Genomic DNA, 109,946 nt, shown 5'->3' with positions numbered 1-109,946 from the left:
GGCAGGGGCAGCCGCTGCCCCGGTTGCTGCGACTTTGCTGCCAAACCAAAGTCTGGCAAAAGCAGAGATGAAAGGTGTGGGCACCACGCGGTTTAACCGGATGAAGCTGGGCCAATTTGAAGTGACCACGCTATTGGTGGGCACACGCACAGTTGAAGGCCCGCAGAACATCTTTGGCATGAATGTGAGCGCTGAAGAGTTTGCCAAGGCCTCCGAGGCAGCCAACATCCCGACGAATGCGGCACAGTTTTTCTTCACGCCCACCATTGTGAATACTGGCGACGAGCTTGTGCTGTTTGATGCGGGCTTGAGCCCTGAGGCGATCACAGGTGCGTTGGCTGCGGCAGGCTACACGCCGGATCAGGTGGATAAGGTTGTGATCACCCATATGCATGGCGACCACATCGGCGGTGTTGCGAGCGAGGGCGGTGTGACCTTTGGCAATGCGCAGCATTTGACCGGCCGCGTAGAGTTTGACGCTTGGGCGAAAACCGATGGCAACAAAGCGTTTGAAGGCAAAATTCGCCCGAATGCAGAACGTTTTGATATGATTGAGGATGGCGCCTCGGTGGCAAGTGGCATCACAGCCGTTGGCACCTTTGGCCACACGCCCGGTCATATGGCCTATATGATCGAAAGCGATGGCAAACAGATCATGCTTTGTGCGGATTTTGCCAATCACTACGTCTGGTCGCTGGCCTATCCGGACTGGGAAGTGAAGTTTGACATGGACAAAGCCGCGGCCGCCGCGACCCGTCGCAAAGTGCTTGATATGCTGGCGGCAGATAAGGTGCCGTTTGTCGGCTATCACATGCCATGGCCTGCTGTGGGCTATGTCGAAAGCCACGATGGCGGCTATAAATATGCGCCGGCGAGCTATCAGCTGATGCTCTGAAAATCCGGATAGATAGCTTATGAGAGGCGGTCAGGCATGGCCGCCTTTTTTTTGTTTACAGAGGACTATGTGATGATCTTTGCACCGACTGCGCGGAGATGCATATCCACCAGCGCCGTTTCATCTGCACTCAGATCTTGCTTGCGCGGATAGTTTGGGGCGGCTCTGTCGTTTAGAATTGGCGCGTCCCATCCGGCGGTTGTTGCAAAGAAACGGGCGACACCGGCCTCGCCAAAATGTCTCAGATATCCCTGTATCACCACGTCGAGATAGCTGAGCCAGATCGGGTGGCGGACGTCCGGTGACAGGCCTTGATCTGCAGGGACATGGTAGACTGCGATGTCAATTTCGGCAGGTTTTGCGTGACGGATGGCTGAGGTCGCGCCCACTCTGTCGTAGGCGAATTCGCGTTTATCCAGCGCAGCCCAATCGTCGTTCGGTACATGCGCGATAATGCCTTCGATTTCGCAGGTTTCATCAGGCTCAGCGGTCAAGAATGCAATCGGGCGCAGGTTTGTATGTCGCCAGGCGCGGCGCCAGCCTTGCAGGGTTGCTTTGTGCAAGTCCTCGTAATCATGTGTTTTTTCGTTCACGAGGCTGCCGTAGCCGAAGAAGTAGGACGCGGTCATGAAATGTAGGGATCACGCAGCTTGATCCATGTCAATGCTTTCCTATGCGCATTCTGTCACACCGGCTAACGGGGAGTTAAAAGGCAAGGGTAAAGCGGGAACTTTCATATGCGCATCACCAAACGGACCAATATTGCGATGCGTGTGCTGATGTATTGCGCGGCGAACCCTGATCGTCTTGTCACCAAACATGAGATTGCCGGGGTCTGTGCGGCTTCTGAAAACCATCTCGCGCAGGTGATTCACAAGCTCGCTTTGTTGGGGGTTTTGGACACCCATCGCGGACGCAGCGGGGGCGTCAGGCTGGCGCATGACACAAAGGACATCTGTGTCGGAGATGTTTTCCGCGCCATGGAAGGGCCGGTGCCTTTGGCGGAGTGTTTTGCGGATGTGGACACCACCTGTCCCTTGGTCAGCGCCTGCCGTCTGAAGCCCATCTTGGGGGAGGCCGCGGAGGCCTTTTATGCGCGTCTTGACGAGGTCACGCTGGACACTTTGATGTGTGAAAACGCTGCCTTGCTTAATATCTTGACGCCTGAGCCGTGCCACAAAGGTCCGGCGCGCCGATAAGCCAAGTGCCCGTAGATTAATCAAAATTGATTGCGCGATAAATAACACGATAACGTGGCTTGTCTCACCGCGTTCGGTATACTACCGTGCACCCAAGGTGAATCGGGAGAACCGGATTAGTCCGGTGCCGAAGGAGCAACCGCCCCGGAAACTCTCAGGCCACAGGGACCGACACACCGACACAAAGACTCTGGAGAGTGGCGCCTATGGGCGTCCGCCGAAGGGATAACGATCTCAGGCTGAAGGACAGAGGGGGCATCGCACGTGCAGATTTGCTGCGCGGTTATGGGATGCCGGATGTGACCATCAAACATGGATGCGCCCGGAAAGAGAAGGGCAAAGCCTATGGGAGAGTCGGTCGCAGAGCTGAAGCGCACGCCGCTATATGATCTGCATATTGAGCTGGGCGCCAAGATGGTTGGGTTTGCGGGCTATGACATGCCGGTGCAATACCCGATGGGCGTGATGAAGGAACATCTGCACACCCGTGCGGCGGCGGGTCTGTTTGACGTCAGCCATATGGGGCAGGTGGTGCTGAAAGCCGAAAGCTATGACGCCGCTGCCAAGGCCTTTGAGACTTTGGTGCCAATGGATGTGCTCGGTCTGGGCGCAGGACGGCAGCGCTACGGGTTCTTCACCAACGATGCCGGTGGCATCGAAGATGATCTGATGTTTGCCAATCGGGGTGATCATCTGTTCGTCGTGGTCAATGCGGCTTGTAAGGAAGCGGACATTGCGCGGATGATCGGGGCTTTGACGCCGGAAGTTTCGGTGACGGAGATCACGGATCGCGCATTGGTAGCGCTACAGGGGCCAGCGGCTGAGGCCGCTTTGGCGCGGCTGAACCCGGCTGTGGCCGATATGGCGTTTATGGACTTTGCGGATGTAGAGCTTGATGGCGTGGCCTGTTGGGTCAGCCGGTCGGGCTACACCGGTGAAGACGGCTATGAGATCTCCATTCCTGCCGACGCGGCAGAGGGCCTGTGCCGCAAACTTCTGGCGATGGAAGAGGTAGAGCCGATTGGACTTGGCGCACGTGACAGTCTGCGCCTTGAGGGCGGTTTGTGTCTTTATGGCAATGACATTGATGTCGCGACTTCCCCGATTGAAGCGGCACTGACCTGGGCGATCCAGAAAGTGCGCCGTGCGGATGGCGAACGGGCAGGTGGCTTCCCCGGCGCTGATCGGATCTATGGAGATCTGGCCGAGGGTGTGGCGCGCAAGCGCGTAGGACTTGCGCCACAGGGGCGTGCTCCCATGCGTGCTGGCACACAGCTTTTTGCCGAAGCAGAGGGCGGCGACCCGATAGGCGAGGTCACCTCTGGCGGTTTTGGTCCAACCCTGAATGGCCCTGTGGCCATGGGTTATGTCGGCAGCGCGCAGGCGTCGCCGGGCAGAGAAATCTTTGGCGAAGTGCGCGGCAAGCGCATGCCGGTGACAGTGGCAAAGATGCCGTTGGTGCCCGCCAATTTCAAACGTTGAGCAACAGGAGAGCAAGCAATGAAATTCACAGAAGAGCACGAATGGCTGCGCGAAGAAGGTGACCTGATCGTGGTGGGCATCACCGAGCACGCCAGCGAGCAGCTGGGAGATGTGGTGTTTGTGGAACTGCCAGAGGCAGGCACGGAAGTGAACAAAGACGAGGAAGTCTGTGTGATTGAGTCCGTGAAAGCGGCCAGCGACATCCTCGCGCCGCTGGATGGGGAAATCGTTGAGGTCAACGAGCCGCTCGTGGATGAGCCGGGCAAAGTGAACGAGGACCCGATGGAAGGCGCCTGGTTCTTCAAGATCAAGCCGTCCGACCTGAGCCAGATGGACGACTATATGGACGAGGCCGCTTACAAAGATTTCATTGGGTAAGCACCGTCTTAGAAACGGTCCGAGGGACCGTTTCAGGTGCGAACGGGCGGAGTCCCGGCCGTTTATACCCCGATGATCACACATGAAATTTGATTGGTTCGGCCTCTGCGGTCGAGCCGACGCCCAGCTTTGTTCCCGCACCTGCGGCTGCGGATCGTTGAGGAGACACCGATGACCTTCACCCCAACTGAATATCTACCTTATGATTTTGCCAACCGCCGCCACATCGGCCCGTCTCCTGAGGAGATGGCAGAGATGCTGCAGGTGATTGGTGCAGACAGCCTTGATGCGCTGATTGATGACACCATGCCGGACAGCATTCGTCAGAAAGAGCCGCTGGATTTTGGGCGCCCGCTGTCTGAGCGGGAAGTGCTGCGGCACATGCGCGAAACCGCCGGTAAGAACAAGGTTCTGACCAGCCTGATTGGTCAAGGCTATTATGGCACGGTCACGCCGCCTGCGATCCAGCGCAACATTCTGGAGAACCCGGCGTGGTATACAGCCTATACGCCTTATCAGCCTGAGATTTCGCAGGGCCGCCTTGAGGCGCTTTTGAACTATCAGACCATGGTCAGCGATCTGACCGGGCTTGAGGTTGCAAACGCTTCGCTGCTGGATGAGGCCACCGCCTGTGCCGAAGCGATGACCATGGCGCAGCGGGTGTCAAAATCCAAAGCCAAGGCCTTCTTCGTCGATGAAAACTGTCATCCGCAGAACATCGCCGTGATGCAGACGCGAGCAGCCCCTTTGGATATCGAGATTATCATCGGCAATCCGGATGATCTGGACGCGGAAAAGGTCTTTGGCGCGATCTTCCAGTACCCCGGCACACATGGCCATGTGCGCGACTTCTCCAAGGAAATGGAGGCGCTGCATGCCACCAAGGCAATTGGTGTTGTGGCGGCTGATATTCTGGCGCTGACCCTGCTCAAGGAACCAGGCGCGATGGGGGCGGATATTGCTGTGGGCAGCACGCAGCGCTTTGGGGTGCCGGTGGGCTATGGTGGCCCGCACGCCGCTTATATGAGCTGCCGCGATGCCTTTAAGCGGGCGATGCCGGGCCGCATTATCGGGGTGTCTATCGACAGCCACGGCAACCGTGCCTACCGCTTGTCTTTGCAGACGCGGGAGCAGCACATTCGCCGTGAGAAAGCCAACTCCAATGTTTGCACGGCGCAGGCGCTGTTGGCAGTGATGGCTTCGATGTATGCGGTGTTCCATGGGCCCAAAGGCTTGAAGGCGATTGCGCAGCGTATCCACCGCAAAACCGTGCGTCTGGCGCGTGGGCTTGAGGCCGCAGGCTTTACCGTGGAGCCAACGGACTTCTTTGATACGATCACCGTCGATGTTGGGCTGCTGCAACGCGGTGTGCTGCAACATGCGGTGCAAGAAGGCATTAACCTGCGCAAAGTGGGCAAAACCAAAGTGGGCATCTCGCTTGATGAGATGACCCGTCCGCAGACCATCGAAGCGGTGTGGCGCGCCTTTGGCATCGTACAGGATGACGATGATTTTGCGCCAGCATACCGTCTGCCGGAGTCGCTGCTGCGCAAGTCTGGGTATTTGGATCATCCGATTTTCCACATGAACCGCGCGGAAACCGAGATGATGCGCTACATGCGGCGTTTGGCGGATCGGGATCTGGCGCTGGACCGTGCGATGATTCCGCTTGGCTCTTGCACCATGAAGCTGAATGCCGCTGTGGAAATGATGCCGGTGAGCTGGCGAGAGTTCTCCCTGATGCACCCCTATGCGCCGAAAGATCAGGCGCAGGGCTACACCCAGCTGATTGACGATCTGAACGATAAGCTTTGCCAGATCACGGGCTATGACGCGATTTCCATGCAGCCAAACTCTGGTGCACAGGGGGAGTATGCGGGGCTTTTGACCATTGCCGCCTATCACCGAGCACGTGGCGAAGCGCATCGCAACGTCTGCCTGATCCCGATGAGTGCCCATGGCACCAATCCGGCGTCTGCGCAGATGGTGGGCTGGAAAGTGGTTCCGGTGAAGTCCGCTGAGAATGGCGATATTGACCTGGAAGACTTCCGAGCGAAGGCAGAGAAACATGCGGGCGAACTGGCGGGGTGCATGATCACCTATCCGTCGACGCATGGCGTGTTTGAAGACACGGTGCATGAGGTCTGCGGCATCACGCATGAATTCGGTGGGCAGGTCTATATTGACGGTGCAAACCTCAACGCCATGGTTGGGCTGAGCCGTCCGGGCGATATTGGCGGGGACGTCAGCCACCTGAACCTGCACAAGACCTTCTGCATTCCACATGGCGGTGGCGGCCCCGGCATGGGACCAATTGGTGTGAAGGCACATCTGGTGGAACACCTTCCGGGCCATCCGGAAACCGGAGGATCAGAAGGTCCGGTTTCGGCTGCGCCATTTGGCTCTCCAAGCCTTTTGCCAATCAGCTGGGCCTATGTCTTGTTGATGGGCGGCGAAGGGCTGACTCAGGCGACCCGTGTGGCGATCCTGAACGGGAACTATATCGCCAAGCGGCTCGAAGGCGCGTTTGACGTGCTGTACAAAGGTCCGACCGGTCGTGTGGCGCATGAATGCATCATCGACACGCGCCCCTTTACGGAAAGCGCGGGGATCACGGTGGATGATATTGCCAAGCGCCTGATGGATGCGGGCTTCCACGCGCCAACCATGAGCTGGCCGGTGGCGGGAACGCTGATGATCGAGCCAACGGAATCGGAAAACAAAGCCGAGATCGACCGCTTCTGTGAGGCCATGCTGGCGATCCGTGAGGAAATTCGGGACATCGAAGACGGCCGTATTGATGCGGAAAACAACCCGCTGAAAAACGCGCCGCATACGATGGAAGACCTCGTGAAGGAATGGGATCGCCCCTACAGCCGAGAGCAGGGCTGCTTCCCTCCTGGTGCATTCCGGGTCGATAAGTATTGGCCTCCGGTGAACCGGGTCGACAATGCCTTTGGCGACCGCAATCTGGTGTGCACCTGTCCTCCAATGGATGACTACGCCGAAGCTGCGGAATAAGGCGAGGGGGCCAGCCCCCTCACTTGTGTGACCACAAGCTCACCCCCGGGATACTTCTTGAATGAGAAGATTCTGGGGGTGGGCTTTTTTTGTTCAGTCTCTGGCGCGCAGGATACGGGCTGGGCGCGTTGCCAGCGAGGGCCAGGCAAAGACAAGACCGGCCAAGAGGTTGGCGAGGATGCCGGCGCTGAGGATCCACAAAGCGTTGGGCCAAATGACGATAAAATCGCTCTCCATCACAAAGGTCATCACGGCCCAGCCTCCAAGCAGGCCAACCGCGAGAGCGACACCACCCGCAGCACCGCCCAGAAGGGCTGCGCGCCAGGCGAAGCTTTTGAGGATCTGGCCGCGCGTGGCGCCGAGGGTTTTCAAAACGGCGGCTTCATAGGTGCGCGCGGATTGGCCCGCGGCGGCGGCGCCAAAAATCACCAGAAGGCCTGTGAGCAGGATGGTGGAAGCACCGTAGGTTGTGGCATTGGCCAGCTGCGCCACCAAATCTGAAACCTGCTGTGCAGCGTCGCGCACATGGATCGCGGTGACATTGGGGTAGGTTTCAGACACTTCTTTCAACAGACTCGCTTCGCTCTCAGCCTCCGCATAGACAGTTGCGATGAAGCTGTGGGGCGCGCCTGCGAGGGCGGCTTCGTTCATGATGATGACAAAGCCCATGCCCGCGTTGGAGAAATCCACCTCACGGAAGCTGGTCACTGTCCCGGTGATATCCCGCCCGAGGATGTTGATCGTCATGCTGTCGCCCAGTGCGAGCCCCATCTCTTCGGCTTCTTCATCGGCAAAGCTGATCTGGGGCGTGCCTGCATGCTGGGGGTCCCACCATGTGCCAGCGGTGAGTTTGGTGCCTTCGGGCATGTCGCTGGCATAGCTCACGCCACGGTCGCCGCGAATGACCCAGTGGTCACCGGCCACGTCTTTGGCGGGGCGGTCGTTGATCCGGGTGATCACGCCGCGCAGCATGGGGGCGTTTTCGACATCATGGATGGTTGGCGTGTCTGCCCAGTCAGCTTCCAGCAGCGGCATCTGATCGCGCTGGATGTCGACAAAAAAGAAGGAAGGTGCGACTTCGGGCAGATCACTGGCAATGGCGTTGCGCAGGTTGCCATCCACCTGGCCAACGGTGGCAAGCACACTGAGGCCCAGGCCAAGGGACAGCACGACCGGGGTTGTCGCTTCTGAGGCGCGGCCCACGGATTGCAACGCCCAACGGACTTGCGGGGATTGGCGCAGACGTTGGGAGAGGCTGTTGAGCAATGCGCGCAGCCCGGCGGAGGCGGCAGTCAGCGCGAACATGGCGATGGCGACGCCACCTGCGAACCAGATCGTGAGGCGCGCTGAGCCTGAAAGCCAGCTTGCGAGGGCGATAAGCAAAGTAATCAGACCTGCGACGGTGAACATATAGCGCAGGGCTGGCCAATGGCGGATTTGACCAAGCTGGTCGCGAAAGAGCGCGCTTGGGCGAACGTTTTCCACGCGCGCCAGCGGCCAGAGGGTAAAAATGGCGGCAGCCAATGTGCCGTAGAGTGCGGCTTCGATCAGCGGGAGCGGATAGATGGCAAAACTGGCGGGGAAGGGCAGTACAGCGGTGATCAGCGGGGCAAGCAGGATAGGCAGCAGCGCGCCAAGGATCAGGCCTGAGGTGACCCCGATGAGGGCCACAAAGCCGATTTGCAGGAAATAGCTGAGAAAGATCGTGCGGCGCTCGGCACCAAGGCTGCGCAGGGTGGCGATGGTCTCTGTCTTTCGGGCGAGGTAGGCGCGGATGGCGGTGGAAATGCCCACGCCGCCCACTGCGAGGCCCGCAAGGCCGACAAGGATCAGGAAGGCGCCGAAGCGTTCCACAAAACGGGTGATGCCCGGCGCACCATTGCGGCTGTCGCGCCAGCGCAGCCCTGTGCTTTCAAAGGTGGCTCTTGCGTCTGCTTCAAGCGTGGCAAGGTCGGCCTGGGCGGGCAGGTTGAGGCGATAGTGAGAGGTGAAAAGCGTGCCGGGGGCAAGCAGGCCGCTATCAGATAGATCACTTGTGCGCACAAGCGCGCGGGGGGCGAAGGAGAAACCATCGCCTGTGTCGGGCTCCCGCAGAAGGCGCGCCATGTAGACGAAGGTTTGTGATCCCAGTTGGAAGGTGTCGCCTGGGGTAAGCGCGAGACGATCAGCCAAAAGCCCATGCAGCACAGCGCCGGGCAAGTTGTTCTGGCCGTTCAGCGCGTCCTCCAAGGATATGTCTGGGGACAATGAGACTGCGCCCACCAGCGGATAGGCGGTGTCCACCGATTTGACCTGCGCCAATGCGCGTTCGGTCTCGGCCTCACCCGGGACAACCACCATGGAGCGGAAATCGATGATTTCGGAGCTTCCTGTGGTGTTGGTGGTCATCCATGCGCGCTCTTCCTCGGTGGCGCGCCGGTAGGTGAAGCTCATTTCCGCATCTCCGCCGAGGAGGGTCGCGCCCTCAGAACTGAGACCGGTTTGGATGGCACTGCGCACGGAGCCGATGGCTGCGATGGTGGCTACGCCGAGGATCAGGCAGGCGAGGAAGACGGTGAAGCCGCGCAACCCGCCCCGGATTTCCCGACGCGCGATACGCGTTGCGGCTGACAGGCTCATGCGCGGACCTCGGATGCGACAGGTGCCAGATGGGTTTCATCATCCAAGCGACCGTCACGCAGGCGCACCACCCGTTCGCAACGAGCGGCGAGGCTGTTGGAATGGGTCACCATGATTAGAGTGGTGTCGCGTTTGGCATGCAGATCAAAGAGCAGATCCATGATGGTTTCGCCGGTTGCCTGATCAAGATTGCCGGTTGGTTCGTCTGCTAGGAGCAGTCGCGGCGATGGCGCGCAGGCGCGGGCCAGTGCGACCCGTTGTTGTTCTCCGCCGGACATTTGACTTGGGTAGTGATCGGCGCGGTGTGCGAGGCCGACGGCCTCAAGCTCGGAACGGGCGCGCTCTTGCGCGTCGCGGCGGCCCGCCAGCTCCAGAGGGGTGGCGACATTTTCCAGCGCGGTCATGGTGGGGATCAGGTGAAAGTTTTGAAACACCACGCCCATGTTTTCTCGGCGGAAGTGCGCAAGGGCATCCTCATCCATGGCCGAGAGATCATGACCCAGCGCCATGATTTGACCGGAGGTCGCGCGCTCAAGTCCACCCATCAGCATCAGGAGTGAGGATTTGCCGGAACCCGAAGGCCCAACAAGCGCCAAAGTTTCGCCCGCGGCCACATCAAGCGAGATTCCATGCAGAATTTCTATCCGTCCGGCATTGCTATCCAGCGCTAAAGTCGCATCTTTGAGAGAGAGTATGGATGACATGTCGGAGGTCGCCTGTTGAAACTTCATTCCTCTCTATATGGGGCCGTGTCGCGTTGCGGCAAGGCATTGGCATTTGGCATTTTAAGCGTCTCATTAAGCGTTTCGATGGCCAAGGCGGAGACCGTTGTGATTGCCGCTTTGGGAGACAGTTTGACCCACGGCTATGGCGTGGCGCAGGGTGCCGGGTTTGTGCCGCAGCTTGAGGCCTGGCTGATTGCGCAAGGCCATGATGTGAAGCTGCAGAATGCTGGCGTGTCCGGTGATACGACGCAGGGCGGCTTGTCGCGAGTGGGCTGGACGCTGGGGCCGGATGTGGATGCGATGATTGTGTCTCTGGGTGGCAATGACGCGCTGCGCGGGATTGACCCGGCTGTGAGCAAAGCCAATCTGGCGGGCATCGTGGAGGCCGGAAAGGCGGCGGATGTGGACGTGATGCTGATCGGAGTGCAGGCGCCGATGAATTTTGGTGCGGACTACAAGCAGGACTTTGACGGCATGTATGGGGCATTGGCGGAGGACTACAACCTGACGCTTGCGCCGGATTTCTTTGCAGCCATCCGGGATTTGCCGGAAGATCAGCTTCGGGCGCTGATGCAGCCAGATGGCATTCACCCAAATGCGGACGGGGTGGCGGCGATTGTGCCTGTTCTGGGGCCTTATGTCGCCGAGATGCTTGGGCAGATGCAGGAGTAGTCGGTGCCGGGGCGGTTCTTTCTGACCACGACAATGCGCGATGTTGGCCAATGGGTCGGCGCAGAGGCATCGGCGGTCGAAGATGAGCCGCCGCGCCGAAATATTGCTCCGGGGCAGGAGGTTGTCTGCCTCGCCTCAAGTGGCTTTCAGCGTATGCGCTGGGGCATCATCCCGGTGGGGCGCGTAAATGCGCGTGGGCGACCCGTGATGGAGACGATCATCAATGCACGCTCTGAAACCGTGTTTGACAAGTCAGCCTTTGAGGGCACAGGGCGCGCCGTGATCATTGTCGATGGCTGGTTTGAATGGACGGGTGAGACACGGCGCAAGACGGCTTGGCGGATATCGGGCGAGAAGCCGCTTATCTTTGCCGCGATCACAGACGTCTGGCAGGCGCCGGGTGGGCGCGAGGTGCATCAGGTGGCGGCAGTGACTTGCGCGCCAAACGCCGATGTTGCGCCGATCCATCACCGGATGGGCGTGTTGCTTGAGAAGCAGGATGTGCCGCTTTGGCTGGAAGGCTCACCGGAGGAAGTGAGCCCGCTGATGGTGCCTTGGCCGGACGGGCGGCTCAAGATAGAAGAGGCATCGGATGTGGATTGGGACGCGCCTTAGGCCGCCAAGTCGATCCACACCGGCACGTGGTCTGAGGGCTTGGAGCGGCCACGCTCTTCTTTGTCGATTTGGCAATCCTGCAAGAGATCCGCACATTGCGGGCTGAGCAGGAAGTGGTCGATGCGGATGCCGTTGTTGCGGTTCCATGCGCCGGCTTGGTAGTCCCAGAAGGAATACATGCCTGATGCAGAATTGCGGGCGCGGAACGCCTCTGTCAGGCCGAGGTTCACAAGGCGGCGATAGGCGGCGCGGCTTTCTGGGCGGGCGAGGGCGTCTTCTTGCCAGTCTTCGGGTTTGGCGGCGTCCTCATCCTGCGGGATAATGTTGTAGTCGCCCGCCATGAGGAAAGGCTCTTCCGCTGCGAGCAGCGCTTCGGCGCGGGCGTGCAGGCGCTCCATCCAAGCGAGTTTGTAGTCGTACTTCGGCCCGGGTGTCGGGTTGCCGTTGGGCAGGTAGAGGCCACAAATGCGGATCGGCGTGTCGCCCATCACGGTTGCTTCGATATAGCGGGCCTGTTCGTCGCTGTCGTCACCAGGCAGGCCGCGTGTCACGTCTTCCAGTGGAAGCTTGGACAGGATCGCCACGCCATTGAAGCTCTTTTGACCGTGGGTTTCGACCTGATAGCCGCGCTCTTCAAAAATCTCGCGCGGAAAGGCCTCATCGACGGATTTGATTTCCTGCAGGATCGCCACATCAGGCTGGGCCTCATCCAGCCAGCGGGGCAAGGTTTCGATGCGCGCCTTGATGCCATTGATGTTGAACGTGGCGATTTTCATGAGGCTGTCCTTTGTCCGCTGGGTCTTTGTATCTACCCAGCAAACATCGGTGGCGGCAAGATGAGAAACGCGGTGTGCCTACATCGAAAAGCTGGTGCCGCAGCCGCAGGAGCTGGTGGCATTGGGGTTGTTGATTACAAACCTTGCACCGATCAGCTCTTCAGAAAAGTCGATGACCGCATCCGCCAAGAACGGCAGAGAGACGCTGTCGACCAGAACTTTCTCTCCAGCACCTTCAAGCACAAGGTCATCATCCTTGGGCGTATCGAGCTTGATCTCATACTGAAAGCCGGAGCATCCGCCGCCTTCAACGGCCACGCGCAGGGCTTGACCCTGATCGGCGGCACCGATCTCTGCGAGACGTTCGAAGGCTCTTTCGGTTACTTTGGGCGGCAACTGCATGATTTTTTGTCCTATTCGCGCGATTTGCCCGGTTCAAAGCGGGCGCAAAACCCAATATAGAAAAGCCAAGGACAGGCTACAAGGACCACGCACATGTATGCGCCCTACGCCTCAGATCCGGCACATGCGCGGGGACGGCGCATTCCGGAGGAGGAGAGCAGTTTTCGGTCATGCTTTCAGCGGGATCGGGACAGGATCATTCACGCCAGCGCCTTTCGGCGGCTCAAGCACAAAACGCAGGTTTTTGTGGAGCATGAAGGGGATTACTTCCGCACGCGGTTGACCCATTCGATCGAGGTCGCGCAGGTGGCCCGGACCATCGCGGGGGCTTTGGGCCTCAATCAGGAAATCACCGAGGCCATCGCTTTGGCGCATGATCTCGGCCACACCCCTTTTGGTCACACGGGTGAAGATGCGCTGGACGCGTTGATGCAGCCATATGGTGGCTTTGATCACAACGCCCAAGCGGTGCGGATCGTGACATCACTTGAGCGGCACTATGCGGATTTTGACGGGTTGAACCTGACCTGGGAAACTCTTGAAGGCATTGCCAAGCACAATGGTCCTGTGGTTGGGGATCTGCCTTACGCGCTGGCGGATTACAACGCGGTGCATGATTTGGAGCTTCACACCCATGCGAGTGCAGAGGCACAGGTGGCGGCCTTGGCCGATGATGTGGCGTACAACAATCACGACCTGCATGATGGCCTGCGCGCTGGGCTCTTCACCGAGGAAGAAATCTGCGCGTTGCCGATTGTCGGGGATGCGTTTGCAGATGTGGACAGGACCTATCCCGGGCTTGAAGCGATCCGCCGGCGGCATGAGGCGTTGCGCCGTGTGTTTGGCGTGATGGTGAGCGATGTGATCGCAACCTCGCGCGCGGCGCTTGAGGAGGTGGGGGCGCAATCCGTGGAGGAGTTGCGGGGATGCGGAAGGCCGGTGGTGCAATTCTCCAGCGCATTGTGGGCAGACCTCAAAGAAATCCGCGCCTTCCTGTTTAGCCGCATGTATCGCGCGCCCTCAGTCGTGAAGATGCGCAAAGAAGTGACAATTGTGGTGGAAGAGCTTTTTCCGTTGTTCCTCAAGCAGCCTGATTTGCTGCCTGCACGTTGGCATGATGATCTGCGACGATGTGGCGATGAAACCGCTGTGGCTCGCATGGTGTCGGACTACATTTCCGGTATGACCGACCGCTATGCATTGCAGCAGCACGCGCGCCTAATTGGCAAGTGACGTTGACGTGACGGCCTGTGGTGATAAACCCACCGCAATCTGACAAGACCAAAGACATGTATAGGACGGTCTGATGAACCTGTTTTCCGAGATTCGCGCGCTGGTGATTGACGCGCTGGAAGCGATGCAAGCCGAGGGCGCACTGCCTGAAGGGCTGGACTTTAAAAACGTGGCCGTTGAGCCGCCGCGCGATGCGTTGCATGGCGATATGGCCACCAACGCAGCAATGGTGCTGGCCAAACCTGCCAAGATGAAACCGCGCGACATTGCCGATACGCTGGCGGGTAAGCTCGCGGAAGATGCACGTGTCGACGTGGCAGAGGTTGCTGGCCCCGGCTTTTTGAACCTGCGCCTCGCGCCGGTGCTCTGGCAGAATGTTGTGAAAGCCGCGCTGGAAGGCGGCAATGACTTTGGCCGCTCCACCATGGGCGCGGGCAAGAAGGTCAACGTAGAGTATGTTTCTGCGAACCCGACAGGGCCACTGCACGTTGGGCACACCCGCGGCGCGGTCTTTGGCGACGCACTTGCGAGCCTTCTGGATTTTGTCGGCTTTGACGTCACGCGCGAATATTACATCAACGACGGCGGCGCACAGGTCGATGTGCTCGCGCGCTCTGTGTACCTGCGTTATCAGGAAGCGCACGGGCAAGAGGTGGCGTTTGAAGATGGCACCTATCCCGGTGACTACCTGATCCCGGTAGGTGAAGCGCTGAAGGAAAAGGTGGGCGACGCCTATCTCGACAAAGGCGAAGACGTTTGGCTCGCCGAAATTCGTGAGTATGCCACGGAAGCCATGATGGATCTGATCCGCGCTGACCTGAAGGCGCTGGGCGTGACCATGGATAAGTTCTACTCGGAAAAGTCGCTTTATGGCACCGGCCGGATTGAGAGCGCCTTGGCGGAGCTTGAGGGCAAAGGCCTGATCTATGAAGGTGTGCTGGAGCCACCAAAGGGCAAGAAGCCGGAAGACTGGGAGCCACGTGAGCAGACCCTGTTCCGCTCTACCGATCATGGCGACGATGTTGACCGCCCGGTGAAGAAATCGGATGGCAGCTGGACCTATTTCGCGCCCGATATCGCCTATCACTATGACAAGGTCACCCGTGGCTTTGACGCGCTGATCGATGTCTTTGGCGCGGACCATGGCGGCTACGTCAAGCGCATGAAGGCAGCGGTTTCGGCTCTGTCGGACGGCAATGTGCCGCTCGATATCAAACTGACCCAGTTGGTGAAGCTCTTCAAAAACGGTGAGCCGTTCAAGATGTCCAAGCGGGCAGGGACGTTCATCACCCTGCGCGATGTGGTGGATCAGGTTGGGCCGGATGTGACCCGTTTTGTGATGCTGACCCGCAAAAACGATGCGCCGTTGGACTTTGACTTTGACAAGGTGCTGGAGCAGTCCAAGGACAATCCGGTGTTCTATGTGCAATACGCCCATGCGCGGGTGTGCTCGGTTCTGAGGAATGCAGCCTCTGCGGGCATTACAGCAGACGACGCCACCCTGGCTGGCGCGGATCTGAGCAAGCTCAGCCATGATGCAGAGATTGGTGTGGCCAAAAAGATTGCTGAATGGCCACGCCTGGTTGAGATTGCGGGGCGCACAAATGAGCCACACCGCATTGCCTTCTATCTCTATGAATTGACTGGAGAACTCCACGCGCTCTACTACAAAGGCAATGAGGATACCTCGCTGCGTTTCGTGCAAGAGGGCGATGCGGCCACAAGCCAAGCAAAAATTGCACTGGCACGTGCCGTGGCCGTTGTTATTTCCGCCGGTCTTGGTATTCTTGGCGTAACTCCGGCGCAAGAGATGCGCTGAAACTGCACGTTCGTCGGGGTTGAGGACTAGGCAAGACGACCCCGGCGACACCGTATCGCTTACGAGAGTGCGCGCGGGCAGTGAGGCGAAAATGGCAGAAATTCCAATGGGTGCGCCTGGCGCGCCCAACGGCGACTCCCCGAATGCGGCCCTTTTGGTCAACCGCGCGGGTATGTTTGTTTCGGCAGCGCTTGTGCTTGGCACCTGCGTCTGGGGCTACCAAATTCTTTCACGGGATGTGAGCGGCGTGCCTGTGGTGCGCGCGCTGGAAGGGCCGATGCGCATTCAGCCCGAGGACCCCGGCGGACGTCAGGCGGGCCATCAGGGTTTGATGGTCAATGAGGTTGCGGCGGATGGCGGCGCGGCTGGCCCCGCCGATCAGGTGATTGTTGCGCCCCCGCCGATTGCATTGACCGAAAGAGACCGGGTAGTGTCTGGTGCTGCCAATGCGACGGCTTCGGCCGCAGAGCAACCGGTCACGCGCGTGTCACCGCCAGCTGTGGAAACGGATACACTGACGCTCGCCGATACCGCTCCAATCGTCGCCCCCGCGGCTTTGGACGTGAGCAAGCCTTTGTCGGTTGAAGAGCTTGCCGCGCAGCTCTCTGCCGGAGCAACACCTTTGAGCGGCACTGAAGCGGCAGGGGCAGAGGCACAGGCCATCCCCGCGTCGCTGAATGTGATCGAAGCCGAGAGCGAGATCGCACCAGAAACTGAGACACCCAAGCCCGAGATCCAAGGTGGGATCAAGCGCTCCTTGCGGCCCGTGTTGCGCCCTGCAGGCTTGTCTGCCTCTCCTCGACAACAGCAGATTGCCGCGATTGATGCCGCTGTGGGCAGCGTGCTGAAATCTATCGACCCGGAAGACATTCCCGCAGGGACACGTCTGGTCCAGCTTGGCGCATATGAAACCGCAGAAATCGCGAGCGCTGAATGGGCCCGCCTTCAGAGTCGTTTTGAGCCGTATCTGGGTGACAAGACCCGTGTGATCCAGAAAGCCAGCAGCGGAGGCCGCGTGTTTTACCGGCTGCGCGCCATGGGCTTTGAAAACGTCAGTGATGCGCGGCGTCTGTGTTCCGCTCTGAAAGCTGAGAACGCGGACTGTATTCCGGTGACCACCCGGTGAGCCGGTTTGGTGCGGTCATTTCCGGCTGTGAAGGTCTGCGCGTAACTGCGGAGGAGAAAGCACTCTTTCGCGAGACTCGGCCTTTTGGCTTCATCCTCTTTGCGCGCAATATCGACACTGCGGATCAGGTGCGGGGGCTATGTGATGATCTGCGGGCCTGCGTCGACCATGATGCGCCGATCACCATTGATCAGGAGGGCGGGCGCGTTCAGCGGATTCGCGCGCCCATGGCCACGGAATGGTTGCCACCTTTGGAGCAAGTGGCACAGGCCGGTGAGAATGCGGCCCGCGCGATGTATCTGCGCTATCGCATGATTGCGCATGAGCTGCGGGGCCTTGGAATTGATAGCAACTGCGCCCCCATGGTGGATGTGGCACGCCCCGAAACCCACAAATTCCTGCAAAACCGCTGTTATAGCGATGACAGCGCAAAAGTGGCTGAGATCGGACGCGCGGTTGCCGATGGCCTGCTGGATGGCGGTGTCTTGCCGGTGATCAAACATATGCCGGGTCATGGCCGCGCCTTTGTGGACAGCCACCTAGACCTACCCCGCGTGACAGCTCCGCGCGCGGAGCTTGAGGCCGATTTCGCCCCCTTTCGGGCGCTAAATGACCTTCCGATGGGCATGACAGCTCATATCGTGTTTGATGCGGTTGATGATGCCCCGGCAACCACCTCCGCCAAAGCCATGCAGATGATCCGCGAAGACATCGGCTTTGGTGGTCTGATCATGACAGATGACATCGGCATGGAAGCCTTGAGCGGCACGGTCGCCGAGCGGTCTATTGCTTCGCTGGTGGCTGGCTGTGACGCGGTTCTTCACTGCAACGGCAGCTTTGCAGATCGACAGGCCGTTGCGGAAGCTTGCGGTGAGATGAGTGATGCGGCACAAGCGCGGGCCGGGGCCGTGCTGGCGCTCAAGCGCGTGCCACAACCTGTTGACATTGAAGCGCTTGCCGAGGAACTTAAAGCGTTCTGAACGGGCAAGTGAATGGCCGACACTGACATCGAAGACACCGGACCCGATGACGCGGGGGAGATGACTGTCGCTGAGCGTATGGCGGCTGAGGCTCTGATTGTGGATGTCGATGGTTTTGAAGGGCCATTGGACCTTTTGCTGACCCTGTCGCGCACGCAGAAGGTGGATCTGCGCAAGATCTCTATTCTGGAGCTGGCGCAGCAATACCTTGATTTCGTGGAGCGCGCCAAGCGTTTGCGGCTGGAGCTCGCAGCTGATTATCTGGTGATGGCGGCCTGGCTCGCCTTTCTGAAGTCGCGGTTGCTGCTTCCCCCGGATCCCACAGAAGAAGGCCCTTCGGGCGAAGAGCTCGCCGCGCATCTGGCGTTTCAGTTGGAACGCTTGCAAGCGATGCGTGATGCGGCGGCCAAGCTCATGGCGCGTGACAGATTGGGCCGAGACTTCTTTGCGCGCGGCATTCCAGAGAGCGTGGAGCGCGTGCGCAAAGTGACATTCACGGCCACATTGCTTGATCTCATGCAGGGATATGCGCGGCTCAAAACCAAAGATGAGTTCCGCCCATTTGTGATGGACCGCGAATCCGTCTTTACGATGGAAGAAGCCTTGGAGCGCATGCGCGGGCTGATCGGCTTTGCTGGCGCTTGGACAGATATTTTAAGCTACTTGCCAACCGGGTGGGAGAACGATCCGAAGAAACGGCGTTCGGCCACGGCGGCTACATTTGCAGCCTCATTGGAGCTGGCCAAGGAGGGCAAGGTGTTTATCCGGCAAAGCGAGACCTTTGCGCCCATAGAAGTGCGCAGGAGAGACGACAGGGATGACTGAGACCGACAACGCCGCCAATATTGAGGCCGGGGAAGAGGCTGGGGCTGGGCGCAAAGAGCGGCCCGGGCAGGAGGAAAGCCTGTTTGAGGCACCGCCCATTGCGGAGCAGGAGCGCATGTGTGAGGCGATCCTTTTTGCCAGCACAGAGCCTGTGAGCGTCAAGGAAATGAACGACCGCATGCCCCATGGCTGTGATGCAGCGGAGGCACTGGTGCACCTGCGCAAGCGCTATGAGGGGCGCGGCGTGCGTGTGGTCAAGGTGGGCGACGCTTGGGCCATGCGGACAGCGCCTGATCTGAGTTTTTTGCTGCAAAAAGAAACCGTTGAGACGCGCAAGCTGTCACGTGCAGCGATCGAAACACTTGCCATTATCGCCTACCATCAGCCCGTGACCCGTGCCGAGATCGAAGAGATCCGGGGCGTGAGCGTGAGCCGGGGCACGGTCGATCAGTTGCTGGAAATGGAATGGATCCGTTTGGGGCGTCGTAAGATGACCCCGGGACGTCCGGTGACCTTTGTGGTGACGCCTGAATTTCTGGATCATTTTGGCCTCTCCAGTGCGCGCGATCTGCCCGGTTTGAAAGAGCTGCGTGCCGCGGGGCTTTTGGAGAACCGTCCGCCGCCGGGCACCATCCCGCTGGGTGTTTCTACAGGCGATGATGAGGACGAAGAGGCCGTCACAGGCCAATCCGAACTCTTTGAGGATTAAACACAATCCCGACAACAGGGAGCGCGGGCCTTAAATTCGGCGCAATCTTGGTATACATTCCGCATGAGGCAGCAGGGAGCGCGCAAAATGAACGCGAACCAACTTATCAATATGGTCATCCGTCAGGTTGTGCGGCGGCTGGTGAATGGCGGGATCAACGCAGGCTTTGATGCCATGTCCAAATCGCGTGGCAAGTCGCAGAAACATGCGCGCGCGGATGGTGACGAAGGGCAGGGACCACAGGTGAATCCGCAAGGGAGCAAGCAGGCGAAACAAGCCATGCGCGCGATGCGTCGGCTCAACCGCTTCTAAGGCGCTCATATGGCAGCGTCTGTGTTACGCTGCCTTGAAATGTTTGCTAAGTTTCAGGCCCTGACCCTGATAGTTGGACGCAATGCCAGCGCCATATAGCTGTTCTGGCACGTCTGCCATGCGCTCATAGACCAATCGCCCGACCACTTGGCCGTGTTCCAGCACAAAGGGGGCCTCGTGGCAGCGTACTTCCAACACGCCCCGTGACCCTGTTCCGCCAGCTTCAGCATGGCCAAAGCCCGGATCAAAGAAGCCCGCGTAGTGCACGCGGAATTCACCCACCATTGCCAGGAACGGAGCCATCTCCGCGGCATAAGCGGGCGGGATGTGCACGGCTTCACGGCTCACCAGAATGTAGAATGCGCCGGGATCGAGAATGATCTTTCCGTCAGAACTGTGCAGCTCTTCCCAGTATTCTGACGGGTCGTAATGCCCGATGTTTTCCAGATCAATTACGCCCGTGTGCGGCTTGGCACGATAGCCAACAAGGGTGCCATCTGCGGGTTTGAGGTCCACAGAAAAGCCAAGGCCGTCGTCAATCACAGCCTCGCCGTCCACCAGCGGGCTGCGCTCATGCAAGACACGCAGATCGGCGTCGCTCAGGAGGCTTTGTCCCGCACGGAAGCGAATCTGGTTGAGGCGCATTCCGGGGCGCACGAGCACTGAAAAGCTGCGTGGACAGATCTCTGCATAAAGCGGGCCGTTGTAACCGGCAGCGATGCGGTCAAACTCCGTGCCGCCGTCCGTGATGGTGCGGGTCAGCAAGTCCAGTCGGCCGGTCGAGCTTTTGGCGTTGGCAACAGCTTGAACATCTTCGGGGAGGTTGAGTGCTTCCATCAGGGGCACGACATAAACGCAGCCCTTTTCCAGCACCGCGCCATCCGAGAGGTCAATACGGTGCATCTCAAATTCGCTGAGCCGTTCGGCCACTGTGCGGCCCTGTCCGGCCAGGAATGATGCGCGCACGCGATAGGCAACATTGCCAAGACGCAGGTCAAGCGATGCAGGTTGGACCTGGCCTTCAACAACCGGTTCTGACACGCGAATTTCGCCGTTTGTCAGCATGGTTTCAATGGTTTGGCTGGGCAATACGCCGGTCATAATGGTCCTTCCGGATATACAAAACGCCCGGGCCTTGCGGCACACGGGCGGTTTTGAATGGTCGGGCTAGCAGGACTCGAACCTGCGACCTTCCGTCCCCCAGACGGACGCGCTACCAGGCTGCGCCATAGCCCGACGATGGGCTGTTCATAACGGAATTGCGGGCGGGAGCAAGTCAAAAATTGCAACTTTTTCGCGCCCTTCCGGATTAGCTTGCTTTGGCGTGCAATGCCTCAAGGCGCGCCAAAAGTTCAGCGGCGCGGCTTTGATTTTCTGGCGCCACACGCACCTGTTTGGTGAACACGGAAAGGAAGGCATCCTGGCTTTCCTCCTGTTCTATTGTCATGCCGGTCGTTTCTGCATCGAGAGGCTGGCCTTGCTCTTCAGTGACGGGCTGAATTGCGTCTGCTGAAGGCATTTCATCAGGCGTCGCAGGTGCTGTCGGTTCAGGTGCGGAAGGCTCCGCCTCCAAAGCCGTATCAACAGCCTGAGCTGTGTCCGAAGCAACCGGAGCAGCCTCTTCCGGAGAAGAAGCGGCAGAGCCAGTCGTTTCTGGCGCTTCGCTAACTGCCGGATCAAACGCCGGTTCCGGCATGTCGGTCGGGCTGGTTTCAAGCGTGAACTCACCAGCGCTATCCGTATCTGTCAACGCGGGCGTTTCATCGATCTCAGGTGTGAAATCAGCATCAGGCGTGTCCTCGACAGTGAAATCCGCTTCTACATCCGTTGGCGCAGAGTGGTCTGTCGCAGGCTCAGGCGTTTCGGTCTCTACCACAGAGTCGAGCTCTTGTTCTGCCGATGCAGCGTCCAAAGATGCAAAGAGATCGCCTATAGTTGCGGTGTCCGCGCTACCTATTGTGTTGTTGGCAGCTGGGGCTGAGGCCGGCGTGTCGTCGCTGGCGCTTGGCGTTGGCTCAAAGCTCATCTCCGCGTCAGCGGTGCCCGTCGCCACCGTGTCTGGAAGCTCTTCCGGCTCAAAGAGAGGCGGGGTTTCCAGATCATCTGCGCCTGAAGCCACAGGAGCTGCAATCTCGTCCTGCGAAATCTCTTGCTCTTCTGTGCCAGGCGCTACTGTTTCAGAAGCTTCTGGCAGCGGCGCGTCTTCGAGCTCTTCTTGGGGCTCAAAGGCTGGCGCTTCGGCTGTTTCAGATGGGGTAAACTCCATCTCAGGAGATGGCGCGACATCCGTCTCAGTCGCCACCGGTTCCGGCGTCGCTTCGATTTCTACCTTAGCAGAGGACTTGCTTGGCTCGTCTATGGGCTGAGACAGCGAAGAAACGTGTTTGACACCCATTTCGCGAATGAGCTTCTGCGCGTCTTTGATGGGCATGCCATCTTCGTGCAAAAGCTTTTTGATACCGCCCAGCAACTCCATATCCTGCGGTCGATAGTAGCGTCGACCACCGGCACGTTTGACAGGTTTCACCTGCGAGAATTTGCTTTCCCAGAACCGAAGAACATGGGTTTGGACATCAAGCCAATCGGCCACTTCGCTGATTGTGCGAAAGGCCTCCCGGGATTTCGCCATGGGATGTAACTCGCTTTATTTCTTATTGCCTGCCGCGACGCGGTCTTTCATCAGGTGAGACGGGCGGAAGGTCAGCACGCGACGCGGGTTGATCGGCACTTCCTCACCGGTTTTGGGGTTGCGACCAACGCGCGCGGCCTTGTCGCGGACGCTGAAGGTGCCGAACGAAGAGATCTTCACCTGTTCGCCACGGACCAGTGCGTCGGACATATGTGCCAGAACACTCTCTACGAGTTGCGCGGAATCATTTCGGGAAAGGCCCACTTCGCGAAACACGGCTTCGCTCAGGTCCATCCGGGTCAATGTCTTTCCAGTCATGCAGTCCCCCCTGTGAATAACGCTCTCAAAAAACATAGAGGCATGGGAATTTATAAGTCAATGATTTGGGCTGTGCCAGCCCCGTTTAACTTTGATGCGCACCAAAGGCTTAGGCGGCAATGCTTACCAACGAAGCGCCACCGATCCCCAAGCCAAACCACCGCCAATAGCTTCGGTTACGAGCAGGTCTCCGGGTTTGATTTTGCCGTCGGCAACACCAACGGAAAGCGCAAGCGGAATGGAAGCCGCAGACGTGTTGCCGTGGTCGTGAACGGTGACAATCACGCGCTCCATCGGGATACCGAGCTTTTTTGCGGTGCCTTGAATGATCCGGATATTGGCCTGATGCGGCACGATCCAGGCGACGTCATCATGTCCTAGATTGATTTTGTCGAGCGCGGTTTGTGCCGTGAAGGCAAGTTTCTCGACCGCCTGACGGAAGAGCGCGTTACCCTGCATGCGCAGTTTTCCGGAGTCACCTGAGGTGGAGACCCCGCCGTCGACATACAGCATATCGCGATAGCGGCCATCGGAATTTAGGTCAGCGCTCAGAATGCCGCGATCAGAGGAGGTGCCTTCGCCTTCTTGCGCTTCGAGAATAAGCGCGCCTGCGCCGTCCCCAAAAAGCACGCAAGTGGCGCGGTCTGTCCAATCCATGATCCGGCTGAAAGTTTCGGCACCGATCACCATCACACGTTTGGCCTGGCCAGAAACGATCAGCGCATTGGCGTTTGTCAGCGCATAGACAAATCCGGCGCAAACAGCTTGGACGTCAAACCCAAAGCCGCGGGTCATGCCAATTTTCTGCTGCACCATGGTGGCAACAGATGGGAAAGTCAGATCCGGTGTCGAGGTAGCCACAACAATTGCATCAAGGTCATCTGCCTCCAGCCCGGCATTTTGCAGTGCGGCTTTGGCTGCGAGGCTGCCCAGGTCAGAGGTGGTTTGATCATCTGCCGCAAAATGGCGGCGCTCAATGCCTGAGCGCGTGCGAATCCATTCGTCGGTCGTGTCGAGGGTTTTTTCAAACTCGGCGTTTGGAACGACCCGTTCGGGCAAGTAGTGGCCTATACCCAAAACCACGGCGCGTGTCGTCATCTGTGAGCCTTGCTATATTATAGTTATTCGCTTGAGTTCTCGGCATCTTGCGGCAGGGAAACCGCAGATGCAACCCGCGCGGCGAGCTTTTCAGAGAAGCCTGATTGCGCAAGTTTGAACGCCAGCTTTACCGCGGAGGAAACACCGGTGGCATCAGAGGAGCCATGTGATTTCACGACGGTTCCGTTGAGGCCAAGGAAAACACCACCGTTCACGCGACGCGGGTCGATGCGTTTGTTGAGGCGGTTCAGGGAAGTGTAGGCCATCAGAGCCGCGAGACGCGACAGAGGTGAATACTTGAATGCCTCACGCAAACGGGCGCCAATCAGCCCCGCGGTTCCTTCGCCGGTCTTAAGCGCGACATTGCCTGTGAAGCCATCTGTGACGATCACGTCGGCCTTATCTGCCGGAATGTCATTGCCTTCTACAAAACCGACAAAATCATAATTCGCGATCTCAGCGTTGCGCGCGATCAGGTCGTGCGCGAGCTTGAGCTCGTTGCGCCCTTTGTGTTCTTCGGTGCCGACATTCAGCAGGCCAACACGGGGACGTTGAAGCTCCATGCCGTTGCGCGCGTAGGAGGCACCCATCAGGGCATATTGCAGCAGGTCATGTTCATCCGCGCTGATGTCCGCACCGGCGTCGAGCATGATGTTGAAGCCCTGAGGCGCGCGGGATGGCCAAAGAATGGCGATGGCCGGGCGGTCCACCCCGAGAATTTTGCGCAGGCGGACAACGGAGAGCATCATAAGCGCGCCGGTGTTGCCGCAGCTGACCACGGCATCGGCCTCGCCGGAGCGCACCGATTCGATGGCGGACCACATGGAGGTGGATTTCCCGCGCCGGATCACGTCGCGCGGCTTGTCTTCCATTGCAACCGCACCGGAGACATCGCGAATCTCCACGCGCCCTTCGAGATTGCGTTTGCGCGCAACCAAAGGTTTCAGCTCGGCTTCTGGGCCGTGCAGAATGAAAGCAATATCCGGGTTTTTGTTCGCAGACAGCGAAATGCCGGCAACAACAGCTGCCGGCCCGCGATCGCCACCCATGGCGTCAACTGAGATCACCGTGCGCCCGCCAACGGGGTTTGCTGATGTAGTCAAACCGGCCATGAGGACGCAGATCCCGTTGTTTATGCTGCGTCTTCGTCCAGATCGACGTCTTCAACCATCGCAACGACTTCACGGTCGTCGTAGTGGCCGCAGGATGCGCACACGTGGTGAGGGCGCTTCAGCTCGCCGCAGTTTGGGCATTCGTTAGGGTTCGCTGCAACCAGGGCGTCGTGTGCACGGCGGTTGTTGCGGCGCGATTTAGATACTTTGTTCTGCTGGACAGCCATGTCGCAACCTTTGATTTACTGGGGCAAGTTGCCCGTTTTCCTGAGCGTCCTGAGCCTCTACGCAATAAGCGCGCCCGAGTCCAACGCTAAATTCGAATGAGCGCGCGAAAATACTGCGATTTTCCCACAACGCAAGCCCTATTCGTCGTCTTTTGCCGACAGTTGGTCCCGCAGGGCCGCCAAGCCAGCAAAGGGGCGCGCATCTTCGTCTGTCATCGCCTTTTTTCCGGCTTCGGTAAAGACGGCATCTTGCAGTTCTGCGCCGGCAGCACGCGGAAATTGCGGGACATTCAGCGCCAAGGCTTCCTGCATGACTGCAAAGACATCAATGGTGCTGCCAAGCGGTTCGGCGTCTTCGTCCTCAGGCATCTCAACTTCTTCGTCCTCAGCAACCAATTCGGGCATCTGGGCGAGGAAGCGGCGTTCGATCTCTTCATCTATTCGTGAAGTCACAGGATCCAGAGACACTACGCAGGACTGGACGACAGTTGCACCAAGATCGGCCACAAGCTCCCAGTCGGTTTTGCCGAAGGCATGGATCTCGCCTTGAAAGACCAGCTTTTTGAGCCCTATCAAATCAAGCTCTTTGGCAATGGCCTCAAGTGTTTGCGGATCGGGGCGCAGCTCAAACGGCGTGGCGCGATTTTGCGGGAGGTCCGCCACACGAAATGTGGTGGAAGGGGGCACAGTTTGTGACATGGTTTCTGACTTTGGTCTGGAGTGATCCAACGCGCTTACATTCTTGAACCGCGCGCATTCCTTCTATAAGCGAGATAAAAGGCAAGACGAGCCAACACAAGAGGACAAAGATGAACACGCGCAAGACGATGATCAAAGTGACGGTCATGGGGGCGTTGATTTTGTCTCTGGCCTCCTGTGCGACGCGATACAGAAATCACGGCTATGTGCCCTCTGATGAAGAGCTGGCCTCGATCACGCTGGGTGTGGATACCCGCGATTCCATCGCAGAGACCTTTGGCCCTCCGTCTGCCTCCGGTGTTTTGAACGACAGCGGTTATCTCTATGTGCGCAGCCGGGTAAAGCACTTTGGCCCGCGTCGGCCGGAAGTGGTGGATCGCCAGATCGTCGCCATCGGTTTTGACGGCAACGGAATCGCACGCAACATTGAGCAATACGCCTTGGAAGACGGGCAGGTTGTACCGCTGTCACGCCGGATCACCGACAACAACATCCAGTCCGGTGGTTTGCTGCGGCAGCTGGGGAGAAACCTCGGAAACTTCTCACCTATTGGTACACCGGCTCCGGGTTCGGGTGACTTCTAAGCCGTTGAGACAAAACCGTCCGGCGTATGTCATTTGGCTGTCACCGGCGGTCTGCTAAACACATCGCATTCGGGACCAGCCCATAGGCAAGAAGATGCTGCAACAAGGCCGTTATCAGGTACGGATCGCCGAAGGCGAAAAGGATTTGCAGGCGGCGCAGCGGCTGAGGCATCTGGCGTTTCACGGGACTGCCGATGCTCTGGACTGTGACGATTTTGATCCTATCTGCGCACACTACTTGATTGAGGAGCGCGCGAGCGGGCGTTTGGTTTGTGTTTTCAGAATGTTGCCGCTCACCGATGGGGCCGATATCGGACGGAGTTATGCCGCGCAATACTACGAGTTGAGTGCACTGCAAGAGTATCAGGGTCGCATGGTGGAGATGGGTCGGTTCTGTATGCACCCGGAGGTGCATGACCCTGATGTGCTGCGCCTCGCTTGGGCGGCGATGACTGGCTATGTCGATGAAAACAATGTCGAACTTCTCTTTGGTTGTGCGTCTTTCTCAGGTACGGATGCCAACAATTACCTAGACAGCTTTGCCATGCTCAGAGACCGTCACCTTGCACCCAAAAGGTGGCTTCCCAAGGTCAAGGCACCCAGCGTGTTTCGATTTGCCGCGCGTCTGCGCCACAGGCCGAATCTCAAGCTTGCCCAGCGGCACATGCCACCCATGTTGCGCAGCTATCTGATGATGGGGGGCTGGGTCAGCGATCATGCGGTCGTAGATGAAAAAATGAATACGCTACATGTGTTTACCGGTGTTGAGATCAAAGCGATTCCGCCGGCGCGCAAACGGTTGCTGCGGGCGTTGACGGCATAAGTTCGAACTCGGTTCGGCGAAGGTTGACGGGGTTTCATTTGCGGGCTAGGCGCTTTTGTCATGGCACGTATACCTCTTTTGCAGATGAGCGATATCTCCCTGACCTTTGGCGGAGATCCGGTTTTTGATCAGCTGAGCCTCGTGGTGCAGCCCGGCGATCGGGTGGCGCTGGTCGGGCGCAACGGGTCGGGCAAATCAACCTTGATGAAGGTGATGGCCGGGCTGGTTGAAGCGGACCGCGGAGAGATCGTTGTGCCGCCGGGCATCAGCGTGGGCTACATGGAGCAAGACCCTGATATGAAAGGGTTTGCGACGCTTGGCGACTTTGCTTCCGCAAGCCTTGATCCGGGTGAGATGTACAAGGTCGAGCGCGCCGGTGAAGGTCTCAAGTTTGATCCGGCGCGCGCGGTGGAAACCGCCTCTGGCGGGGAGCGGCGGAGGGCGGCTTTGGCGCGACTGATGGCTGAGGCTCCGGAGTTGATGCTGCTGGACGAGCCGACAAACCACCTTGATATCGAGGCCATCGCCTGGCTTGAGGCGGAGCTGAAGGCGACGCGTGCAGGCTATGTTTTGATCAGCCACGACCGCGCGTTTCTGCGTGCTCTGACCCGTGCAACCCTTTGGATTGACAGGGGAATGGTGCGGCGTCAGGAGAAAGGCTTTGAGGCGTTTGAGGCCTGGCGCGACAAGGTTTGGGAAGAAGAAGACATCCAGCGCCACAAAATGGATCGCAAGATCAAAGCCGAGGCGCGTTGGGCGGTGGAAGGCATCAGCGCGCGGCGTAAGCGCAATCAGGGTCGTGTGCGGGCGCTGAAGGATCTGCGGGCAGAGCGTGCCTCGATGATCTCGCGGCAGGGCTCTGCGGCGATGGAGCTGTCGGCAGCGCCGAAGTCTGGCAAAAAGGTGATTGATGCCAAAGGCTTGTCCAAAGGATTTGGCGACAAAGCCATTGTGTCGGACTTCTCTCTGACGGTGCAGCGCGGGGATCGGGTGGCCTTTGTGGGGCCAAATGGTGTGGGCAAAACCACGCTGATCAAGATGCTGATGGGGGAGCTGGAGCCGGATGTCGGAACGGTGACTTTGGGCACCAATCTGCTGCCTGCGGTGTTTGATCAGGCGCGTGCGAAACTGGACCCTGAAATGACCCTCTGGGACAGTCTCACGGGCGATCCTGAGATGCGGGTGTCGGGCAAAGCCGATCAGGTGATGGTGCGCGGCAACCCCAAGCATGTTGTTGGATACCTTAAAGAATTTCTGTTTGATGATCGCCAGGCCAGAGCGCCGGTGCGGTCGCTTTCAGGTGGGGAGAAGGCGCGGTTGCTGCTCGCAAAACTGATGGCTAAAGAGAGCAATCTTCTGGTCATGGACGAGCCGACAAACGACCTTGATGTGGAGACGTTGGATCTTCTGCAGGAGCTGCTGGATGACTATGACGGCACCGTGCTTTTGGTGAGCCACGATCGGGATTTTCTCGACCGTGTGGCCACCACAACCATCGCCATGGAAGGCAATGGCCGGGCTGTAACCTATGCTGGGGGTTGGTCGGATTACCGAGCGCAGCGGCAAGAGGATGCGCCGAAAAAGACTGAGAAAACAAAAGTTAAAGCGGAGAAGGTGAAGCAGGAAAAAGCGCCCGCAGCAGGGCTGAGCTTTACCGAAAAACACCGTCTTGAGGCGCTGCCGGTGATCATGGAACGGCTGGAAGCGGAGATCGCGAAGCTGGAAGAGTTCATGGCGGATCCGGAGCTTTTCACCAAAGAACCGGTGAAATTCCAGAAGGCGACAGAGGCGCTGGTGGAGCGTCAAACGGCGCTTGCGGAGGCCGAGGAAGAGTGGCTGACGCTGGAGGAAAAGGCCGAATGCAACACCTGAATCGCACGTCGGTATCGCGTCTGTATTGCGTCGTTATCGCGGAGGTCTGCGATTCTTGAATATGTTGCTTTGGGACGGTGGGGTAGGGAGTTGTTCATTGGTTGCTTTTTGAGCTGTCGCAACTCATGAGTTAAGACCTAGGTCGCGATTATCCCATCACAGTTCGAACAACGAAACGAGTGTCTTCTTGATCGCTGGATTTTTGCAGTATATGCGCGATAAGTCGAAGTATTGATCTCCTTATTGGTGTGGCGAGGCTGGCGTGAACTTTAAATCACTAACTCTGCATGAGTGGCGGCAATTTAAAGATGTGAACATAGATTTCCATCCTAGTTTGACTATTATTACCGGAACGAATGGTTCTGGTAAAAGTACCATCCTGAAGATATTAGACCATGATGATGGCCCCGACGGTGGGAACCAGTTCCTTGCGACACCTGTTGAGGATAAGACTTCTGGCCGATCGGGATATTCACTCGGAAGTTTGTTTGGTCGACTGAACCCCTTTACTAGATCGACCGCGGCAAGCCACAGTGCTTTCCGCTACGAGGTTGGTTCCATTACCTATGCAGATGGAAAGACAGCGGAGCTGGCGGTGCAAGACAGAAGCAGCCTTCACTACTATCTTGAAGTTAAAGGCTATCAGAACACTACGGGGTTTAAGATTGAGTCGCATCGCGCGCTTCCAATGTACCAGCAGGTGGACTCCTTGCCCGTGGCGGGTATCGCCCCAAAAGAGGCGTTTAGCTATTTTTTTGAATCTCAGGCGAATTTTCAGCGCGGTTCTTCGACACATCGCCGGGGTCGCACGGTACACAATCCAGTAGCTCCCCTCAAAGAAACACTGATTGGATTTGCAGCGTTTGGTTCGGATAACAATCATATGAAAGCTGTTCCAGAGCTTGTTGGCTTGTATGAGGGTTTCCAAGATACGTTGAGAACACTCCTGCCCAAGGAAATTGGGTTTGAACGATTGGAAGTAAGAAGCCCGGAGATCGTAGTCGTTAGCCGGACTGGTGAGTTTCCTATAGATGGAGCTTCAGGTGGTTTGATGTCTTTGATCCAAACCGCATGGCAGATTTTTCTCTTTACAAAAGCACACGGGGAGCAGGTTTCGGTGCTGTTAGATGAACCCGAAAACCATCTACATCCCTCTCTTCAAAGAGACTTCTTGAGCAACTTGGTTCGAACCTTCCCTAAGATCCAGTTTGTCGTTGCTACACATTCTCCGTTTATCATTTCCTCGGTAAGAAATTCGAGAATTTACACGTTGCGATATGTTGAGCTAGCCGAGGACATAGGTGACTCGAAATCGGCAGTGGTTGCGGAAGAGGTAGTCCTAGAAAACAAAGCTGGAAGTGCATCTAAAATTCTGAGTGAAGTATTGGGTGTTTCAGTCACGATTCCGATTTGGGCTGAAGCCGAGTTGGAACAAATTGCGGGTCGATTCGAAAAGAGCTCTTTGACCCAAGAGGCTCTTGATGTGCTGCGCACGGAACTGGCCGGAGCTGGTCTCAGTGAGTTTTTTCCCGAAGCTCTTGGGAGAGTATTGCGTGATTAAGTTAACCAAGCTCGAAGAACCCGAAGTGCTTAAGCAAAATAAAGAAACTTGGAGAACAGAGCTTCTTGACGCTTTGGAGAACGGCAACAAAGACGAAATAGCGACGAAAAGAAGACGCTATAATCACCCTCAGATCAAGTCGAGACTGAAAGAAGAAACTTCCGAGAAATGTGCATACTGTGAAGCCAAAGTAACTGATGTCGCGCACGGTGACATTGAGCACATCACTCCAAAATCCAAAGATGCATCCCTAACATTCGAGTGGGTCAACCTAACATTCTCTTGCCAAGTCTGTAACCAAAGGAAGTCAAATAAAGAGGGGGTTCTTGATCCATACAAAGAGGATCCCAATGATCACTTGTTTTTTGCTGGTCCGCTTGTGAAGGGGAAGAGTGCTCAAGGCGTGAGTACCGTTTTAGTGCTCGATCTCAATCGTGCGCCCTTAATTGAGAGCAGAAATCGTGAGATAGAACGCTATGCTAATGAACTTCAACAGATATGTTTATTGGAGGACCAGGCTTTAAAAGATTTGGTTTTTCAGAGTCTGCTTACGGACCTCGAAAGTAGAAAGCCAGAATTCATTGCCGCTTGTCGGCAGGTTATCAAGGCATATCAGGAATAGTCACGTTGTAAGTTCTTATACAACAACAAAAAGCCCCGACCTCTCGGTCGGGGCTTTCTCTATTCTAGCGCTTTCGCTTCAGATCAGGCCTTGAACAGCCCTTCATAAGCAGGCTCCAGCGTCTCGGTCTCAAAGAGCGAGCTTACCGAGGTGCCTGCGGCGGTGTTCATGATGGCTTGGGCAAACATCGGGGCGGTGGGCACGATGCGGATGTTGCTGGCGCCGAGCACGGCTTCGGTGGGCTCGATGCTGTCGGTGATCACCAGAGATTTCATCACGGAGTTGGTGATGCGCTCGATCGCGGGGCCGGACAGAACACCATGGGAGATGTAGCTGTGGACCTCGGTGGCGCCGTGCTCCATCAGCACTTCGGCGGCTTTACAGAGCGTGCCTGCGGTGTCGCAGATGTCGTCCACGATGATGCATTTCTTGCCTTCGACATTGCCGATCACGGTCATCTCGGCGACTTCGCCCGGCTTCTCGCGGCGTTTGTCGACGATGGCGAGCGGGGCGTTGATGCGCTTGGCCAGCTCGCGGGCGCGGGCCACACCGCCCACGTCGGGGGAGATGATCATCACGTCAGAGAGCGTGTCTTTGAACTGGGACTTGATGTCGAGCGCAAAGATCGGGGAGGCGTAGAGGTTGTCCACCGGGATGTCGAAGAAGCCCTGAATCTGCGCGGCGTGCAGATCCATGGTGAGCACGCGCTCGATGCCCGCTTCGACCATCATGTTGGCCACAAGCTTGGCGGTGATCGGGGTGCGTGCCTTGGTGCGGCGGTCCTGACGGGCGTAGCCGAAGTAAGGGATCACTGCGGTGATGCGGGCCGCGGAGGAGCGGCGCAGCGCATCGGCCATGATCAGCAGTTCCATCAGGTTGTCGTTGGCCGGGTTGGACGTGGACTGGATGATGAACATGTCTTCGCCGCGCACGTTGTCGTAGACTTCGACAAAGATTTCGGCGTCGTTGAAACGCTCAACGCGGGCGTTGACCAGATCGGTGGAGACCCCACGGTGCATGGACATGCGGCGGGCAATGGATTTGGCCAAAGGTTTGTTGGCGTTGCCCGTGATCAGTTTGGGTTCAAGAATGGTGGCCATAGCGCGGTAATCCCCAGGTGGCTTTGGTGACAGATTCGTGACATTGCACTCCGCTTAACATGGCCCTAACGTCTCGCAAAGCGATGCAGATGGATAGAGGGGCGCAAATGGCCACGATCACCTATTATTTCTCGACAATTTCTCCTTATACCTATTTGGCGGGCACCCGCCTGGAAGAGGTTGCGGCCAAACACGGGGCGGAAATTGTTTATAAGCCGCTTGACATTATGGCGCTGTTTGCGCGCACCGGGGGCACCGCGCCCAAGGATCGGCACGCCAGCCGTCAGGAATACCGTGCGCAGGAGCTGGTGCGTCAGGGCAAGAAACTGGGCATGGATTTCAACCTCAAGCCCGCGCATTGGCCAACCAATATGGCGCCGTCCTCTTATGCTTTCATCGCGGCGCAGAATGCCGGTGGCGGTGATTTGGGCGCGCTGGCGCATGGCTTCACCCGGGCCTGCTGGGCCGAGGAGAAAGACATCGCGCAGGATGACGTGATCCGCGATTGCCTGAGCGCGGCAGGCTTTGATACGGCGCTGGCGGACAGCGGCATGCTGGTCGGGGCTGAGACCTATGCGCGCAATCTGGAAGAGGCGGTAGAGGCCGGGGCCTTTGGCGCGCCGTTCTACATCACCGACGATGGCGCGCGGTTCTGGGGGCAGGACCGGATTGAAGAGCTGGACATGCATTTGGCCGGTAAGCTCTGACAAATGGCACTGGACGGGGAAGCAGAGGCCGCAGATCACGGCCTCTTTTGGCGTGTGCTGGGGCAGGGGCCGAGGAAAGCGCTGGCGCTGCATTGCAACCTTGGGCATTCCGGCGCGTTTCGCGGTATTGCCGAGGCACTGGGGGATGTGCTGACGCTTGAGGCACCGGATATGCCGGGGCACGGGCGCAGTGTGGCCTACCGCGAGGAGGTGCCGACCGGGCAATGGATGCTGGATGCGATCCTTGATCAGATCACCGAGCCGGTGGATGTGATCGGGCACAGCTATGGCGGGCTGCTGGGCCTGCGGCTGGCGCTGTTGCGCCCTGATCTGGTGCGCTCGCTCTCGCTTTATGAACCGGTGACCATGCTGGGCGCGCAGGCCGAGGCTCCTGAGGCGGTGGCTGAGAACCATGCCCATATGGAGCGGGTCATCGCGCTTTATGAGGCCGGGGACTCAGAGGGCGCGGTACGGCTGTTTGTGGAGGAATGGGGCGATGGACGCCCCTGGGCGGCTCTGCCGGAAGCCACGCGCGCGCAGTTTGCCGGGCTGATGTCCTTTGTGGTCGCCAGCCAGCTTGATGTGCTGCATGACGTTGGCGATATCATGCCGCGCCTTGGGCAGATCGAGGTGCCGGTTGTGGTGATGGATGGCGCGCTGTCGCCGGCGATTATGAAACCGGCCTGCGATTATGTCGCGGCGCAGGTGCAGAACGGGCGGCGGGCGACCGTGGCCGGAGCCGGGCATATGGGGGCGATCACCCATGCGGCGGACGTGGCTGTGGAGGTGCGGCGGACGGTGGAAACAAACGGTCTCAAGATTTGAGACCGTTTGGGATCAGTTCTGCTTTGGATCAGTGGCTGTAGGTTGTCTATGGCGGTATTGGGGTTCGATACCCATAGCGTCGATGCCCAATTGCGCATGACAGAGGACAGCTGCACCCGCCAAACTAGCGGACTGATTTGGGGATAATGGCTGCCACACTGATATCCTTGAACCGGTCATCAGCTTTGAGGAATTCATCAAGCTTGTCGGCTGTCTTTTGGATGTTATCAAGCGCCGGGTTTGTTGTTTGGGCGCTTGCGGGCTTGAAGAATGAGTCCCAATGGATCGGGACAATCAGCTCCGGATGCACTTGGCCAATGGTCTCTCTGAAGTAGGTGGCGAAGATATCCGGGTCTTTGCTGCGCGAGATACCTCCGATGCCAAGGAAAAGGACATCGGCACGGGTGCCTTTCAATGCGCCTGACTTGTAGCCGGCGCTGGCTTGGATAAGGAATGTCTTGGTTGGATGGCTTACTAAAATGCTGAAGCTAGCGCCCTCGTTAAAGTCCTTAATTCGCGCCGGAAATGTCACGGGCTCTGCTATCTGTTTACCAATTCCCGTAATTCTCTCAAATAGGAACCCTCCATCAAAGTGTCCAGAAGGTATTAACTCGACTCTAAACTTTCCACACCTGCATGTTGCGGCATCTGAAGGCAAAAGAAAATTGTTGGGGTTCAGGGCTCTACCGATCCCGATGTTCCGTGTTGAATAACTGGCGATAAGTTGCGCGTCTGCGAGTTTGGCGATTTCAGCAGAATCCAATGCATGGTCATGATGGGAATGCGCGACGACAACTGCTGCGAGCCGATCAAGCCCTTCATTCTTGTGTATCTCTCCCAATAGATCTTTGTCAGGTTCGATGAGTCCTAGGAGCACTTTCGACAAATCCGGACGACTGAAAAAGCCATCGATCAGAATTTGGGTTTCACCGTCGTCAAACAAGAGAGTGCTAACCCCGTAATAGGTAACGCGTATCGGTTCGTCTTGGCCAAAGACAACGCCGTCTTTGGCTAAGATGGGAAAAATCTCTTGGATAGATGTTGCCTGTGCGGGAGGAGCAAGCAGCGCGAGCAAGGTCGTCCAAAGGAAGGAGAAGCGGGAGACTGTTTTTCTCACTCAAATAACTCCACTCTCGAACACAATAGATACACTGCGGAAAAGTGTAGATCATACAGCAAATCGTGGAAAGATTGAAAAGAAATGCATTTTGCGTTATGCAACTTTGGCTAGTGCAGTTTTTGGGAACTGTCTTTCGTAAGCATTTTTTTGTTTTATTCCAAATTTTACGAATTCCTTCGCCTTTGAGGAGATTTTCGATGGTTCAGCGCATCATTTTGATTCATGGAAGAAGCACCAAGCCAGCCAAAGCAAAACATGCCAAGTTCTTGAAAGCTGCCCTTATGAGCGGGCTGAAACATGTTGACCCTCAGAAGGCCGCCAAAATCGGATCTACAGTCAAAGTCGACTATGTCTACTACGGAGACATTAACAACGCCATTCTTGCAAAAAGCTCGAAAAAGATAGCAGAGGAGTTGAAGGGAATTGATCCCGATGCGGACCAATCTTTGAATGACGGTCGTTGCTTGCCGGACGCTGGTTATTTGACGGCTATTAATGCCATGAACCAATATCGACCATTTCATAGGCGAGACTACAAGCGCCTCAAAAAGAACCATAAGAGCAATACTTGGTTAGATGACGTTGCTCGTGCTGCATCTACGGTAAGTGCGATTGCGACTGCCACACTTTTTAATGAAGCTGTAATTAAGTTTGCGACGGCCGACCTTGGTGCGTATCTGACCACACGAACATATGGCTCAAAGATCCGTGAAAGGCTGCATTCTCCCCTCAAAAATGCTCTTCTCGGTGGCGACGACGTCTGTCTCGTTGCGCACTCTATGGGAGCAATCGTCTCATATGACGTCCTTTGGAAATTTTCGAGAATGAGCGAGTATAGGGATGTCCAGAACGCTCAGACTCCTATTTCAATGTGGTTAACGCTTGGCTCGCCATTGGGGGAAGCTGGCGTAAAGGCGAACCTATATGATGCGCGAGAGCGGTCGCATCGTGGCGACACTGATAAATTTCCTAAGCATATCATTGATGTCTGGCACAATGTCGCAGCGCATGATGACTTTATCAGCCATGATGCAACGATGAGAAACGACTTTCGTGAAATGAAAACGAGAGGCTTTCTCTCCGATATTGTCGATCACAAGATTTACAATTGCTGGGCCTTTGATGACGAAATCAATCCGCATAAATTCTATGGCTACCTGGTGAATCCCAGGGTCGCAGGATTGATTGCGGCCTGGATCAAGTAGCACTAATTGGCGGCATCGGTTTGTCGTATGCCCCCCGAACTTAGCTGGATTCCAGCCTTACTACCCAGCCGCCAAATCCAAGAACTTGTGGATCTGGTCCTGCTCAATCGACCAGTCGCAGACAAACCGTGCGGGGAGCATTTCGGTGTCATCCTCGCCTTCCAGCTCGCCGCCCCAGAGGTGATAGACCGCGCCTGCGTCAAAGAGGCGTTTGTGGGTGGCGCGGGGGAGGTAGACAAACAGCATGTTGGCTTGCGGCGGGTGCATGAACTCCACGCCGTCGATCTGGCGCAGACCGCCTGCGAGATGGGCCGCGCTGGCGTTGGCCTTGGTGGCTGCGGTGATCCAGGCGTCGTCTTTCAGATAGCCCAGCATCTGGGCCGACAGATAGCGGTGTTTGGAGAAGAGATGCCCGCCGCGTTTGCGGCGCAGCTCAAATTCGCGGGCGTGTTTGGGATCAAAGAAGATCACCGCCTCAACACCCATGCAGCCATTTTTGGTGCCGCCAAAGCTGACCGCATCCACACCGGCCTTCCAGGTCATCTCGGCAGGGGTGCAGCCCAGAGCGACCATGGCATTGGCAAAGCGTGCGCCATCCAGATGCACAGGGCAGTCGAAGGATTTGGCCACGTCGCAAAGCCCCTTGAGTTCGGTCAGGGTGTAGACCGTGCCGCGCTCTGTCACCTGTGTGATGGAGACCGGGCCGCGTTGGGGGCCATGCACGCCACGGGTTTCTTCGCCCTCGATGGCGGCGCGCAGGCTGTCGGGGGTCATCTTGTCCACATCCTTGGGGCTGGCCATGGTGAGCTTGGCCCCGCCGGTGTAGAACTCCGGCGCGTTGCATTCGTCCTCGTGGATGTGGGCCACATGAGAGCAGAAGATGGTTTCCCAAGGTTTGCAAAGGGTTGCCAGCGCCAGTGAATTTGCCGTGGTGCCGGTGGAGACCAGATAAACCGCCGCCTCAGGGGCCTCAAAAACCTTGCGAATTGTCTCGACGACCTCTGCCATTTCCGCATCCGCCCCATAGCCCATGGCGTAGCCTTCGTTGGCTGCGGTCAATGCTGCGAGGACTTCGGGAAGGGCGGGGCCGGAGTTGTCGGAGGCAAAATGCATCAGAGAGGTTCCTCGATTATATGGTCTTCCCACTGCTCCAGCGGGGTTTCAAATTCGGAGACGGTTTTGAACTGCACCGACACGCCAGCGTCATGCACGGTGTCAGCGGTGCCGGAGATCAGCGGGTGCCAGTCATAGAGCGGTTTGCCTTCCCAGAGCAGGCGATAGGCGCAGGTCTGGGGCAGCCAATAGGCGTGCTCGTGGATGTTCTTGGGCGTCATCACGATGCATTCGGGCACAAACTGATGACGGATGTCATATTGGGTGCAGCGGCAGGTCTCATCGTCCAGCAGACGGCAAGCGACACAGGTGAGGGCGACCTCTCCGGTGTCCTCATCCTCAAGCTTGTTGAGGCAACATTTGCCGCAGCCGTCACAAAGCGCTTCCCACTCACGGTCGTTGAGTTTGGTCAGCGGCTTTTTTTCCCAGAAACGTTTGGCGAGCCCTTGGCGTGCTATGGGGTCTTGGGTGCTCATAAGGCGCAGAGGATCTCCCGGGCTTGGTCGCAGTCTTTGCCCATCTGCGCAATGAGGGCGTCAAGGCCGTCAAATTTCAGCTCCGGGCGGAGATAGTCGACCAGCCCCACGGAAAGCGTGCGGCCATAAAGGTCGCCTGAGAAATCAAACAGGAAGGTTTCGATATTGGCTTTGTTTTCGCCAAACATCGGACGGATGCCAATCGAGGAAGCGCCAAAGTAGCTGCCCTGATGCGGCCCGTCGCGCACATCCACTAGCACGGCGTAGACGCCGTATTTGGGTTGGTGCAGATCGTCGATGGACATATTGGCGGTGGGAAAGCCCAGATCGCGGCCCCGTTGTTCGCCACCAATCACCGGCCCGTCGATGCGGTGCCAATGGCCCAGCATGGCAGCCGCATCACGGGGGCGGCCGTCGCTCAATGCGGCGCGGATGGAGGTGGAGGAGACCTGACCGTCACCGCCCTGCACCAGAGGCGCAATGGTCACGCCAAAGCCCATCTCCTTGCCAAAGGCTGCGAGGTCTTCTGCGGTGCCTGCGCGCCCTTTGCCAAAGCAGAAATCTGCCCCGACCACCACATGGGCGAGGCCAAGGCCGTCGGCGATCACTTCACGGGCGAAGGCTTCAGGGGTGAGGCTGGACAGGGCGGCGTTGAACGGCAGCTCATAAAGCCTTTCTACGCCAAGCTTTTCCAGCCTGTGGGCGCGGGTCTCCGCAGAGGTGAGGCGGAAGGTGGGCGCGTGGGGCGCAAAATATTCGCGCGGATGGGGCTCAAAGGTCATGATGCCCAGCGGGGCATCCGGCGCTGCGTTGCGCGCCAGGTCGATCACCGCCTGATGGCCCAGGTGCACCCCGTCAAAATTGCCAATCGCGACGCTGGCGCCGCGATGCTCGGAGGAGAGGAATTGGTAGTCGCGAATAATTTGCATGCGGCAGGGTTAGCTTTTGCGCGGGCGGGGCGCAAGAGAGGAGCTGACCTTGGGCAGATCGGCTGTGGATCATCGGTGACAAAGGTGGGGGCTTTGCCCCCGACGCCGCAAGCGGCATCTCCCCCAGGATACTGGAAGAATGAGAAGCCGGGGCGGCGGAACTCTCTGTCTGGCGTGGGGAATGTGCCCTATGGCGGCAGAGACAAAAAGGCGGCACCGTTAAGTGCCGCCTGATACGGATAAAGCGTCTTGGCCTCAGTCGAGTTTACGCGAGGGCGCGAGGACGGTGGCCTCTCCGGCGAGGACTTTCTTGCCCTCAACGGTGCAGGTGCAGTCAAGCTTCACGCGGCGTTTGGCGATGTCGATGTCGGTCACGGTGACCGTGGCCAGCACCGTGTCATCGGGGCGCACCGGGGCGAGGAACTTCAGCGACTGGCCCATGTAGATGGTGCCATGGCCGGGGAGCTGTTCGCCGATCACGGCTGAGATCAGCCCGGCGGTCAGCATGCCATGGGCGATGCGCCCGCCAAACATGGTGTCTCTGGCGTAGTCCTCATCCAGATGCACAGGATTGTGGTCGGTGGAGACGGCGGCAAACATCTCGATGTCCTGATCGGTCACGGTTTTGCGCACATAGCGGGACATGCCGATTTCGAGGTCTTCGATAAAGATGGTGCCGCGGGGCAGATTGTCCAACATGAGGCCTCCACACAGATGGTCTGAGGTTTTCGCTAGGTAACTTAATGGCGCGTGGCGCGCATGATTTGCAACTTTATTACTTCGCAGTCGCAGAAAATCAAGTATTTTCTGCTAGCGAAGCTTACCAATGGCGTATTGCGGGGTGACTTGCTCTGCCGCGAGATAGGCGGCGAGGGCCTCTGCGTCGGGCTGATGCGCGGTCTTGGTCTCTTTTTCCGCCAGACCGCCGGTGATGAAGAGCGAATCGATGTTCTCGCCCATGCCGCCGGCAATATCGGTATGTGGCCCATCCCCAATGGCGAGAATCTCGCTGTCTGACACCGAGACGCCAAGGGCTGCGAGGCGGCGGCGGGCCAGATCATAGATCGGCGGATGGGGTTTGCCAAAATAGAGGCTCTCTCCGCCCATGTCGGTGTAGAGCTTGGCCAGAGCACCGGCGCACCATTCCCGGATTTCGCCACGGTCGACCACGATGTCGGGGTTGGCGCAGAGCAGTTTCATGCCTTTTTGCTTGGCAAAGAGGAAGTCGGGACGGTTGATTTCGACCTCGGCCATCGGGTCAAACGGGCCGCAGCAGACAATGCCCTCGGCCTCAGCCAGCGGCACACGCTGAATGTTGACCGGGTTGTCCAGAATCTCAAGTGGCTGGAAGAAGCCTTCGTCACGCGCGGGTTCTCCCATGAAATAGACCTTTTCGCCAACCGCGCCCTGAAACATCGCGGAGCGCGCGCTGTCCCCGGAGGTGGCGATGGTGTCATAGGCATCCGCAGGCACGCCAAAGTCGCCCAGCTGTTCGGCCACACCGGCGCGGGGTTTGGGAGAGTTGGTGACAAGCACCACAATGCCGCCTTTGGCGCGATGGGCCTGCAGCGCGGCCACGGCCTCAGGGTAGGCGGTGACGCCATTGTGCACACAGCCCCAGAGATCGACAAAGAGCGCTTTGTAGCGGTCGGAAACCTCGGCAAGGGAAGCGATAATTTGGGTCATGATGCGGTCCTGATCGGCTGTTTGGCGCAAGGTATGGCAAATAGCTTGTCAAAGGGCCAGTGATTTCGAAGTGGCGGTGAATTGGGGTTTTGGACTGGGATCAGGTGAGGCTGTCTGGCAGGTGCAGCTGGGGGGCAAAGCCGCCGCGCAGCGCGAGGATACTGGGGGCCGGTGTGAGCACGGGCAATGTGCCTTGCGGGCGTTTTATGGGGGCGCCGTAGCCGTCGGGCGTAAACGGCAGGGCCATGTCTGCCATGAGCATCAGGGGGCGTTCGCCGTCCAGCACAAAAGTGGCGTCGGGCAGGTCTGTCACCGCCATAAGGGGGCGGTTTTGCAGGAATTTGCGGGGGATGGCTCGCGCGGCGTGCAGGTGCTGGTCAAAGGCAGGCGCGGAGCCTGTGTGGCCGGCGGCGGCGAGGTAGGCTTTGTGATCGGCGCGGCGACATTCGGCGCAGGGGCGGTGACCGGCGGCCAGTGCAACTGCTTCGTCGTGAAAGAAAAGCTCGGTGTAGCGGCGGGGGGCCATGAGGGTGCGGCGGCGGTTTTTGAAGGACAGCACGCAGCAGACCCAAGCTTTGTGTTGCCAGCGCCGATGGGTGAGCGCGCCGTGATCATACGCCTCGGTGTCATGCAGGATGCCGCGATTGCCCATGAGGCTGCCCCGCGCGGGATGGCGCAGGATGTCTCCGGTGGGCAAAACGCGGTTTTGGCGGGGCATGGTGGGTCTCCTTTTAAGAAGAGCCGAGCATGGGGGGGAGGGGAGGTGCGCAAGGATTGCGCACCCTACGGGTTATTGCATTCTGAGGGCGCCGTCGATGCGGATAACCTCGCCGTTGAGGTAGCCGTTTTCCACGATGAAACCGGCGAGGCGGGCGTATTCAGACGGGTCGCCCAGACGTTTGGGGCAGGTGACATCGGCGGCGAGCTGATCCTGAACCTCTTGGGGCAGACCCTGCAGCATGGGTGTGAGGAAGATGCCCGGGGCGATTGCCATGACGCGGATGCCGGAGCGGGCCAAATCGCGCGCCATGGGCAGGGATAGGCCGACGATGCCGCCTTTGGAGGCCGCGTAGGCCGCCTGGCCGCGCTGACCGTCCATGGCCGCAATAGAGGCGGTGTTGATGATCACGCCGCGTGCGCCGTCTGCTTCGGCTTCGTTTTCGGCAATCACTTCGGCGGCAAGACGGGCGACGTTGAAAGAGCCGACAAGATTGATGTCGATGGTCTGCTGAAAGACATGCAGCGGGTGGGGGCCCTTTTTGCCAATGGTGGTGGCCGCGGGCGCGATGCCTGCGCAGTTGACCGCAGCGGTGATGCTGCCCATGGCGGCCTTTGCGGCTGCGATGGCGGCGGCCACGCTGTCTTCATCGGTGACGTCTGTTTTGTGGAAGGTGCCGCCCAGCTCTTCGGCGACTGCTTGGCCGCGTTTCTCATTGAGGTCAAAGAGGGCCACTTTGGCACCATTGGCAGCAAAATGGCGGGCGGTGGCTTCGCCGAGGCCGGAAGCGCCACCGGTGATCACGGCGCAGGTTTGATCAAGTTTCATGGGCGGGCTCCTCCGGTGGTAAATGAACGTATGTTCAAATAAACGGATCAGCACGCGTCTGTCCAGAGGCATGAGGGGCCAGCCCCTCTTGGCCTGAGGGCCAATTCACCCCGGGATATTGGGAGAATGAGAAGCGCAAAGAAAAAGGCCCGCGCAAGGGGCGGGTCTTTGGTTGAGGTGGTTTTTACTGTGGATCAGCTGTCGAGCTGTACCAGCGCGTGGCGCTTTTTGCCTGCTGAGAGCTTGATCGGGGAAGACAGTGCGGCGGCGTCGATCATCAGGCCAGCGTCGGTCAGCGGCGCGTCGTCCAGCTTGGCACCGTTTTCCTTGATCAGGCGCTTGGCGTCTTTGCCGGATTTTGCGAGGCCGGATTTCACGATCAGCTGCACGATGGAAATGCCGTCGCCTAGGTCCTCAGAGGTGAGAGTTACGGTGGGCAGATCATCGCCCACGCCGCCTTTTTCAAAGACTTCGCGTGCGGTGGCTTCGGCTGTGGCAGCGGCCTCAGCACCGTGGCAAAGCGTGGTCACGGCATTGGCGAGGATGATCTTGGCCTCATTGATTTCGCTGCCCGCCAGGGCACCGAGACGGGCGCATTCATCTAGCGGCATTTCGGTGTAAAGGCGCAGGAAGCGGCCCACATCGGCGTCGGTGGTGTTGCGCCAGAACTGCCAGAACTCGTAAGGAGAGCGCATGTCGGCGTTGAGCCAGACCGCGCCATCGGCGGATTTGCCCATTTTCTTGCCGTCAGAAGTGGTCAGCAGCGGGGAGGTCAGGCCAAAGAGGCCGCCATCGTCCACACGGCGAGTGAGGTCGATGCCGTTGACGATGTTGCCCCATTGATCGGAGCCGCCGAACTGCACCAGACAGCCGTAGCGGCGGTTGAGCTCCAGGAAGTCATAGGCCTGCAGGATCATGTAGTTGAATTCGAGGAAGGAGAGGGACTGTTCGCGGTCCAGACGCGATTTCACGCTCTCAAAGGACAACATGCGGTTCACCGAGAAGTGGCGGCCGATGTCGCGCAGGAATTCGAGGTAGTTCAGATCGTCGAGCCACTCGGCGTTGTTGAGCATCAGCGCATCGGTTTCGCCATCGCCGTAGTCGAGGTATTTGTCGAAGACCTTTTTGATACCCGCGATGTTGTCGTCGATCTGTTCGTTGTTGAGCAGGGGGCGCTCATCGGCGCGGAAGGACGGATCGCCCACTTTGGTGGTGCCGCCGCCCATCAGGGTGATCGGTTTGTGGCCGGTCTTTTGCAGCCAGCGCAGCATCATGATCTGGATGAGCGAGCCCACGTGCAGGGACTTGGCGGTGGCGTCAAAGCCGATATAGCCAGGCACCACACCATCACAGAGTGCTTTGTCAAAGCCTTCATAATCCGTGCAATCGGCCACAAAGCCGCGCTCTATCATCACGGTGAGGAAATCCGATTTGGGGTGGTAGGTCATGGTGTCGATCCCGTATGATTTGCGAGCCTGTGTATAGGCGGGGAAGAGCAGAAGGAAAAGGCCATGTTGAAGGGCCAGAAAGCCGCGCAAAACGGCGGTGCGCAGAAAGCCACGGTTCAGCGGGCCTTGGGGGCGATGTCAGGCACGTCTTTGGACGGGGTGGATGCGGCTGTGGTGGAGACCGATGGCGTGGAGATCCATGGCTTTGGGGCCAGTGAGTATCGGGCCTATTCTGCAGAGGAACAGGCTGTTTTGACCGAGGCGTTGGGCCATTGGGCCGGGCCTGAGGCTGAGGCCGCTGCCAAAGGTGATCGAGGCGGCGCATGCAGAGGTGTTGGGGCGGTTTAAAGATATTGATCTGATTGGCTTTCATGGCCAGACGCTGGCGCATGAGCCCCGCGGGCGGGGTACCTGTCAGGTGGGAGACGGGCAGGCGCTTTCAGAAGCGCTGGATGTGCCGGTGGTTTGGGATTTTCGCAGTGCAGACGTAGAGCTGGGTGGCGAAGGTGCGCCCTTGGCACCGTTCTTCCATTTTGCCTGCGCCAAGTGGTTTGGCGCCAAAGAGCCGGTGGCGTTTCTGAATTTGGGTGGAGTTGGCAACATCACATGGGTGGATCCGCGCAAAGAGGGGCCGGAGGCGGATGGTGCTTTGCTGGCCTTTGACACCGGTCCTGCGAATGCGCCGCTGAATGATTTGTTGCGCGCACGGCGTGGGCTGGCGTTTGACGAAGGCGGGAAGATCGCCGCGCAGGGCACTGTGGCCACGGGCGCGCTGGAGCTGTTTTTGCAGGAGGCCTATTTCTCTCGTATGCCGCCTAAATCACTGGACCGGAATGATTTTCCGGAAATGATGGATCTGGTGCGGGAGCTCTCTGATGAGGATGCGGCGGCAACCATGACGGCGATGTGTGCCGCCAGTGTGGCGCAGGGCATGGGGCATTGTCCGGTGCCGCCAAGCCGCGTGTTGGTGACCGGAGGCGGGCGGCATAATCCGGTGCTGATGGAGATGCTGCGGGTGTCGCTGGATTGTCCCGTGGTGCCTGTCGAAGAGGTGGGGCTTGATGGTGATATGCTGGAGGCGCAGGCCTTTGCCTATCTGGCTGTGCGCGTCGCGCGGGGGCTACCGACCTCTGCGCCAAGCACAACGGGTGTGATGGCGATGGTGGGCGGTGGCACGGTGAGTGTGCCGCAGAGGTGATTGTTTTCAGAAGGGCCTTGCCCGACCTCGGGTGGGCGACCTTTGATCTGAAATCTGCGAATACATCCCGACGCATGTAGCGGTTTGGGAATGTTTTGGGCTATAAGTCTCGCCCTCCCGTGGGGGGAGGTCGGGCGAGGCCCGGCCTAACGTCCGTGTGTCAGGTCTGATTGGTAGTCGCTGTGAAAAGCTCTGTAGCCCTCTGAGGTGCTTTGCAAATGCGGCTTCAGGTCTTCATGCAGCGCGGGGAGCTGGTGGAAGGGCACGTTTGGAAAGGCGTGATGCTCCGCGTGATAGGGCATGTTCCAAGCCAAAAAGCGCACCAGACGGTTGGTGAAGGTGGTGCGGGAGTTTTCCAGCATATTGGCCACCGGCGGGCAGCGGCCGTGCTCCGCCAGAAGATAGGCGCGGAGGAAGGGCTGGCCGATCAGGCTGGGCAGGATCCAGACCCAGAATAGGAGCGGCGAGACCAGCAGGCTGGCTGCGATGAGCGCATAAAGCGTGAGAAGAATGCGGGCCTCGCTGCGCATGGCGGCGTGTTTGCGGGCTGGCAGATAGGGGGCGCCCAGCGTGCCAAAGGCGTTTTGAAGAAGCGTTTTTACCGCGGCTTGCCAGTAGCTTAGGCCGGAGAGGTAAAGCAGATAGCTGCGCCATGTGTCCGGGCGTGGGCCGCCAGCCAGCTCCGGGTCGCGCTCGGGATCATTGGTGAATTTGTGATGCGCCATATGAAAGGCGCGAAACCATGTAAAAGGCAGTATCAGCGGCAGCGCGCAGGCGTGGCCCACCGCGCGGTTGATCCAGCGGGTGGCAAAGGGCGTGTCGTGGGTGCATTCGTGGCTGAGCGTGAAGAGGAACACCCAGAGCACGCCGAGCGGCAGGAGCATCAGCGGCCAGAGCGGCGCGCGCAGGCCGACCCAAAGCGCGCAAAGCAGCAGTGCGCCGAGATAGAGCGCGAGGTGGCGCAGGCCCGCGGCGTCAGAGCGGCTTTGCAGTGCGCTGCGGCGGTCCGGCGTAAGGCGCGCAAGGGCCTCCTTGTGGCTCAGCGGTGCGCTCATCGCGGGATGTCAAATCCGGGAGCGGCGAGCTCGAAGCCTTCGAACTGGAAGGCAGGGGAGACAGTGCAGCCGACAAGCGTCCAGTCGCCCGTGCTGCGTGCGGCTTGCCAATGATGGGGCGGCACGATGTGCTGCGGGAGCTGGCCTGCGGCGAGATCCGGGCCGAGGGTCAGGTCTTGCGCCGGGCCAGCGTCGGTTTCTGCAAGCGACAGGATCAGCGGCGCGCCCGCGTAGTAGTGCCAGATTTCGGCGGCATCGACGCGGTGCCAGTGGGAGACCTCACCCGCCTTCAGCAGGAAAAAGATCGCGGTGCCAGCGGGGCGGGTGCCCTCCGGCGCATCAGCAATCCATGTCTGGCGGTAATGGCCGCCTTCCGGGTGCGGGGCGAGGTTGAGCTGGGCGATGATTTGGTCGGCGGTCATTTGGGCAAGTCCAAGTTCTTTTGGCTCCATAGGGCCATATGCAGCGCAAAGCGCAAGAAAAAAGGCGGCTCATGGAGCCGCCTTTCATCGTTCGTGACGGTGCGCAGTGTATGCGCACCCTACGGTTATTTCAGGAGGCGGCGGTATTGGCATGTGATGGTGGGACGCCAAAGGTAGCCGAAGACAGTGAGATTGGTGAGGCCCGCGAGAATGGAGGCAGGGGCAAAGCTGTCGATAAAGGGGATATCAAACAGCCAGTCTGCACCATAGATAAACCAGCGAGCGGTGGCGACAGATAGGCCCAGGGTAAAGGCGGCTGCCATGCAGAGCTGATGCAGAGGCACATCTTTGCGTCGTATTGATCAGAGCGCGGATCCGATACAGGTCAGCATGCCAAGACATATCAGATAGGTTCCGATGATGGTCAATGTGCCGCCAATGGCGGGAAACGTCAGGACCATGATCATGATGGCCAAACTGGACAGAAGTGCACTCAGACTAAAGATATAGCCGCACATGCGGTGCCAACTACGTCGGTGTGGGGCACGTAAAGCGGTCCAGAACTGCAGTGGGCCGGTTAAAAAGAACACCAGACCGAGCAAGAGATGCAGTGTGCTGATCATAGGAGCGTTTAGGTAGCGAGCCTCAATCCAATCCACATCAGAGATAGGGGCGGTCCAGATTTGAATAAGCCGTTCGATGCTGTCTGCCAGAACGGGGAGACACAGCAAATACAATAAAATGGGGACGCGCATGCAAGGGGCCAGCAAAGAAAAGGCCGGGGAAGATTTCCCCGGCCTCTTGAGGTTATTTCAGGATTGAGCGGCCTGCGTATTCGGCGGTTTCACCCAGCGCTTCTTCGATGCGGATCAGCTGGTTGTATTTCGCCAGACGGTCAGAGCGCGACAGGGAGCCGGTTTTGATCTGGCCGCAGTTGGTGGCCACGGCGAGGTCGGCGATGGTGGCGTCCTCGGTTTCACCCGAGCGGTGGGACATCACGTTGGTGTAGCGCGCGCGGTGGGCCATATCGACGGCCTTGAGCGTCTCGGTCAGCGAGCCGATCTGGTTCACTTTCACCAGCATGGAGTTGGCCACGCCCTGCGAAATGCCGTCTGCCAGACGGGTCGGGTTGGTCACAAAGAGATCGTCACCCACCAGCTGTACCTTGTCGCCGATCTTGTCGGTCAGCAGCTTCCAGCCGTCCCAGTCGTCTTCGGCCATGCCGTCCTCAATGGAGATGATCGGGTAGTCGTTGCAGAGCTCGGCGAGGTAGTCGGCGTTTTCCGCAGAGGTCAGGGATTTGCCTTCGCCCTTCATCTCGTATTTGCCGCCCTCGTAGTATTCGGTGGAGGCGCAGTCGAGCGCGAGGTAGATGTCTTCGCCCGGTTTGTAGCCCGCTTTTTCGATGGCGCTCATGCAGAAGTCCAGCGCCTTGCGGGTGCTTTCCAGAGCCGGAGCAAAGCCGCCTTCATCGCCGATGCCGGTGTTGTAACCCGCAGCAGACAGTTCTTTCTTTAGCACATGGAAGACCTCGGCACCCATGCGGATGGCTTCGCGGATGTTGGCCGCGGAGACAGGCATGATCATGAATTCCTGAATATCGATCGGGTTGTCGGCGTGCTCACCGCCGTTGATGATGTTCATCATCGGCACAGGCAGGACGCGTGCAGAGGTGCCGCCGACATAGCGGAACAGCGGCTGTGCAGTGTGGTCAGCCGCAGCTTTGGCGGCAGCGAGGGACACGCCGAGGATGGCGTTGGCGCCAAGGCGGCCTTTGTTTGGGGTGCCGTCCAACTCGATCATCGCGGCGTCGATGGCAACCTGCTCGGTCACGTCCATGCCCACCAGAGCTTCGGCGATTTCGCCGTTCACGGCGTTGACCGCTTCCAGCACGCCTTTGCCCAAGTAGCGGGATTTGTCGCCGTCGCGCTTTTCTACGGCTTCATGTGCGCCGGTGGAGGCGCCTGACGGTACGGCGGCGCGGCCCATGGTGCCGTCTTCGAGGATTACGTCGACTTCGACGGTTGGGTTGCCACGGCTGTCGAGAATTTCACGGGCGAAGATATCAATGATGGTGCTCATCCTGGGGGTCCCTGCACTGGTCAATTGTTGAGGCAGCTATAGCAGCGCAGAGGCAAAAGTAAACGGCATTTGGTAGCGCTAACGGTAGTTTTTCTCAAGGTTAGGGCTAACAGTTAAGGGGCGTTGCACATTATCCGCTACGGGCGAGGGCGCGTTCGCGCAGGAAGGTGTAAAGACCTGCGGCGACGATGAGGGTCGAGCCTGCGAAGGTGGGCCAATCCGGGCGTTCGCCAAGGATGAAGATGCCAAGCAGCATGGCAAAGACAAGGCGGGTGTAGCGGAAGGGTGCGACGGCTGAGGCTTCGCCGACGCGCATGGCTGTGACGATGGCCCAGTATCCTGCCGCGCCAAAGAGGGCTGCGCCCGCAAATCGAGTGAGTTCTCCCAAGGCGAGCGGGGCGGCGCTGGCACCGGAAAATCCCAGCAGACATGTGCCCGCAATCAGAAAGCCCAAGAAGCCTTGCAGGGCGACCACATGGGACGAGACCTGAAGATCTATGCGTCGTGTGAGGATGTCACGGATCGCGATCCCGAGCGCTGCGCCGAGCACCAGAAAGGCCGTGGCGTTAAATCCACCGAGGCCGGGGCGGATGATCAGCAGCACACCGGCAAAGCCAATGGAAAGGGCGCTCCAGCGTCGCCAACCGACGGTTTCCCCGAGGAACAGCGCGGCCAATAGGGTGAGGATCAGCGGCATGGCCTGAAAGATGGCGGCGGCGGTGGACAGGTCGATGCGCGACAGGGCCAAGGTGAACATGACGCCGCTGGCGGCTTCGGCGGCGGAGCGCAGGAGCAGACGCGGGGTCCAGTGCCGGCGCGCAAAGAGGGGTGCGCGGGTGGCCAGAATGATCGTGAGAAAGATCAAGCCAGAGCCGAGGCCCAGCCCCATCAGCACCTGACCGGGATGCAGCGACCCGGTCAGCTGTTTCATGAACATGTCAGCGGTGGCAAAGCCCAGCATGGAGGCAATGACAAGCAGGCTGCCTTTGATGTTGTTCATTTTTGGTGCAGCCTTACGTGCCGAGTGGTCCTCTGCATCAGAGGGGGCGTATCTTGAGGTCGGTGATCCGGTTGGCCTCGCGCCCAGTGACTTCGAAACGGAAGCCATGGAAGGAGAAGACCTGCCCCACGGTGGGGATCATCTGGGCCTCATGGATCACCAGACCCGCCACGGTGTTGGCCTCGTCATCGGGCAGGTTCCAATCGGTGGCGCGGTTGAGATCGCGGATCGTCATGGCTCCCTCGATCAGGAACTGGCCATCCTCGGATTTGCCAATCTTGTGGTCGCCGTCCTCGTCAAATTCGTCGGTGATCTCACCCACGATTTCCTCAAGGATGTCTTCCAGCGTGATCAGGCCCTGCAGGGAGCCATATTCATCCACCACCAGCGCAAAATGGGCGTGGCGGCGCAGAAATTCGCGCATCTGATCGTCAAGTGCGGTGGTTTCTGGCACGAAATAAGGCTCTTTGGCGACCTCATCGAGCACAATGTCTGTCATGCGTTCAGGCGAGGTGCCCGCCTCACGCACGCGGCGGTACATGGCGCGGAAGAGGTCTTTGGCGTGCACAACACCAATGATGTTTTCCGGCTCATCCTTAAAGACGGGCAGGCGGGTGTGATTGCTCTCCAGACATTGGTTGAGGATGTCGGCGGGGCTGTCATCGGCGTTGATCATCTCGATGCCGGAGCGGTGCAACATGATTTCCTCAACCGTGCGGTCAGAGAGATCGAGCGCGCCCAAGATGCGGTCGCGGTCTTCTTTTTCGACAATGCCTTCGGAGTGGCCAAGCTGAATGGCGCCCGCGATTTCTTCACGCACAGCGAGGATCTGGCTGTCCGGGTCGATCTCCACCCCAAAGAGGCGCAGCACAGTGCGCACCAAGATACGCACAGCAGCCACCACGGGGGAGAAGACGGTGACCACAAGGCTGATCGGGCCAGCGACGGTGGAGGCGGCATCTTCGGGCCGCGTGATGGCGTAGGTTTTGGGCAGCACCTCGGCAAAGATCAACACCAGCAGGGTCATGACCAAAGTGGCCATAGCCACGCCGCTTTCGCCAAAGGCGCGGGTGAAAAGCGCGGTGGCCAGCGAGGTGGCGAGAATGTTGACGAGGTTGTTGCCCAAGAGCACGGAGCCGATCAGGCGTTCGCTGTCTTCGGTGACGGCAAGGGCGCGCTGTGCGCCGCGGCTGCCTTTGTCGGCCTGCGTGCGCAGCTTGCCGCGCGAGGCCGCAGTGAGCGCGGTTTCAGAGCCCGAAAAGAAGCCCGAGAGCATGAGCAAAAAGAGGATTACCCCGGCGGTGATCCAAAATGCGGTGTCGATGGACGATGCGGGCTCCATAAGATCCTCGTTTGACTGGTCAAATTGGTTATGGGTGCAGGGGCAGGGCGGATCAAGGGGGCGCGGCGCGGTTAAGAGTTATTTTATACCGCGCGCTTAAATGGGCGGCTCAGAGTTAGAAGTGGGAGACTCAGGCTTATGAAAGCCCTTATTTTCTGCGCGATGGCTGTGCCAGCTGTTGCGATGGCAGGTGATGCCGATGTGGCATTTTTGACCGAAGACTATGCGCCTTATTCCTGGATGGAAAACGGCGAGGCGGTTGGTCATGGCATTGATCTGATCCATGAGGTGGCGAACCGTGCGGCACTGACTTCTTCGGTGGAGATCACAAAATGGACCCGCGCCATTGTGCTGGCGGAAAAGAATGAAAACACCTGTGTGTTTTCGACCGCGCGCACTGAAGAGCGGGAACCCAAGTTTCAATGGGCTGGTCCGATGTATGTCGAGAGCACCTATCTGGTGCAGCGCGCCGGTGAAAACACAGATGTAACGACATTGGACGTGGCGCTGACCAAAGCCATTGGCACGCAGGTCGGAGATTTTACCGTTGAATTGCTAAACGGGCTTGGGGCAGCAAAGGTGGACACAGCGCCAGATCTGGACAAAACGCTGAAGAAACTGCGCGCTGGGCGTCTTGATTACGTCATCCTTGGCGAAGATGGCGCGAAGTCTATTACCGCGCAAAATGCCGACCTTGAGATGGCGTTGGAAGTGTCCCGCGATGAGTTCTTTATTGCCTGCTCCAAGAGCACACCGGCGGAGACCGTCGCAAAGATTGATGCGGCTATGGCGTCCATGATGGAAGATGGCACCCAGGCGCAGATGGTGGCAAAATACAAATAATGCTCTGCAATCGTGGCGCATTTGAAAGGCCGGGGCGTTTGCTTCGGCCTTTTGTTTTGGCTGTCCGTGGGGGGCGCATTTCGTTGGCGGATTTGTGATTGGGGTCGGCGCGCGCTATTGCGCTAGAGCAGGGTCACGAACTTAGGGAAGGCGCAGTGGATGCAGGATTTGGGCAGGCTTGATGGACCGGTGCTGGTATTTGGCGGGCCGTATTCGAATTTGCAGGCCACAGAGGCGGTTTTGGGAGAGGCCAAAGCGCGCGGCATTTCGGGGCGCAATCTGATTTGCACCGGGGATGTAGTGGCCTATTGCGGCCAGCCTGCGGAAACGGTGGCCGCGGTGCGCGACAGCGGTGCGGTTGTTGTTGCGGGCAATTGTGAGCTGCAGTTGGCCAGCGGTGCGGCGGATTGCGGCTGCGGCTTTGAAGAGGGCACGGTCTGTGATCTGCTTTCCGCCGGATGGTATGGCTTTGCCGCCCAGCAAGTTGACGATGCAGCGCGGGGCTGGATGGCGGGTCTGCCGGAGATCGTTTGTTTCGAGCTGGCAGGACAGCGGGTGGCGGTGATCCATGGCGGTGTCACGGATGTGGCGCGGTTCCTGTGGTCAACATCACCGGAGGCCGCTTTTGCCGAGGAGATCGCTGCGCTGACGGATAAGGTTGGCCCGGTCGATGTGGTGCTGGCAGGGCATTGTGGCATTCCGTTTGAACGGCGGATCGGCGCGGTGCGCTGGATCAATGCCGGGGTGGTCGGGATGCCGCCACATGATGGCCGCCAATCCACGCGCTTTGCGATTTTTGACGGACAGGCGCTGAAAATCTGTGATCTGGCTTATGATGCCGGGCAAGCTTTTGCAAAAATGCAAGAGGCTGGGCTTACCCAAGGCTACCACGAGGGGCTGGTGAGCGGCTATTGGCCGTCTGAAGATGTGTTACCGGAGGATTTGCGGGTGCCGCTGTCCGAGCGGCTTTCGCCCTCGCGCGCAAGCGGGTGATGGGTGGTCACCAGTTCGTGCAGGCGTTCATCCAGAACGTGGGTATAAATCTCGGTTGTTGAGAGATCGGCGTGCCCCAGAAGCGTCTGGATCACGCGCAGATCGGCGCCATTGGCCAGCAGATGGGTGGCAAAGGCGTGGCGCAGCGTGTGTGGCGTGACCTTTTTAGGTGGCACGCCTGCGGTGATGGCAAGATCTTTGATCAGCGTGTGAAACCAGTTGCGTGTGACATGGCCGAGCGCGCCGCGTGAGGGAAAGAGAAACAGCGAGGCGTGTTTGCCTTTGGTGCGTTTTTCTTCCTCGGCTTTGTCGCGGACTGACAGCCAGACAGCGAGGGCTTCGCGCGCGGGCGGGGAAAGCGGGACCATGCGTTCCTTATCCCCTTTGCCGCGCACCAGAAGCATCTGCGGATTGCCGCGCGCGGCGGCGACCGGAAGGCTGACAAGCTCGGTGACACGCATACCGGTGGCGTAGAGCAGCTCCATCAGGCAGGTGTTTCGTAGGCGGTCCTGCGGAGTGCGCCCCGTTTCTTGCGCTGCTGCCAACAGGGCGTCGACCTCGGTCACCTCAAGGGTCTTGGGCAGGAGTTTGGAGCGACCGGGGCCACGGATCTGGATGGCCGGGTTGCTGTCGCGCCAGCCTTCTTCAAAGGCAAAGCGAAACAGTTGTTTGAGGGCGGAGAGCCGCCGCGCGCGTGTGGCCTGTGCAAGGCCTTCGGCATCACAAAACAGCAGGAAATCTTCGATTTGCGCCTGTGTGGCGGTTTCAAAGGTGACCTGCTTGCGTTTGGCCCAATCCGTAAAGGCGGTGAGGTCGCGCATATAGGCGGCCAGCGTGTTGGGAGAGGCGCCAAGCTCTGCAGCCTGGGCTTCCAGAAAGGTTTCGATCCAGAGGCTTTGGGAGCTGGGAGCCATGCGCCTGCTAGCCCCGCGTATCCAGTAGCGCGACCTGAAGGGCAGCGCGGCGGGCGGTGTCCTCCAAGCCGACGGCGCGGAAAGTGGCCAAAGCTTCGGTCAAAGCGCCAAGGTTGCCTGCCGCCCCGTCGTCCATCAGCGACATGGCGGTGAGGATGCTTTCGCCTAGTTGGCCGCGTGCCAGCATGGTGGAGATTTCCTGCGGCACCCCTGCGCCATGGAAAGCATCGGAAATTGCGCGGTGCACGGGATCTGTGGTGATGCGCGGCGGAGCGCCCAGCGCAAGACCGGCAAGGAAATCACGCGGACCGCTGCGGGCGGCGCGTTCATAGTCTGACGACAAGAGCGCAATGTCGCGGGCCTGACGGGCGGACACACCTTGCAGTGGGAGCTTCAAAAGCAGCGGGCCATAGATGCGGGCAAAGGGCACTTCGAGGTGGACCTGCTGCATGGCGGCCCAAACCGAGGGTAGCGTGTCGGCCACTTTGGCGGTGTCATTGCTGCTGATCGCCGCGTCAAAGGCCTGAAGCGCGGCGACGCGATCCCAGATCATGCCGGAGGCGGCAGGTTTGCGCTCTGAGTAAATCCCAAGCAGGCGGTTTTCATGGAGCGCGGAGGTGCGCGCCAGACGCTCGGAGGCCTCAAGCTGTGCTTTCCAGCCTGCGGTGTCGCGCAGATCGGCATGGGCATAGGCGCGGGGCAGGCCTGTGGTGGACTGGGTTTCGCCGATTGCCTCATAGAGGCGGAACTTGAGCGGGGTCACCGGCCCTGCGGCGACCAGAAGCGGCTCGCCTTCAAAGAGGTCAGGATCCAGAAAGCGCAGAAGGAGCGCGTCCATCTCCTCAGAGATGAGGCCCAGCGCTTTGGCGGAATCCAGTGTCAGCGCTGCGGCGCGCCAGTCTCCGGAGCGGGCAGTGCAGAAGATGCGGGCGGCGTAATCCGGGGCCAGATGCGGGGCTTGCATCAGGGCGTCACAGGCGCGTTGCTCTTCACCCATCAAGAGTGTCACATCAAACCAACGCGCAAACAGCGCGGGCGTGTCTGCGCCTGCGCGCTCAATGAGGGCTCCGGCCTGTTCCAGCGCGCCCATCTCGATAAGCTTGTCGATTCGCGCGATCAGCAGCTCGTTGGCGACTCCGGCATCGCGTGGTGCGTCGGCCTCTGCCAAGAGAAGTGTATAAAGAAGCGCCTGCATCGCTGGCAGCACATCGGGGCGCTGGGCGTTGACAAGATCGCTGAGTTTGGACGCGCGGGAGGCCGACCAGAGTGAGGCCGGAAGGCCGGTGACTGAAGAAGGCAGGAGGCCGGTGGCGTCGTGGCCGTTGTCATCCAGGGAGGTGACTTTGATGTTGGGGGTGCTGAGGCCTTGGGAGACAGGCGGTTCCCCTTGCGGCAGACCGATGTCCAGCGTCACGGTAGGGGTTGGGTTCAGCCATTCGATGGCTGACAGCGGCGCCTCCTGCGCCACGCCAGGCACGGCGGCGAGGCCGATCAGAAAGGGCCATGTGCCCAAAGCCCGCAGAACGCTCATTCTTCGCCTTGCAGCTCGACTGGGATGCGGATTTCGTTTTGTTGAGCGGAAAAATCAGCCCCAAAGATTGGTCCGACGTAGGCATATGCAACCAATGCCAGCGCCGCCAAGACGAATAGAACCAATAAGGCCCGAATGACTTTGCCCATGAGTCCTCTCAAATTTCCTGCCCGTTTTTTTCAACTTATAACTGGCCTTTTGCACAAGATCACGTCATTCAATGCCGAAATCTTAATTTTGGGCAAGGCTTGGCCGATTGTGGGCGTTTCATGGGCTATGAACTGAAAAAAACCGTCGTGCTGGTGGGCATGATGGGGGCGGGAAAAACCGCCGTTGGACGGGCTTTGGCAGCGAAACTTGATGTGCCGTTCATCGACTCGGATGCGGAGATCGAGAAGGCAGCCAACATGAGCATTGCCGAGATTTTTGCCCGCGACGGTGAGGCGTTTTTCCGCGAGAAAGAGAGCCAGGTGATTGCGCGCCTGCTGGATGAGGAACGTTGCATTCTGTCCACCGGTGGCGGGGCCTATCTGGCCGAAGCCAACCGCGATGTGATTTCCGAGCGCGGCGTGGCTGTGTGGTTGAATGCGGATGTGGATCTGTTGTGGTCGCGGGTGAAACACAAGGACACGCGGCCTTTGTTGCGCACCGAAAATCCACGCAAGACGCTGGAAGAGATCTATGCGGCGCGAGTGCCGCTTTATAGCCTTGCCGATCTGCCGGTGGCAGCAGAGGCAGGCTTGAGCATTGAGGAAATGGCGGCACGGGTGGCTGACGCTTTGACAGGTCAGCGCCCAGACGTTTTGGAAGGGGCAGAGTGATGATGGAAACGGTGCATGTTGGCCTTGAGGGGCGCGCGTATGACATTCACATCGGCCCCGGGTTGCTCGCACAGGCAGGCGCGCTGATCGGGCCAATGCTGGCGCGCAAACAGGTCTGTGTTGTCACCGACGAAAACGTCGCGGCGCTGCATCTGGAGGCCCTGCGGGCCGGGTTGGCGAGTGAGGGGATCAGCATGGAAGCGCTGGTGCTGCCCGCGGGCGAAAGCACCAAGAGCTGGGCGCATCTGGAGCAAACTGTGGAGTGGCTCCTGGCGCAGCGTGTGGAGCGGCGTGATCTTGTTGTGGCGCTGGGGGGCGGTGTGATCGGGGATCTGACCGGCTTTGCCGCAGCGATCCTGCGCCGTGGTGTGGGCTTTGTGCAGATCCCGACGAGCCTTTTGGCGCAGGTCGATAGCTCGGTTGGTGGTAAGACCGGGATCAACAGCCCCTTGGGCAAGAACCTTGTGGGCGCGTTTCATCAGCCCAAACTGGTGCTGGCAGATATTGATGTGCTGGGCACGCTGACGCCGCGCGATTTCCTCGCCGGTTATGGCGAGGTTGTGAAATACGGCCTGCTTGGCGATGCGGCATTCTTTGAGTGGCTGGAAAAGCTGGGGCCGAAGCTTGCGGCAGGTGACGTGGAGGCGCGGATTGCTGCGGTGAAACGCTCCTGTGAGATGAAGGCCGAGATTGTGATGCGCGATGAGACCGAGCAGGGGGATCGCGCGCTTCTGAACCTTGGGCATACATTCTGTCACGCGCTTGAGGCGGCGACGGGCTATGGCGACCGTCTGCTGCATGGGGAAGGTGTGGCTGTCGGCTGTGCGCTGGCGTTTGAGTTGAGCGCGCGTCTGGGTCTGTGTTCGCAGGAAGATCCGAGCCGCGTGCGTCAGCACCTGCGTGAGATGGGCATGAAGGTGGATCTGAAGGACATCGACGGCGAGTTGCCGGATGCGGATGCGCTTTTGGATCTGATGGGGCAGGACAAGAAGGTTGTCGATGGTCAGCTGCGCTTCATCCTGGCGCGTGGGATCGGCAATGCCTTTGTGACGGCGGATGTGCCACGGGATGTGGTGCGCGATTTGTTGGTGCAAGAGCTGGCGAACCGCTAAGGCCTACTTGTGCGCCGTGATGTGAGCCGGACGGTGCCGGCTCACACGGGGTTTTCTATCAGATGAAGACAAAGTCGCTTTCGTCCAGATAGCGCGAATGCAGCGTGATGGAGCCGTTGTCGCCTTCAATGGTGGCGATGCGGCCGCTGAAAGCGGTGTTGTCCATGATGGCCGCGTAATCGGCGAAGTCAGTTGTGCTCACCACGATGGTGTCATGCCAGCCAAAATCGCTGATGGTGTCATCGCCGCTGAGCGTGGTGAAGTTGAACTCATCCGCGCCCCAGCCGCCATGCAGCTTGTCGTCGCCTTCGCCGCCAATCAGCGTGTCATGGCCACTGCCGCCGCGCAGGACGTCATTGCCGTCGCCGCCATCGATCAGATCATTGCCGCGACCACCTTTCATGTAGTCATTGCCATCATCGCCTACCATGCGGTCGTCACCCCAGCCGCCGAACATGCGATCATTGCCGCTGCCGCCAAACTGGATGTCATCACCGAGCCTGCCATACATGCGGTCATTGCCCGCGCCGCCGATCTGGATGTCGTCGCCTTTGAATCCACCGCTGAGATAGTCATCCGCCGCGCCGCCAATTTGCACGTCATCGCCGAAGGAGCCGCGGTCCCAGACAGGGGAGACATCGGCAATGTCGATGGGCAGGAGCACGGAGTCGATCACATGGATTTCGCCGTTTGAGGCTTCGATGTCGGTAAGACCTTCGACAAAGTTGGGGTTGGCACGGCCGGGATCGGCATCGTTGAGGCTGTTGCCATCAACCACAAAGCGGCCCCCCTCAAGTGCTGTTTCCACAAGGCGACCTTCCTGAATGTCGGCAAGGGATTTGCCGCCCGCCTGCACGTGGTAGAGCAGCACGTCACGCACCAGATCGATGCCAACGGCGCCCACAATTGCGCCGGGCAAATCGGCGTCGGCAAGGCCCGTGGTGTCAACGCCCAACTCTTCGGCCAATGCGCGGAAGGCATCATCGGTGGGGGCAAAGACGGTGAAATCATTGTTGGGATCGGTGAAGAGGTCGACCAAGCCTGTGGCAACAAGCGCGCCAACAAGTGCCTCAAAGGCGGGGTTGCCGGAGGCGATGTCCGCAATGGTGGGCTGCGCGTTGGCTTCGGCCACGTCGATGGGCAGCAGCACGCGGTCGATCACATGGATCACGCCGTTGGTGGCCTGAATGTCGGTGAGACCCTCGACAAATTCCGGGTCTTCCACATCGGGGTCAGCGTCATTGAGCGTGTCGCCGTCCACGCCAAAGCTTGCGTCGGCCAGCAGCGTGTCCACCGAACCGCTGTTTTGCACATCCTCAAGGGAGCTGCTGCCAGCCTGCACGTGGTAGAAGAGAATATTGGTGAGCGTCGGAACACCCACAGCGTTGACGATTTCTGTTGCGATTTGGGTTTCTGAGAGGCCGGTGGTGTCGATGCCCAACGTGTCACGTGCCAGGATTTCGAAGGCTTCATCGGTTGGGGCAAAGACGGTGAAATCGCCGGGGTCGAGGAATGTCTGGGTCAGACCAGCTGCGTTCAGTGCAGCGACCAGGATATCAAAGTTTCCGTTGGTCGAGGCGATCTCTGCAATGGTTTGCGTTGGTGCAGGGGGCGGTGCGGGCTCGGGGTTATGGAGATTGAGGCGCTCCAGCAACCGCTTCAAGAAGGCTTCGAAAAAGTTCATTGTCTTCTCCCATTTGTTTTTAATGGGAGGGTTACGTAAGCGACAATTTCACGGATGTTCACGAAGCTGTGAGCTGTCGTGGCCTCGGCAAAGACCCGCCAGCAGGTAATGGCGGGTCGTGTGGGGGTGGATGACGCGTTAGGCGCTGCGCTGCACCAAATTGAGGATCACGCGGGTGGCACTGGCCATGTCCTGCACCGAAATCCACTCCAGCGGGCCGTGGATCTCCATCATGCCGGTGAAGATATTGGGGCAGGGCACGCCTTTCTCGGTGAGCTGAGAGCCGTCGGTGCCGCCGCGAATGGGCACGGATTTTGGCTCAAGCCCCTCTGCGCGAATGGCGTCGCGGGCGAGCTCCACCGGGGTCATGTCTTTCTCCAGCCAATAGCGCATGTTGCGGTATTGTTTGGTGATGTCGCAGGTCACTGTGGCGCCGGGGAAATCGGCCTCGGCTTTGCTGCAGGCGGCTTTGAGGCGGGTGGCCTGTGCTTCCAGATCGTCCATCTCAAAGGCGCGCAGGATAAACCGGAGCGTGGTTTGAGAGCTGCCACCTTCCTGAGCGTAGATATGGGTGAAGCTTTCGCGGCCATCGGTGGTTTCCGGCGTGGTGCCGACCTCATCCAGCTCAGAGATGATCTGAGCCGCCACATGCAGCGCGTTGGTCATCTTGTCCTTCGCATAGCCCGGATGGGCGGAGGTGCCGGTGATGGTCACCACCGCGCCGTCGGCTGAAAAGGTTTCATACTCCATTGTGCCGCGCTGGGCGCCGTCCAGTGTGTAGGCGAAATCCACGCCAAAATCGCCGGGCAGATCAGGGTGCACACCGCGCCCGATTTCCTCATCTGGCGTGAACGCGAGGCGCACCTTGCCGTGTTTGAGGCCCGGTGTGGTCAACAGGTGCTCAGCCATGGTCATGATGATCGCGATGCCCGCCTTATCATCAGCGCCCAGCAGGGTGAGGCCGGAGGCGGTGATGATGTCTTCGCCCTCTTTGCCAGACAGATAGGCCGAGGTTTCGGGGGAGAGGATCAGATCAGGATTGTCTGGATAGGTGATGGGGGTGCCGTCCCAGCCATGGATCACGCGCGGTTTGACGCCGGTGGCGTTGAACTGCGGGGCGGTGTCCACATGGGCGCAAAAGCCGATGGTCGGCGCGTCAGAGTCTGTTGCCGGGACCGTGGCGAGCACGGCACCATAAGAAGTGAGGGTCACGTCTGATGCGCCAATGCGTTCAAGCTCGGCCACCAGATGGCGGGAGACATCGAGCTGGATTTCGGTGGATGGCGTGGTTTCTGAGTGTTCGTTGCTTTGGCTGTCGATGGCGCAATAGGCGACCAGACGCGCCTCAAGCGCGCGGTCAAAATTGGGATAGTCAGACACGCTTTGTCCTCACGTTGATGCTGTTTTTCTTAACATAGGCAGCATTTGCGCGAGGGGGTAGGGGCTTGGCGCAATCCTGTGCAATTGGCAGAAAAAAGCCCCGGCTGCGAGAGGCGGGCCGGGGCTTTGAGCGGGTTTTCAGAGGTCGGCGTTTGACTCAGTCGCCAAGCGAGATTGTTGGCAATGCGGCTGCAGGCTGCACCAGAGGCGCGGCACCGGAATCGGCCAGCACTGCGGCCTGCAGAAGCGCGGTGCGCTCGGTCTGGCCCGGAGCGAAGACCGGCTCGGCCCCATTGTTCAGAGCGTCAATCGCGGAGGTGTACCACGCCTGCGCCTGATCGGTGTTGGTGGCGACCCCAAAGCCATGTTGCAGGTGATGGGCGATTAGCTCGCCGTAAGGCTTCTGGCCGATGGCGGACATGATCAGCGCAGAGCCAAGAGCCACCTGCATGTCATCACGGCGATAGGCCGAGAAGAGGCAGATTTGCGCAGTGTCCTGCAACTGTTCCAGCGACATATTGGAGTTCAACACAAAGCTCTGCACCTCAGACAGCAGTTGGGCAGGGGCGGCGGTGGAGAGTTTGCCCACATAGGGCGCAAGCACGGGGCCGAAAGCGTCACATTGCTGATCGACCTGCGCCTGAGTGGCACCCTGCACCGATTGCATGAGCTTTTCGCCATTGGCCACCGTGTAGGTGCGCGCGAGGCAGAATTGCTCGCTCAGCACAAAATCGGGGTCGGTGATCTTGGAGACCGTGGTGAAACCGCCGTTGGAGCTGGTGAGCAGACCGACCTTGCCGCAATAGCCTGCGAGAGATTTTTCCGGCGCGGCGGGTTGCGCAGTTTGGAAGAGAGTGAGGCTCTGGGCCGCGGGCTCCTGCGCAGCGACGGGCACGGTTGCGGGGGCCGTTGCCGGGACAGTCACCGGCGCTGCGGGGGCCGGGACAACCGGCACTTCAGGTGCGGCGGCAACCTGGGGTGTGGCTGAGTCGTTCAGGCGGCAGGTGGACTGGTGACAAGAGAAGCTTGTTGGTGTCGCCACATGGCTGAGGAAGTCGTTTCGGGTGAAGCCGCTGGGGCCTGAGGCAAAGACCATCACAGTACAGTCTTTGGCCCCGCACCAATAGGCGCTGCCGGAGACAGATGTGTCCAGAATGTAGTCGGTTTTGCCGTCGCCATTGAGGTCGGCCAGCTGGATGAAGCCGGAGCGCTGCAGAAGCTGCTCGGCACTTGGATCGGAGCTTTGTGCCACCTCGTCGATGGCGTTTGAGACCTCAACCGGCATGCCGCCATAGATCGTGCCGGAGGGGCCGCCGTGAACCTCAGCATACCAGGTGGTGAGCAGGCTGCGCACGCCGTGCTGATGGGTCTGCATGGCTTTCACCACCTGCGGGCCGCCAACCTGTGCGCGGTTGTAGGAGGATACGAGGAAATCACGCTCGTAGGGCGAGAGGCGACCTGTGGCCGGAAAGCCGACGTAGCTTTGATATTGAATAATTGCGGAACGGGAGCGCGCGCCAAGCACACCATCCGGCGTGCCAGCCGGGAAGCCAAAATAGTTGAGCGCGCTCTGGGTTTCGCGGTTTTGGGCGCGGGTGGCGGAGTAATAGGCAGCGCTGGAGCGTTGTCTGGCTTTGTTCTTTTGGGCGCTCGAAACGATGGCACCACCGACAATGGCACCTGCAATGGCGGCGCCGAGATCGCTGGCCATGGCCGGCGCGGTTGACGAGGTCGCCAATAGCGCCGCTGCGGCAGTTGTTTTGATAGATTTAGAAAACACGTCTATCTCCCTGATACGTAAGTATGACTTTGCAGAGAGACCACGCGCTCGTCGGTGCTTTTGAGGGTATGCCCTCGTGGTGCACCACCCAACTCAACCATGAACTCTCTAACAGAAATGAGTGCGTACTGACATTGAGTGTCCCTTAGTTTTAAGGTTCTGGCAAGTCCGCATTTCCGGATGTGACAGGCCGTGGGGGCAACAAAAAAGGGCCGGCGGATGCCGACCCTCTCTGAATATCTGTCCGTCTGCCGCGGAGGCTTAGAACGGGATTTCGTCGTCCATGTCACGGCTTGGGGCGCCGCCGCCCTGATTGCCGCCGCCAAAGCCGCCACCGCCGCCTTGGTCATAGCCGCCGCCGTAGCCGCCGCCCTGATCGTAGCCGCCACCGCCGCCACCAAAGCCGCCGCCACCGCCGCCTTCGCCACCGGAGCGGCCGTCGAGCATGGTCAGAACGCCGTCAAAGCCCTGCAGCACAACTTCGGTGGAATAACGATCCTGACCGGATTGATCCTGCCATTTGCGGGTCTGCAGCTTGCCCTCAACATAGACTTTGGAGCCTTTGCGCAGGTATTGCTCTGCAATGCGCACCAGGCCTTCCTGGAAGATTGCAACAGAGTGCCATTCGGTGCGCTCGCGGCGCTCACCGGTGTTGCGGTCTTTCCAGGTTTCAGAGGTGGCGATGCGCAGGTTGCAGACCTTGCCGCCATTCTGGAACGAGCGCACCTCTGGGTCGCGGCCCAGGTTGCCAATGAGAATTACTTTGTTCACCGATCCGGCCATACGCCTATCACTCCCACGGATTCTATCAGTCGATTTGGATCACCATACACCACCGCAAGTCGCGAATGGGAAGCAGTTTCTTGTGGAAAAGCTGGGTTTGCGGGTCACTCCGGGCGATGGAATTTCCAGATGACGGGGCTGTGTCTGGAAAAAATTTCACGATTTGATATAGAAAAGTTCGGAATCATGGTGGAGCGGGCGCACATGCGCAGGATCATGGCACGGAGTTTGGGGGCGCTTGTGGGCGCGGTGGTGGTTGCTGGTCTGACGGTCGGCACGGCAGCGGCGCAATCTGTTTCAAGCAAGTCTCAGGCCCGGTTGTTCAAAAATCAGACACGGGTGCTGGATGGTCGGGCAGCGGAGCAATACCGCAATTCGGTGCGTCTCAAGCCCAAGCCGGTCTATACCCCCTCCAAGTGGGGGGATGGCAGCTACAACGGCAGATACCGTGGGCCTTATCTCGCCATGGCGCGGGAGGCGGCCTTGCTGCATGGGGTGCCGGTTGATCTGTTCCTGAAGCTGGTGCAGCAGGAAAGCAATTGGAACGCCAAAGCGAAATCCCACAAAGGGGCGTTGGGGTTGGCGCAGTTGATGCCCGGCACCGCGCGGGCGTTGCGGGTGGATCCGCTTGATCCTCAGCAGAACCTTGAAGGGGGCGCGCGCTATCTCAAGCAGCAGTATCTGAAGTTTGGCAGCTGGCGGTTGGCGCTGGCGGCTTATAACGCAGGCCCGCATGCGGTGGAGAAATACGGCGGCGTGCCACCATTCAAAGAGACCCGCAACTACGTGCGCAAGATTTTGGGCGGCTGAGGGAGCTGCCCGAACATTCAAACCTGCCAGGCGCGCTTTGTGATCCCAGCCAAGTTTTTCATCCTGTGAAAGGAGTGCGCTTTGCCGCATAAAACTTGGACCGCAGACCACAAAGGTCACAGCATCCGCTTGCACAATCACTGGTCTCTATTTCCTCATAAGAGCCGTGGGGAATGGATCGAGGTTGATGGCGCAATCGTGGTGTCGGGCAAAACATCTGCTTGGCTGGATTTAGGCGCGCGGTTGAACGTTCCGTTGGAGATCGAAGGCGATCGCGTGGTTTTGGAGGGGCGTCTCGGATGGGACGGCTACAAGCTGCGCGGTCAGATACTTGTGGATGGAGAGACGATTGGCGGTGATGCCAGTATGGGGGGGCTTGCACGCAGATATCTACAGAAGACGGTTGATCGCGGCTTCATGCGTCATGTCGTTCTGTCAGGGATGTTGAGCTTTGGTTTGCCCTTTGGTCTTACAATTTCAGTTGCGCAGTATCTCACGATGGATTTGGAGCCTGACCTGATGTTCCGCTCCGTAGGTATTTGGACCGTTTTCTATGGCGGGATGATGGGCATTTGTACTTACGTGATGCGATGCCGTGCCTATCGAAAGCTCTATGCAGATCTTGGCCCTAGGGCTTGATCCACAGAGGTACGGCGTTATCAGCCCTTTTCAGATCCCGCGTGCCTGTTTGCGCAGCTTTGTTGGGGCGGCGCCGAAGTGTTGCTGGCAAAACCGTGTGAAATAGGCGGCGCTGCCAAAGCCAAGGGCGCCTGAGATGCGGTTGATCGGCAGATCGCTTTCCATCAGCAGGCTGCGGGCCCGGTGTTGCACCATTTGTGAAAGCATTTCTGCGGCGGTGATGCCGGCGGACTGGCGGCAGACGCGGGTGAGATGTGTCGGCGTGATGTCGAGCTGCTCGGCATACCAGGCCATGGGGTTGCCCGAGGTGAACTCCTGCGCCAGAAGATCGCAGAATTGACGCACCAGCCGCTCGGTGGCGCGGGCGCGCGGGGGCGGGGCTTCGCGGTCGATGGCGCGCCGGAGCGCGACGGAGAGCAGCTGCGCATGGGCGTTTAAGGCGTCATTCATCAAGGGGCGCAGGTCGGCGCATTCGCGGCGCATTGCATCAAGAATGCCTGTGAATTCAACCTGTTCGGCGCTGTCGTTTAAGCGGATCAGATGCGCTTGATCGGGCAGCAGGATGCGCCCGTCGTTTGGCAGCAGCGTTGCCAGCCCTTGCACTTGCGGGCCAAGTTCGATGGAGAACAGATGTCCCGCAGGCACAAAGATCACATTATAGGCGCTGAAGCCGCGACGGCGGCCATGCAGAAGCACGCGGCCCTGTCCGCGTGTGGTCCAGAGCACCATGTGATGATCGCGTTGATGCAGTTGTTCAAGCTTCCAGCGCGCGGTCTGGCTGGCGCCCACCAAACTGGTGACGGTGATGTCGGAGACCGGCTGATCCGGTTGGCGCAAGGCAGCGCGTTTGGTGCGCGGTGCGCGTGGTTTGATTGATTTGGGCAGGGCTTTGGACGGGGCTTTGGGCGCGGCGTCTTGCGTCGGTTTGGACCCCATGCCGGGCCGCGTCATGAACGACGGGATATTGATTGTCTTCTCAGTCACCTTGGCGGGGACTTAAGCGCGGCGGAATAGATTCGGGCAAGCTTTTGGTTAACGCAGACCGATCTGTGCCAGATTCTGCCATCAGAATAGGCGCTTCAGTGGAGAACCGCTTGCACGGGCTGATGGGCAGTTTCAATCGGTTGGATTGTAGTGATGCCATTTGGACATTTTGGAGCGAAACCATGTGCGCTGGCGTTTGGCGAACTGGCGCGTGGCGATGGTGGCGCGCTCGCGGGCCTCATCCAGAGTGAGGGTGCCGCGCAGATGGGCGATGAGCTCGGGCGCGCCGATGGCCTTGGCGGAAAGCTGCGTCGGGTCAAAAGTGGCCAGGTTTGACCGGGCTTCTTCCAAAGCGCCTTCTTGCAACATCAGATCAAAGCGGCGGGCAATCCGGGAGTTGAGCCAGTCTTTGTCCACGTCAAAGACAATCGGCATTGTGTCGGAAAGAGGCAGAAGGGGCGGCGGCGTGTCGTCTTGCCACTCTGCCAGCGGGCGGCCTGTTGCAGTGAGCACTTCCCAGGCCCGCTGTACGCGCATCGGGTTTTGGGTGTCGATGCGGGCGCGGGTTTCAGAATCAAGCTCTGCCAGCAACACCTCGAATCCCTCCGAAGCGACGCGCGCATTGGCGGCAAGGCGCAAATCAGGCGGTGTGGCGGGGATATCGGCCAATCCTTGGGTGAGCGCTGTAAAATAAAGGCCGGTGCCGCCAACAATGATCGGGCGCGGGCCCTCATTCAAAAGAGGGGCGACATCGCGCAACCAATGGCCAACAGAATATTCTGCTGACCTCGGAACATGACCGTAAAGGTGGTGCGGCGCCCGTGCTTCATCCTCGACAGAGGGGCGGGCGGTTAGGATGCGCCAATTGCCAAACACTTGAATTGCATCAGCATTTACGATCACGCCGCCCTGCGTTTCGGAGATTTCCAGCGCGAGCGCGCTTTTGCCGCTGGCAGTGGGGCCTGCGATCAGGACCGGCTGATCCGGCGCGATGGATGGCAAAGATGGCATGAAGTGGCCCGGCTTTTGAGAGTTTGTGCGGAAAGCAGGCAACTCTCGCATTGAACCCGCGCCCGTTTTCCGACATTTTGCGCGCAATCCTAAAACGATGCGCAGATGGAGTGCAACATGAGCGACGCCGCCGTTCCCGCCGAGGTGACCTTTAACCGTGTGATGTTGAAGATTTCGGGGGAGGCGTTGATGGGAGATCAGGGCTTCGGCCTGCATCCGCCCACGATTGAACGCATCGCCAAGGAAGTGAAATCCGTTCATGACATGGGCGTTGAGATTTGCATGGTGATTGGCGGCGGCAACGTGTTCCGTGGCCTGTCCGGTGCGGCCCAAGGCATGGAACGCACAACTGCGGACTATATGGGCATGCTGGCCACCGTGATGAACGCGCTGGCGATGCAGAGCGCGCTGGAAGGCCTCGGGGTTTTCACCCGTGTGATCAGCGCGATCCGTATGGATGAGGTGGCAGAGCCTTATATTCGCCGCCGCGCCGTGCGCCACCTTGAGAAAAAGCGGGTCTGCATTTTTGCGGCAGGCACCGGCAACCCTTATTTCACCACCGACACGGCTGCGACGCTGCGTGCCAATGAGATGGCTTGTGAGGCGATCTTTATGGGCAAGAACGGTGTGGACGGGATCTATGACAAAGACCCGGCAGAGCATGATGATGCGGTGCGCTTTGACGCGATCAGCTATGATGACGTGCTGACCAAACGCCTGAAGGTGATGGACGCGAGTGCGATTGCCTTGGCGCGTGACAACAACCTGCCTTTGATCGTGTTCCCGCTGGATGAGCCGGGCGGGTTCCGCGGCATTCTTGGCGGCAAGGGCACCTACACGAAGGTGAGCTGAGGCTAGGCCTTTATCAGATGTTTTGGGAGCGCAGCAGGTTTCGGCCCGCTGCGCTTTTTCTTTGCCAGTTGGGGTTATTCCGCAGGCACAGGGTGCTCATCCGCGAGGTTGCGGCCGTAGGCCAGACGGTAGGCAAGTGCCACGATCCCGGCACCGCCGATGATATTGCCAAGCAGAACCGGCACCAAGTTGCCCATGAGCGCGGCAAAGCTGACCTCTGCACCCGACAGAGCGCCTGCGGGGATCAGGTACATATTGGCAATGGAGTGCTCCAGACCAATGGCCACAAAGGCAGAGACAGGCCACACGATGGACAGGATCATGCCAAGTGTGGAGCGCGCTGACACCGCGAGCCAAACCGCCAGACACACCAGCGCATTACAGAGAATGCCACGGCAGAAAGCTTCCAGCGGTGTGAGGGCAATTTTGGCCTCGGCAATGGCCGCAGCGCGGGTGCCGTGGGAGCCATCCAACAGGCCCGATCCCTGCACCAGAAGCAGCACAGCGATACAGCCAAGCCCATTGCCGACCAGCACAACCGCCCAATTGCGCAAGAGCGCTTTGGTGGTGATGCGTTTGTCCACATAGGCCATCACGATCATGGTGTTGCCGGTGAAGAGCTCTGCACCGCCGATGACCACCAGAATGAGGCCGAGGGAAAACGCAATGCCGCCCATCAGTTTGAGGGCGCCGTTGATGTCGGCAAATCCGGATGTGGTCTGGGTGAAGAAGAGCGCACCAAAGGAAATGAATGCGCCGCCAAGGATCGAGAGGGTGATGAGCGGGAGAAGCGGCATTTCTGCTTTGGTCACGCCGGACAGTCTGACCAGCCGGGTGATTTCGGCTGGTTTGTGGGCGTCCAGTCCGCCGGCGCTCATATTGGGAATCATTCTGCTCATGGGAGGTATCCTGAGATAGGGGTTTTCGAATCCTTATAAAAATAATCAGGTACTATCGCGATGAGGAAAACGACCTTTCAGAGCGGCTTTGCGCAAGTCTCATAACAGCTTGGGCAAGCGCGGCAGAAAGGGCGCGCGAGAAAGAGGCGGCAAAACGGCTGCGTTTGGCAGAGGTAGGGGAGAGGGGACTTCACCGTCCCTGTGCGGTGCTATACAAAGAATGGACAATAGCCTATGAGCGTTACCAGCAGAACATGAAAGACTGGAAGAGCAGCAATGTCTGACCAAGAATTTGAACTTGATACCGATGACCTGACGCGCCGCATGGATGGTGCAATGGGGGCTCTCAAAACCGAATTTGCCTCGCTGCGGACCGGCCGCGCCTCGGCCACGATGCTGGAGCCGGTGATGGTGGATGCCTATGGTTCCAAGACGCCGATCAACCAGGTGGGCACCGTGAACGTGCCGGAGCCACGTATGGTGACCGTGAACGTCTGGGACAAATCGTTGGTGAGCGCGGTTGAGAAGGCGATCATGAACTCCGGCCTTGGCATCAATCCGCAGACCAACGGCACCATCGTGATGCTGCCGATCCCTGAGCTGAACGAAGAGCGCCGCACCGAGTTGGCGCGTGTGGCGGCGCAATATGCCGAGCACGCCCGTGTGGCGATCCGCAACATCCGTCGTGACGGCATGGACCAGATCAAGAAAGCCAAGGGCGACGGCATGTCTGAGGACGACCAGAAGCTCTGGGAAGGCGAAGTGCAGGAGTTGACCGACAGCTACATCAAGCAGGTCGACAGCGCGCTGGAAAACAAACAGTCCGAAATCATGCAGGTATAAGCACATGGCTGAGGACCTTCCCGCGACCGCTACACGTTCCGGCCCGCGACATGTGGCCATCATTATGGATGGCAATGGCCGTTGGGCACAGGCGCGCGGGCGGCCTCGGCTGTTTGGGCACCATGCAGGCGCCAAGCGTGTCAAAGAGATTGTACGCGCTTGCTCGCCGCTGGGTGTTGAGTATCTGACGATTTTTGGGTTTTCGACGGAGAACTGGAAGCGGACACAGGCCGAAGTGGCCGGGCTCATGAGTCTGTTCCGCCAGTATATTCGCAAAGAGGCGCGCTCTCTCAAAGCAGAGGGCGTGCGGGTGCGCTTTATCGGCGACCGCCCCGGGCTGGACGTGAAACTGCAGGCCCTGATGGATGAGCTTGAAGAGCTGACCGCAGAGAACACCGGCGTCAACCTGACCATTGCGCTGAACTATGGCGGGCGGGACGAGGTCGCGCGGGCCACGCAGCGGCTGGCGCAGGATGTGGCGGCTGGCAATCTGAAGCCGGAAGATGTGAACGAAGAGACCTTGCCCAAGTATCTGGACACCTGCGTGCTTCCGGATCCGGATCTGGTGGTGCGCACCAGCGGTGAGGCGCGGATCTCCAACTTCCTGCTGTGGCAGTCGGCTTATGCAGAATATGAATTTATCGACACGCTGTGGCCGGATTTCTCCAAAGAGGAGTTCCGCAAACTGGTGGAAGCCTATTCGACCCGTGATCGCCGCTTTGGAGCCGTGAGCGCGTGAGCAGCGCCGGGAAGGACAGCGGGATCTGGGGGGATCTGCCAGCGCGGGTCGCATCTGCGCTGGTGATGCTTCTGGTTGGTGGTGTGGCCATCTGGCAGGGCGGTGTGCTGTTCCATGAACTGGTCGTCGTGATCTGTGCCGGGATGATCTGGGAGCTGACCCGGATGCTGAACGGCGGAGACGGACGCAGCGCCATCGTGGTTGCGGTGATTGCCGCCGCAGCCCTGTTGGCGACCTATGTGCTGCCGGGGCAGGCGATTGGGCCGGTGTTGGCGGCAGTTGGCTTTGTCGGTGCAGGTCAGGCCAAGAAATATCGTTTGGTTTACGGCGCTTACGCGATTGGCCTGATGTTTGCCTGCTATGGGCTGATTGTGCTGCGTGATGTGCGCGGGGCCTATTGGCTGTTGTGGCTTGTCTCTGTGGTGGTGGCGACGGATATCGCGGGTTACTTCGCAGGGCGCATGATAGGCGGGCCGAAATTCTGGCCGAAGGTGAGCCCCAAAAAGACCTGGTCCGGCACGATCGCGGGCTGGGTTGCCGCGGCCTGTGTGGGCTTGGCCTTTGGCGGCACGACCCTGATTGTCCTGAGCATTCTGACCTCCTTCGCCTCGCAGATGGGCGATGCGGCGGAGAGCGCGTTGAAACGCAAGACCGGGATCAAGGACAGCTCCAATCTGATCCCCGGACATGGCGGCCTGCTTGATCGCTTTGACGGGATGATGGGCGGCGCGCTGCTTGTGTTGTTGATGGGCGTCGTTCTCGGATTGCCTGCAACGTAAAACCGGTGACAAGAGACTGGTAAGATGAGAAAAGTTTCCATTTTTGGCGCCACCGGATCGATTGGTCAGAACACCATTGATCTGATCCGGCGCGATCCTGCGGCTTATGATGTTGTGGCGCTGACAGGCGGGCAGAACATTGCGCAGCTGGCAGAAGATGCGATTGCGCTGAAGGCCGATGTGGCGGTGACCGCCAATGAGGCGCTGCTTGGTGATCTGCGCGACGCGCTTGCAGGCAGCGGGATTGAGGCGGCGGCAGGGGCAAAGGCGATTGCAGAGGCCGCGGCACGACCAGCAGACTGGGTGATGAGCGCGATTGTCGGCGCTGCGGGACTGGCCCCGGGACTGGTGGCGTTGCAGCAGGGGGCGACCCTTGCGCTGGCCAATAAGGAATCTCTGGTCACGGCAGGCCATCTGATCATGGGCACCGCTGAGAAACACGGCGGTCGTATCCTCCCGGTGGACAGCGAACATTCTGCGGTGTTTCAGGGCCTCGTCGGTGAAGACATGGACGCGGTGGAGCGTATCATCATCACCGCCAGCGGCGGCGCGTTCCGGGATTGGACCCTGGAAGATATGGCGCGCGCCACGCCAGAGCAGGCCAGCAGCCACCCGAATTGGAACATGGGGCAGCGGATCACCGTGGACAGTGCCTCGATGTTCAACAAGGCGCTGGAGGTCATTGAGACCAAAGAATTTTTCGGCTGCGCGCATGAGCAGATCGAGGTGCTTGTGCATCCGGAATCGCTGGTGCACGCGCTGGTGGGCTTCAAGGACGGGGCGCTGATGGCCCATGTGGGGCCGCCAGACATGCGCCATGCGATTGGCTATGCGTTGCATTGGCCGGAGCGCAAGGATCTGCCGGTATCCCGACTGGATCTGGCGCAAATCGGCTCATTGCATTTCCGCGCGCCGGATCTGGAGCGCTACCCCGCGCTGCGGCTGGCGCATGAGGTGCTGGAGATCGGTGGGCATGCTGGGGCGATGTTCAATGCCGCCAAAGAGCGGGCGCTGGACGCCTTCCTAGATCACCGCATTGGCTTTTTGCAGATGGCCGAGGTGGTGGAGGAGGTGCTTGCGCAGCTTTCTCCCTCACATTGCCTCAAGAATGCCGAAATGAGCCTTGATACGGTGATGGAAACTGACCATCTCGCCCGCAAGACTGCGGATGAGATCATGCAAAAAATGGCTTAAGGCCGCCAGAAGCGCCAAAAAGAGGACGTGCATTTGGATATTTCGACGCTAATCCCGAGTTTCGGCAGCGGCGCCCTAACAGTTGTTTGGTTTGTTGTGGCCTTGTCGATCATCGTGGCGATCCACGAATACGGCCATTACATCGTTGGCCGCTGGAGCGGTATCGGCGCGGATGTGTTCAGCATCGGGTTTGGCCCTGTGCTGTGGTCGCGCGTAGACAAACGCGGCACGCAATGGCAACTCGCCGCGATCCCGCTGGGCGGATATGTGAAGTTCAAAGGTGACGCCAATGCCGCAAGCGGCAAGGATGGCGAGGCCATGGCGGAAATGAGCGACGCCGAGCGCCGGGCCACCATGCATGGCGCGCCGCTTTGGGCGCGGGCCGCCACTGTTCTGGCGGGGCCGGTGTTCAACTTCATTCTGTCGTTGATCATTTTTGCCGCTGTGATGATGTCCAACGGGCAGGTGGGCGACAAGCTAATTGTTGGTGACATGCGCGATCTGCCCAATGCTCCATATACCTTGCAGGAAGGTGATGTGGTGCGCGCCATCAATGGCGAGACGCTGCCTTCCTTTGATGAACCCGGCGCATTTGATGACTTCTGGGACCAGATGGCAAAGCAGGATCCGCTGCCCTATGTGGTGAGCCGCGCGGGGGAAGAGATTGAGGTCTCCGGGCCATATCTCTATCCGCCTTTGGTGCTTTCGCTGGCACCGCGTTCGGCGGCGTATAATGCGGGGCTTGAGGTTGGTGATGTGTTCACGGCAATCGACGGCACGCCGATTGTTGCGTTCTCCGAGCTGAAAGAGGCGGTGGAATCTGGTGAAGGGCGCACATTGTTGCTGACCGTTCAGCGGGACGGTGAAGAACAGGAATTTGCGCTGACACCCCGCCGTGTGGATGAGCCGCAGGCGGATGGCGGTTTTGTCACCAACTGGCGGATCGGGATTGGCGGCGGCCTGGCCTTTGAGCCTGCGACCGAAGCCCTGCCGTTTGGCGATGCCGTTGTGGCCGGCGCGCGTCAGACCGTGCGGATCGTGGAAGGCTCGCTGAGCGGGCTTTATCATATGGTCACCGGTGCGATCAGCAGCTGTAACCTGTCTGGCCCGGTCGGGATTGCGCAGACCTCAGCCGCGATGGCGAGCCAGGGCACCCAGAGCTTCATCTGGTTCATTGCGGTGCTGTCCACCGCGATCGGATTGCTGAACTTGTTTCCGATTCCAATGTTGGATGGCGGCCATCTTGTGTTTTACGCCTACGAGGCGGTTGCAGGGCGTCCGCCAGCTGATGGGGTGCTGCGCGTGCTGATGATGGGTGGTCTGATGATCGTGCTGGGCATGATGCTGTTTGGCCTGACAAACGACCTTTTCTGCCCCTGATCACAGGTTTTTTGATACCCGCTTTCTGGCGGGGCTGAGTTAACCATATGGGCGCGCAGATCATCTGTGCGCCCAAATTTTGCCCTATTCTAAGGTTACTATTGTTTAACGATACTGCGTTGGGATGTGGGAAATGCAAACGATTACAAGTGGATATCGCGCAATTGGCCTGTTGATTGATGTCAACTGGGAGAGATTCCTTTATCCGTCGGCGGTTGTGGTGGGCCTGTTGATCGGGGCTTACATCAGCAGCCTGATCCACTGATCGCCGGGATATGACAGGGGCAGACCACCCGGTTTGGTGTGCGCCCTTTGATCTCAATGAGTTACAAGATGATGTGGCGTCGCAGTCTGCGTGCGCCACAATTTGCTATGTTGGCTATAGGAAACAATGGCGATTTTCGTGCCATTGCAGTTTTGACAACGCCGGGTATTCCCGTTACTCACATGCTATACAGGGATACTTCGGAGTTTGGGAATGACCAAACAAGCATGTGCTTTGGTAACAACCAAAGACCGTGACGAGGCGCAGAGCAGGCGTTTTGTGACAGGAATTTATGGTCTGGCTTTTGCGGCAGCGATGACACTGCCAACGCTTGGCCATGCCCAGAACTACAATTTTGGCTCCATTCGCGTGGATGGGAACCAGCGGATCGAGTCCTCTGCGATTACCAATTATGCGGGATTGCAGACCGGCACGCCGGTGACCGGTGGCCAGTTGAACGCGGCCTATCAAAGAGTGCTGGAAAGCGGCCTGTTTGAGACTGTCGAGCTGGTGCCAAGCGGCAATACGCTGACGATCAAGGTGACCGAATACCCAACCATCAACCGCATCAGCTTTGAAGGCAACCAACGCCTGAAAGACGACGCGCTTGAGGGATTGGTTGAGTCCGAGCCGCGCCGCGTTTTGAACCCGACGGTTGCCGAGCGCGATGCCGCGCGCATTACGCAGGCCTATGCGGAGTCCGGTCGTCTGGCGGCCCGTGTGACCCCGCGGATCATTCGTCGCAGCGAGAACCGCGCTGATCTGGTGTTTGAAGTCTTTGAAGGCGGGATCGTCGAGATCGAGCGCATAGGCTTTGTGGGCAACCAGAACTTCGGTGACAGCCGTCTGCGCCGTGTGCTGGGCACCAAGCAGGCGGGCCTGTTGCGTGCCTTCTTCCAGCAAGACACCTTTGTGAATGACCGCATCGAATTCGATAAGCAGGTTCTGCGCGATTTCTACCTGTCCCGCGGTTATGTGGATTTCCGTACCCTCAGTGTGAATGCCGAGCTTTCCCGCGAACGCGACAGCTATTTTGTCACGTTTAACGTTGAAGAGGGGCAGCAGTTCAAATTTGGCCAGATCACCGCATCAAGCGATATCGAAGGACTGGATCCGCAAGAGTATCTGGAAACCCTGCGTCTGAAGCCGGGGGTGGTTTACACGCCGAGCCTGGTTGAGAACTCGATTGCGCGCATGGAGCGCTTTGCGCTGAAGCAGGGGCAAGATTTCCTCCGCGTGGAGCCGCGCATCACACGCAACGATCGTGATCTGACGCTGGATGTAGATTTTGTCATCACCCGTGGTCCGAAGATCTTTGTTGAGCGTATCGACATTGAGGGCAACACGACCACACTGGATAAGGTGATCCGCCAACAGTTCCGTATTGTGGAGGGTGACCCGTTCAACCCGCGTGAGATCCGGGAGAGTGCGGAGCGTATCCGCGCGTTGGGGTTCTTCTCTTCTGCGGAAGTGAATGCACGTGAGGGCAGCAGCCCAAGCCAGGTGATTGTGGATGTGGACGTCGAAGAGCAGCCAACCGGCTCGCTGTCTTTGGGTGGTACTTTCTCCACGAACGATGGCCTCGGTCTTGCGGTCCGGTTTAGCGAGTCCAACTTCCTTGGACGTGGGCAGAACCTTGGTGTGTCGTTCTCGACCTCCTCTGACATCGTGGATTATGGTCTGTCCTTCCAGGAGCCAGCCTTCCTTGGGCGGGATCTGAGCGCGGGTTTCAATCTCTCCTATCGCGAGTTTGAACCAAGTGACGCGCGTTTCACCAACACGGTTGGTGATTTCACACCGGCCATCGGTTTCCAGCTGGGCGAGTATTCCCGCATGCAGCTGCGCTACTCGCTTGTGAACTCCGATTTGAGTGTCGCTGAGGACCCGTCGCTGGACGGCACGCTAATCAACCAGGAAGCGGCGCGGGGCGACATCTGGAAAAGCGCGTTGGGATATACCTATCGCTATGACACACGTCGGTCTGGTCTTGATCCGACACGCGGTGTGCTGCTTGAGTTCAGCCAGGATTTTGGCGGCATCGGCGGAGACTACACCTATATCGAAACCACCGGCCGTGCCGTTGCGGAGACGCTGGCCTGGAACGAAGAAGTCACATTGCGTGCCACCTTTGAAGGGGGCGCTCTGTATTCGCCTGATGACGACAGCCGTGTTGATGACCGCTTTATCGTAACAGCACGTAACATCCGAGGTTTTGAGCCTTATGGTGTTGGCCCACGTGAACAGGGTGCCGGCTTTGACGACGCTCTGGGCGGCAACTTCTACGCTGTAGCGCGATTTGAAGCGGAATTCCCGCTTGGCCTGCCAGAGGAACTGGGGCTGCGTGGTGGTCTCTTCTACGACGTCGGCTCGCTCTGGGGGCTGGATCAAACCTCCAACAATGTGGTGGGCGAAGACTTTTCGCTGCGCCACGTGATCGGGGCGTCGATCTTCTGGACCACGCCAATTGGTCCGCTGCGCTTTAACTTCACCAAAGCGCTGCAGAAAGAAGACTTTGACCGCGAGCAGACGTTTGACTTCACGATCAGCGCTCAGTTCTGATTTGTGATGCGGCGACTGGCAGCAGGTTTTGCAATTGTGGTGGCGGGGCTTTTTCAAGCGCCCGCCACTTTCGCGCAAGAGGAGGCGCGCGCGCCCCAAGAGGTGCCGACCGCAGCCGTCTTGACCGTGGACAGCGATTTGATGTTCTCCCAATCTCTGTTTGGCCTGCGGGTGACTCAGGAATTGGCAGCGGAAGAGGCGGTGCTTCTGGCGGAGAACCGGCGCATTCAGGCCGAGTTGACGGCAGAAGAACGAGAGCTGACCAATCAGCGCGAGGGGATGGATCCCAAGGCGTTTCGCGCTGTTGCCGATGCCTTTGACGCGCGCGTTGTGCAGATCCGGAATGAACAGGAGCAAAAGTCCCGCAATATCGAGGTGCAGCGGCAGCGGGAAGAAGAGGCCTTCATCCGCGCAGCCAGCCCGATTTTGACGGATCTGATGCGAGAGGCAGGCGCCAGTGTGATCCTGGAGCGGCGGGAGGTGCTGTTGTCCGATCCGGCGATCGATATCACGCCGATGGCGATCAAACGGCTCAACCAAATTCTGGGAGATGGCCTTCCATCCGCGACAGATACGCCTGAAGAATAAAACAGACGCGCCTTTCAGGTATGGCCTAGAGGTTTGGCAAATCGGTCGTATGCTTGCCCCCGGCCTCTGGGATTGCTAGGGCTACTTCAACAAACAAGACGCAGCAGGAGCGCAAGATGTCTCAAGAGCTTAAGAGTGCCGATATTGGCCTGATCCAGCGGATCATTCCGCATCGCTACCCGTTTCTGCTGGTGGATAAGGTGGTTGATATTGACGGCTATGCCTCTGCGACGGGTATCAAGAACGTCACCATGAACGAGCCCCATTTTCAGGGCCATTTTCCGTCCAAGCCGATCATGCCGGGCGTCACCATCGTGGAAGCGATGGCGCAGACCTCTGCGGTGATGGTTGGCGTTTCGCTGGGCATGGAAGACAAAGAGCTGCTGGTCTACTTCATGGGCATCGACAAATGTAAGTTCCGTCGCATGGTGGTGCCGGGAGACGTGCTGGAAATGCGCGTGACCACAACACGCGGCAAGCCGGGCGGCAAGGTCTGGAAGTTTGCGGGCACCGCAACGGTTGACGGAGAAGTGGCCTGTGAAGTTGAATTCACAGCCATGATGGATTTGCCCAAGGAGTGAGCCTCATGGGAATTTCTGACACCGCTCAGATCCACGCGTCTGCGGTCATTGAAGACGGCGCGCGCATCGCGGAGGGCTGTGTTGTCGGCCCGTTTTGCGTGGTGGGCCCAAATGTCGTGCTGCACAAAGGTGTGGTGCTGAAAAGCCATGTGGTGGTGACCGGCAACACAGAGATTGGCGCGGAGACTGAGGTTTTCAGCTTTTCGGTGATTGGCGAAGTGCCGCAGGATCTGAAGTTTGATGGCGAGGCCAGCAAACTCGTCATTGGTGAGCGCAACCGCATCCGTGAGCATGTCACGATGAACAGCGGCACCGAAGGCGGTGGCGGCGTGACCCGCGTGGGCGATGATGGGTTGTTCATGGCTGGCTGCCACATCGCACATGACGCGCAGATCGGTGATCGTGTGATCGTGGTGAATTCAGCCGCTGTGGCAGGCCACTGTATCATCGAAGATGACGTGATCATTGGCGGTCTGTGTGGCATCCATCAATGGGTGCGCATCGGCCGTGGTGCGATCATCGGTGCGGTCACAATGGTGACCAACGATGTGATCCCATACGGTCTTGTACAAGGCCCACGTGGCGAGCTGGACGGGCTAAACCTTGTCGGGCTCAAGCGTCGCGGTGTTGCGCGCGCGGATATCACGGCGCTGCGTGCGGCCTTTCAGATGCTTGCGCAGGGCGAAGGCGCTTTTCTTGAGCGTGCAAGACGTCTGGGGGACGAATCTGACAGCGATTATGTGCAGGAAATTGTGGCCTTTGTGTTGGGCGAAACGGATCGCTCCTTCCTGACACCACGATAAGCCCTAACTTCCGGCGAGGCTGAAATGAGCAAACTGGCGATCCTATGTGGCGGGGGCAATCTGCCGCTTGCGTTGGCGGCTGCCAATCCTGAGGCCTATTGTGTGGTCTTTGAGGGTGTCGAGCACGCCATGACCGGGCAAGTGCACACACACCGGTTTGAGGAAATGGGCGGGCTGTTTGCTGCGCTGCATGACGCTGGCGTGACGCAGTTGGTGATGGCAGGGGGGCTTGGCCGACCCGCGCTTGATCCGACACGGTTTGATGCCGGTATGATGGCGATTGCACCGCGCTTGCTGCCTGCGTTGCAGGGCGGGGACGATGCGATTTTGCGGCTGATCATTGCGGTCTTTGAAGAACAGGGTTTTGAAGTGGTCGGGGCACATAGTCTGCTGCCGGAACTGTGCATCGAAGACGGGCTGGTGGCCGGTGCTGCGCCCTCAACACAGGCGCTGGCCGATGCGGATCGCGCCTATGACATTCTATCGGCGCTTTCACCGCTGGATGTGGGGCAGGGTGCTGTTGTGGCGGCTGGTCTGTGCCTGGGGATTGAGACGTTGCAGGGTACAGACGCTTTGTTGCGCTTTGTCAGCGAAACCCCGCGGCATTTGCGGCGGGGCAAAGGCGTGTTTGTGAAGGCCCCAAAACGCGGGCAGGATCTGCGCGTGGACATGCCCGCCATTGGGCCGGGCACGATTGCCGCAGCGGCGGCAGCCGGTGTGGAAGGTATTGTTGTGGAGGCGGGCAAGGTGATGATCATTGATCGTGCTGAAACCCTCGCAGCGCTAAATGACAACGGGTTGTTTCTAATGGGACGGACGCTCTGATGAAGGTGTTTCTGGTCGCTGGAGAACTGTCGGGCGACCGGTTGGGCGGGGCCTTGATGGAAGGCCTGCGCCAGTTGATGCCCAATGTCGAATTTGCGGGGGTCGGCGGGCCTTTGATGGGCGCGCAGGGGCTTGAGAGCCTGTTTCCCATGGATGAGCTGAGCGTGATGGGCATTGCTGAGGTGCTGCCCAAATACCGCCACCTCGTCAAACGGATGCATCAAACGGCGAAAGCGGTGCTCGACTGGCAGCCGGATGTTCTGATCACGATTGACAGCCCGGATTTCTGCCTGCGTGTGGCACGGGAAGTGAAGGCCGTCAGCACCATCCGTTGTGTGCATTATGTGGCGCCGTCGGTCTGGGCCTGGCGCCCAAAGCGCGCGCAGAAGATGGCGCGGTCCGTGGATCATGTGCTGGCGCTTTTGCCGTTTGAGCCGCCCTATATGGAAGCTGTGGGGCTTCGGTGTGATTTTGTTGGGCATCCGGTTGTCACGGAACCTGTTGCAAACGCTGAAGAGGTTGCCGCTTTTCGGGCGCAGCATGGCATTGATGATGCGCCATTGTTGGTGGCGTTGCCGGGGTCGCGTCGCGGTGAAGTTGGACGGCTCACGCCTGCGTTTGGCGACGTGGTTGCACGGCTAAAGCAGCAAAAGCCGGATTTGCAGGTGGTTGTGCCCGCGGCTGCACCGGTGGCGGATGCGGTGAAAGAGGCGGTGGCCGGATGGCCGCATGCGCCCATCGTGCTTGATCCGAATCTGATGGGGCCAGAGGAAGGGCTTGCGCAGAAACGCGCGGCCTTTGCTGCCGCGGATGTGGCATTGGCGGCCTCAGGGACTGTGTCGCTGGAGCTGGCGGCAAGCGCGACGCCGATGGTTGTGGCCTACGACATGAGCTGGCTGAGCTGGCAAATCATGAGCCGCATGGCGCTGATTGATACGGTGACGCTGGTTAATCTGGTGTCAGAAACACGCACGGTGGAAGAGTTCCTTGGCCCTGCGTTTCAGCCGGAAGACATTGCACCGGCCATTTTGCGCATATTGGACAACCCAGAGGCGCAACAGGCCGCCATGGCGCTGACCATGGAGCGTCTCGGCAAAGGGCATGAAGCGCCGGGGCTGCGTGCCGCGCGTGCCGTGTTGGACGGCCTGGGCGCATGATGGAGACCGTCGCGCTGGCGGTTTCTTCTTGCCTGACCCATCTGGCGACCAATCTCGACAATCTGGTGGTGATGCTAGGGCTGATCCTGACGATGGGGCGGTTTCAGGTGATTGTGGGCTATATGCTGGCGCAGGTGCTTGTGCTCGCAATTGCCTTTCTGGTGGCCGAACGCGCGGATACAGAACTGCCGCTGCCTGTGGGCTATCTGGGGCTGGTGCCAATCGGGCTTGGCCTCTGGGGACTCTGGCAGCATCGCAGCGCGCCCGACGCCGAGGGGCAAGCGCCAGAGGTGAGGGCAAACACTGTGGCGTTGACGGTGCTGTTCCTGAGCCTGTCGTTTGACACTTTTGCGGTGTTCACGCCGCTGCTGGCGGATTCCCGTGCCGTCTATTCAGCTCCGGTTTTGGGAGGCGCACTGATTTCAGCGCTTGTGGTCGCGGCCATCGGTGCCGTCAGCGCAGGTATCGCGCCTGACCGGATCGCCCGGGTGCAAAAGCTCGAACGCTTTGCGCCTTATGTGATGACTGCCGTCGGCCTCTATGTCGTTTTGAACACAGCGACCGACGCGATTTAGAGCGGGCAGGTGGCCTAAGAGTTCACCCAGAATCTTGGCAGCTTAGTAGCCGCGCCAAATCCAGCCGCCGCCAAAGATGCGCGAGCTTTCATTGTCATAAAAGACGCAGGCCTGACCGGGGGACACGCCTTCTTCCGGTGTCAGCAATTCCACCTCTGCGGTGGTCGGGCCGGTTGGGCGAATGATGGCGTCGCGCGGCGGGCGTGTGGAGCGGACCTTGACGGCCACTTGCCATTCCGACCTGGAGTCAAAAGGTTCATCACCAAGCCAGTTGATCTCGCGCACAGGTATTATGCGGGTGGCCAGCATCTCTTTGGGGCCGACGACAACCTGTTTCTTCTCAACGTCCAGTTTCACCACATAAAGCGGCTCGGTAAGCCCGCCGATGCCAAGGCCGCGACGCTGCCCGATGGTGTAGTGAATGACGCCATTGTGGGCGCCGCGCACATTGCCTTCGTGATCCACGATTTCGCCTGCGTCCGCCGCACCGGGGCGCAGTTTCTCAATCACGCTGGCATAGTCGCCATTTGGCACGAAACAGATGTCCTGACTGTCGGGCTTGTCGGCCACCGAGAGGCCGTACTCTGCCGCCAGCGCGCGCGTTGCGTCTTTGTTGGGCAGATGGCCCAGCGGGAAGCGCAGGTAGTCGAGCTGCTCCGGCGTGGTGGAGAACAGGAAGTAGCTCTGGTCGCGACGGGCATCTTCGGCGGAATGCAACTCGGCGCCTTGGGTGCCCATTTTGCGCTGGATGTAGTGGCCCGTGGCCATGCAATCGGCATCCAGATCCTTGGCGGTTTCCAGAAGATCCTTGAATTTCACCCGCTCATTGCAGCGGATACAGGGCACCGGAGTGGCACCTGCGAGGTAGCTGTCGGCAAATTCGTCAATTACCGCGTCTTGGAAGATATTCTCGTAATCCAGGACATAATGCGGGAAGCCTTTTTCCTCGGCGACGCGGCGCGCATCGTGAATATCGATTCCCGCACAGCACGCACCTTTCTTCGCCAAAGCCGCGCCATGGTCATAAAGTTGCAGGGTGACACCCACCACATCGTAGCCTTCGTCCGCCAATTGGGCTGCGACAACGGAGCTATCCACCCCGCCGGACATGGCAACGACCACGCGGGTTTCAGAAGGGGGCTTCGCAAAACCCAATGAATTAAGGGGTGTGTCGCTGTGAAGCGCCATGGTGAGTCTCTCCGGTCAGAAGTCGACGAGAATATAGGAAAATCTTAGATACTCTCAAGGGGCGCTTTAGGGCCTCGTTAAGTCCGCTCGGAGAAAATTTTCCTCACGCGAGGAGATGGACGCAATGTTTTTGAAAAAAGTTGAGGGGCCAAGATGTGTTACCCTGTCAGACGGGCAGGTGATGACGCGGGCCGATTTGCCACCGGCCAACACCAAACGCTGGGTGGCATCACGCAAAGCCGCGGTTGTGCGCGGCGTGGCCTATGGGTTGATCACAAAGCGCGAAGCGCTTGAAACCTATGGATTAAGTGATGATGAGTTCAACGAATGGGTGACCGCTGTGTCGACCCACGGACAGGAGGCTTTGAAAGCGACAGCGGTGCAGAAATTTAGACAGAACTGATTTTGCCTCTTAACCTTCCTAAATTGGTAACGGCTCGTTAACCTTTAACCATTAAGGTTAATGTTAACGCATAAACCCTCCCAGTTGTAAGGAAGTCCAAATGAGAGTGCTGCTGGTCGAAGACGATCCCACCACATCTAAAAGCATTGAGATGATGCTGACCCACGCCAACCTGAATGTCTATGCCACAGATCTTGGCGAAGAGGGCATCGACCTGGCAAAGCTCTATGACTACGACCTGATCCTGCTGGATCTTGGCCTGCCAGACATGACAGGCCACGAAGTGCTGCGTCAGCTGCGCACATCGCGCATCGACACGCCGATCCTGATTCTGTCCGGCGCAGATGACACCGAAAGCAAGCTTAAAGGCTTTGGTTACGGTGCAGATGACTACCTGACCAAACCGTTCCACCGCGAAGAGCTGGTGGCGCGTATTCACGCGATCATCCGCCGCTCCAAAGGCCACTCTCAGTCCGTGATCAAAACCGGCCGCATCTCTGTGAACCTGGACGCCAAAACCGTTGAAGTTGAAGGTAAAACTGTTCACCTGACAGGCAAAGAGTACCAGATGCTGGAGCTTCTGAGCCTGCGCAAGGGCACCACGCTGACCAAAGAGATGTTTCTGAACCATCTTTACGGCGGCATGGACGAGCCGGAACTGAAAATCATCGACGTCTTCATCTGTAAGCTGCGCAAGAAACTCAGCGAAGCAACCGGTGGCGAGAACTATATCGAGACAGTCTGGGGCCGTGGTTATGTGCTACGTGATCCTGAGCCGGTATCGGCGACCGACGATCCGGTGGCAATGCGCGCCTGATAAGCGCCGGGATCTACTGGACCTCGCCGCGTCTCAGCCCTATCACTTGGGAGGGTATGATAGGGAGACGCACGTGGCCAAAGAGATCGCCATTGCAGAATTGACTATGGAGCAGGCGCGCGAGGAACTCGGGCGCCTTTCCGCGTTGCTGGCTCAGGCGAATCGCGACTATCACGGCGCCGATGCGCCAAAGCTTTCGGACGCGGAATATGACCGGCTGAAGCGGCGCAACCAAGAGATTGAGGCGCGTTTCCCAGATCTCAAACGTGCAGACAGCCCATCTGAGCAGGTGGGGGCGGCACCAGCCGAAGGTTTTGGCAAGATCACCCATGCAGTGCCGATGCTGAGCCTTGGCAATGCGTTTGAAGATCAGGATGTTCAGGATTTTGTCGACCGTATCCGCAAGTATCTGGGGCAGGGCACTGGCGCGTTGGCGTTTACGGCAGAACCCAAGATCGACGGATTGAGCCTGTCGTTGCGCTATGAGCAGGGCAAGCTGGTCTACGCGGCGACCCGTGGCGATGGCGCAACGGGGGAAAACGTCACTGAGAATGCCAAGACCATTGCCGATATTCCCCATGAGATCGACGGTGCGCCGGATGTGTTGGAGGTGCGCGGCGAAGTCTATATGAGCCACGCGGATTTCGCGGCCCTAAATGCGCGGATCACGGCAGAGAACGAGAAACGGGCAGAGGCCGGTAAGCGCGCGCTGACCGTGTTTGCCAACCCGCGCAACGCGGCTGCGGGCAGCCTGCGACAGCTGGATGCAAATGTCACCCGCGAGCGCCCGCTGAAGTTCTTTGCCTACGCTTGGGGAGAGCTGTCTGAGCCGTTGGCAGAGACGCAGATGGAGGCGATCAAACGACTTCAGTCCTTTGGGTTCGTGATCAATGATCTGACGGCACTCTGTGCAAATGCCGATGAGATGATCGCGCATTACCACAAGATCGAGGAAGGCCGCGCGGACCTTGGCTATGACATCGACGGCGTGGTTTACAAGGTGGACGAACTGGCGCTGCAGGCGCGGTTGGGCTTTCGCTCCACCACACCGCGTTGGGCGGTGGCGCATAAGTTTCCGGCAGAACTGGCCTGGACCTGGCTTGAGGCCATCGACATTCAGGTGGGCCGCACCGGTGCACTCAGCCCGGTTGCGCGGCTCGCCCCAGTGACGGTGGGCGGCGTGGTGGTCTCCAACGCAACGCTGCACAATGAAGACTACATCGCCGGACGGGACAGCAAAGGTGCTGAGATCCGTGGCGGCAAAGACATCCGCGAAGGCGACTGGGTGCAGGTCTATCGCGCGGGGGATGTGATCCCCAAAGTGGCGGACGTGGACCTGAGCAAGCGCAAAGGTGATGCCGAGCGCTATGCGTTCCCGGAGAGCTGTCCGGTGTGTGGCTCGCCCGCCGTGCGTGAAGAAGGCGACGCGGTGCGCTATTGCACTGGCGGGATGATCTGTGCTGCGCAAGCCATTGAAAAGTTGCGTCATTTCGTGGCTCGTAAAGCCTTTGATATCGAAGGATTGGGTGCGAAACAGATCGAGATGTTCTTTGACGATCCGGATCTGCCCATCCGTGAACCGGCTCAGATTTTCACTTTGGAACGTCGGGATGCGGGCAATCTGAACAAGCTCAAGAACCGCAAAGGCTGGGGCGATCAGAGTGCGGCCAATCTGTTTGCGGCCATCAACGATAAGCGCAAGATCGCTTTCGCGCGGGCGCTGTTCAGTCTTGGCATTCGCCATGTCGGCGAGAGTGCAGCCAAAGATTTGGCGCTGCACTTCATGAGCTGGGATAAGCTTGTGCATGCGGCGGAAGCGGCGCGACCAGCCGCGCTCGCCCATCGGGCGGCGGATCAGGCGGAAGAGGCCGAGCGGATCGCGGCGCAGCGCGAAGGTCGCCGCGCGCGGGTCAAGGAAAGCCGGGACGCAGCGATTTCTGAGTGCAAGGTGCCTGCGGGGGCGCAGGCGGTCTGGGCGGATCTGACCGGGATTGATGGCATTGGGGCCGCTGTGGGGCTGTCGCTCACGGATGCTTTTGCCAACGCCGAAGAACGCGCGGCCATTGACCGGTTGATGGATGAGTTGGACATCATCCCGCCTGAAGCGCCGTCTCAGGAAAGCCCGGTGGCTGGCAAGACTGTGGTGTTTACCGGCTCGCTTGAGAAGATGACTCGCGCAGAAGCCAAGGCGCGTGCGGAAAGTCTTGGGGCGAAAGTGTCCGGGTCTGTTTCCAAGAAAACCGATTTGCTTGTGGCGGGGCCGGGGGCGGGCAGCAAAGCGGCCAAAGCGCAGGAGTTGGGTATTGAAACCATCGACGAAGACGGCTGGCTGGCGATGATCGAGGGCCTATGAGCGGACGGCCGGAAAGCCTGTTTCCGCTTTTCGCGGATCTGACAAAACTGGACGGTGTTGGGCCCAAAACGGCGCAGCATCTGGGGCAGATTGATGTCACCAAACCGCGGGATCTGCTGTTTCTGCTGCCCTATGCGGGGATTGACCGTGCGCAGAAGCTTTCGGTGAATGAGGCGGAGCTGCCCGGTGTGGTCACCGTGCAGGTGCTTGTGGGCACGCATCGCCCGCCGCGCAATCGGGGCGGGGCGTATCGGATCACGGTGCAGGACGCGATGACCTCGTTTCAGATCGTGTTCTTCCATGCGCGCACAGATTATTTGCAGAAAATCCTGCCGGAAGGCGCGCGGCGTGTCGTGTCCGGCAAGGTTGAGCTGTTTGATGGCGTCGCCCAGATGGTGCATCCGGAGTATGTGGTTGCGCCAAATGAAGCCGAAGATATTCCCGCCTTTGAGCCTGTTTATCCGCTGACCCACGGGGTTTCGCAAAAGACGATGGTGAAGGCTGTGCGCTCTGCTTTGTCCAAGGCGCCGGATTTTGCGGAGTGGATTGATCCGTCCCAAAAAGATCAGGCGAGGTGGCCCTCGTGGTCTGAAGCCATGGCGCTGGTGCATCATCCTGAGGCGATGGAGCAGGTGTCCCCCAACCATCCGGCGCGGGAACGGCTGGCCTATGATGAGTTTCTTGCGCATCAGATCACGCTGGCCTTGGCGCGGAGCCAGTTGCAGAAAGCCAAAGGCGTGATTTCGCAGCAAACCACTGTGTTGCAGGCAAAGGTGCGCGCGGCGCTGCCCTACAAGCCCACGGGGGCGCAGGAGCGGGCCATCGAGGCAATTGCGCGCGATATGGCGGAGCCAAGCCGCATGAACCGCTTGCTACAAGGCGATGTCGGCGCGGGCAAAACGCTGGTGGCCTTTGTGGCTTTGCTGATCGCCGTAGAAGCGGGCGGGCAGGGCGTGATGATGGCCCCGACCGAGATTTTGGCACGCCAGCATATGGAGGGTCTGCGGCCTCTGGCGGAAAGCGCGGGCGTGGTGCTGGAGATTCTCACCGGTCGCGACAAAGGCAAAGAGCGCAAAGCCAAGCTTGAGGCGCTGGCGCGGGGAGACATTCACATTTTGGTCGGCACCCATGCGGTGTTCCAGCAGGACGTCCATTTTGAAGATTTGCGGCTGGCCATCATTGACGAGCAACACCGCTTTGGTGTGCGCCAACGGTTGGAGCTTAGCAAAAAGGGTGCCGGTGCCGATGTCTTGGTGATGACGGCCACGCCGATCCCACGCAGTCTGGCGCTTGCGCAATATGGCGACATGGATGTGTCGGTGCTGGATGAAAAGCCGCCCGGACGTCAGCCCATCACCACCGCTCTGATCCCGACCACCCGCATGGATGAGGTTGCGGGCCATCTGCAAAAAGCGGTGGCGGAGGGCAAGCAGGCCTATTGGGTGTGCCCGCTGGTCGAGGAAAGCGAGCGGGTCGATTACACCGCCGCAGATGCGCGGTTTAAAGCGCTCAGGGCCGCGCTCGGTGAAGGTGTTGTCGGGCTTGTGCATGGCCAGATGCTCCCAGAGGAGAAAGACGCGGCGATGGCGGCGTTTCAGGCCGGTGAGACACAGGTTCTGGTGGCAACAACCGTGATTGAGGTGGGCGTGAATGTGCCCAACGCCACGATCATGGTGATCGAGCGCGCGGAAGCGTTTGGTCTTGCGCAGCTCCATCAGCTGCGCGGACGTGTGGGCCGGGGCTCGCAAGCTTCAACCTGTTTGTTGATGTACCAAGCACCGCTGACCGAAAGCGGGGAGAAGCGTCTGAAAGTGCTGCGCGAGAGCGAAGACGGCTTCGTGATTGCCGAAACCGATCTGCAGATGCGCGGAGCTGGCGATCTGATTGGCACCGCGCAGTCCGGTTTGCCGCGCTTTCGGATTGCGGATGTTGAAAGTCAGGCGAGCCTGATGGCGGTGGCGCAAAGTGATGCACGCAAGCTTTTGCATGATGACCCAACCTTGGAAACAGAACGCGGGCAGGCGGCGCGTGTTCTCCTGTGGCTGATGGAGCAAGATCAGGCGATTCGTTTGATTTCAGTGGGTTAGCCGCGAAAGTCTCTTAATGTTCTCTTTTGTTCTCAAAAAGTTCTTTACTCGAATCGCGCCGCATGAGAACAAAGAGGCAACAAAACTTAGGGAGAAGGAGAGGTCCCATGATGCAGCAAATCAAATCGGTCGTGCGCAATTCAGGTGACACACTGTTGCAGGATGCTGTTGGCGGGGTGGCTCTGGTGATCATGCTGGTGCTTGCGCTGCATGTGCCCGGTTTTGTGTGACTTGATCGACTGAATTCTTTCTGTGCCACTGAGACAGTTTCTGTCTCACCTCATTGCCTGCGGCTTTCACGCTGACCATCTGCGCATCTGTCCCCACGTGATGCGTTCTGACTGACACTGCCTGTTCCTAGTCCTCTTGGGGGTCTGCCTCCCCCTTTGTAGATGGCTCAGGTCCCACGTGATAACGCTTGGCCTTACCGCCGCCTTCTCCCCGGAAGTGCGGCGGTTTTTTTATGCTTTAGCGCAAAGCGTTTGGGTGGCAACGCGCGGAAGAGACACTCCGGCACAGCGTCTTCCTCTTGCCCGTAATATCCCGGGGGAGAGGTCGAAGGCCGAGGGGGCTGGCCCCCTTTCATAGGGTGAAGGTTTCGCCAAACACGGTTTGACCTGTTCGACCTGGGACCGAAAATTAAGCGCAGTTGGCCTGTTCCGCGGCCTCAAAAGCTTCTGCTGTGGCCTCAAGGGCGAGCAGAATGGAGGCGTGGCGATTTTTATAGTCACGCGCGGGGCGCAGAACTTCGAGCCCGTCAAAGGGTGCCGGAGGTGTTGGGCCGTCCTGTTTCAACATCTCTTTGAGTGCATCGCGCGCGGCATCAATCTCTGCGCGGCTGCGGCCGATGACATTGGCACCGACGACGGAGGCTGCAGCCTGACCGAGCGCGCAGGCTTTCACATCTTGGCCAAATGCGCTGATCACACCATCAGCGACCGACACATCAACCGTCACAGTGGAGCCGCACAGGGGCGAGCGTTTTTTGACGGTTGCGTCCGGATCAGCAAGCCGGTCGGTGTGCGGAATGGATGCCGCCAATTGCAGGATCTGGCCAGAGTAAAGCTTGATCAGGTCGGTTTCGCCGGACATCGCTGTTTCCTTTGCTGCGTCATTCCTAGATAGAGAGGAAAACACGGGATGCAAAGGGGACGAAGGTATGGAATTTGATCCAAAATCGCTGACCTACAATGAGGCGGGGTTGATCCCGGCGATTGCGCAGGACAGCGAAAGCGGTGAAGTGTTGATGATGGCCTGGATGAACGCTGAGGCGGTGGCCAAGACACTGGAAACCAAGCGGGTGACTTACTGGAGCCGGTCACGCCAGTCGTTCTGGATCAAAGGCGAGACCTCTGGCCATACGCAGGAGCTTGTTGATTTCCGTTATGACTGCGATCAGGACTGCATCCTTGTTCTGATCAAGCAGGTTGGGGCGGCGTGCCATACCAACCGTCGCACATGCTTTTATACCGCTGTGCGGGATGGGCAGACCGTTGAGTTGATGAAGCCGATGGATGAATGAGCTAGCCGCTCATGCCTCCGGCGGGAGTATTTTCAGCAGAATGAAGCCGAGGGCAGCCCAACCATGGCGCGGATGTCTGCGGGGGAAGCACCCTCTTCTCTGAACTTGGCGATGGCGCGGGCATCATCGCGTTTGGCCAGACGTTTGCCCGCTGCGTCGCGGATCAGATCGTGGTGGTGATAGATGGGCGTGGGCAGCTTGAGTATCGCCTGCAGGAGCACGTGGATTGCCGTGGCCTCAAAAAGATCCGCGCCGCGAATGACATGGGTGATATCGGTTGCCGCATCATCCAGCACCACGGAGAGGTGGTAGGAGGCGGCCATATTGCGGCGCGCCAGCACCACATCCCCCACGTGGCTGATCAGCGTTTGGGCGACGAGCTGATGCGTGCCTTTATGCAGCGGGCCTTGTTCTTTAAACGTGACAGGAAGGGCCAAGGTGCAGGCCTTCTCCATATCAAGCCGTGTGCAGGTGGCATCTTGCGGAGTGTGATGGGCGTGACGGCAGGTGCCGGGATAGATGCGCCCGTCCGGGCCGAACTCTGGCACACCTTCCTGTGGCGCGTTGGCGGCGGCTTCAATATCGCGGCGCGTGCAGGTGCATTCATAGGTCAGCCCCATGTCGCGCAATTGGCTCAGCGCCAGCTCGTAGTCGGCAAAGTGATCTGATTGCTTGCGCATGAGACCATCCCAAGTGATCCCAAGCCAGTGCAGATCCTCATAGATCTGCTCTTCCCAAGCCGGGCGGGCGCGGGATTGGTCGAGATCGTCGATGCGGAGCAAAAACTGGCCGCCCTTTGCGCGGGCTGTGTCATGGGCAAGCAGCGCGGAATAGGCATGGCCCAGATGCAAAGGGCCGGTGGGGGATGGCGCAAAGCGCGTGATGAATGTCACGATGGTCTGCCGCTTGTCAGTTTGCGCCACCCTAGGGCGATGGGGTTTAGGCGTCTACCGTTGCCTGCGCATCGAGCCACGCCTGCCAGTCGGCTTTGGCGCGATCGGTGTAGGCTTTGTAGCGGTCCTTGCGGCCGCGGCGGCCACCTTTGAGGCCATCCACCGGCTGGAACAGGCCAAAGTTCACGTTCATCGGCTGGAAGGTTTTGGCCTCCGCGCCGCCGGTGATGTGATGCACCAATGCGCCCATAGCGGTGTTCAGCGGGGCGGTTGGCAGGGGGGCGCCGAGGATTTCAGCGGCTGCAAGACGCCCTGCCAGCAGGCCCATGGCCGCGCTTTCCACATAGCCTTCAACGCCTGTTACCTGCCCGGCAAAGCGGATGTTGGGGCGGGATTTCAGGCGCATCTGATCGTCCAGAAGGGTGGGCGAGTTGATGAAGGTGTTGCGGTGAATGCCGCCAAGGCGCGCAAAGGAGGCGTTCTCCAGACCGGGTATCATTTTGAACACATCGGTCTGCGCGCCATATTTCATCTTGGTCTGGAAGCCGACGATATTATAGAGCGTTCCCAAAGCGTTATCACGGCGAAGTTGAACCACCGCATAGGGCTTGTCATCCGGTTTGTGGATGTTGGTCAGGCCAACCGGTTTCATAGGGCCAAAACGCAGGGTCTCGCGGCCACGTTCGGCCATCACCTCAATCGGCAGGCAGCCGTCGAAATAACCAGCGGTTTCGCCCTCGTGGAATTCGGTTTTATCTGCCGCCAGCAGCGCGTCGATGAAGGCCTCATATTGATCCTTCGTCATCGGGCAGTTGAGGTAGGCTTTGCGCTCTTCTTCGGTCTCGCCTTTGTCGTAGCGCGACTGCAGCCAGGCCACATCCATGTCGATGCTTTCGGCATAGACAATCGGGGCGATGGCATCAAAGAACGCCAGACGGTCCGCACCGGTTTCGGCCTGAATGGCCGCGCCAAGCGCGGTGGAGGTCAGCGGGCCGGTGGCGATGATCCAGTGGCCATCGCTGGGCAGTTCGGTGATCTCGCCATACTCAACCGTGACATTGGGGTGCGCCATCAGCGCCTCTGTCACAGACTCGGCAAATGGATCACGGTCCACCGCCAGTGCGCCACCTGCCGGCAGGCGGTGCTCATCCGCTTTGGACATGATCAAACCGCCCGCCGCGCGCATTTCCCAATGCAGGAGGCCAACAGCGTTTTGCTCATCATCGTCAGAGCGGAAGGAGTTGGAGCAGACCATCTCCGCCAGATGCCCGGTGCGATGGGCAAAGGTTTCCACCTTTGGGCGCATCTCGTGGATCACCACCTGAACACCCATGTTCGCCGCTTGCCACGCAGCCTCGGAGCCGGCCATACCGCCGCCAATGATATGCAATGTCTGTGTCATGGGGGCGGACATAGGCGACGGCGCGCTCTTTGGGAAGGGGCCAGGGCGCTCTATTGCTCCCATTTGGGCGTTTCTTTGTTGAGGAAAGCGTCTATCCCGGCCTCGGTTTCTCGCCAGAGCATATTTTGCACCATGACATCGCCGGTATAGTCGTAGGCCTCAGAGAGCGGCATTTGCAGCTGTTCGTAGAACGCTTGTTTGCCGATCTTCACGGCCACACCAAGTTTGGCGGCGACGGTTTGGGCGAGCTCTTCGGTGGCAGGCGTCAGTTGGTCTTGCGGCACAACACGATTGATCAGTCCGAGGGTTTCGGCGCGCGTCGCATCAATGAACTGGCCGGTGGTGAGCATTTCAAAGGCCTGTTTGCGCGGGATATTGCGGCTGAGCGCCACCATGGGCGTGGAGCAAAAGAGGCCGATGTTGACGCCATTGACGCCAAAGCGTGTGCCCTCGGCCGCCACTGCCATATCGCAGCTTGCCACCAGCTGGCAGCCTGCGGCAGTGGCAATGCCATGCACCTGGGCGATGACCGGCTGAGGCAGGTGCTGGATGGTTTGCATCATGGTGGCGCAGCGGGTGAAGAGATCTTTGAAATAGGCTTTGCCCCCATCCTCAGATTGCCGCCCGGCTGTCATTTGTTTCAGATCATGACCGGCGCAAAAGGCTTTGCCACTGCCTGAGAGGATCACGGCGCGAATGCTACTGTCCCCGCTCAAGGCCTCAAATTCGGCCTGCAGTGCCGCCAGCATTTCATCAGAGAGTGCATTCAGTCGATCCGGCGCATTCATCGTGAGATGTGCCACCGTTTCCGTGTCGCGACGTTCCAGAATTGTCATCTTGCCCTCCCTGACGTTTGCGGCAACGGTAACCCCAGAGGGCAGGGAGGAAAAGCATGCAAGCAGTGATGAGTGCAGAAGAAATGACCGATTGGCTGCAGTCGGTCTTTCCGCAGGTCAAAGACGATTTTGTGGTGGAGCATATTGATGGCACCAACACGGTGATGCGCCTGATGGTGGCGGAGCGGCATTTGCGCCCCGGCGGCACGGTTTCCGGGCCGTCAATGTTCGCGCTGGCCGATGTGGCGGCCTATGTGGCGACCATGGCCTGTATCGGGAAGGAGGCGCTGACGGTCACCACCAATTGTTCGCTGGATTTCATGCGCAAACCGGCGTCGGGCAAAGACCTGATTGCGAAGGCAACGCTTTTGAAATTGGGGCGCAGCCTGTCAGTGACAAGCATTCTGATCTATTCCGAGGGGGAAGAGATGCCGGTGGCGCGGGCCAATATGACCTATGCGATCCCGCCCAGACAGGTTCAGGCAGAATAAAAAAAAGGGCCGGGATGAACCCGGCCCAGGGGGGAAGAGGCAACTGACGGGAGTCAGATTTGCCACATCTTCTTTTCCACTTCCGCGCGGGCGTCTGCGAGCGACACGCCGATGTCTTTGAGCTGCGCTGTGTCGAGTTTGGAGAGGGCACGGCGGGTGCGTGCGCGCTGATCCCATGCGGTGACCACAGCTGCGAAAGACAGCGCGAGGCGCGCTGCAACAGGAAGTTGCGCATTGGCGGCATGGCTGGTCAGGCTTTCGAGATGTGTCGTGGTCATTGTCATGGTCGTCTCCAATATTGTATTGATACAATCCTCAAATTTGTTACATTGTCTGTGTAGCTTTGTAGTGATACAATGGCGAGGAAAACATTGTGACTGGTACAATTTGGCCGCCTGATTTTGAGAATTGTACCGATCCGAAGTATCTCGTTTTGGTACAATCACTTCGGTGTGCCGTGCATGGCGGGCAGTTGCCTGTGGGGGAAAAGCTGCCCACGGTGCGGGATCTGGCGTGGGATCTTGGGATCACACCGGGAACGGTCGCTCGCGCATATAAGCTCGCTGTAGAAGAGGGGTTGCTGGAAACCACAGTGGGTCGCGGCACCTTTGTTGCCGAGGGACGTAATGCGCCTGTGGCAGGGCCGGATCCTTTGGTGACGGACAGTCAGAGCGGCGATATTGATCTGCGGGCTGTCCGTGTGCCGGATGTGGGGCAGGACGGGGCCATTCGCGCCGCCATGGCGCAGACCCTGAAGGAGGGATCGCGCTATTTGCTATGCCCTGATTCAACAACAGATAAGGTCGCGCGCGATGCAGTTGTGCAGTGGATCGGACAGGACATTGCCGGGCGCATTTCAGCGGATGACGTGGTTCTGACGCTGGGGGCGCAGAGTGCATCAATGATTGCCTTGCAATCCTGCCTGCATGGGGCGTCCCCCGTGGTGCTGACCGAAGAAATCACCTTTCCGGGGGTGCGCCATGCTTGTCGCCTGCTGCGTGCGGAGGTGATTGGCATTGGGTTGGACCAACATGGCATTCGCCCGGATCGGCTGGAGGAGGCGCTGCGGCGGCATGGGGGGCAGGTTCTGATGACCTCTGCCCAAGCGCACAGCCCAACGGCCATTCACACGCCGCTCGAAAGACGGCAGGAGATCGCGACATTGGCGCGGCGATACAATGTGCAGATTGTTGAGGATGATTGTTACGCAATTTCCCCAACCGATGTGCCGTCTTACCGCGTTCTGTGCCCAGACCGTACTTGGTATCTTGGCTCGCTGACCAAGGCAGTCTCCTCTGCTTTGCGCTTCGGCTTCCTTGTGCCGCCGGAAGGGCGAGCGCAGCAGGCGCGGCATGTGGCGCAATCCAATTTCTATGGCGTGCCGCAGCCGATGTTGGATATCTGTGCCGAGCTGATCCTGAACGGGCAGGCGGATGGAATCAAACGGCGTGTCTTGGCTGCGATTGATGAGCGTGTCCGTGTGGCCGTGAATATTCTGGGCAGCTGGAATATTCGCTGGCGGCCGGATGTGCCGTTCATCTGGCTGCGTTTGCCGCAGGGCTGGCGCGGGTCCACTTTTGTGCGGGCGTGTGATGCAGAAGGCATAAGGATCAAATCTGCGGATGAATACGCTTTGCCGGATGGGCAGGCGCCAAATGCCGTTCGGATTGCCCTCGCACCGGAATTGCCAGTGAGCGAATTGCAGGCCGCACTGGAAACCGTCTCGCGTTTGCTGGCGAAACCGCCTCTTTTGAATGAAAATTGATGGGGTAAAATAATACCTATTTTGCAAGCTATTGTTTTTGTGAATTTATTTCGGATTTCCACCGCTTGACGTGACGCATGGCTGCTTTATAACCCGCCCATCATTTACTGGAGAGACCGGCGTGCCGGGATTCCCGGCCAACCCGTCAACCAATCTGGAAGACCTAATATGAAAACCTTCTCTGCTACTCCGGCAGACATCGAGAAGAAATGGATCATCATCGACGCCGAAGGCGTGGTGCTGGGCCGTCTTGCTTCGATCGTCGCCATGCGCCTGCGCGGCAAGCACAAGGCGTCCTTCACCCCGCACATGGACATGGGTGACAATGTCATCGTGATCAACGCGGACAAAATCCAGCTGACCGGTAAGAAGCGTTCTGATAAGAACTACTACTGGCACACTGGTCACCCAGGCGGCATCAAATCCCGCACTGCAGGTCAGATCTTGGAAGGCGAGCACCCCGAGCGCGTGGTCACCAAAGCCGTTCAGCGCATGCTGCCTGGCAACCGCCTGTCCCGCAAGCAGATGACCAACCTGCGTGTATACGCTGGTGCCGAGCATCCGCATGAAGCACAAGCGCCTGAAGTCCTGGACGTTAAGTCCATGAACAGCAAGAACACCCGGAGCTAATCAATGGCTGATCAAATCAACTCGCTTGAAGAGCTGAACGCCGTAGCCGGTGAAGAAGCTGTTGTAGAAGTTGCGGCTCCTCGTGAGCCAGTGCGCGACGAACTGGGCCGCTCCTATGCGACCGGTAAACGTAAAGACGCTGTTGCCCGCGTTTGGATCAAGCCGGGTTCCGGCAAGGTCATCGTGAACGGCAAAGACCAGGACAAGTACTTTGCGCGTCCGGTTCTGCAGCTGATCCTGCGCCAGCCTTTCCAGGTTGCCGGCGTAGAAGGTGAATTCGACGTCTATGCCACCGTGAAAGGTGGCGGTCTGACCGGTCAGGCCGGTGCGGTGAAGCACGGTATTTCTAAAGCTCTGCAGCTTTATGAACCCTCCCTGCGCGCACCTCTGAAAGCCGCTGGCTTCCTGACCCGCGACAGCCGCGTTGTGGAACGTAAGAAATACGGTAAGCGCAAAGCGCGTCGTTCGTTCCAGTTCTCCAAGCGTTAATCGCTGGACAACATACCAAAAAGAAAGGGCTCGCAGTTTTGCGGGCCCTTTTGCTTTTGCGTATCTGGCCGGATGATCGGTCGGTGGTGCTGTAAAAAAAGAAGGGGCGTGCTGGACGCCCCTTTTGTTTTTTGTGTTTGATTTGCGCGACGTTAGGCCTGCGCCAGACCTTCGGCCTCAACCTGTTCCCAGATCGCGTCCCAGACTTTCTGCATCCGACCTTTGTGCTTCACGCCTTTGGCCGCATCATAGTTGGCCATCATGCCGTCGCCCTGCACGATGATCAGGCCGGCCATGCCCATGCTCGCATGCGGGGTGCATTTGTAGCCATAGAACCCTGGCACATCGAGCGTGATGTCAAAATTTTTGCTGATCTTGCTTTTCCAGGCGTCGACGCCTTCGGGGAGCATGCCCTCGATGCTTTCGCTGTTGTGGCCTTTGTCCTCAGAGACAAAGCGCACCGTGTCGCCGGCTTGCACAACCTGAATGAGCGGGTCGAACACCATGCGGCGCTTCTTGTCTTCAGGGTGTTTGTTCAGCATCTGAATGTCGACGGTGGATTGCGCAAAGGTAGGGCGCGCCAGCATCAGGGCAGCACCTGCAAGTATCAGCTGGCGGCGATTGATCTCAAATTTCATAGCGATGTCTCATGTTTTTGGCTGGGTGCCATACTGGCAAGCGGCCCTAGTTCTAGCTGGCAGCGTCTCTAACGCTTCATGGCTATGATTAACGAGTTAATCTTGTATGGCGGGAGCTTCAACCCAAATGGGCGGCAGTTTTGGCGACATTTTGTCTCTGCCATATGTCATAGGCGGCTTCGGAATACCTCTGCGCAACAGGGGAGTAAGTCACCGTTGTCGCTCAGGATTTTCACAATTAACGGTTGATTAACCATTTCTAACGACTCTTTAACCACGTTTGTTTGTGTTGCGGAGAGGGTTATGGTGTCTCCATCTGCGCGTGTTGTTCGCCTGTTGGCTTTGATGGCTGCGGTGCCGACTGTGGCGCTTGGCGGGTTGGCGATGCTGTCACAGGACAGCAAACATGTGCTGGCGCATGGGCCGTTGATCTCAGATCATGCGGAGGTTGCCTGCGACGCCTGCCATGTGGAAAGCGCGGGGAGCATCCGGCAACAGATTCAGGCGCAGCTACACTACGCACTTGGATCGCGCGCCACGGCAGTGGATTTTGGATATCAAGAGGTGACCTCAAAGGCGTGCTTGGCCTGTCATGCGCGCCCCAATGAGCGCCATCCGATCTATCGTTTTCAGGAACCACGGTTTGCGCAAGCAGTGCAGATGGTGGATGCGCGCAGTTGTTTGGGCTGCCATTCCGAGCACAGTGAACAGGTCGTACACAGCGCTGTGGGCGTGTGTCAGGCCTGTCATGAAGGGATCAAGGTCAAAAATGATCCCATTGATATAAAGCATGAAATACTCATCGAGCAAAAGAAGTGGGAGAGCTGTCTGGGCTGTCACGACTTCCATGGCAACCATGCAATCAAGGCACCGTTGCACATCGCGGAGGCCATATCAGCAGAGGTGATCAGGCAATATTTTCTGGGAGGGCCTGATCCTTATGGGGAGGAAAAACTCTATGAAGCGAGGACGGAATGACAACGCTACGTATCGTTTTGCTTGGCGGTTTTACCTGTCTGGCGATCTATCTCTTCGCCACGGCGCCGCCGCCTTTGAGAGACAGCGGCGAAAGGGTCAGCGACTGTCAGCACCCGGTCACCGATCTGTTTGCCGTTGCCAATCACATCAATGCGGCGGCGCGGGGCATTTACACCAAGCGCATCGTGGGCGGAGGGATGGCCGCTGGTCTCAAATTTGGTGAAGAGTGGCGGGAGCCCGGAGTGGAGCAGGGGCCATTGCCTGCTCTCTTTTTGCGGGAAACGGCGGCGCAACTGGAGGCGTTGCCACCGCGTCTGGGGCTGTATTTGGGGTCTGATGCGCCTATCAATCCCTCAAATCTCTTCTCTAATGCGCAGATGCGTGCGTTTGAGCAGCTCAAGCAGACGCGCGCACCGGTGTTTTCAGAAGACGATCTGGCCGGCCAAGTGGCGATGTATCCGGATTTGGCCTCAGTCGCGCCATGCGTCAGTTGCCACAATGAGCACAAAGATAGCCCCAAAACAGACTGGCAGCTCAATGATGTGATGGGGGCCACCACCTGGACCTACCCCTCCGCGCAGCTCTCTACAGAGGAATTCTGGACCACCATTGAGGCGCTGTTTGTTGCGGTGGAGCGGACATATAGCGCCTATCTGGCCAAAACCGATGGCTTTGAGAAAGCGCCTGTTGTTGGAGCGCACTGGCCCGCGAAAGACAGCTATCAACTGCCGGAGACCAATGTGTTTGTCAGCGAAGTCCGATCGCAAGTCTCTGATGGCATTCTCAAAACCATGCTCCGCAGTCAGCGTAGCAAAAAGAGCGAAACCCAATTTGGCGCTGCGAATGCTGCCAGTTTGGAAGGAGATCTTTCATGCGCATTTTGATCGCCACGATGCAACGCGTGCCCTATGCGGCGATGGCTGTTTTGGGATTAAGTCTTGCGGCGACCATTCTGTTCTTTGAAATCAAGATGGGGCTGCTTGCGCCTCTCTCAGGCTTTGGTCAGCAGGTTCTGACAGGATGCCTGTTGCTGGGGCTGCTGGGCTATCAATGGGTGCTGTTTGCCAAACGTGTGCGCAAAGACAACAGCCATATGCGGCAAAACCTGACCATCCACCGCTGGGTCGGTGTGGCGGCGACCTTTGTCTTTGCTTTGCACGCGGTGCGTTTTGGGCATGTCTGGATGACGGGGGTGAGCACCGTGCTCTTTTTGATCGCCGTGACCGGCGTGTTCAATCGCACGGTGCTTGGGTATCGCAAGAATTGGATGTATCTCGTTTGGCTGTTTTGCCATATTGGCCTGTCAGCCGCGCTTTTCCCGCTTGTCGGGGTGCATATCTGGGTGGCGCTCGCGTATCAGTGACGCGGGCGAGGCGCCTTGGTGGCTGGCTATCTCCGACGCCGCTTCAGCACACGGCGCATCAGCCTTAGGCGCCTGAAGATATTGCGTTTATCGCGGTTTATTTCTGTGAGCAGATGGCAGGCCAGCGGCGCGAGCACAGGGTCTTCTTCTGCAGAAAGCCACAGCATGCCCAGGAGATTGCGATCCAGATCTCCATGTCCGAGCGAATAGGGTGTGAGCTTGAGTGGGAGCTTTTTGCCTGTGCGATTTTTCGGGTCAAAAGCGGTCTCAGCGGAGGCGCCGCTATAGAGGCGTTCGGTTTCATAAAGCTTCATCATGTTGAAAAATATGATGAGTTCTCCTGCGCATCGCCTCTGTGCCTCGGTTGTTCCCAAGTCCCGAAAGGTCTGGAGGGCAGAGAGCTTCCAACGCATGTCCAGCTTTTCCAAAAGGAATCTGGAGTGATCTTGCCAACACTTCTGAAACAGATCCTGCGCGATCTGTGGCGTGTTGCGACGCCGAGAGGCCGCGATGACCAGCGCATGCAGAGCAAGCAGTTGGGAGCGCCCTGAGAATTCCGCCTGAATGTTCTGAAATTTCTCCGCTGCCGAAGCGAGATTTTCGACATCCAGATTTTCGGTGGGCGGCACGGTTTGCTCTCTGAGCTGCTCAAGGCCACTTTGGCTGATCTCTTCCAGAAGGGCCTGCATCCCGTGGTATTCGGCTCGCTGCTGGGGCGCGCGTTTCACCATGGAGGCGAAACCATCCGGATAGGTTAACTCACCGCGAAATATGGTGAAAATATCCATTGCGGCTCACAAATCCTTGTCGATCAAACCAAGGCCGCGCAGGTAGACACCGATGCCGCTTTCCAAAAGGTCTTCTGGCGCGAAGGGGCTTTGGGTGCCGGGGGAATTGCGCGCGTAGAGTTCGACGACGCCGTGGCTCATGGCCCAGACATGGGCGGAGAACATGCTCGCGGGTGGGCGTTTTTCCGGTGGGATATGTTTGGAGAGCTCTGCGGCGGCGTGTTCCATAACACCGCGGGCGCGGGTCGCGACTGCGGCGAGCTCTGGCGTGCGGTTGACGGAAATGCCGCTTTCAAACATGGCAATGTAGTGGCCGGGATATTTGCGGGCAAAGGCGAGATAGGCCCGTCCGGTGGCCTCAAAAGAGGCGAGGGCGGATGGCTGACCCTTATCAAAGGCGAATTGCATGAGGTCGGCAAAGATCTCATAGCCTTGACGGGCGGCCTCTGCGATCAGGTCTTCGCGGCCTTCAAAATGGCGATAGACCGCCGCCGGTGTGACGCCTGCAGTTTTGGCAGCCTCAGACAGGGTGAAGCCAGTGGGGCCTTTTGCCTCGATGAGACTCAGCGCTGCTTCGACCAGCGCCTGCCGCAGGTTGCCGTGGTGGTATCCGCGTTTAGGCATCCCAGATATCCGGTCCGCCGCACACAGATGTATCAACCTTCCCAATGGCTTGCGTGTCTTTCCTTTCGTAAGGCAAGGCGTGCAGAACCGTGCGGATGGCGCTGAGGCGCGCGCGGCGCTTGTCATCAGAGCGGATCACGGTCCAGGGCGTGTGCAGGCCGTGGCAGCGTGTGAGCGTTTCCTCAATGGCGCTGGTATAGGCATCCCAGCGTTTGAGGCCTTCAACATCGATCCAGCTGAGTTTCCATTGCTTGAGCGGGTCTTTCTCGCGCTCCAGAAAGCGGCGGAGCTGCTCTGCGCGGCCAACATTGAGCCAGAACTTGAAGAGATGCACACCGTCATCCACAAGCGCCTGTTCAAAGGCCGGGGTTTGCTGAAAGAACCGCTCGCGATCCGCGTCTTCGGTAAAGCCAAAGACCTTCTCGACCACGCCACGGTTGTACCAGCTGCGGTCAAAGAAGGTGATCTCGCCACCGGAGGGCAGGTGATTGATATAGCGCTGAAAATACCACTGAGATTGCTCTGCCTCGGTGGGTTTTGAGAGCGCGACAACCCGCGCGCCGCGTGGGTTCAGGTTTTCGCGAAAACGTTTGATGGTGCCGCCTTTGCCCGCAGCATCGCGCCCTTCAAAGACCATGGCGATGCGCGCGCCGCTCTCCTTGACCCAGTGCTGCATCTTGACCAGTTCGATTTGCAGCGCTTCCAGCTCTGCCTCGTAGGTCTTGCGGCTCAGGCGCTCTTTGTGGGGGTAGCTTTCGCTGAGAATGTCATTCTTGTCCGCCCCTTTGATGGCATCGCGTATGGGCTTGGGGGCCTCGTCTTTGAAATACGCGCTGATGGCACCGTCAAATGGCAAGTCCATGAAACATCTCCGTTTTCCCCAATATGGGGTGCATCGCGCCCTAGTGCAATCCGGCGCGGGTGGCGGCGCGGTCGATGGCGGCGACAATCTCGTCGGGGTTGGTGTGATGGGGCATATGCCCGACACCTTCCAAAGTGACAAGATGCGCGCCTGAAATGTCCTCGACCATGCGGGTGGAGTGCACTGTCTGGCCGACGATCGTGTCGGCGTCACCATGCACGATCTCTACCGGCAGGCGGAGGCTCTGATACTGCGGGGCCAGTGCGCGCAACTCCTCGCGCAGGTCGGTGCGCTGCTGGGCATTGGCGATCAGGGAGTGGGGGCGGAGGATCAGAGGCACGGCAATGGCCTCCGCATAGCCTTCTGGTGCGGCCTGTGGGGCAAAGATCTCGGCGATGCTTTTGGCGACATACTCCTCGCTGGCCCATGCTGCTATCAGGCGGGAGATTGTTGGGCCAATCCAAGGGTTTGCGATACGTTTGTAAAACCGGTTCAGCGGGCCTTGCCACGGGTAGGTGGCCCCGGCGATGGAGACAGCGGCAGCGATGTGGTCGGGGTGATGCACGGCCCAGGCCATGGTGACGGCCCCGCCAAAGCTTTGGCCGACAACAATCGGGTTGTCCGCCCCAAGCGCCTTTGTAGCAGAAGACAGCAGCGTGGCCTGATCAATGAGGGTGACGCCTTTGCGCGCGAGCGGCGGGGTGTGGCCCATGCCGGGGCGGTCAAAGACAAGGACGTGATAGCGGTCGGTGAGGCGGTCCACAAAATCAAAGGTGAAGTCATGGGTGTTGCCAGAAGCGCCGTGGATCAGCACCACAGTTGGGTTTTCAGGGTTGCCACGCGCGACGTAATGCACGGGGTGACCGCCGACCTCAACAAAGGCCCCTTCGGGTGGGAAATTCTCTCGTGCAGCTCGCAAACGGGATTGGACCTTCCACCAAGTGACTGCTTTCACGACCAAAATCGTGATCAAACAAAGTATGACAATCCACCGCAGCATGTCTTTTTCTCCCGTCAAAGACGCTCAGATCGCTCTGAGCACCTGCCCACAGACTAGCCAAAGTTGTGGGCCTGAGGGGATTCACAATTGCGCGGGTGACGTAACGGGAGGCTGCGCGGGAGTTAGCCGCGCAGGTCGGTGATCTCCTGGCCGATGCGGCTCATGTCAAACGGCGTGGTGTGATAAATCTCGGAAATCCAGTTGCCGTAAAGCAGATGTGCGTGGCTGCGCCAGCGGTTCTGCGGCGGGTTGGCAGGATTGTCGTCCGGGTAGTAATTCATCGGCACGTTGATCGGCGTGCCCTCAGCCACGTCGCGGTCATACTCTTGTTTCAACGTGTCACTGTCGTATTCGAAGTGGTTGAAAATAAAGAGATCTCGGCTTTCAGGAGCTTCCACCAGACAAGGGCCGACATCGGCGCTGTAGAGCAGGGTGTTCAGCTCTGGCCGGGTGTCGATTTCATCCTGACGGATTTCGGTCCAGCGGCTGACCGGGATCACGCAATCGTCTGAAAAGCCACGCAGATAGGGCGAAGCTTCGGCCAGATTCTGATGGCGGAAGCAGCCAAAGGCCTTGTGATCCAGCAGGTGTTTTTTGATGCCGTGGAAGTAGTTGATCATCGCCATGCCACCCCAGCAGACGCCGAAGGTGGAGTGCACATGGGTGCGGGTCCAGTCAAAGACCTCGCAGAGCTCTTCCCAATAGGTGACGTCGTTAAAGGGCATATGCTCAATTGGCGCGCCTGTGATGATCAGCCCGTCAAACTTCTCTCCGCTGGCTTTAACATCCTGAAAAGGCCGGTAAAACTCTGCCATATGCTCGGCGGCGGTGTTGCGGGTTTTGTGCTCGCTCATGCGGATGAGCGAGAGTTCGATCTGCAACGGCGTCGCGCCGATCAGGCGGGCGAACTGGTTTTCGGTCTGGATCTTCTTGGGCATCAGGTTCAGAAGCCCGATGCGCATGGGGCGGATGTCCTGACGGGCCGCTTGATCTTCGGCCATTACCATGACGCCTTCGTGCTTGAGCACGTCAAAGGCGGGTAGGTCGGCGGGGATCTTGATAGGCATGTGGGTCTCTTAAACTCTGAATGTCAGGAAGGGCGATACTTAAGCGGCGCGGGCCTGGTCCTCAAGGGCGCTGGCGATCACATGATTGAAATCATCGGCTGTGGCAACGGTTGCAACGCTTTCGGGCGTGATGGTGATGCCCCATTTGGCCATGGCGGCATAGCGCGGCTGGCGGTGCGCGAGTGCGCGGGCATAGGTCCAGCGCACGAAGGCGTCTGGATCAACGCTGCTTTCGGTCTGGCCGGTTTCGCCGAGATAGTCGCTCCACGCGGACAGGAGGAATTCCGGCTGATAATACATGGGCTTAGGGTCACGGTCAAAACGCTTCACCAGCGCCTCGGAATGGGCCTCAGAGCCTTTGAGCCAGACCATCAATGTGGTCTCAGAGAGGGCGGCCAGCACCGGGTCTTTCGGGTCTTCAGGATCAACCACCTCGCAGATCGAGCCGCCGGTGTCGCAGACAAAATGGTCATAGCCGTAGAGGTCGTGCGCGCGGTTGATAAAGAGTTTGGTATCCATCAATGCGGCAATCTCTGCCGTGCGATGTTGCTCCTGCCGCGCCATGTATTCGGCAAACGGCAGACCGCCCTGGTCCGGGTTTCCCGGTTTGCCAAGGTAGGTGGAGAGCGGCGCGAGGTTGTTGAAGGTGATGTTGGAGCCGATGTAGATCGAATCCGTCATCAAGAGCTCGCGCAGAAAGGGCACTTTCATCGCTTCGCGCTTGGCGTTGTCGGCAATGTGCTCGCCCATGTAGCGGGTGCCGATGCGATAATCGACCGAGTAGTGGAACCAATCGCCGTTGTCCCGCAGGGCGTTGGAAATATGCGTTTTTCCCAAACCTGACATGCCAAAGAGCAGCACTTTTTTCTGTGCCGCATCAAGCCAGTCTTGCGCCGATTTGTAGATCATGGGCGGGTCCCTTTTGTCTTGCGCCCATGGTGGTACTGCGCGCGGGCAGAGGGGTCAAACGCAATCGCGCAACGGGGGGCGTTAACCATGAAATCCCGTGTCGGTATTGCGTCGGTATCGCGGCTGTATCGCGGGAGTGCGAAAATCGCGCCCGAAAATTGGTTAGGGCACCGCGCGTTGCGTGGATTTGGGCTTCGCAGGAAAAGAAAAGGGCATGACCCGCGTCATGCCCTTGGTGTTGGTTTTGTCTGAATTTTGGTCAGAGATCAGACCAGCCGCGAGTTGTCTTTGGCGGCGCGCACAAAGTCGCGGAAGAGGGGGTGCGGATCAAACGGCTTGGACTTCAGCTCGGGGTGGAACTGCACACCGATGAACCATGGGTGGTCTTCCCACTCCACGATTTCCGGCAGGCGGCCATCAGGGCTCATGCCGGAGAAGCGCAGGCCGCAGGCCTCAAGCTGTTCGCGGTATTTGATGTCGACTTCATAGCGGTGACGGTGACGCTCTTCGATCGCCGTGCTGCCGTAGACCTCGGCCACTTTGGAGCCTTCGGTGAGGGCCGCGTCATAGGCGCCAAGGCGCATGGTGCCGCCTTTGTTGTCAGAGGCCTTGCGGGTGACCTTGGCGTTGCCCTGCACCCACTCCTTGAGGTGGTAGACCACCGGCTCAAAACGCTTGCCGCCAGCTTCGTGGTCAAACTCTTCGGAGCCTGCAGTGTCGATGCCAGCCTTGTTGCGGGCCGCTTCGATCACAGCCATCTGCATGCCAAGGCAGATGCCGAGGTAGGGGATCTTGTGCTCACGCGCATATTGCGCCGCTTTGATCTTGCCTTCGGTGCCGCGCTCGCCAAAGCCGCCGGGCACCAGAATGGCGTCATAGCCTTCCAGATGGGGGGCTGCGTCACCCTTGTCAAAGACCTCGGCGTCGACCCAGCTGACCTTCACTTTCACACGGTTGGCCATGCCGCCGTGGGTGAGCGCTTCTTTGATCGACTTATAGGCGTCTTCGAGCTGGGTGTATTTGCCAACGATGGCGACATTCACCTGACCGTCGGTGTTGTGCAGACGGTCGTTCACATCTTCCCAGACGGAGAGGTCAGGGCGTGGGGCCGGAGCGATGCCAAAGGCATCCAGAACCGCCTGATCCAGACCTTCGCGGTGATAGGCCAGTGGTGCCTCATAGATCGATTTCAGATCGTAGGCGGGCACAACGGCCTCTTTGCGCACGTTACAGAACAGGGCGATTTTGCCGCGTTCTTTTTCCGGGATTGGCTGCTCGGAGCGGCAGACCAGAATGTCAGGTGCGATACCGATGGATTGCAGCTCTTTCACGGAGTGCTGGGTGGGTTTGGTCTTCAGCTCGCCGGAGGCTGCGAGATAGGGCAGCAGGGTGAGGTGCATGAAGATCGCATCGCCACGGGGTTTGTCATGGGCAAACTGGCGGATGGCTTCAAAGAAAGGCAGACCTTCGATGTCGCCCACGGTGCCGCCGATTTCACAAAGCATGAAGTCAACCTCATCGTCGCCCACATGCAGGAAGTCTTTAATCTCGTTGGTGACATGCGGCACGACCTGAATGGTTTTGCCCAGATAGTCGCCGCGGCGCTCTTTCTCCAGAACGTTGGAGTAGATGCGGCCGGAGGAGACGGAATCGGTCATGCGGGCAGGCACGCCGGTGAAGCGCTCGTAGTGGCCGAGGTCGAGATCGGTTTCCGCGCCATCGTCGGTCACAAAGACCTCGCCGTGTTCAAACGGAGACATGGTGCCCGGATCAACGTTCAGATAGGGATCCAGTTTGCGCAGACGCACTGTGTATCCCCGCGCTTGCAGAAGCGCGCCCAATGCGGCTGATGCCAGGCCCTTGCCCAGCGATGAAACAACCCCACCCGTAATGAAAATGTAGCGAGCCATGCCTCTGGCGTCCCCCGTGATTGTCGATTTAGCAGCGCCCAAGCCGAGGCGATTCACACCGCCAAATGACCCAGCATCACGGGACTTAATTTATATAGGATTCGCAGCAAGAAGGCAACCGGACCGCAAGATGCTGTTGCGGTCGGCTTTCGTGCCTCAAGCTATGGTGGTGCCCGCAGGGGGCAAAAATAGTTGTGGCCCCCAAAGGAGGGCCACGTCAGCCAGCCCTTTGGGCCAGAGATCAGTCGGCGCGCGGCACCAGCGGCGCGTTGTCGCCTTCAGACGGTGGCAGCAGCGAGTCGCCAGCGCCCGGCAGTGTTGGCGCGGTTTGCTCTGCCGCAGGGGCTTCGGTGCCCAGACGGTCAAACACAGAGCTGGATGCGGAGTTTTTCGCTGCGATCACGGTCAGGGCGATCGATGTACAGATGAACGCGCCCGCCAGGATCCAAGTCACACGTGTCAGCGCTGTTGCAGCTGCGCGGCCGGATACGGCACCGCCGCCGCCACCCATGCCAAGGCCACCGCCCTCGGAACGCTGCATCAGAACGACGCCAATCAGCGCCAGAGCAAGAAGAAGGTGGATGATGAGGACAACGTTTTCCATTGGGACCTGTAAAAGCGAGCGTTCGGTTTTGTTAGCGGGGTATGTAGGCAAGTTTGGCGCGGGGGGCAAGGTGGTTTCGCGCGGCTCTTGCGCGAACACAGTGTTGACGGGGTCTTGCCGGGGCGTTGAGGGCCGCTGAAAGGGCAATAATCGCGTCCTGTCAATGAGGTGACTGGACAGGTTTAAGAGCCCGTGGCAGGCTCCAGCCCATGCCACATGATCACGCAGACCACCCGCATTCACATTTGCCTTCTGACCCTGCTTTGCGGGTGAAGGCGCTGGAAACATTGTTGACGGACAAAGGCTTGGTGGATCCGGCCGCTTTGGATGAGATCATTGATCTCTATCAGAACAAGATTGGTCCGCAGAACGGTGCCAAGGTGGTGGCGAAGATGTGGGCGGACCCTGAGTTTCATGCGCAGATGATGGCCGATCCGATGCCAACCCTGCGCGAGATGGGGCTGTATGGGCGGCAAGGCGAGCATATGGTGTTTGTCGAAAACACCGATGAGACCCACAATATGGTCGTTTGCACGCTGTGCAGCTGTTACCCGTGGCCGCTTTTGGGCATTCCGCCGGGGTGGTACAAATCAGATGCCTACCGCGCGCGATCTGTACGCGAGCCGCGCAGAGTTCTGGAAGAATTTGGTGTGACCTTGCTGGAAGACCAGAAAGTGCGTGTCTGGGACAGCACCGCGGAGGTGCGCTATCTGGTGGTGCCGCAGCGGCCTGCAGGCACTGAGGGCATGAGCGAGGCGGCGCTGGCGGAGCTGATCACGCGGGACAGTATGATCGGCACTGCCTTGGCGAAGGAGCCAGACTTGCAGGAGGGGGGCGCATGAGCCGGATACATGATATGGGTGGGCGTCTTGGCACTGGGCCGGTGGACCCGACGGATGGCTATGAGTTTGCAGAGGCCAAGGACTGGCACAAACGGGCGTTGTCGCTGAACGTGGCCTGCGGTTTTCTGGGGCAGTGGAATATTGATGCCTCCCGCCATGCACGCGAGCTGCTGAGCCCTGAGGATTACACGCGGTTCTCTTATTATGAGAAATGGATGGGCGGCCTTGCGGATCTGATGGTGGCGCGCGGGGTTTTGACGGAAACGGAGCTTGCCAGCGGGCAGGCGGAAGGTGTCTCTCCCGTGGCGGAGCGGGCGGCGAAGCCCGGTGCGGTCACCGGCGCGCTGATGAATGGCAGCCCCTACACTCGGGAGGCCGCAGCGCCGCAGTTTGCGGTGGGCACAAAAGTGCAGACCCGGCGGCCTGCGCGCAATGTGATGGTGCAGGGCGGGCACACACGTCTGCCAGCCTACGCCAGCGGGGCAAAAGGCGAGGTGGTCCTGCAGCATGGCGCACATGTGTTTCCTGACAGCAATGCGCATTTTCAGGGCGAGGCGGCTGAGCCGCTTTATGCGGTTCGGTTTTCGGCGCGTGAACTCTGGGGCGCGGAGGCTGATCCGCGTGATGAGGTCGTGCTGGACCTGTGGGAGAGCTATCTGGAGCCCGCAGAATGACGTGGTGCGGTGGCAAGCCGGAACCCGCGTTTGATGCGCCCTGGCATGCGCAGCTTTTCGCGCTGACTGTCGCGCTGAATGAGGCGGGGCATTTTGGCTGGCCGGATTGGGCGGAGCGCTTTGGCGCCACGTTAAAGGCGCATGGGCTGGCCAAGGAGCTTGATGGCGGGGAAGATTACTTCAACGCCTGGCTCGAAACGCTGGAAGGGTTCTTGCAGGATCTGGGATTGGCGGAGGCTGCGGTTCTGCGTGATCTGAAAGAGGGCTGGACCCGGGCCTATCTGAACACGCCACACGGTGCGCCAGTGCATCTGGCGGCTGGAGAAGCTGCGGGCTGAGGCCATTTCTGCGTTCTGTCAGAGAAATTGCGGCACTTACGCGCTTTGGCGCAGTTTGCGGTTTCGCACCTGCATCAACATCGCTAAAAGGGCGCGGGTTTGAACTCTCTGCAAAGGACCGGATATGGCCAATGTTGTTGTTGTAGGCGCTCAGTGGGGCGACGAGGGAAAAGGCAAGATCGTCGACTGGCTCAGCGAGCGTGCCGATGTGATCGCACGTTTCCAAGGGGGACATAACGCTGGCCATACGTTGGTGATCGACGGGAAAGTCTACAAGCTGCACGCGCTGCCGTCCGGCGTTGTGCGCGGTGGCAAGCTGTCGGTGATCGGAAACGGCGTGGTGCTGGACCCGTGGCACCTGATCAAAGAGATTGCGACCGTGCGTGAGCAGGGTGTCGAGATTTCGCCGGAAACGCTGATGATCGCGGAAAACACCCCGCTGATCATGCCATTCCACGGTGAGCTAGACCGGGCGCGCGAGGAAGCCGCCTCCAAAGGCACGAAGATCGGCACCACCGGTCGCGGCATTGGCCCGGCCTATGAAGACAAAGTGGGCCGCCGTGCGATCCGTGTGGCCGATCTGGCCGACGAAGCGACGCTGGAAGCCCGTGTGGACCGCGCGCTGCAGCACCATGATCCGCTGCGCAAAGGTCTGGGCGTGGAGCCGATTGACCGTGACGCGCTGATTGTGCAGCTCAAAGAGATCGCAGCAGAAATCCTGCCTTATGCAGCGCCTGTCTGGAAGGTGCTGAACGAGAAGCGTAAAGCAGGCAAGCGTATCCTGTTTGAAGGCGCACAAGGCGCGCTTCTGGACATTGATTTTGGCACATATCCTTTTGTGACCTCCTCCAATGTGATCGCAGGCCAGGCGGCCACCGGCGTCGGCATTGGCCCGGGTTCCATCGACTATGTGCTGGGCATTGTGAAAGCCTACACCACCCGCGTGGGCGAAGGCCCGTTCCCAACCGAGCTGCTGAAAGAAGACGGCACTCCGGATGCGGATGGCGAGCGTCTTGGCACCCGTGGCCATGAGTTTGGCACCACCACCGGCCGTCAGCGCCGTTGTGGCTGGTTTGACGCCGCTCTGGTGCGTCAGACCTGTGCGACCTCCGGCATCAAAGGCATCTGCCTGACCAAGCTCGATGTTCTGGACGGCTTTGACACGCTGAAAATCTGCGTAGGCTATGAGCTGGATGGCGAAACGCTGGATTACCTGCCCACAGCGGCGGATCAGCAGGCGCGCTGCAAGCCGATCTATGAAGAGATTGCAGGCTGGAGCGAGAGCACCGAAGGCGCGCGCAGCTGGAACGACCTGCCGGCCAATGCGATCAAATACGTCAAGCGCGTGGAAGAGCTGATCGAATGCCCTGTGGCACTGCTCTCCACCAGCCCGGAACGGGAAGACACCATTCTGGTGACCGATCCGTTTGCGGATTGATCGCGTAGACGGTTTGAACAGCGCGGAAGGGAGAGAGTGAGATGGCACTGAGCTACAAGGCACGGCGGCGCGTTGCGCTTTTGGTTCTCGTGGTGGGGCTGCCGATCTACATCATCCTGGCGTCCGTTCTGGCCACGACGCTTTCGCCAAACTCCTTCATCGGGACGTTGGCGCTCTATGTCGGGCTGGGGATTGTCTGGATCCTGCCGTTCAAATCGGTTTTCAAAGGTATCGGCCAAGAAGACCCCAATGCCGCGCCGCATCGGTTTGACGATGATCCGCAATAAGCGCGACCTAAATTGATTGAGAGAGCGGCGGCACCCTTGTGTCGCCGTTTTCGTTTTTGCAGCGGGGTTGCAGGGCAGGCCGGGGTTTGCGAGGCTGTCGGCAGACAGGAGAGGCAAGAGCCATGGCGCAGCTTCCAGAACGCACCGCGTTTTCATACCGCGAAGATCCCGAGATCCCGGATTTTGAGGACAGCGGACCCATTGCCGTGATGGACGGGGACTGCGCGCTCTGCAGTTTTGGGGCGCGGATGATTGCGCGGTTTGATCGCGCCGAGCGGTTTCGGATTTGCCCCGGACAGACCGCGCTGGGCACCGCGTTGCTCGCACATTATGACCTGAGGCCGGATGATCCGGAAAGCTGGCTTCTGATTGTTGATGGGCACGCTTACAGTTCGCTCGATGCCATCATCCGGGTGGGGGCCGAGGTGGGTGGCGTGGGCCATCTGATGTGGCCGCTGAGGCTTCTGCCACGCGCGGTTCAGGATTGGATTTACCGCCGCATTGCGCGCAACCGCTATGCGCTGTTTGGCCGGGCTGATATGTGCGCACTGCCGGATGCACGGCTTAAGGCGAGGTTGTTGCTGGAGTGAATTCACCACATTTTGAACGGGCCTTTGGGGAGGTTTGGTTGGAATTGCCTCGGGAAATCAGAGATTTGCACGAAGTTTCTGATGTCCGGAGGTTCGCAGGGATTGCGCGCGTCGAACGTGGGAGGCAATTCATTCCACGCCTGATTGCTTCTCTATTTGGGTTTCCACCAGCGGCGGATGCATGTCCGGTTCAGGTGACCAAAACACGTGAAGCGAACGGAGAGCTCTGGGAGCGACAGTTCGATTT

The 109,946-nt window shown here is 59.0% G+C and carries 116 protein-coding genes, 1 tRNA gene, 1 pseudogene and 1 riboswitch (2 of these 119 running past the window's edge); of the genes and pseudogenes, 63 read left to right on the top strand and 55 right to left on the bottom strand.

Annotated elements, in window-relative coordinates; all coding sequences use genetic code 11:
• A protein-coding gene (locus ACO07T_RS16400) for an MBL fold metallo-hydrolase (RefSeq protein WP_422050276.1) crosses the window boundary here: on the top strand, positions 1-895 show its 3' portion. Its footprint begins 38 nt before the window's first position; 895 of the gene's 933 nt are visible here — the last part of the coding sequence; the start codon falls outside the window, past its left edge; the stop codon is at positions 893-895.
• A gap of 65 nt (positions 896-960) precedes the next feature.
• On the opposite strand, the gene ACO07T_RS16395 is transcribed toward ACO07T_RS16400, so the two are convergent.
• Entirely contained in the window at positions 961-1,524 is a 564-nt protein-coding gene (locus tag ACO07T_RS16395; RefSeq protein WP_422050275.1) for a gamma-glutamylcyclotransferase family protein, read from the bottom strand.
• Positions 1,525-1,632: 108 nt separating this feature from the next.
• Here ACO07T_RS16395 and ACO07T_RS16390 point away from each other — a divergent pair, with 108 nt between their 5' ends.
• The 4 genes from ACO07T_RS16390 (at position 1,633) to gcvP (ending at position 6,975) form a co-directional block, all read left to right on the top strand.
• Positions 1,633-2,094, top strand: coding sequence for an RrF2 family transcriptional regulator (locus tag ACO07T_RS16390; RefSeq protein ID WP_209079230.1), 462 nt, complete (start codon positions 1,633-1,635; stop codon positions 2,092-2,094).
• 93 nt (positions 2,095-2,187) lie between these two features.
• A riboswitch (glycine riboswitch) is annotated at positions 2,188-2,275 on the top strand.
• A 164-nt stretch (positions 2,276-2,439) separates the two neighbouring features.
• Positions 2,440-3,576 (top strand): glycine cleavage system aminomethyltransferase GcvT, encoded by a 1,137-nt coding sequence (gene gcvT / locus ACO07T_RS16385; protein ID WP_422050274.1) that lies wholly within the window; start codon positions 2,440-2,442, stop codon positions 3,574-3,576.
• An 18-nt stretch (positions 3,577-3,594) separates the two neighbouring features.
• A complete protein-coding gene (gene gcvH, locus ACO07T_RS16380; protein ID WP_422050273.1) occupies positions 3,595-3,954 on the top strand; it encodes a glycine cleavage system protein GcvH in 360 nt (119 codons plus the stop codon).
• 171 nt (positions 3,955-4,125) lie between these two features.
• Positions 4,126-6,975 (top strand): aminomethyl-transferring glycine dehydrogenase, encoded by a 2,850-nt coding sequence (gcvP, locus tag ACO07T_RS16375; RefSeq protein ID WP_422050272.1) that lies wholly within the window; start codon positions 4,126-4,128, stop codon positions 6,973-6,975.
• A 93-nt stretch (positions 6,976-7,068) separates the two neighbouring features.
• Here the strand turns inward: gcvP and ACO07T_RS16370 are convergent, their stop codons facing one another.
• Both ACO07T_RS16370 and ACO07T_RS16365 read right to left on the bottom strand, forming a co-directional pair.
• A complete protein-coding gene (locus ACO07T_RS16370) occupies positions 7,069-9,594 on the bottom strand; it encodes an ABC transporter permease (RefSeq protein WP_422050271.1) in 2,526 nt (841 codons plus the stop codon).
• On the bottom strand, positions 9,591-10,298 hold the full coding sequence (locus ACO07T_RS16365) for an ABC transporter ATP-binding protein (protein ID WP_422050270.1): 708 nt from the start codon (positions 10,296-10,298) through the stop codon (positions 9,591-9,593). The genes ACO07T_RS16370 and ACO07T_RS16365 overlap by 4 nt, the downstream gene beginning before the upstream one ends.
• Positions 10,299-10,403: 105 nt before the next feature.
• Here ACO07T_RS16365 and ACO07T_RS16360 point away from each other — a divergent pair, with 105 nt between their 5' ends.
• On the top strand, positions 10,404-10,991 hold the full coding sequence (locus tag ACO07T_RS16360) for an arylesterase (protein WP_422050269.1): 588 nt from the start codon (positions 10,404-10,406) through the stop codon (positions 10,989-10,991).
• 3 nt (positions 10,992-10,994) lie between these two features.
• Positions 10,995-11,606 carry an SOS response-associated peptidase gene (locus ACO07T_RS16355; protein ID WP_422050268.1) on the top strand — a complete coding sequence of 204 codons (612 nt, stop codon included), beginning with the start codon at positions 10,995-10,997 and terminating at the stop codon, positions 11,604-11,606.
• On the opposite strand, the gene xth is transcribed toward ACO07T_RS16355, so the two are convergent.
• Together xth and ACO07T_RS16345 are read right to left on the bottom strand one after the other, a co-directional pair.
• Complete coding sequence (gene xth, locus ACO07T_RS16350; protein ID WP_422050267.1) at positions 11,603-12,382, bottom strand: exodeoxyribonuclease III; 780 nt, start codon at positions 12,380-12,382, stop codon at positions 11,603-11,605. The two genes, ACO07T_RS16355 and xth, sit on opposite strands and share 4 nt — an antisense overlap.
• A 78-nt stretch (positions 12,383-12,460) precedes the next feature.
• A complete protein-coding gene (locus tag ACO07T_RS16345) occupies positions 12,461-12,784 on the bottom strand; it encodes a HesB/IscA family protein (RefSeq protein WP_209087158.1) in 324 nt (107 codons plus the stop codon).
• A 93-nt stretch (positions 12,785-12,877) separates the two neighbouring features.
• Between ACO07T_RS16345 and ACO07T_RS16340 the strand changes: the two genes are divergently transcribed.
• The 7 genes from ACO07T_RS16340 to ACO07T_RS16310 all read left to right on the top strand — a co-directional run bounded on the left by ACO07T_RS16340 (position 12,878) and on the right by ACO07T_RS16310 (position 19,788).
• Positions 12,878-14,017 (top strand): deoxyguanosinetriphosphate triphosphohydrolase, encoded by a 1,140-nt coding sequence (locus ACO07T_RS16340; RefSeq protein ID WP_422050266.1) that lies wholly within the window; start codon positions 12,878-12,880, stop codon positions 14,015-14,017.
• A gap of 73 nt (positions 14,018-14,090) precedes the next feature.
• Positions 14,091-15,836 (top strand): arginine--tRNA ligase, encoded by a 1,746-nt coding sequence (gene argS / locus ACO07T_RS16335; protein WP_422050265.1) that lies wholly within the window; start codon positions 14,091-14,093, stop codon positions 15,834-15,836.
• Between the two features lie 91 nt (positions 15,837-15,927).
• Positions 15,928-16,962 carry an SPOR domain-containing protein gene (locus ACO07T_RS16330; protein WP_422050264.1) on the top strand — a complete coding sequence of 345 codons (1,035 nt, stop codon included), beginning with the start codon at positions 15,928-15,930 and terminating at the stop codon, positions 16,960-16,962.
• Positions 16,959-17,942 (top strand): beta-N-acetylhexosaminidase, encoded by a 984-nt coding sequence (gene nagZ, locus ACO07T_RS16325; protein ID WP_422050263.1) that lies wholly within the window; start codon positions 16,959-16,961, stop codon positions 17,940-17,942. Before ACO07T_RS16330 ends, nagZ begins: the two co-directional genes overlap by 4 nt.
• Positions 17,943-17,954: 12 nt before the next feature.
• Entirely contained in the window at positions 17,955-18,767 is an 813-nt protein-coding gene (locus tag ACO07T_RS16320) for a segregation and condensation protein A (RefSeq protein ID WP_422050262.1), read from the top strand.
• Positions 18,760-19,476, top strand: coding sequence for an SMC-Scp complex subunit ScpB (scpB, locus tag ACO07T_RS16315; protein ID WP_422050261.1), 717 nt, complete (start codon positions 18,760-18,762; stop codon positions 19,474-19,476). The genes ACO07T_RS16320 and scpB overlap by 8 nt, the downstream gene beginning before the upstream one ends.
• Positions 19,477-19,563: 87 nt before the next feature.
• Positions 19,564-19,788, top strand: coding sequence for a hypothetical protein (locus ACO07T_RS16310; protein WP_422050260.1), 225 nt, complete (start codon positions 19,564-19,566; stop codon positions 19,786-19,788).
• A gap of 24 nt (positions 19,789-19,812) precedes the next feature.
• Here ACO07T_RS16310 and ACO07T_RS16305 read toward each other — a convergent pair whose 3' ends face one another.
• The 8 genes from ACO07T_RS16305 to ACO07T_RS16270 form a co-directional block, all read right to left on the bottom strand.
• Positions 19,813-20,889, bottom strand: a complete 1,077-nt coding sequence (locus ACO07T_RS16305; RefSeq protein ID WP_209079215.1) for a 2'-deoxycytidine 5'-triphosphate deaminase — start codon at positions 20,887-20,889, stop codon at positions 19,813-19,815.
• Between the two features lie 58 nt (positions 20,890-20,947).
• Positions 20,948-21,024: transfer RNA gene (locus tag ACO07T_RS16300), tRNA-Pro, on the bottom strand.
• A 73-nt stretch (positions 21,025-21,097) separates the two neighbouring features.
• On the bottom strand, positions 21,098-22,417 hold the full coding sequence (locus ACO07T_RS16295) for a MerR family transcriptional regulator (protein WP_422050259.1): 1,320 nt from the start codon (positions 22,415-22,417) through the stop codon (positions 21,098-21,100).
• A 15-nt stretch (positions 22,418-22,432) separates the two neighbouring features.
• Positions 22,433-22,735, bottom strand: coding sequence for an integration host factor subunit alpha (gene ihfA, locus ACO07T_RS16290; RefSeq protein WP_209063326.1), 303 nt, complete (start codon positions 22,733-22,735; stop codon positions 22,433-22,435).
• A gap of 123 nt (positions 22,736-22,858) precedes the next feature.
• Positions 22,859-23,833, bottom strand: a complete 975-nt coding sequence (locus tag ACO07T_RS16285; RefSeq protein ID WP_422050258.1) for a beta-ketoacyl-ACP synthase III — start codon at positions 23,831-23,833, stop codon at positions 22,859-22,861.
• A gap of 23 nt (positions 23,834-23,856) precedes the next feature.
• Positions 23,857-24,945 carry a phosphate acyltransferase PlsX gene (plsX, locus tag ACO07T_RS16280; RefSeq protein ID WP_209063322.1) on the bottom strand — a complete coding sequence of 363 codons (1,089 nt, stop codon included), beginning with the start codon at positions 24,943-24,945 and terminating at the stop codon, positions 23,857-23,859.
• Between the two features lie 20 nt (positions 24,946-24,965).
• Positions 24,966-25,172, bottom strand: a complete 207-nt coding sequence (rpmF, locus tag ACO07T_RS16275; protein ID WP_058311355.1) for a 50S ribosomal protein L32 — start codon at positions 25,170-25,172, stop codon at positions 24,966-24,968.
• Positions 25,173-25,310: 138 nt separating this feature from the next.
• Positions 25,311-25,871, bottom strand: coding sequence for a YceD family protein (locus ACO07T_RS16270; RefSeq protein ID WP_422050257.1), 561 nt, complete (start codon positions 25,869-25,871; stop codon positions 25,311-25,313).
• A gap of 110 nt (positions 25,872-25,981) precedes the next feature.
• On the opposite strand from ACO07T_RS16270, the gene ACO07T_RS16265 reads away from it, so the two are divergent.
• From ACO07T_RS16265 to ACO07T_RS16245, 5 genes are all read left to right on the top strand, one after another.
• The gene (locus ACO07T_RS16265; RefSeq protein WP_422050256.1) at positions 25,982-26,455 is read left to right on the top strand and encodes an outer membrane protein assembly factor BamE; all 474 of its coding nucleotides are present in this window, start codon (positions 25,982-25,984) and stop codon (positions 26,453-26,455) included.
• Positions 26,456-26,549: 94 nt separating this feature from the next.
• Positions 26,550-27,278, top strand: coding sequence for a GNAT family N-acetyltransferase (locus tag ACO07T_RS16260; protein WP_422050255.1), 729 nt, complete (start codon positions 26,550-26,552; stop codon positions 27,276-27,278).
• Positions 27,279-27,338: 60 nt separating this feature from the next.
• Entirely contained in the window at positions 27,339-29,150 is a 1,812-nt protein-coding gene (locus tag ACO07T_RS16255) for an ABC-F family ATP-binding cassette domain-containing protein (RefSeq protein ID WP_422050254.1), read from the top strand.
• Between the two features lie 262 nt (positions 29,151-29,412).
• Positions 29,413-30,711, top strand: a complete 1,299-nt coding sequence (locus ACO07T_RS16250) for an AAA family ATPase (RefSeq protein ID WP_422050253.1) — start codon at positions 29,413-29,415, stop codon at positions 30,709-30,711.
• Positions 30,704-31,333, top strand: coding sequence for an HNH endonuclease (locus tag ACO07T_RS16245; RefSeq protein ID WP_422050252.1), 630 nt, complete (start codon positions 30,704-30,706; stop codon positions 31,331-31,333). Before ACO07T_RS16250 ends, ACO07T_RS16245 begins: the two co-directional genes overlap by 8 nt.
• Before the next feature lie 83 nt (positions 31,334-31,416).
• Here the strand turns inward: ACO07T_RS16245 and ACO07T_RS16240 are convergent, their stop codons facing one another.
• Entirely contained in the window at positions 31,417-32,433 is a 1,017-nt protein-coding gene (locus tag ACO07T_RS16240) for a ribose-phosphate pyrophosphokinase (protein WP_209063307.1), read from the bottom strand.
• Positions 32,434-32,540: 107 nt separating this feature from the next.
• Here ACO07T_RS16240 and ACO07T_RS16235 point away from each other — a divergent pair, with 107 nt between their 5' ends.
• Together ACO07T_RS16235 and ACO07T_RS16230 are read left to right on the top strand one after the other, a co-directional pair.
• A complete protein-coding gene (locus ACO07T_RS16235; protein ID WP_422050251.1) occupies positions 32,541-33,140 on the top strand; it encodes a 2-hydroxychromene-2-carboxylate isomerase in 600 nt (199 codons plus the stop codon).
• A 3-nt stretch (positions 33,141-33,143) separates the two neighbouring features.
• A complete protein-coding gene (locus ACO07T_RS16230; RefSeq protein ID WP_422050250.1) occupies positions 33,144-33,965 on the top strand; it encodes an alpha/beta fold hydrolase in 822 nt (273 codons plus the stop codon).
• 124 nt (positions 33,966-34,089) lie between these two features.
• Here the strand turns inward: ACO07T_RS16230 and ACO07T_RS16225 are convergent, their stop codons facing one another.
• The gene (locus ACO07T_RS16225; RefSeq protein ID WP_422050249.1) at positions 34,090-35,082 is read right to left on the bottom strand and encodes an MBL fold metallo-hydrolase; all 993 of its coding nucleotides are present in this window, start codon (positions 35,080-35,082) and stop codon (positions 34,090-34,092) included.
• A gap of 200 nt (positions 35,083-35,282) precedes the next feature.
• Here ACO07T_RS16225 and ACO07T_RS16220 point away from each other — a divergent pair, with 200 nt between their 5' ends.
• Positions 35,283-36,290, top strand: coding sequence for a hypothetical protein (locus ACO07T_RS16220; RefSeq protein WP_422050248.1), 1,008 nt, complete (start codon positions 35,283-35,285; stop codon positions 36,288-36,290).
• 60 nt (positions 36,291-36,350) lie between these two features.
• Here ACO07T_RS16220 and ACO07T_RS16215 read toward each other — a convergent pair whose 3' ends face one another.
• From ACO07T_RS16215 to tyrS, 8 genes are all read right to left on the bottom strand, one after another.
• Entirely contained in the window at positions 36,351-37,403 is a 1,053-nt protein-coding gene (locus tag ACO07T_RS16215; RefSeq protein WP_422050247.1) for a threonine aldolase family protein, read from the bottom strand.
• Entirely contained in the window at positions 37,403-37,879 is a 477-nt protein-coding gene (locus ACO07T_RS16210; protein WP_209079190.1) for a YcgN family cysteine cluster protein, read from the bottom strand. The genes ACO07T_RS16215 and ACO07T_RS16210 overlap by 1 nt, the downstream gene beginning before the upstream one ends.
• Positions 37,876-38,808, bottom strand: coding sequence for a bifunctional riboflavin kinase/FAD synthetase (locus ACO07T_RS16205; protein ID WP_422050246.1), 933 nt, complete (start codon positions 38,806-38,808; stop codon positions 37,876-37,878). Before ACO07T_RS16205 ends, ACO07T_RS16210 begins: the two co-directional genes overlap by 4 nt.
• 255 nt (positions 38,809-39,063) lie before the next feature.
• Positions 39,064-39,507 carry a MaoC family dehydratase gene (locus ACO07T_RS16200; protein WP_209079188.1) on the bottom strand — a complete coding sequence of 148 codons (444 nt, stop codon included), beginning with the start codon at positions 39,505-39,507 and terminating at the stop codon, positions 39,064-39,066.
• Positions 39,508-39,618: 111 nt separating this feature from the next.
• Positions 39,619-40,494, bottom strand: a complete 876-nt coding sequence (locus ACO07T_RS16195; protein ID WP_422050245.1) for a TIGR01459 family HAD-type hydrolase — start codon at positions 40,492-40,494, stop codon at positions 39,619-39,621.
• A 100-nt stretch (positions 40,495-40,594) separates the two neighbouring features.
• Positions 40,595-41,212 (bottom strand): hypothetical protein, encoded by a 618-nt coding sequence (locus ACO07T_RS16190; protein ID WP_422050244.1) that lies wholly within the window; start codon positions 41,210-41,212, stop codon positions 40,595-40,597.
• A 72-nt stretch (positions 41,213-41,284) separates the two neighbouring features.
• Positions 41,285-42,040 carry an SDR family oxidoreductase gene (locus ACO07T_RS16185; protein WP_422050243.1) on the bottom strand — a complete coding sequence of 252 codons (756 nt, stop codon included), beginning with the start codon at positions 42,038-42,040 and terminating at the stop codon, positions 41,285-41,287.
• A 194-nt stretch (positions 42,041-42,234) separates the two neighbouring features.
• The gene (tyrS, locus tag ACO07T_RS16180) at positions 42,235-43,488 is read right to left on the bottom strand and encodes a tyrosine--tRNA ligase (RefSeq protein WP_422050242.1); all 1,254 of its coding nucleotides are present in this window, start codon (positions 43,486-43,488) and stop codon (positions 42,235-42,237) included.
• Positions 43,489-43,551: 63 nt separating this feature from the next.
• Here tyrS and ACO07T_RS16175 point away from each other — a divergent pair.
• Positions 43,552-44,686, top strand: a pseudogene (locus ACO07T_RS16175) (anhydro-N-acetylmuramic acid kinase).
• A 146-nt stretch (positions 44,687-44,832) separates the two neighbouring features.
• On the opposite strand, the gene ACO07T_RS16170 reads toward ACO07T_RS16175, so the two are convergent.
• The 7 genes from ACO07T_RS16170 to ACO07T_RS16140 form a co-directional block, all read right to left on the bottom strand.
• Positions 44,833-45,741 (bottom strand): fatty acid desaturase, encoded by a 909-nt coding sequence (locus ACO07T_RS16170; RefSeq protein ID WP_422050241.1) that lies wholly within the window; start codon positions 45,739-45,741, stop codon positions 44,833-44,835.
• Positions 45,738-46,163: a cupin domain-containing protein gene (locus ACO07T_RS16165; RefSeq protein ID WP_422050240.1), complete on the bottom strand. Its 426-nt coding sequence runs from the start codon at positions 46,161-46,163 to the stop codon at positions 45,738-45,740. Before ACO07T_RS16165 ends, ACO07T_RS16170 begins: the two co-directional genes overlap by 4 nt.
• A gap of 125 nt (positions 46,164-46,288) precedes the next feature.
• Positions 46,289-46,486, bottom strand: a complete 198-nt coding sequence (locus ACO07T_RS16160; protein ID WP_422050239.1) for a hypothetical protein — start codon at positions 46,484-46,486, stop codon at positions 46,289-46,291.
• Positions 46,487-46,525: 39 nt separating this feature from the next.
• Positions 46,526-46,918: a DUF2306 domain-containing protein gene (locus tag ACO07T_RS16155; RefSeq protein ID WP_422050238.1), complete on the bottom strand. Its 393-nt coding sequence runs from the start codon at positions 46,916-46,918 to the stop codon at positions 46,526-46,528.
• A gap of 52 nt (positions 46,919-46,970) precedes the next feature.
• Entirely contained in the window at positions 46,971-48,245 is a 1,275-nt protein-coding gene (gene eno, locus ACO07T_RS16150; protein WP_209063267.1) for a phosphopyruvate hydratase, read from the bottom strand.
• A 130-nt stretch (positions 48,246-48,375) separates the two neighbouring features.
• A complete protein-coding gene (locus ACO07T_RS16145; RefSeq protein WP_422050237.1) occupies positions 48,376-49,245 on the bottom strand; it encodes a DMT family transporter in 870 nt (289 codons plus the stop codon).
• Positions 49,246-49,282: 37 nt separating this feature from the next.
• Positions 49,283-50,587 carry an HlyC/CorC family transporter gene (locus ACO07T_RS16140; protein WP_209063263.1) on the bottom strand — a complete coding sequence of 435 codons (1,305 nt, stop codon included), beginning with the start codon at positions 50,585-50,587 and terminating at the stop codon, positions 49,283-49,285.
• 138 nt (positions 50,588-50,725) lie between these two features.
• On the opposite strand from ACO07T_RS16140, the gene ACO07T_RS16135 reads away from it, so the two are divergent.
• Complete coding sequence (locus ACO07T_RS16135) at positions 50,726-51,430, top strand: substrate-binding periplasmic protein (RefSeq protein ID WP_422050236.1); 705 nt, start codon at positions 50,726-50,728, stop codon at positions 51,428-51,430.
• Between the two features lie 159 nt (positions 51,431-51,589).
• Positions 51,590-52,423, top strand: coding sequence for a metallophosphoesterase family protein (locus ACO07T_RS16130; RefSeq protein WP_422050235.1), 834 nt, complete (start codon positions 51,590-51,592; stop codon positions 52,421-52,423).
• Here the strand turns inward: ACO07T_RS16130 and ACO07T_RS16125 are convergent.
• The 3 genes from ACO07T_RS16125 to ACO07T_RS16115 are packed head-to-tail and all read right to left on the bottom strand — an operon-like array spanning position 52,339 to position 55,017.
• Positions 52,339-53,337, bottom strand: coding sequence for a site-specific tyrosine recombinase XerD (locus ACO07T_RS16125; RefSeq protein WP_422050234.1), 999 nt, complete (start codon positions 53,335-53,337; stop codon positions 52,339-52,341). The genes ACO07T_RS16130 and ACO07T_RS16125 overlap by 85 nt on opposite strands.
• Positions 53,338-53,344: 7 nt before the next feature.
• Positions 53,345-54,868 carry a hypothetical protein gene (locus tag ACO07T_RS16120; RefSeq protein WP_422050233.1) on the bottom strand — a complete coding sequence of 508 codons (1,524 nt, stop codon included), beginning with the start codon at positions 54,866-54,868 and terminating at the stop codon, positions 53,345-53,347.
• The gene (locus ACO07T_RS16115; RefSeq protein WP_209063253.1) at positions 54,865-55,017 is read right to left on the bottom strand and encodes a hypothetical protein; all 153 of its coding nucleotides are present in this window, start codon (positions 55,015-55,017) and stop codon (positions 54,865-54,867) included. Before ACO07T_RS16115 ends, ACO07T_RS16120 begins: the two co-directional genes overlap by 4 nt.
• A 120-nt stretch (positions 55,018-55,137) precedes the next feature.
• On the opposite strand from ACO07T_RS16115, the gene ACO07T_RS16110 reads away from it, so the two are divergent.
• Both ACO07T_RS16110 and aroB read left to right on the top strand, forming a co-directional pair.
• Positions 55,138-55,689: a shikimate kinase gene (locus ACO07T_RS16110; protein WP_422050232.1), complete on the top strand. Its 552-nt coding sequence runs from the start codon at positions 55,138-55,140 to the stop codon at positions 55,687-55,689.
• Positions 55,689-56,801 carry a 3-dehydroquinate synthase gene (aroB, locus tag ACO07T_RS16105; RefSeq protein WP_422050231.1) on the top strand — a complete coding sequence of 371 codons (1,113 nt, stop codon included), beginning with the start codon at positions 55,689-55,691 and terminating at the stop codon, positions 56,799-56,801. Before ACO07T_RS16110 ends, aroB begins: the two co-directional genes overlap by 1 nt.
• Positions 56,802-56,859: 58 nt before the next feature.
• Here the strand turns inward: aroB and ACO07T_RS16100 are convergent, their stop codons facing one another.
• The 4 genes from ACO07T_RS16100 to ssb form a co-directional block, all read right to left on the bottom strand.
• The gene (locus ACO07T_RS16100; RefSeq protein ID WP_422050230.1) at positions 56,860-58,485 is read right to left on the bottom strand and encodes a fasciclin domain-containing protein; all 1,626 of its coding nucleotides are present in this window, start codon (positions 58,483-58,485) and stop codon (positions 56,860-56,862) included.
• A gap of 138 nt (positions 58,486-58,623) precedes the next feature.
• Positions 58,624-59,865, bottom strand: a complete 1,242-nt coding sequence (pepT, locus tag ACO07T_RS16095; RefSeq protein ID WP_422050229.1) for a peptidase T — start codon at positions 59,863-59,865, stop codon at positions 58,624-58,626.
• Positions 59,866-60,022: 157 nt separating this feature from the next.
• Entirely contained in the window at positions 60,023-61,645 is a 1,623-nt protein-coding gene (locus ACO07T_RS16090) for a peptidoglycan-binding domain-containing protein (protein ID WP_422050228.1), read from the bottom strand.
• Positions 61,646-61,906: 261 nt separating this feature from the next.
• The gene (ssb, locus tag ACO07T_RS16085; RefSeq protein ID WP_209063242.1) at positions 61,907-62,428 is read right to left on the bottom strand and encodes a single-stranded DNA-binding protein; all 522 of its coding nucleotides are present in this window, start codon (positions 62,426-62,428) and stop codon (positions 61,907-61,909) included.
• 216 nt (positions 62,429-62,644) lie between these two features.
• Here ssb and ACO07T_RS16080 point away from each other — a divergent pair, with 216 nt between their 5' ends.
• Together ACO07T_RS16080 and ACO07T_RS16075 are read left to right on the top strand one after the other, a co-directional pair.
• On the top strand, positions 62,645-63,238 hold the full coding sequence (locus tag ACO07T_RS16080; protein ID WP_422050227.1) for a lytic transglycosylase domain-containing protein: 594 nt from the start codon (positions 62,645-62,647) through the stop codon (positions 63,236-63,238).
• Between the two features lie 81 nt (positions 63,239-63,319).
• A complete protein-coding gene (locus ACO07T_RS16075) occupies positions 63,320-63,877 on the top strand; it encodes a hypothetical protein (protein WP_422050226.1) in 558 nt (185 codons plus the stop codon).
• Positions 63,878-63,907: 30 nt separating this feature from the next.
• On the opposite strand, the gene ACO07T_RS16070 is transcribed toward ACO07T_RS16075, so the two are convergent.
• Together ACO07T_RS16070 and miaA are read right to left on the bottom strand one after the other, a co-directional pair.
• Positions 63,908-64,861, bottom strand: coding sequence for a helix-turn-helix domain-containing protein (locus ACO07T_RS16070; RefSeq protein WP_422050225.1), 954 nt, complete (start codon positions 64,859-64,861; stop codon positions 63,908-63,910).
• 132 nt (positions 64,862-64,993) lie between these two features.
• Positions 64,994-65,872 (bottom strand): tRNA (adenosine(37)-N6)-dimethylallyltransferase MiaA, encoded by an 879-nt coding sequence (miaA, locus tag ACO07T_RS16065; protein WP_422050224.1) that lies wholly within the window; start codon positions 65,870-65,872, stop codon positions 64,994-64,996.
• Between the two features lie 117 nt (positions 65,873-65,989).
• On the opposite strand from miaA, the gene pyrH reads away from it, so the two are divergent.
• On the top strand, positions 65,990-66,724 hold the full coding sequence (gene pyrH / locus ACO07T_RS16060) for a UMP kinase (RefSeq protein ID WP_247738765.1): 735 nt from the start codon (positions 65,990-65,992) through the stop codon (positions 66,722-66,724).
• Positions 66,725-66,798: 74 nt separating this feature from the next.
• Here the strand turns inward: pyrH and ACO07T_RS16055 are convergent, their stop codons facing one another.
• A complete protein-coding gene (locus tag ACO07T_RS16055; RefSeq protein ID WP_422050223.1) occupies positions 66,799-67,623 on the bottom strand; it encodes a formate/nitrite transporter family protein in 825 nt (274 codons plus the stop codon).
• A gap of 276 nt (positions 67,624-67,899) precedes the next feature.
• Between ACO07T_RS16055 and frr the strand changes: the two genes are divergently transcribed.
• The 13 genes from frr (at position 67,900) to ACO07T_RS15990 (ending at position 79,911) form a co-directional block, all read left to right on the top strand.
• Positions 67,900-68,466 carry a ribosome recycling factor gene (gene frr, locus ACO07T_RS16050; protein WP_209063229.1) on the top strand — a complete coding sequence of 189 codons (567 nt, stop codon included), beginning with the start codon at positions 67,900-67,902 and terminating at the stop codon, positions 68,464-68,466.
• 4 nt (positions 68,467-68,470) lie between these two features.
• On the top strand, positions 68,471-69,205 hold the full coding sequence (locus tag ACO07T_RS16045; protein ID WP_209079165.1) for an isoprenyl transferase: 735 nt from the start codon (positions 68,471-68,473) through the stop codon (positions 69,203-69,205).
• A complete protein-coding gene (locus ACO07T_RS16040) occupies positions 69,202-69,984 on the top strand; it encodes a phosphatidate cytidylyltransferase (RefSeq protein ID WP_422050222.1) in 783 nt (260 codons plus the stop codon). Before ACO07T_RS16045 ends, ACO07T_RS16040 begins: the two co-directional genes overlap by 4 nt.
• 24 nt (positions 69,985-70,008) lie before the next feature.
• Positions 70,009-71,178, top strand: a complete 1,170-nt coding sequence (gene dxr / locus ACO07T_RS16035) for a 1-deoxy-D-xylulose-5-phosphate reductoisomerase (RefSeq protein ID WP_422050221.1) — start codon at positions 70,009-70,011, stop codon at positions 71,176-71,178.
• Between the two features lie 33 nt (positions 71,179-71,211).
• Positions 71,212-72,558 (top strand): RIP metalloprotease RseP, encoded by a 1,347-nt coding sequence (gene rseP, locus ACO07T_RS16030; protein ID WP_422050220.1) that lies wholly within the window; start codon positions 71,212-71,214, stop codon positions 72,556-72,558.
• Between the two features lie 133 nt (positions 72,559-72,691).
• Positions 72,692-72,823, top strand: coding sequence for a hypothetical protein (locus tag ACO07T_RS16025; protein ID WP_422050219.1), 132 nt, complete (start codon positions 72,692-72,694; stop codon positions 72,821-72,823).
• 213 nt (positions 72,824-73,036) lie between these two features.
• Complete coding sequence (gene bamA, locus ACO07T_RS16020; protein ID WP_422050218.1) at positions 73,037-75,382, top strand: outer membrane protein assembly factor BamA; 2,346 nt, start codon at positions 73,037-73,039, stop codon at positions 75,380-75,382.
• 6 nt (positions 75,383-75,388) lie between these two features.
• Positions 75,389-75,970 (top strand): OmpH family outer membrane protein, encoded by a 582-nt coding sequence (locus ACO07T_RS16015; protein ID WP_209063220.1) that lies wholly within the window; start codon positions 75,389-75,391, stop codon positions 75,968-75,970.
• Positions 75,971-76,086: 116 nt separating this feature from the next.
• On the top strand, positions 76,087-76,551 hold the full coding sequence (fabZ, locus tag ACO07T_RS16010) for a 3-hydroxyacyl-ACP dehydratase FabZ (RefSeq protein ID WP_209079160.1): 465 nt from the start codon (positions 76,087-76,089) through the stop codon (positions 76,549-76,551).
• Between the two features lie 5 nt (positions 76,552-76,556).
• Positions 76,557-77,354, top strand: a complete 798-nt coding sequence (gene lpxA, locus ACO07T_RS16005; protein ID WP_422050217.1) for an acyl-ACP--UDP-N-acetylglucosamine O-acyltransferase — start codon at positions 76,557-76,559, stop codon at positions 77,352-77,354.
• A gap of 24 nt (positions 77,355-77,378) precedes the next feature.
• Positions 77,379-78,179, top strand: a complete 801-nt coding sequence (locus tag ACO07T_RS16000; protein WP_422050216.1) for an LpxI family protein — start codon at positions 77,379-77,381, stop codon at positions 78,177-78,179.
• The gene (lpxB, locus tag ACO07T_RS15995; RefSeq protein ID WP_422050215.1) at positions 78,179-79,336 is read left to right on the top strand and encodes a lipid-A-disaccharide synthase; all 1,158 of its coding nucleotides are present in this window, start codon (positions 78,179-78,181) and stop codon (positions 79,334-79,336) included. The genes ACO07T_RS16000 and lpxB overlap by 1 nt, the downstream gene beginning before the upstream one ends.
• Complete coding sequence (locus ACO07T_RS15990) at positions 79,333-79,911, top strand: hypothetical protein (protein ID WP_422050214.1); 579 nt, start codon at positions 79,333-79,335, stop codon at positions 79,909-79,911. Before lpxB ends, ACO07T_RS15990 begins: the two co-directional genes overlap by 4 nt.
• Before the next feature lie 42 nt (positions 79,912-79,953).
• On the opposite strand, the gene mnmA is transcribed toward ACO07T_RS15990, so the two are convergent.
• Positions 79,954-81,099 carry a tRNA 2-thiouridine(34) synthase MnmA gene (gene mnmA, locus ACO07T_RS15985; RefSeq protein WP_422050213.1) on the bottom strand — a complete coding sequence of 382 codons (1,146 nt, stop codon included), beginning with the start codon at positions 81,097-81,099 and terminating at the stop codon, positions 79,954-79,956.
• A 124-nt stretch (positions 81,100-81,223) separates the two neighbouring features.
• On the opposite strand from mnmA, the gene ACO07T_RS15980 reads away from it, so the two are divergent.
• From ACO07T_RS15980 to ACO07T_RS15960, 5 genes are all read left to right on the top strand, one after another.
• Positions 81,224-81,502 (top strand): DUF1153 domain-containing protein, encoded by a 279-nt coding sequence (locus ACO07T_RS15980; protein ID WP_209063205.1) that lies wholly within the window; start codon positions 81,224-81,226, stop codon positions 81,500-81,502.
• Between the two features lie 100 nt (positions 81,503-81,602).
• Positions 81,603-82,319 carry a response regulator transcription factor CtrA gene (ctrA, locus tag ACO07T_RS15975; RefSeq protein WP_209063203.1) on the top strand — a complete coding sequence of 239 codons (717 nt, stop codon included), beginning with the start codon at positions 81,603-81,605 and terminating at the stop codon, positions 82,317-82,319.
• A gap of 106 nt (positions 82,320-82,425) precedes the next feature.
• Complete coding sequence (ligA, locus tag ACO07T_RS15970; RefSeq protein WP_422050518.1) at positions 82,426-84,672, top strand: NAD-dependent DNA ligase LigA; 2,247 nt, start codon at positions 82,426-82,428, stop codon at positions 84,670-84,672.
• Entirely contained in the window at positions 84,669-86,759 is a 2,091-nt protein-coding gene (gene recG / locus ACO07T_RS15965; protein WP_422050212.1) for an ATP-dependent DNA helicase RecG, read from the top strand. Before ligA ends, recG begins: the two co-directional genes overlap by 4 nt.
• Positions 86,760-86,866: 107 nt before the next feature.
• Positions 86,867-86,989 carry a hypothetical protein gene (locus tag ACO07T_RS15960; protein WP_271308124.1) on the top strand — a complete coding sequence of 41 codons (123 nt, stop codon included), beginning with the start codon at positions 86,867-86,869 and terminating at the stop codon, positions 86,987-86,989.
• 409 nt (positions 86,990-87,398) lie between these two features.
• Here the strand turns inward: ACO07T_RS15960 and ACO07T_RS15955 are convergent, their stop codons facing one another.
• Positions 87,399-87,851 (bottom strand): iron-sulfur cluster assembly scaffold protein, encoded by a 453-nt coding sequence (locus tag ACO07T_RS15955; protein WP_422050211.1) that lies wholly within the window; start codon positions 87,849-87,851, stop codon positions 87,399-87,401.
• A gap of 67 nt (positions 87,852-87,918) precedes the next feature.
• On the opposite strand from ACO07T_RS15955, the gene hisI reads away from it, so the two are divergent.
• Positions 87,919-88,281 carry a phosphoribosyl-AMP cyclohydrolase gene (gene hisI / locus ACO07T_RS15950; protein ID WP_209063195.1) on the top strand — a complete coding sequence of 121 codons (363 nt, stop codon included), beginning with the start codon at positions 87,919-87,921 and terminating at the stop codon, positions 88,279-88,281.
• A 32-nt stretch (positions 88,282-88,313) separates the two neighbouring features.
• Here the strand turns inward: hisI and gluQRS are convergent, their stop codons facing one another.
• Genes gluQRS through ACO07T_RS15935 form a run of 3 tightly spaced genes read right to left on the bottom strand, consistent with a single transcriptional unit; the run spans position 88,314 to position 91,412 of the window.
• Complete coding sequence (gene gluQRS, locus ACO07T_RS15945; RefSeq protein ID WP_422050210.1) at positions 88,314-89,174, bottom strand: tRNA glutamyl-Q(34) synthetase GluQRS; 861 nt, start codon at positions 89,172-89,174, stop codon at positions 88,314-88,316.
• A gap of 46 nt (positions 89,175-89,220) precedes the next feature.
• Complete coding sequence (trmFO, locus tag ACO07T_RS15940; protein ID WP_422050209.1) at positions 89,221-90,576, bottom strand: methylenetetrahydrofolate--tRNA-(uracil(54)-C(5))-methyltransferase (FADH(2)-oxidizing) TrmFO; 1,356 nt, start codon at positions 90,574-90,576, stop codon at positions 89,221-89,223.
• Positions 90,577-90,626: 50 nt separating this feature from the next.
• Positions 90,627-91,412 carry an enoyl-CoA hydratase gene (locus ACO07T_RS15935; protein WP_422050208.1) on the bottom strand — a complete coding sequence of 262 codons (786 nt, stop codon included), beginning with the start codon at positions 91,410-91,412 and terminating at the stop codon, positions 90,627-90,629.
• Between the two features lie 56 nt (positions 91,413-91,468).
• Between ACO07T_RS15935 and ACO07T_RS15930 the strand changes: the two genes are divergently transcribed.
• Entirely contained in the window at positions 91,469-91,903 is a 435-nt protein-coding gene (locus ACO07T_RS15930; protein ID WP_422050207.1) for a PaaI family thioesterase, read from the top strand.
• A 53-nt stretch (positions 91,904-91,956) separates the two neighbouring features.
• Here ACO07T_RS15930 and ACO07T_RS15925 read toward each other — a convergent pair whose 3' ends face one another.
• Positions 91,957-92,187 carry a DUF1127 domain-containing protein gene (locus ACO07T_RS15925; RefSeq protein ID WP_247742909.1) on the bottom strand — a complete coding sequence of 77 codons (231 nt, stop codon included), beginning with the start codon at positions 92,185-92,187 and terminating at the stop codon, positions 91,957-91,959.
• A gap of 89 nt (positions 92,188-92,276) precedes the next feature.
• On the opposite strand from ACO07T_RS15925, the gene ACO07T_RS15920 reads away from it, so the two are divergent.
• The 3 genes from ACO07T_RS15920 (at position 92,277) to rpsI (ending at position 94,787) form a co-directional block, all read left to right on the top strand.
• Positions 92,277-93,668, top strand: coding sequence for a PLP-dependent aminotransferase family protein (locus ACO07T_RS15920; protein WP_422050206.1), 1,392 nt, complete (start codon positions 92,277-92,279; stop codon positions 93,666-93,668).
• Positions 93,669-93,836: 168 nt separating this feature from the next.
• Positions 93,837-94,298, top strand: a complete 462-nt coding sequence (gene rplM / locus ACO07T_RS15915; protein WP_209079144.1) for a 50S ribosomal protein L13 — start codon at positions 93,837-93,839, stop codon at positions 94,296-94,298.
• A gap of 3 nt (positions 94,299-94,301) precedes the next feature.
• Entirely contained in the window at positions 94,302-94,787 is a 486-nt protein-coding gene (gene rpsI, locus ACO07T_RS15910; RefSeq protein WP_058240297.1) for a 30S ribosomal protein S9, read from the top strand.
• A 152-nt stretch (positions 94,788-94,939) separates the two neighbouring features.
• On the opposite strand, the gene ACO07T_RS15905 is transcribed toward rpsI, so the two are convergent.
• A complete protein-coding gene (locus tag ACO07T_RS15905) occupies positions 94,940-95,425 on the bottom strand; it encodes a pseudoazurin (RefSeq protein WP_422050205.1) in 486 nt (161 codons plus the stop codon).
• Between the two features lie 303 nt (positions 95,426-95,728).
• Here ACO07T_RS15905 and ACO07T_RS15900 point away from each other — a divergent pair, with 303 nt between their 5' ends.
• The 3 genes from ACO07T_RS15900 to ACO07T_RS15890 are packed head-to-tail and all read left to right on the top strand — an operon-like array spanning position 95,729 to position 97,766.
• The gene (locus ACO07T_RS15900; protein ID WP_422050204.1) at positions 95,729-96,403 is read left to right on the top strand and encodes a hypothetical protein; all 675 of its coding nucleotides are present in this window, start codon (positions 95,729-95,731) and stop codon (positions 96,401-96,403) included.
• Complete coding sequence (locus tag ACO07T_RS15895; RefSeq protein WP_422050203.1) at positions 96,400-97,287, top strand: c-type heme family protein; 888 nt, start codon at positions 96,400-96,402, stop codon at positions 97,285-97,287. Before ACO07T_RS15900 ends, ACO07T_RS15895 begins: the two co-directional genes overlap by 4 nt.
• Positions 97,275-97,766 (top strand): hypothetical protein, encoded by a 492-nt coding sequence (locus ACO07T_RS15890; RefSeq protein WP_422050202.1) that lies wholly within the window; start codon positions 97,275-97,277, stop codon positions 97,764-97,766. Before ACO07T_RS15895 ends, ACO07T_RS15890 begins: the two co-directional genes overlap by 13 nt.
• Before the next feature lie 26 nt (positions 97,767-97,792).
• On the opposite strand, the gene ACO07T_RS15885 is transcribed toward ACO07T_RS15890, so the two are convergent.
• The 8 genes from ACO07T_RS15885 to secG all read right to left on the bottom strand — a co-directional run bounded on the left by ACO07T_RS15885 (position 97,793) and on the right by secG (position 105,530).
• The gene (locus ACO07T_RS15885; protein WP_422050201.1) at positions 97,793-98,554 is read right to left on the bottom strand and encodes a hypothetical protein; all 762 of its coding nucleotides are present in this window, start codon (positions 98,552-98,554) and stop codon (positions 97,793-97,795) included.
• Between the two features lie 6 nt (positions 98,555-98,560).
• Positions 98,561-99,178 carry a TetR/AcrR family transcriptional regulator gene (locus tag ACO07T_RS15880; RefSeq protein WP_209063167.1) on the bottom strand — a complete coding sequence of 206 codons (618 nt, stop codon included), beginning with the start codon at positions 99,176-99,178 and terminating at the stop codon, positions 98,561-98,563.
• Positions 99,171-100,040 (bottom strand): polyphosphate kinase 2, encoded by an 870-nt coding sequence (ppk2, locus tag ACO07T_RS15875; RefSeq protein ID WP_422050200.1) that lies wholly within the window; start codon positions 100,038-100,040, stop codon positions 99,171-99,173. Before ppk2 ends, ACO07T_RS15880 begins: the two co-directional genes overlap by 8 nt.
• A 40-nt stretch (positions 100,041-100,080) precedes the next feature.
• Positions 100,081-101,040 (bottom strand): alpha/beta fold hydrolase, encoded by a 960-nt coding sequence (locus ACO07T_RS15870; RefSeq protein WP_422050199.1) that lies wholly within the window; start codon positions 101,038-101,040, stop codon positions 100,081-100,083.
• A 122-nt stretch (positions 101,041-101,162) separates the two neighbouring features.
• The gene (gene metA, locus ACO07T_RS15865; protein ID WP_422050198.1) at positions 101,163-102,107 is read right to left on the bottom strand and encodes a homoserine O-acetyltransferase MetA; all 945 of its coding nucleotides are present in this window, start codon (positions 102,105-102,107) and stop codon (positions 101,163-101,165) included.
• Positions 102,108-102,146: 39 nt separating this feature from the next.
• Positions 102,147-103,016 (bottom strand): ATPase, encoded by an 870-nt coding sequence (locus ACO07T_RS15860; protein WP_422050197.1) that lies wholly within the window; start codon positions 103,014-103,016, stop codon positions 102,147-102,149.
• A gap of 266 nt (positions 103,017-103,282) precedes the next feature.
• Positions 103,283-104,926, bottom strand: coding sequence for a CTP synthase (locus tag ACO07T_RS15855; protein ID WP_422050196.1), 1,644 nt, complete (start codon positions 104,924-104,926; stop codon positions 103,283-103,285).
• A gap of 241 nt (positions 104,927-105,167) precedes the next feature.
• The gene (gene secG, locus ACO07T_RS15850) at positions 105,168-105,530 is read right to left on the bottom strand and encodes a preprotein translocase subunit SecG (protein ID WP_209063154.1); all 363 of its coding nucleotides are present in this window, start codon (positions 105,528-105,530) and stop codon (positions 105,168-105,170) included.
• Between the two features lie 209 nt (positions 105,531-105,739).
• Here secG and nthA point away from each other — a divergent pair, with 209 nt between their 5' ends.
• The 7 genes from nthA to ACO07T_RS15815 all read left to right on the top strand — a co-directional run.
• Complete coding sequence (gene nthA, locus ACO07T_RS15845; RefSeq protein WP_422050195.1) at positions 105,740-106,372, top strand: nitrile hydratase subunit alpha; 633 nt, start codon at positions 105,740-105,742, stop codon at positions 106,370-106,372.
• Entirely contained in the window at positions 106,369-107,046 is a 678-nt protein-coding gene (gene nthB / locus ACO07T_RS15840; RefSeq protein ID WP_422050194.1) for a nitrile hydratase subunit beta, read from the top strand. Before nthA ends, nthB begins: the two co-directional genes overlap by 4 nt.
• Positions 107,043-107,384 (top strand): nitrile hydratase accessory protein, encoded by a 342-nt coding sequence (locus ACO07T_RS15835; protein ID WP_209063149.1) that lies wholly within the window; start codon positions 107,043-107,045, stop codon positions 107,382-107,384. Before nthB ends, ACO07T_RS15835 begins: the two co-directional genes overlap by 4 nt.
• 124 nt (positions 107,385-107,508) lie before the next feature.
• A complete protein-coding gene (locus tag ACO07T_RS15830) occupies positions 107,509-108,822 on the top strand; it encodes an adenylosuccinate synthase (protein WP_422050193.1) in 1,314 nt (437 codons plus the stop codon).
• Positions 108,823-108,863: 41 nt separating this feature from the next.
• On the top strand, positions 108,864-109,109 hold the full coding sequence (locus ACO07T_RS15825; RefSeq protein ID WP_209063145.1) for a DUF2842 domain-containing protein: 246 nt from the start codon (positions 108,864-108,866) through the stop codon (positions 109,107-109,109).
• A gap of 122 nt (positions 109,110-109,231) precedes the next feature.
• A complete protein-coding gene (locus tag ACO07T_RS15820) occupies positions 109,232-109,699 on the top strand; it encodes a thiol-disulfide oxidoreductase DCC family protein (RefSeq protein ID WP_422050192.1) in 468 nt (155 codons plus the stop codon).
• Positions 109,700-109,737: 38 nt separating this feature from the next.
• Positions 109,738-109,946 carry the 5' portion of a DUF4166 domain-containing protein gene (locus tag ACO07T_RS15815; RefSeq protein WP_422050191.1) on the top strand. The gene runs 301 nt beyond the window's last position, so the window shows 209 of its 510 coding nt (coding positions 1-209); it begins with the start codon at positions 109,738-109,740; the stop codon falls past the right edge of the window.

Origin of the sequence: Shimia sp., assembly GCF_965227725.1 — a bacterium.
GTDB lineage: Bacteria > Pseudomonadota > Alphaproteobacteria > Rhodobacterales > Rhodobacteraceae > Shimia.
This window is presented reverse-complemented; position numbering and strand designations above follow the sequence as displayed.

What these genes read in the sequence shown, in the direction of transcription:
- ACO07T_RS15870 (WP_422050199.1), bottom strand. Translation starts at nt 101,040, where the DNA reads ATGCTGCGGTGGATTGTCATACTTTGTTTGATCACGATTTTGGTCGTG.
- rpsI (WP_058240297.1), top strand. Translation starts at nt 94,302, where the DNA reads ATGGCTGATCAAATCAACTCGCTTGAAGAGCTGAACGCCGTAGCCGGT.
- ACO07T_RS16185 (WP_422050243.1), bottom strand. Translation starts at nt 42,040, where the DNA reads ATGAAACTTGATCAAACCTGCGCCGTGATCACCGGTGGCGCTTCCGGC.
- ppk2 (WP_422050200.1), bottom strand. Translation starts at nt 100,040, where the DNA reads ATGGACTTGCCATTTGACGGTGCCATCAGCGCGTATTTCAAAGACGAG.
- nthA (WP_422050195.1), top strand. Translation starts at nt 105,740, where the DNA reads ATGCCACATGATCACGCAGACCACCCGCATTCACATTTGCCTTCTGAC.
- ACO07T_RS15860 (WP_422050197.1), bottom strand. Translation starts at nt 103,016, where the DNA reads ATGATCTACAAATCGGCGCAAGACTGGCTTGATGCGGCACAGAAAAAA.
- ACO07T_RS16025 (WP_422050219.1), top strand. Translation starts at nt 72,692, where the DNA reads ATGCAAACGATTACAAGTGGATATCGCGCAATTGGCCTGTTGATTGAT.
- ACO07T_RS15825 (WP_209063145.1), top strand. Translation starts at nt 108,864, where the DNA reads ATGGCACTGAGCTACAAGGCACGGCGGCGCGTTGCGCTTTTGGTTCTC.
- ACO07T_RS16140 (WP_209063263.1), bottom strand. Translation starts at nt 50,587, where the DNA reads ATGGAGCCCGCATCGTCCATCGACACCGCATTTTGGATCACCGCCGGG.
- tyrS (WP_422050242.1), bottom strand. Translation starts at nt 43,488, where the DNA reads ATGACCTACCACCCCAAATCGGATTTCCTCACCGTGATGATAGAGCGC.
- ACO07T_RS15890 (WP_422050202.1), top strand. Translation starts at nt 97,275, where the DNA reads ATGCGCATTTTGATCGCCACGATGCAACGCGTGCCCTATGCGGCGATG.
- miaA (WP_422050224.1), bottom strand. Translation starts at nt 65,872, where the DNA reads ATGCCATCTTTGCCATCCATCGCGCCGGATCAGCCGGTCCTGATCGCA.
- ACO07T_RS15900 (WP_422050204.1), top strand. Translation starts at nt 95,729, where the DNA reads ATGGTGTCTCCATCTGCGCGTGTTGTTCGCCTGTTGGCTTTGATGGCT.
- ACO07T_RS15960 (WP_271308124.1), top strand. Translation starts at nt 86,867, where the DNA reads ATGATGCAGCAAATCAAATCGGTCGTGCGCAATTCAGGTGACACACTG.
- ACO07T_RS16235 (WP_422050251.1), top strand. Translation starts at nt 32,541, where the DNA reads ATGGCCACGATCACCTATTATTTCTCGACAATTTCTCCTTATACCTAT.
- ACO07T_RS16395 (WP_422050275.1), bottom strand. Translation starts at nt 1,524, where the DNA reads ATGACCGCGTCCTACTTCTTCGGCTACGGCAGCCTCGTGAACGAAAAA.
- gcvP (WP_422050272.1), top strand. Translation starts at nt 4,126, where the DNA reads ATGACCTTCACCCCAACTGAATATCTACCTTATGATTTTGCCAACCGC.
- ACO07T_RS16340 (WP_422050266.1), top strand. Translation starts at nt 12,878, where the DNA reads ATGTATGCGCCCTACGCCTCAGATCCGGCACATGCGCGGGGACGGCGC.
- ACO07T_RS16345 (WP_209087158.1), bottom strand. Translation starts at nt 12,784, where the DNA reads ATGCAGTTGCCGCCCAAAGTAACCGAAAGAGCCTTCGAACGTCTCGCA.
- ctrA (WP_209063203.1), top strand. Translation starts at nt 81,603, where the DNA reads ATGAGAGTGCTGCTGGTCGAAGACGATCCCACCACATCTAAAAGCATT.
- ACO07T_RS16270 (WP_422050257.1), bottom strand. Translation starts at nt 25,871, where the DNA reads ATGTCACAAACTGTGCCCCCTTCCACCACATTTCGTGTGGCGGACCTC.
- ACO07T_RS16160 (WP_422050239.1), bottom strand. Translation starts at nt 46,486, where the DNA reads ATGGCAGCCGCCTTTACCCTGGGCCTATCTGTCGCCACCGCTCGCTGG.
- ACO07T_RS16120 (WP_422050233.1), bottom strand. Translation starts at nt 54,868, where the DNA reads ATGAGCGTTCTGCGGGCTTTGGGCACATGGCCCTTTCTGATCGGCCTC.
- ACO07T_RS16200 (WP_209079188.1), bottom strand. Translation starts at nt 39,507, where the DNA reads ATGTTGGACAATCTGCCCCGCGGCACCATCTTTATCGAAGACCTCGAA.
- ACO07T_RS15820 (WP_422050192.1), top strand. Translation starts at nt 109,232, where the DNA reads ATGGCGCAGCTTCCAGAACGCACCGCGTTTTCATACCGCGAAGATCCC.
- ACO07T_RS16045 (WP_209079165.1), top strand. Translation starts at nt 68,471, where the DNA reads ATGGCTGAGGACCTTCCCGCGACCGCTACACGTTCCGGCCCGCGACAT.
- xth (WP_422050267.1), bottom strand. Translation starts at nt 12,382, where the DNA reads ATGAAAATCGCCACGTTCAACATCAATGGCATCAAGGCGCGCATCGAA.
- ssb (WP_209063242.1), bottom strand. Translation starts at nt 62,428, where the DNA reads ATGGCCGGATCGGTGAACAAAGTAATTCTCATTGGCAACCTGGGCCGC.
- ihfA (WP_209063326.1), bottom strand. Translation starts at nt 22,735, where the DNA reads ATGACTGGAAAGACATTGACCCGGATGGACCTGAGCGAAGCCGTGTTT.
- gcvH (WP_422050273.1), top strand. Translation starts at nt 3,595, where the DNA reads ATGAAATTCACAGAAGAGCACGAATGGCTGCGCGAAGAAGGTGACCTG.
- hisI (WP_209063195.1), top strand. Translation starts at nt 87,919, where the DNA reads ATGGAATTTGATCCAAAATCGCTGACCTACAATGAGGCGGGGTTGATC.
- pyrH (WP_247738765.1), top strand. Translation starts at nt 65,990, where the DNA reads ATGAGCGACGCCGCCGTTCCCGCCGAGGTGACCTTTAACCGTGTGATG.
- ACO07T_RS16100 (WP_422050230.1), bottom strand. Translation starts at nt 58,485, where the DNA reads ATGAACTTTTTCGAAGCCTTCTTGAAGCGGTTGCTGGAGCGCCTCAAT.
- eno (WP_209063267.1), bottom strand. Translation starts at nt 48,245, where the DNA reads ATGAGCACCATCATTGATATCTTCGCCCGTGAAATTCTCGACAGCCGT.
- nthB (WP_422050194.1), top strand. Translation starts at nt 106,369, where the DNA reads ATGAGCCGGATACATGATATGGGTGGGCGTCTTGGCACTGGGCCGGTG.
- ACO07T_RS16170 (WP_422050241.1), bottom strand. Translation starts at nt 45,741, where the DNA reads ATGAGCGCACCGCTGAGCCACAAGGAGGCCCTTGCGCGCCTTACGCCG.
- ACO07T_RS15855 (WP_422050196.1), bottom strand. Translation starts at nt 104,926, where the DNA reads ATGGCTCGCTACATTTTCATTACGGGTGGGGTTGTTTCATCGCTGGGC.
- secG (WP_209063154.1), bottom strand. Translation starts at nt 105,530, where the DNA reads ATGGAAAACGTTGTCCTCATCATCCACCTTCTTCTTGCTCTGGCGCTG.
- ACO07T_RS15885 (WP_422050201.1), bottom strand. Translation starts at nt 98,554, where the DNA reads ATGGATATTTTCACCATATTTCGCGGTGAGTTAACCTATCCGGATGGT.
- ACO07T_RS16360 (WP_422050269.1), top strand. Translation starts at nt 10,404, where the DNA reads ATGGCCAAGGCGGAGACCGTTGTGATTGCCGCTTTGGGAGACAGTTTG.
- dxr (WP_422050221.1), top strand. Translation starts at nt 70,009, where the DNA reads ATGAGAAAAGTTTCCATTTTTGGCGCCACCGGATCGATTGGTCAGAAC.
- scpB (WP_422050261.1), top strand. Translation starts at nt 18,760, where the DNA reads ATGACTGAGACCGACAACGCCGCCAATATTGAGGCCGGGGAAGAGGCT.
- ACO07T_RS16330 (WP_422050264.1), top strand. Translation starts at nt 15,928, where the DNA reads ATGGCAGAAATTCCAATGGGTGCGCCTGGCGCGCCCAACGGCGACTCC.
- ACO07T_RS15905 (WP_422050205.1), bottom strand. Translation starts at nt 95,425, where the DNA reads ATGAAATTTGAGATCAATCGCCGCCAGCTGATACTTGCAGGTGCTGCC.
- ACO07T_RS16195 (WP_422050245.1), bottom strand. Translation starts at nt 40,494, where the DNA reads ATGACCCAAATTATCGCTTCCCTTGCCGAGGTTTCCGACCGCTACAAA.
- ACO07T_RS16215 (WP_422050247.1), bottom strand. Translation starts at nt 37,403, where the DNA reads ATGCATTTTGCCTCCGACAACTCCGGCCCCGCCCTTCCCGAAGTCCTC.
- ACO07T_RS16320 (WP_422050262.1), top strand. Translation starts at nt 17,955, where the DNA reads ATGGCCGACACTGACATCGAAGACACCGGACCCGATGACGCGGGGGAG.
- ACO07T_RS15895 (WP_422050203.1), top strand. Translation starts at nt 96,400, where the DNA reads ATGACAACGCTACGTATCGTTTTGCTTGGCGGTTTTACCTGTCTGGCG.
- ACO07T_RS15925 (WP_247742909.1), bottom strand. Translation starts at nt 92,187, where the DNA reads ATGACAATGACCACGACACATCTCGAAAGCCTGACCAGCCATGCCGCC.
- aroB (WP_422050231.1), top strand. Translation starts at nt 55,689, where the DNA reads ATGATGGAAACGGTGCATGTTGGCCTTGAGGGGCGCGCGTATGACATT.
- lpxA (WP_422050217.1), top strand. Translation starts at nt 76,557, where the DNA reads ATGGGAATTTCTGACACCGCTCAGATCCACGCGTCTGCGGTCATTGAA.
- ligA (WP_422050518.1), top strand. Translation starts at nt 82,426, where the DNA reads ATGGAGCAGGCGCGCGAGGAACTCGGGCGCCTTTCCGCGTTGCTGGCT.
- ACO07T_RS16220 (WP_422050248.1), top strand. Translation starts at nt 35,283, where the DNA reads ATGGTTCAGCGCATCATTTTGATTCATGGAAGAAGCACCAAGCCAGCC.
- ACO07T_RS15835 (WP_209063149.1), top strand. Translation starts at nt 107,043, where the DNA reads ATGACGTGGTGCGGTGGCAAGCCGGAACCCGCGTTTGATGCGCCCTGG.
- ACO07T_RS15930 (WP_422050207.1), top strand. Translation starts at nt 91,469, where the DNA reads ATGCAAGCAGTGATGAGTGCAGAAGAAATGACCGATTGGCTGCAGTCG.
- bamA (WP_422050218.1), top strand. Translation starts at nt 73,037, where the DNA reads ATGACCAAACAAGCATGTGCTTTGGTAACAACCAAAGACCGTGACGAG.
- ACO07T_RS16295 (WP_422050259.1), bottom strand. Translation starts at nt 22,417, where the DNA reads ATGGCGAAATCCCGGGAGGCCTTTCGCACAATCAGCGAAGTGGCCGAT.
- ACO07T_RS16255 (WP_422050254.1), top strand. Translation starts at nt 27,339, where the DNA reads ATGGCACGTATACCTCTTTTGCAGATGAGCGATATCTCCCTGACCTTT.
- ACO07T_RS16055 (WP_422050223.1), bottom strand. Translation starts at nt 67,623, where the DNA reads ATGAGCAGAATGATTCCCAATATGAGCGCCGGCGGACTGGACGCCCAC.
- ACO07T_RS16305 (WP_209079215.1), bottom strand. Translation starts at nt 20,889, where the DNA reads ATGACCGGCGTATTGCCCAGCCAAACCATTGAAACCATGCTGACAAAC.
- rplM (WP_209079144.1), top strand. Translation starts at nt 93,837, where the DNA reads ATGAAAACCTTCTCTGCTACTCCGGCAGACATCGAGAAGAAATGGATC.
- ACO07T_RS16265 (WP_422050256.1), top strand. Translation starts at nt 25,982, where the DNA reads ATGAACACGCGCAAGACGATGATCAAAGTGACGGTCATGGGGGCGTTG.
- ACO07T_RS15880 (WP_209063167.1), bottom strand. Translation starts at nt 99,178, where the DNA reads ATGCCTAAACGCGGATACCACCACGGCAACCTGCGGCAGGCGCTGGTC.
- ACO07T_RS15990 (WP_422050214.1), top strand. Translation starts at nt 79,333, where the DNA reads ATGATGGAGACCGTCGCGCTGGCGGTTTCTTCTTGCCTGACCCATCTG.
- ACO07T_RS16230 (WP_422050250.1), top strand. Translation starts at nt 33,144, where the DNA reads ATGGCACTGGACGGGGAAGCAGAGGCCGCAGATCACGGCCTCTTTTGG.
- mnmA (WP_422050213.1), bottom strand. Translation starts at nt 81,099, where the DNA reads ATGGCGCTTCACAGCGACACACCCCTTAATTCATTGGGTTTTGCGAAG.
- ACO07T_RS15955 (WP_422050211.1), bottom strand. Translation starts at nt 87,851, where the DNA reads ATGTCCGGCGAAACCGACCTGATCAAGCTTTACTCTGGCCAGATCCTG.
- ACO07T_RS16390 (WP_209079230.1), top strand. Translation starts at nt 1,633, where the DNA reads ATGCGCATCACCAAACGGACCAATATTGCGATGCGTGTGCTGATGTAT.
- ACO07T_RS16285 (WP_422050258.1), bottom strand. Translation starts at nt 23,833, where the DNA reads ATGACGACACGCGCCGTGGTTTTGGGTATAGGCCACTACTTGCCCGAA.
- ACO07T_RS15980 (WP_209063205.1), top strand. Translation starts at nt 81,224, where the DNA reads ATGTTTTTGAAAAAAGTTGAGGGGCCAAGATGTGTTACCCTGTCAGAC.
- fabZ (WP_209079160.1), top strand. Translation starts at nt 76,087, where the DNA reads ATGTCTCAAGAGCTTAAGAGTGCCGATATTGGCCTGATCCAGCGGATC.
- ACO07T_RS16080 (WP_422050227.1), top strand. Translation starts at nt 62,645, where the DNA reads ATGGCACGGAGTTTGGGGGCGCTTGTGGGCGCGGTGGTGGTTGCTGGT.
- rpmF (WP_058311355.1), bottom strand. Translation starts at nt 25,172, where the DNA reads ATGGCTGTCCAGCAGAACAAAGTATCTAAATCGCGCCGCAACAACCGC.
- ACO07T_RS16015 (WP_209063220.1), top strand. Translation starts at nt 75,389, where the DNA reads ATGCGGCGACTGGCAGCAGGTTTTGCAATTGTGGTGGCGGGGCTTTTT.
- ACO07T_RS16000 (WP_422050216.1), top strand. Translation starts at nt 77,379, where the DNA reads ATGAGCAAACTGGCGATCCTATGTGGCGGGGGCAATCTGCCGCTTGCG.
- ACO07T_RS15935 (WP_422050208.1), bottom strand. Translation starts at nt 91,412, where the DNA reads ATGACAATTCTGGAACGTCGCGACACGGAAACGGTGGCACATCTCACG.
- ACO07T_RS16155 (WP_422050238.1), bottom strand. Translation starts at nt 46,918, where the DNA reads ATGCGCGTCCCCATTTTATTGTATTTGCTGTGTCTCCCCGTTCTGGCA.
- ACO07T_RS16135 (WP_422050236.1), top strand. Translation starts at nt 50,726, where the DNA reads ATGAAAGCCCTTATTTTCTGCGCGATGGCTGTGCCAGCTGTTGCGATG.
- ACO07T_RS15830 (WP_422050193.1), top strand. Translation starts at nt 107,509, where the DNA reads ATGGCCAATGTTGTTGTTGTAGGCGCTCAGTGGGGCGACGAGGGAAAA.
- lpxB (WP_422050215.1), top strand. Translation starts at nt 78,179, where the DNA reads ATGAAGGTGTTTCTGGTCGCTGGAGAACTGTCGGGCGACCGGTTGGGC.
- ACO07T_RS16210 (WP_209079190.1), bottom strand. Translation starts at nt 37,879, where the DNA reads ATGAGCACCCAAGACCCCATAGCACGCCAAGGGCTCGCCAAACGTTTC.
- metA (WP_422050198.1), bottom strand. Translation starts at nt 102,107, where the DNA reads ATGCCTATCAAGATCCCCGCCGACCTACCCGCCTTTGACGTGCTCAAG.
- frr (WP_209063229.1), top strand. Translation starts at nt 67,900, where the DNA reads ATGTCTGACCAAGAATTTGAACTTGATACCGATGACCTGACGCGCCGC.
- ACO07T_RS16145 (WP_422050237.1), bottom strand. Translation starts at nt 49,245, where the DNA reads ATGAACAACATCAAAGGCAGCCTGCTTGTCATTGCCTCCATGCTGGGC.
- ACO07T_RS16130 (WP_422050235.1), top strand. Translation starts at nt 51,590, where the DNA reads ATGCAGGATTTGGGCAGGCTTGATGGACCGGTGCTGGTATTTGGCGGG.
- ACO07T_RS16165 (WP_422050240.1), bottom strand. Translation starts at nt 46,163, where the DNA reads ATGACCGCCGACCAAATCATCGCCCAGCTCAACCTCGCCCCGCACCCG.
- ACO07T_RS16260 (WP_422050255.1), top strand. Translation starts at nt 26,550, where the DNA reads ATGCTGCAACAAGGCCGTTATCAGGTACGGATCGCCGAAGGCGAAAAG.
- gcvT (WP_422050274.1), top strand. Translation starts at nt 2,440, where the DNA reads ATGGGAGAGTCGGTCGCAGAGCTGAAGCGCACGCCGCTATATGATCTG.
- ACO07T_RS16125 (WP_422050234.1), bottom strand. Translation starts at nt 53,337, where the DNA reads ATGGCTCCCAGCTCCCAAAGCCTCTGGATCGAAACCTTTCTGGAAGCC.
- recG (WP_422050212.1), top strand. Translation starts at nt 84,669, where the DNA reads ATGAGCGGACGGCCGGAAAGCCTGTTTCCGCTTTTCGCGGATCTGACA.
- ACO07T_RS16370 (WP_422050271.1), bottom strand. Translation starts at nt 9,594, where the DNA reads ATGAGCCTGTCAGCCGCAACGCGTATCGCGCGTCGGGAAATCCGGGGC.
- ACO07T_RS16205 (WP_422050246.1), bottom strand. Translation starts at nt 38,808, where the DNA reads ATGCAAATTATTCGCGACTACCAATTCCTCTCCTCCGAGCATCGCGGC.
- ACO07T_RS16365 (WP_422050270.1), bottom strand. Translation starts at nt 10,298, where the DNA reads ATGTCATCCATACTCTCTCTCAAAGATGCGACTTTAGCGCTGGATAGC.
- ACO07T_RS16310 (WP_422050260.1), top strand. Translation starts at nt 19,564, where the DNA reads ATGAACGCGAACCAACTTATCAATATGGTCATCCGTCAGGTTGTGCGG.
- ACO07T_RS16190 (WP_422050244.1), bottom strand. Translation starts at nt 41,212, where the DNA reads ATGCCCCGCCAAAACCGCGTTTTGCCCACCGGAGACATCCTGCGCCAT.
- ACO07T_RS16115 (WP_209063253.1), bottom strand. Translation starts at nt 55,017, where the DNA reads ATGGGCAAAGTCATTCGGGCCTTATTGGTTCTATTCGTCTTGGCGGCG.
- ACO07T_RS16240 (WP_209063307.1), bottom strand. Translation starts at nt 32,433, where the DNA reads ATGGCCACCATTCTTGAACCCAAACTGATCACGGGCAACGCCAACAAA.
- plsX (WP_209063322.1), bottom strand. Translation starts at nt 24,945, where the DNA reads ATGGCCGGTTTGACTACATCAGCAAACCCCGTTGGCGGGCGCACGGTG.
- argS (WP_422050265.1), top strand. Translation starts at nt 14,091, where the DNA reads ATGAACCTGTTTTCCGAGATTCGCGCGCTGGTGATTGACGCGCTGGAA.
- ACO07T_RS16110 (WP_422050232.1), top strand. Translation starts at nt 55,138, where the DNA reads ATGGGCTATGAACTGAAAAAAACCGTCGTGCTGGTGGGCATGATGGGG.
- trmFO (WP_422050209.1), bottom strand. Translation starts at nt 90,576, where the DNA reads ATGACACAGACATTGCATATCATTGGCGGCGGTATGGCCGGCTCCGAG.